This window comes from Xenorhabdus littoralis, from assembly GCF_033949345.1.
Lineage (GTDB): Bacteria > Pseudomonadota > Gammaproteobacteria > Enterobacterales > Enterobacteriaceae > Xenorhabdus > Xenorhabdus littoralis.
In genome coordinates this window covers 57,672-141,499 of sequence record NZ_VCDP01000006.1, presented here as the reverse complement: position 1 = coordinate 141,499, position 83,828 = coordinate 57,672, and the positions used below count along the sequence as shown (strand labels likewise).

The window sequence follows — 83,828 nt, the reverse complement described above, 5'->3', positions numbered from 1 at the left end:
TTTGGTGCTGAAAGGATCGATAACAAATTTCTCTGCCGTCAGTTCCGGTCGATTCAGATAACCACGGGCAACCCCTGCGCCAGCAATGTGAATTTCGCCGCTGACACCGATAGGAACGGGGTGTCCGAGCGCATTCAGAATATAAATGCGGGTATTGGGCAGCGGATAGCCAATCGGAATGTTATCAGTGATATCAGGGTATTGTTTGTTGTCTAATTTCAGTGTCGTCGCAATAACCGTAGTTTCGGTCGGGCCATAGGAGTTGATCCAACGGCAGGATTGCGTTTCCGGCATAGATTGCCAGTTGAGCAGATGACGGAGTTCCGCTTTCTCGCCCCCGACAATCACTGTATGTAAATGTCGGCCGAATCCGCTGCGTCCTGCCGTCATCTCCTGCACCCATTGGTGCCAGAAAGCGGTCGGCATATCGATGATGGTGATTTGCTGCTGATTTAACAGGGCGACAAATTCCTCATCCGGTACGCGGATATGATCAGGGCGCAGAACCAGTGTTGCTCCCGAGGCGAGGGTCGGGAAGATATCCGACACGGAGGTATCAAATGCCACAGTGGCAAATTGCAGGATGCGATCTCCTGACTGTGGTTCACTGGTTTTGTGTTGAACATGGATAAAGTTCACCACATTGCGATGTTCCAGCATGACCCCTTTGGGCTGTCCGGTTGAGCCGGAAGTATAGATGATATAAGCCAGATGATGCGGTTTTAGCCCCATCTGGTGGGTGTCAGGATTGCATTCAGGCTGTTTTGCCACGTTATCCTGATAAGTTGCATTATCCATCAGCCAGACGTTTAAGTCCTGTGTCGGCAAGCGTGACTGTAAATGTTGCCGGGTCAGTAGCAATACCGGTTTGCTGTCTGATAACTGATAGGCCAGTCGGTCGGCCGGATATTCAGGATCGAGCGGAACGTAACCCGCACCCGCCTTAAGGATACCGTACATGCCAACGATCATATCCAGACTGCGCTCAACACAAATCGCGACGCGGTTATCCGGACGAACACCCGCCGCAATCAGGCTGTGTGCCAGTTGGTTGGCGCGGCGATTCAGTTGTGCATAACTTAATTGCGTATCACCAAATATTAACGCAGTGGCATCTGGTGTCCGCTCTGCCTGTTGTTCGAACAGTTGATGAATCAACATATCCTGAGGATAGTCCAAATCAGTGTCGTTAAAATCCACCAATAATTGACTGCGTTCTGCCGATGGCAGGATATCGATTGACTGAATAGCTTGTTCAGGCGCACTTTGCAGTGCCGTCACAATGCCTTGCAACGCAGTATTCACGTAAGCGTTAATGCGTACCGGATTAACTTGCTGGTTGCATTGTGCCGTCAGTTCAAAACCGTCATCAAAATCGTCTACGTCCAGCGACAACGGGTAGTTACTGCGCTCTTCACTTCCCAGTTCCTGAATGCCTTCCCAGGCCGGTGAATCGGATTGCTCATCATCGCGCGGGCTATGGCGGAAATTGAGCAGGCTGTTAAACAGTGGCAGCGATGCCTGAACACGGCTGCAACGTTGGGCTATCGCCAGAGGTGTCTGTTCATGATCCAACAATTCACTCAAGTGCTGATAGGTTTCCTGTACTGCCTGTTTAACCGTACGTCCGTGCAACTGAATACGGACAGGCAGGGTATTGATAAACATACCGAGCACCTGGGAAGCACCAATGCCACCTTGCAATCGACCCAGCAGCACTGTACCGAATACCACATCATCCCGACCACAGCATTGGGCCAATACCTGTGCCCATGCGACATGGAACAGAACCGCTGAACTGATGCCCTGCTGGCGGGCACAATCACGGATCTGCTGTGCCAGTTCGTTATCCAGTGTGAAGATATCCTCCACTATTTCTTTATGCTCATCCTTGTGTCCATCGCGGTTGCCTCCCTGTACATCCAATAATCCAAAGGGGAGTGTCGGCTCTTCCACATCGCCCAGTAATTGCTGGAAATAGGCTTTGTGTACCTCAATCGGTACTTTGCGGATCTGGGCAATAAAATTACGGTAAGGAACGGTGGCGGGCAGATTATCTGCTTCACCCGTGAGCAGTGCCTGTATTTCACTGAAAATGATTTCCAGCGATAAATGGTCACAGACCAGATGGTGATGCAGCAAGCTCAGCCACCACAGTCCGGAGTCGGGGTCTTTGGCAATGTGGCCTGCCAATAACGGGGCTTTGGTGATATCCAGCCGTATTGTGTCCGGGTCGGTGAGACGTTGTAATTGAGATTCCGCACTTTCTTCCGCTGACAGCGTAACCTCCGTAACAGGCAACGGCGCGTGGCGGTAGACAACCTGTACCGGTGTGGGCAACTCCTGCCAGTGGAAAGCGCTGCGTTGAATATCATGTCGGTCAATAACCTGCTGGAGTGCCTGCAAGAAACTATCCAGCCGGACCCGGCTGTCAAAGTTTATGAGGATGTTTTCAAGGTAAGTGTCGCCTTTTTCTTCCAGCAAGTGGTGGAATAAAATACCTTCCTGCAATGGCCCGAGCGGGTAGATATCCTGAATGTTGGCAACGCCTCCCGGTACATGGCCAACAATTTGATCAATCTGCTCCTGTGTCAATTCCACCAGTGGCAGCATATCTGGCGTAATGGCCTGACTATCTGGCTGGATTAAATTAGGCGGTGCAGCCAGTGCATCGGTATCCTGTTCGCTGTTTTTACTCAGGCGGGCACTCATGGCAGCGAGTGTCGGCGCAGAGAATACCGCGCTGACATCAATGGACAGGCCTTGCTGACGCAATTGTTCTATCAGGCTGACGACCAGCAGCGAATGTCCTCCGAGTTCAAAGAAATTGTCGTAGCGTCCGACCTGCGCCAGTCCCAACAGGGATTGCCAGACAGCCGCGAGTTTTTGCTCAGTTTCTCCTTGCGGTGCTTCGTATTCACGGCTGACGGTGGCGGTATGATCGGGTGCGGGCAATGCCTTGCGATCCAGTTTGCCGTTGGCAGAGAGCGGGAAAGCCTCCAGTATGACAAACGCACTGGGCAGCATATATTCCATCAGGCGAGTGCTCAGTTGTTCGCGCAGATTTGCAGGTGTCAGCGTGAAGCCTGTTTTCGGGATCACGTAAGCTATCAGGCGCTTGTCATTCGTTCCCTCTTCACGGGCGATGACGACCGCATCGCGGACGCCCTCACAGGCCGCCAATTGTGTCTCAATTTCCCCTAATTCAATGCGGAAGCCACGGATCTTGACCTGAAAATCATTGCGCCCCAGATATTCAATCATGCCATTCGGCAACCAACGCCCTAAATCACCAGTTTTGTACATACGTGCATCCGTCTGTCCACTAAACGGATCAGTGACAAACTTCTCTGCGGTTAAATCATCCCGGTTCAGATAACCACGGGCAACACCTTCCCCACCGATATGGATTTCACCGCTGACGCCGATAGGAACGGGCTGGCCATGCGTATCCAGAATATAAATACGGGTATTGGGCAGCGGATAACCAATCGGGATCGTGTTTTCGAAATGCAGGGATTCTTTGGCATCCAGCTTCAGTGTCGTGGCAATGACGGTAGTTTCGGTCGGGCCATAGGAGTTAATCCAGCGGCAGGATTGGGTTTCCGGACTGGACAGCCAATTGATTAAATGGCGGTATTCTGCTTTCTCGCCCCCCACAATGATGGTGTGCAGGTCAGGGCTGAAACCACTGCGACCGGCGGTCATTTCCTGTACCCATTGATGCCAGAACGCGGTCGGCATATCCATAATCGTGATTTTTTGTTCGCGCAAGAAATTAACAAAAGTAATATCCGGTATTCTGATATGAGGCGGTCGCAGAACCAGTGTGGCACCGGAGGCCAGCGTCGGGAAAATATCAGACACTGAGGTGTCGAATGCCATAGTCGCGAATTGCAGAATACGATCACCGGACTGAGGCTCGCTGGTTTGGTGTTGGACGTGGATAAAACTCACCACATTATGATGTTCCAGTAACACCCCTTTAGGCATTCCGGTTGAACCGGAAGTGTAGATGATATAGGCCAGATGATGCGGTTCAAGCCCCAGCAGTTTGGCATCAGGGTTTTGTACAGACTGTTCTGCCACGTTATTGCGGTGCGTTTCATCATCCAGTAACCAGACAGACATGTCTTGCATTGCCGGCAGGAGTCCCTGTAAATGCTGTTGAGTCAGCAGCAACACTGGTTTGCTGTCTGACAACTGATAGGCCAGCCGTTCGGCCGGATATTCAGGATCGAGCGGAATATAACCCGCGCCAGCCTTAAGAATACCGTACATGCCGATAATCATATCCAAACCACGATCGACACACAGGGCAACACGATCATCAGGACGGATGCCGGACGCAATGAGCTGGTGAGCCAATTGGTTGGCATGTTGGTTCAGTTCAGCATAACTCAGTTCAGTTTCGCCGAAGACCAGCGCGATGGCATCAGGGGTGCGTTCGACTTGCTGCTCAAACAGTTGGTGGATTAAAACATCTTGCGTGTGAGTGAACGTGCTGTCGTTGAACGTTTCCAGTAATTGGGTGCGTTCTGCCTGTGACAAGATATCGATAGCTTCAATCGCTTGTTCAGGCGCATATTGCAGCGCTGCCACAATCCCTTTCAGCGCCATGTCCATATAGGCATTGATGCGGGCCGGATTAATCTGCTGGCTGCACTGGGCGGTCAGGGCAAATCCGTCATCAAAATCATCCACATCCAGCGACAGCGGGTAATTACTGTGTTCTTCACCTTCCAGTTCCTGAATGCCTTCCCAGGCCGATGAAGTGGATTGTTCATCGGCACGCGGACTATGACGGAAGTTGAGCAGGCTGTTAAACAACGGTAATGGTGCCTGAATGCCGCTGCAACGCTGGGCGACAGCCAGTGGTGCCTGCTCATGTTCCAGAAGTGCGCTTAGCTGCTGATAAGTTTCCTGTACGGCCTGCTTAACCGTTCGTGCCTGTAATTTAACGCGGACAGGCAGGGTATTGATAAACATACCCAGCACTTCGGAAGCGCCGATACCGCCTTGCAGTCGTCCCAGCAGCACTGTACCGAATACCACATCGTCCCGTCCGCTGCATCGCGCCAATACCTGCGCCCATGCCACATGGAACAGCACGGCGGCGCTCATGCCCGACTGACGGGCACAATCGCGCAGATTTTTCGCCAGCGTGCTATCCAGTGTGAAGACATTCTCCACGATTTCATTCAGGCTGCCGCCCTGAACATCCAATAATCCGAAAGGCAGGGTGGGTTCTTCCACGTCACTCAATAACTCGCGGAAATAGGCTTGGTGAACTTCCAACGGCACATTGCGGATCTGGGCAATGAAATTGCGGTAAGGCAGGGGCGTTGGCAGGTTGTCACTCTCACCCAACAGGATCGATTGCACTTCACCGAAGATTATGTCCAGTGAAATGTGGTCACAAACTAAATGGTGGTAGAGCAAGGAGAGCAGCCATTGGCCGGAATCCGGATCTTGGGCGATATGCGCAGCTAACAGTGGCGCTTTGGTAATATCCATCCGAACCACACGAGAATCAGTGAGACGGCGCAATTGAGCTTCGGCGCTCTCTTCTGCTGATTTTCTATCTGCCAGTGTGAGTTCAATAATTGGCAGCGGTGTACGGCGATAGACAACCTGAACGGGTTTAAGCAGTTCTTTCCAGTGCATGGCGCTGCGTAAAATATCGTGCCGGTCGATCACTTGCTGAAGTGCTTGCAGGAAACGATCCAGTCGTGTCCGGCTGTCAAAAACCACTAAATGATTATCCAGATAGAGGTCACCTTCCGTTTCCAGCAAGTGATGGAACAGAATGCCTTCCTGCAAGGGTCCCAGTGGGTAGATATCCTGAATATTGGCAATACCGCCTGTCACGTGGGCAACAATCTGGTCTATCTGGTTTTGTTCCAACTCGGCCAGTGGCAGCATATCTGGCGTGATGGCCTGACTATCCTCACGGATTAGATTAGGCGGAATATCCGGAATGGCGGCAGTCTGGGTGGTATTCTGACTGATAAGGGTGCTCATTGCCGCCAGTGTCGGCGAGGAGAAAACGGCGCTGACATCAAGGGAAAGACCCTGCTGGCGGAGCTGTTCAATCAGGTTGACTACCAGTAATGAATGTCCGCCCAGTTCAAAGAAGTTATCCTGACGCCCGATTTGTTCCAAACTCAGCAGAGATTGCCAGATTGATGCCAGTTTCGGCTCGATATCTCCTTGTGGCGCTTCGTATTCACGGCTGACAATGGCGGTATGGTCAGGAGCAGGCAAGGCTTTGCGCTCCAGCTTGCCGTTGGCGGACATCGGGAAAGCCTCCAGTATCACAAATGCGCTGGGCAGCATATGATCCATTAATCGGGTGCTTAACTGTTCGCGCAGGTGAGACGGGCTGAGAGTGACGCCTGATTGCGGGATCAGGTAAGCAACCAGCCGCTTGTCTCCCAATGTTTCTTCACGGGCGATAACGACCGCATCGCTGACGCCTTCACAGGCGGCCAGTTGTGCCTCAATTTCCCCCAGCTCAATGCGGAAACCGCGGATCTTGACCTGAAAGTCATTGCGTCCCATATACTCAATCATGCCGTTCGGCAGCCAGCGTCCCAAATCGCCGGTTTTATACATGCGGGCATCGGGCTGTTCACTGAATGGGTCAGCGACAAATTTCTCTTTCGTTAAATCGGGGCGATTCAGATAACCCCGGGCAATCCCTGCGCCAGCAATGTGAATTTCGCCGCTGACGCCGATAGGAACGGGCTGATCATGTGCATCCAGAATATAAATGCGGGTATTGGGCAGCGGGTAACCAATCGGAATATCATTGACGATATGTAAAGACTGCTTGTCTTTTATCGTCAATGTCGTGGCGATGACCGTCGCTTCGGTCGGGCCATAGGAGTTGATCCAGCGGCAGGCCCGGGTTTCCGGACTGGACAGCCAATTGATTAAATGACGATATTCTGCTTTTTCCCCACCTACAATAATGGTGTGCAGGTCAGGGCTGAAACCACTGCGACCTGCCGTCATCTCCTGTACCCAGTGATGCCAGAACGCGGTCGGCATATCCATGATCGTGATCTTTTGTTGGCGCAAGAAATTAACAAAAGTGATATCCGGTATTCTGATGTGAGGCGGGCGCAGAACCAGTGTGGCACCGGAGGCAAGGGTCGGGAAAATATCCGACACCGAGGTATCAAATGCGACGGTCGCAAATTGCAGGATGCGATCGCCCGGCTGTGGTTCGCTGGTCTGACGCTGGGCGTGGATAAAATTCACTACATTGCGGTGTTCCAGCATCACCCCTTTGGGCATTCCGGTTGAACCGGAAGTGTAGATAATGTAGGCCAGATGGTGCGGTTGAAGCCCCAGCAGGTGTGCATCAGGATTATCAGTCGGTTGTTGTGCTACGCTGCTCCGGTTCTGTTCATCATCCAGCTGCCAGACATTGATATCCTGTACGGGCAAACGTGCCTGCAAATGCTGTTGGGTCAGCAGTAATACCGGTTTGCTGTCTGATAACTGATAGGCCAATCGGTCAGCGGGGTATTCCGGATCAAGCGGAATATAGCCCGCTCCTGCCTTCAGGATGCCGTACATGCCGATAATCATATCCAGACTGCGGTCGGCGCAGATGGCGACGCGATCATCAGGGCGAACACCGGAGGCGATCAGGTGATGCGCCAGTTGGTTGGCGTGACGATTCAGTTCCGCATAACTCAGTTGGCTATCGCCAAATATTAATGCAATAGCATCAGGTGTCCGTTCCACTTGTTGCTCAAACAGTTGGTGGATAAGCTGCTCTTGTGAGTACGGGAAGGCAGTATCGTTGAAATCCACCAAGACTTGTGCGCGCTGTTGAGGTTGCAGGAGTGGCAAATCTTCCACATGCTGCGAATCATCCCTGACCATCGCCGTCAGTAACGTTTGCAGGTAACCGGCGATGCGCTCAACGCTGGCATGGTCGAACAGGTCGCTGGCATACTCCAAATCACCCACTAAGCCATTTTCAGTGTCATTCATGGAGAGTGACAGGTCGAAATGCGAACTCTCTTCGGTGAGATTGATTTCGCTGATTAGGGTGCCCGGCAGTTCAATACTTTGTTGTCCCGGCGTATTGTCCACTGACATCATAACCTGAAAAATCGGGCTATGGCTGAGGCTGCGCGGCGGTTTCAGGGCCTCGACCAATTGTTCGAAAGGCAGATCCTGATGTGCATACGCTTTTAGGGCATGTTGTCTGATCTGAGCCAACAAATCGCTGACACGTGGGTTATCATCCAACTGAATCCGTAGCGCCAATGTATTGACAAAGAAACCGATCAGCGGCTCCAGTTCGCGATGTTGTCGGTTGGCTACCGGTGTGCCTATCACTAAATCTTTCTGCCCGCTGAGACGGGACAGCAACGTTGCCCATCCTGCCATCAGGGTCATGAATAATGTCGTGCCGTGACGCTGGCTGAGTGCCCGTAATCCGGTACTGACTTCCTGTGGCAGAGCAATACTGACACTTCCTCCTGCATAACTCTGTTTTTCCGGACGTGGCCTGTCGGTGGGAAGTTCCAGAAGCGCGGGTGCGCCCTGCAACGCATCACGCCAGAAATTAATTTGTTTTTCCAGAACTTCTCCCTGTAACCACTGCCGCTGCCAGAGGGAATAGTCGGCATACTGGAGCATCAGGGCAGGCAGGGGATCATCTTGTCCTTCGCTGAATGCGTGGTAAAGGGTGGACAGTTCCTGCATCAGGATATTGAGCGACCAACCATCGGAAATAATGTGATGTTGGGTTAACAGCAGAATATGCTCATTTTCCGTTAATCGCAGGAGTCGCCCCCTGATCAGGGGGCCGTGTTCAAAATCAAATGGCAGGTTGGTTTCACGCTGGGCTATGTCACTGACAGCGATTTGTCGTTCTGTTTCAGGCTGGTGGCTGAGATCTTCAATAACCAGCGAGAAACCCCTCTCTGGCTTGCCAATAATCTGCTGAGTCTGTCCTTCGACCATGCTGATAGTGGTACGCAGAATTTCATGGCGGGCGACAACTTTATCCAGTGCAGTTTGCAGGGCGGTCAGATTCAGATGGCCTTGCAGACGCAGGCCACCCGGAATATGGTACGCTGTCTGCGCGGACGGATCTAACTGTGCCAGAAACCACAAGCGTTGCTGCGCCCAGGACAGAGGCAGTGTCTGTTGATCAGCCGCTCTCGGGACTATCTGGTTTTTTTCCCCGACCTGACTATTCTGGATGCGTTCTTTAATTTTTTTCTGGAGCACCGCTTGTCTTAATTTCAGCAGGGTCTGTTCGTTATTACTCATTTAATTAATTATCTCCATTTAACAGGGCGCGCAGTTCATCTTCAGACAAGCTCTCCAATTCTTTTTGCAGCGATTCGATATCTTCTTGTGCGAAAAAGGTTTCAATTTGTCTTGACGCGATAAGTTCAGCGAGTTCAATAAGTGTTGAATGAGCAAATATGTCTGTGATTGAGACTTCAAGACGGAATTCATCACGCAGCCTTGCCATTAACTGGATGATCGACAGCGAATTTCCACCTAAATCAAAGAAACTGTCATGACGTCCTACCTGTTCCAGTCCCAGAAGCGTTTGCAGAATGATGGCAATCTGCTGTTCGATCTCCCCGTCGGGCGCTTCATATTCACGGCTGGCGATGGCGGCACGATCCGGTGCCGGCAGCGCTTTGCGATCCACTTTGCCGCTGGCGGTCAGAGGGAAAGACTCCAGCATGACAAAGGCGTTGGGGATCATATAGCTGGCTAAATGGATACTTAGCTGTTCACGCAGGTTATTGGCATCAGGCGCTGTATCCGGTGTGGTGTCGGGTTGTGGGATGACATAAGCCACCAACCGTTTATCACCGCCATCTTCTTCGCGAGCCACAACCAGTGCTTCCCTGACACCGGAGCAGGCCAGTAACTGCGCTTCGATTTCGCCCAGTTCAATGCGGAAACCACGGATCTTGACCTGAAAATCATTGCGTCCCAGATACTCAATCGTGCCGTCGGGCAGCCAGCGTCCCAGATCACCGGTTTTGTACATGCGGGCATCGGGTTGTTGGCTGAACGGATTGGCAACAAATTTCTCTGCGGTTAAATCGGGTCGATTCAGATAACCACGGGCAACACCCGTACCCGCAATGTGGATCTCTCCGCTCACACCAAGAGGAACAGGATGGCCGAGCGTGTCCAGAATATAGATTTGGCTATTGGCGTTCGGATGACCAATCGGCATCACACTGTCGAAAGACCCGGTGCTGTTATCCACAATCAGGTTAGTGGCTATTACTGTAGTTTCCGTTGGGCCATAGGTATTTATCCAGCGGCAATGGCGGGTTTCCGGAAGCGCCTGCCAATCTGTCCAGTGGTGGTATTCCGCTTTCTCCCCGCCGACAATGATCGTGTGTAAATGAGGGCTGAAACCCACACGACCCGCTTTCATTTCCTGCACCCAGTGATGCCAGAACGCCGTCGGCAGATCGATAATCGTAATCTTCTGCTCAGTCAGATAATCGACAAATGCCGTATCCGGTACGCGAATATGCGCGGGACGCAGGACAAGTGTTGCCCCTGCCGCCAGCGTTGGGAAAATATCAGACACCGACGTATCAAACGCCACAGTGGCAAATTGCAGGATGCGATCCCCGCGCTGAGGCTGGCTGATTTGATGTTGGGCATGGATAAAGCCCACCACATTGCGGTGTTCAATCATCACACCTTTAGGCTGTCCTGTTGAGCCGGAGGTGTAAATGATATAGGCCAGATGGTGCGGCCGAATCCCCAGCTTCCCGGCGTCAGGATTATGCACAGGTTGTTGTGCCACGCTGTTCCGGTGTGTGTCATTGTCCAGTAACCAGACGGACATGTTCTGTAGCGGCAGGCGGATCTGTAAATGCTGTTGGGTCAGCACCAGCACAGGATTGCTGTCCGATAACTGATAGGCCAGCCGATCGATGGGATATTCGGGATCGAGCGGAACATAGTTTGCCCCGGCCTTGAGAATGCCCAGCATGGCAATAATCATATCCGGACTACGTTCAGTACACAGGGCAACATGATCGTCAGGGCGCACACCAAAGGCAACCAAGTGGTGTGCCAGTTGGTTGGCACGGCGGTTCAGTTCCGCGTAACTCAATTGAGTATCACCAGATTCCAGCGCGATGGCATCAGGTATCTGAGCCGCTTGCTGCTCGAACAATTGATGAATCAGCATATCTTGCTGATAGGCCAGTTCAGTGTCGTTAAAGCCCCGCAATAACTGATCGCGCTCAGCCAATGGCATGATGTCGATCGCTTCAATTAATTCTTTTGATGATTGCTTTAATGAATGTTCTGATTGCAACGCTGACACCATCTCTTTCAGCGCAATTTCCATATAAGCATTCAAACGTGCCGGATTGATTTGCGGACTGCATTGGGCCGTGAGGGCAAATCCGTTATCGAAATCATCGACATCCAGCGCCAGCGGATAGTTGCTGCGTTCTTCGCCACTGAGTATTTCCACACCGTCCCAAATTTGCGCAGTGGATTGCGTTTCGTCACGCGGGCTATGGCGGAAGTTGAGCAGGCTGTTAAACAGCGGAAGCGGAGCCTGAATGCCGCTGCAACGCTGGGCAACCGCCAATGGAGCCTGTTCGTGATCCAGTAATTCACTGAGTTGCTGATAGGTTTCCTGTACGGCCTGCCGGACGGTACGTGCCTGTAAGCGAATGCGGATCGGCAGGGTATTGATAAACATACCGAGCACTTGGGAAGCACCGATACCGCCTTGCAGCCGTCCCAGCAGAACCGTGCCGAATACCACATCGTCCCGTCCGCTGCATCGTGCCAATACCTGCGCCCAGGCGACATGGAACAATACCGCAGCACTTATGCCCTGCTGACGGGCACAGTCACGCAGATTGCGGGCCAAATCGCTGTCCAGAGTGAGAATGTCTTCCGTGATTTCGTTATGGCTATTTTGACTATCTTCATCATGAGTGCCGCCCTGTACGTTGAGCAATCCAAACGGCAGGGTCGGTTCTTCCACATCGCCTAGCAGTTCACGGAAATAAGCCTGATGCACTTCCTGCGGTACGTTGCGGGTCTGGGCGATGAAATTGCGGTAAGGCAGAGGCGCAGGCAGGTTGTCTGTTTCCCCTGAAGCCAGTGTTTTAACTTCATTGAAGATCATCGCCAGAGAAACGTGGTCACAAACTAAATGGTGGTGCAGCAAGGAGAGCAACCATTTTCCCGATTCAGGATCTTGGACAATATGTGCTGCCAGCAACGGAGCTTTGGTGATATCCATCCGTACCGTGCGGGAGTCAGTGAGGCGGCGTAATTGTGCTTCGGCGCTATTTTTCTCAGAGCTTTCCCCTGCGCTTTCCGCTGATTTTTCTACTGACAGGCTTTTTACTGATTTGTCTACTGACAGCGTGAGTTCGGTAACAGGCAGTCGTGCGCGGCGATAGACTACTTGCACAGGCTCCGGCAGCTCTTGCCAGTGGACAGCGCTGCGCAGGATGTCATGTCGGTCAATGACCTGTTGGAATACCTGAAGGAAGCTATCCAGACGTGTCCGGCTGTCGAAAGCCATAAGCTGGCTGTCCAGATAGGTATCGCCTTCTTCTTCCAGCAAGTGGTGGAACAGGATCCCCGCCTGCAAAGGTCCCAGCGGATAGATATCCTGAATATTGGTGATACCTTCAGGAACAAGGCTGACAATTTGGTCGATCTGGTTTTGTGCCAATTCCACCAATGGCAACATGTCTGGCGTAATGGCCTGACTGTCTTCGTGGATCAGATTCGGCGGAATGGTCAGAGCATTGCTATCCTGATCGGCATTATGGTGTAAACGCGCGCTCATCGATGCCAGAGTCGGCGCTGAGAAGACGCTGCTGACATCAAGGGACAGCCCATGCTGACGCAGTTCTTCAATCAGGTTGACGACCAGTAATGAATGTCCGCCCAGTTCAAAGAAGTTATCCTGACGCCCGATTTGTTCCAAACTCAGCAGAGATTGCCAGACCGATGCGAGTGTCTGCTCGGTTTCTCCTTGTGGTGCCTCATATTGACGATTGACGATGGCAGTATGGTCGGGCGCGGGCAGCGCTTTGCGATCCAGTTTACCGTTGGCGGAGAGCGGGAAAGCATCCAGTATCACAAATGCGCTGGGAAGCATGTGTTCCATCAGGCTGGCGCTCAATTGCTCACGCAAATCTGATGGATTGAGTGTCATGCCTGACTGCGGGATCAGGTAGGCGACCAGACGCTTATCACCCGGACCTTCTTCACGGGCAACCACTACGGCATCACTGACACCTTCACAAGCCGCCAATTGCGTCTCAATTTCGCCCAATTCAATACGGAAGCCACGTATTTTGACCTGAAAATCGTTGCGTCCCAGATATTCAATCGTGCCGTTCGGCAGCCAGCGACCCAGATCGCCGGTTTTATACATACGCGCATCCGTTTGTTGGCTAAATTGGCAGAATGGGTCGGTGACAAACTTCTCTGCGGTTAAATCGTCCCGATTCAGGTAACCACGGGCAACGCCTGCGCCAGCAATGTGAATTTCGCCGCTGACGCCGATAGGAACGGGCTGGCCATGTGTATCCAGAATATAAATACGGGTATTGGGCAGCGGATAACCAATCGGGATCGTGCTTTCGGAATGCAGGGATTCTGTGCTGTCCAGCTTCAGCGTTGTGGCAATGACGGTGGTTTCGGTCGGGCCATAGGAGTTAATCCAGCGGCAGGATTGGGTTTCCGGATTGGAGCGCCAATTGATTAAATGGCGGTATTCCGCTTTTTCCCCACCCACAATAATCGTGCGCAGGTCAGGGCTGAAACCACTGCGGCCTGCCGTCATCTCCTGTACCCAGTGATGCCAGAATGCGGTCGGCATATCCATGATTGTGATCTTTTGTTCGCGCAAGAAATTAACAAAAGTGATATCCGGTATTCGGATATGAGGCGGTCGCAGAACCAAAGTGGCACCGGAGGCAAGGGTCGGGAAAATATCCGACACCGACGTATCAAATGCGACGGTCGCAAATTGCAGGATGCGATCGCCCGGTTGTGGCTCACTGGTTTGATGCTGGGCATGGATAAAATTCACCACATTCCGGTGTTCCAGCATCACCCCTTTGGGCTGTCCGGTTGAGCCGGAAGTATAAATAATGTAGGCCAGATGGTGTGGCCGGAGTCCCATTTGGCGGGCATCAGGATTATGGTTCGGTTGCTGTGCCAGCGTGTTGCGCTGGTTTTCATCGTCCAGCAACAAGATTGGTATGTCTTGTATGGGCAGCCTGTCCTGTAAATGATGCTGGGTCAGCAATAATGCGGGTTTGCTGTCTGTTAACTGATAGACCAGTCGTTCTGTGGGATATTCCGGATCAAGCGGAATATAGCCCGCTCCTGCCTTAAGTATCCCGTACATGCCGATAATCATGTCCAGACTGCGGTCGGCACAGATAGCGATACGGTCATCAGGACGTACACCAGAAGAAATCAGATAATGTGCCAATTGGTTGGCACGATGGTTCAGTTCCGCATAACTCAGTTTATTTTCACCAAGCTTTTCACCAAACAGCAGGGCAGTGGCATCGGGAGTCCGTTCTGCCTGTTGCTCAAATAGCTGGTGAATCAGCATTTCCTGCGGATAACTCAGTGCCGTATCGTTGAAATCCATCAACAACTGGCTGCGTTGTTGTGGTTGCAGCAGCGGTAATTCTTCCACCCGCAATGAATCATCCTCCGCCATTGCTTTCAGCAGGGTTTGCAGGTAGCTGGCGAAGCGTTCAATACTGGCACGATCAAACAAATCACTGGCATATTCCAATTCACCGATTAAACCTCTGTCGGTGTCATTCATGGACAGGGACAGGTCGAAATGAGTACTTTTCCGGATCGATGGCAATTCATCCAGCACGACATCGGCCAGCTCAAGAGTGCGCTGTATCGGCGTGTTATCCAACGCGAGCATCACCTGAAAGATGGGGCTGTGGCTCAGGCTGCGCGGAGGTTGCAGGGCTTCGACCAGTTGCTCGAACGGCAAATCCTGATGCACATAGGCTGCCAGGGCATGGGCTTTCACTTGTGCCAATAACGTGCTGACCGTGGGGTTTTCATCCAATTTAACCCTGAGCGCCATCGTATTGGTGAAGAAGCCGATTAATGGCTCTAATTCGCTGTGCTGTCGGTTAGCGACGGGCGTTCCAATAACGATATCCTGTTGACCACTGAGACGGGAAAGCAGGACTGACCAAGCCGCCATTAACGTCATAAACAGTGTGGAGCCATGTCGTTGGCTCAGGGCTTTTAAGCTGTCACTTAATTCAGGGGAGAGACTGAACGACACTTGATCCCCGCGATAACTCTGCACCGCAGGACGGATTCTGTCTGTCGGCAGTTCCAGTAATGCGGGTGCGCCTTGCAACGCATCACGCCAGAAATTCACCTGTTCTTCCAGAACGTCACCCTGCAACCACTGTCTTTGCCAGAGGGCATAGTCGGCATACTGGATTGTCAGCGCGGGAAGCGGATCGTCTTGTCCCTGATGGAAAGCATGATAAAGGGTGGTCAGTTCATACATTAATACATTCAGTGACCAGCCATCTGAAATCATGTGGTGTTGGGTCAGCAGCATCACATGTTCGTCGTCAGCCAGTTTCAGCAATTGACCACGGATTAATGGCTCCAGTGCAAAATCAAAGGGATGATTGGCTTCAAATCGGGTGGCATCATCAACAGCCGTCTGTTTTTCTGCTTCCGTTAACTGGCGAAGATCTTTGAACGTCAGGGCGAAACCACAATCAGCATCGGCAATGACTTGCCGGGCATGACCTTCCACCACCTTGATGGTGGTGCGCAGGATCTCATGACGGGCGACAATTCTGTCCAGCGTAGCTTGCAGGACATTCTGGTTCAGGTGGCCTGTCAGACGCAGCCCGCCAGAGATGTTATATGCCGTCTGGGCAGCGGGATCTAATTGCGCGAGGAACCACAAGCGTTGCTGCGCCCATGATAGCGGGAGGGCTTGTTGTCGGCTGGCGGGGAGGATTATCTGTTGTGCTGACTGATTGGCTGTGTCCAGCGATTGGGCCAGATCTGACAGGATCGGACGGGCGAACAGCTCCTGCAAGTCCACTTTGATGTTAAGGATGTTGCGTAAACGGGAAGCCATCTGTACGGTCAGTAACGAATGTCCGCCCAATTCAAAGAAATTGTCGTGGCGTCCCACTTGTTCCAGTCCCAGCAGGGATTGCCAGACTTCCGCCAGTTTTTGCTCGATTTCACCCTGAGGCGCTTCGTATTCACGACTGGCAATGGCTGTACGATCCGGCACAGGCAAGGCTTTACGATCCAATTTGCCACTTCCGGTCAGCGGAAATACGTCCAGAATAACAAAGGCGCTGGGGATCATGTGCTCCATCAGGTAAGTGCCCAGTTGTTCACGCAGTTGAGTCGGTTTCAGCGTGACATCAGGTTGTGGTATCAGATAGGCCACTAAACGTTTATCGCCGCTCTCTTCCTCACGGGCAATGACAATCGCATCCCTGACGCCTTCACAAGCCGCCAGCTGTGCTTCGATTTCGCCCAGTTCAATGCGGAAACCGCGCAGTTTGACCTGAAAATCATTGCGTCCCAGATATTCAATGGTGCCATTTGGCAGCCAGCGACCCAAATCGCCACTTTTATACATGCGGGCACCGACAAGCTTGCTGAACGGGTCGGCAACAAATTTCTCCGCCGTTAAATCGTCCCGATTCAGATAACCACGGGCAACACCGGCACCGCCGATGTGGATCTCTCCGCTGACACCGACAGGAACAGGCTGGCCAGAGGTATCCAGAATATAAATTTGGCTATTGGCGTTCGGGTAACCAATCGGAATAGAACCTGTGGTGTGGAATGAATCTTTGTCATTCAGGATCAGGTTCGTTGCCGTAATGGTAGTTTCAGTCGGGCCATAGGAGTTGATCCAGAGGCAGGATTGCGTATCAGGCAATGATTGCCAATCGACCAAGTGACGGTATTCTGCTTTTTCCCCGCCGACAATAACGGTATTCAGGCAGGGGCTGAAACCCACACGACCCGCTTTCATTTCCTGTACCCATTGATGCCAGAAGGCGGTTGGCACATCCATGATGGTGATTTTTTTCTGATTCAGAAAATCAATGAATTCCGTATCCGGTACGCGGATATGGGCAGGACGCAGGACAAGCGTTGCTCCGGCAGCCAGTGTGGGGAAAATATCAGACACTGAAGTATCAAATGCCATTGTGGCAAATTGCAGAATATGATCTTCGGGCCGGGGATGGCTGATCTGATATTGGGCGTGGATAAAACTGACCACATTGCGGTGTTCAAGCATAACCCCTTTCGGCAAACCCGTTGAGCCAGAGGTATAAATGATATAGGCCAGATGGTGTGGCATCAGTCCCAGTTGACTGGCGTCAGGATTATGTGTCGGTTGCTGTGTCAGCGTATTTTGATGCTCCTCACCATCCAGTAGCCAGACCGGAACGTCCGTTGCGGGTAAATCAGCCTGTAAATGCTGCTGGGTCAGCAGCAACATGGGTGTGCTGTCTGATAATTGGTAGGCCAAACGTTCAGCGGGATATTCCGGATCTAATGGAATATAGCCAGCGCCTGATTTGAGGATGCCCAACATGCCGATAATCATATCCAGACTGCGTTCGACACACAGGGCAACGTGAGCATCAGGCCGTATGCCAAATTCAATCAGGCGGTGTGCCAATTGGTTGGCACGTTGATTCAGCTCGGCATAACTCAGCTGGGTATCCTGATAAACCAGGGCCACCGCATCGGGCATTGCTTCGGCCTGCTGTTCAAATAGCTGGTGGATCAGCTTATCTTGCGGATAATCCAGTGCCGTGCCATTAAAATCCACCAGCAATTGCTCGCGCTGTTGTGGGGTCATCAACGGGAGTTCGGTCACTCGCCGGGCATCATCTGCCACCATTGCTGCCAGTAGGGTGTACAAGTGACCAGCCGTGCGTTCAATGGTCGCGTGATTGAACAGATCACAGGCGTATTCCAGATCACCCGTCACACCATTTTCGGTTTCATTCAGCGTCAATGTCAGGTCGAAGTAAGAACTGTCCCTGATTAACGGGCGTTCATCCAGCATTAATCCCGGCAGCTCGAAATGCCGTTGTCCCGGTGTATTGTCTGTTGACAGCATGACCTGAAAAATTGGGCTATGACTCAGGCTGCGCGGTGGTTTCAGGGTTTCGACCAACTGTTCAAAGGGCAGATCCTGATGGGCGTAGGCATTGATCGCCTGTTCTTTCACCTGTGCCAAAAGTTCGCTGACTGTGGGGTTATTGTGCAGTTGTACCCGCATCGCTAATGTATTGACAAAGAAACCGATCAGCGGGGCCAATTCAGGTTGTTGGCGATTGGCGACGGGAGTACCGATGACAATATCGTCCTGACCGCTGATGCGGGATAACAACGTGGCCCATCCGGCCAATAAAGTCATAAATAAGGTTGTGCCGTGGCGCTGGCTCAGATCTTTTAACCCTGCGTGTAATGCCGGAGGCAGGACAAGTTCAACACGTCCGCCAGTATAACTTTGCTTTGTCGGGCGCGGTCGATCGGTGGGTAATTCCAGAAGTGTGGGGGCATCCTGCAAGGTCTTGCGCCAGAAATCGACCTGTTTTTCCAGCATTTCGCCCTGTAACCAATTTTTTTGCCAGAGAACATAGTCAGCATACTGGATTGCCAGTGCTGGCATCGGGTCTGGCTGTCCCTGGCTGAATGCCTGATAAAGCGTAGACAGTTCGTGCATCAGCAGGCTGACTGACCAGCCATCGGAGACAATATGATGCTGGGTCAACAGCAGGATATGCTGATCTTCTGCCAGTTTCAGCAATCGCCCCCGCGCCAGAGGGCCATTAACAAAATCAAAGGGATGATTGGCCTCAAGATAGGCTGCTTTTTCAATCACCTCCTGCTTTTCTGCCGGAGTGAGTTTTTCTGTAGAAAATAGCTGGCTGAAATCCTCTTTTGTCAGAGAAAAACCACAGTCCGGGCTATCAATGACTTGCTGTGCTTCGTCTTCTACCGTCACGATTGTTGTACGCATCATTTCATGGCGGGCCACGATACAATCCAGGGCAGCTTGCAGGGCATCCAGATTCAGTCTGCCTTGTAGATTCAAACCTGCTGACATGTGATACGCCGTCTGTGCAGCAGGATCTAATTGGGCGAGGAACCACAAACGTTGCTGTGCCCATGATAATGGCACACCCTTATCGCGTACCTGAGGCATGATCTCTGTTTTTTGAGTAGACTGGCGGGCCAGTTTCGCTGATCTGGCTAACTCAAGTAGTCTTCTGCGTTCAGCTAATGGTAGAGACGAAAGCTCATTATTGTTCATTTTTTTATCACCATCCAAAACAAATAAAGTAAGACTTAATTCATTGATTTATAAATGTCTTTAAGAGAGTCCGGATCAAATTGCAGCAATAGGGAATCGATAATGCATTCTTCAAGTTGGTAGAGGGCCGGATGTGAAAACAGTTGATGAATGGATAACTCAACATCAAATGTATCTTTGATCTGCGCCTGTAGCTGTAGTACCAACAGAGAATGGCCGCCCAATTCGAAGAAATTGTCATAACGGCTTATCCGATCTAATCCCAACAACGCCTGCCAGATAGCAGCCAGTTGCTCTTCGGTTTCACCTTCCGGAGCGACATATTCGTTGGTTGTGAAGGCTGAGTGATCGGGAGCAGGCAGGGCTTTGCGATCAAGTTTGCCATTCGGGGAAAGAGGGAAAGCCTCCATCATCACAAAGGCACTCGGTATCATGTAATCGGCGAGATGTTTGCTCAATTGTTCGCGCAGTCGGGAGATACTTGGTGTGCAATCTTTGTCGGGGATCAGATACGCGACCAAACGTTTGTCTCCGGCTTCATTTTCACGGGCAATAACGACGGCTTCCCGGATATCGGCGCAGTCGGTCAGGCGGGTTTCAATCTCGCCCAATTCAATGCGTAACCCTCGGATTTTGACCTGAAAATCATTGCGTCCCAGATAGGCGATGCTGCCATCAGGTAACCAGCGTCCCAGATCGCCGGTTTTATACAGGCGGGCTTCCGGATCAGTACTGAACGGGTCAGCAATAAAACGCTCTGCGGTCAATTCCGGCAAGTTCAGATAACCACGGGCGACACCCACACCCCCGATATGAATTTCACCCGCAAGTCCTATTGGCACAGGTTCTCCGTCGGGATCGAGAATATAGATTTGGATATTGGTGATAGGGCGTCCAATCGGAACCTGTCCGGTATAACGATCCGGAACACATTGCCAGGCGGTAACATCAATCGCGGCTTCGGTTGGCCCATATAAGTTATGCAGTTCACTGTGAGGGAAATGAGTCAGACACTGCTGTTGTAAAGCATAGGGCAGGGCTTCCCCGCTGCATAAAATCTGGCGTAAGGAAGGGCAGCTATTTGCCGGGATATAATGAAGGAAACTTTGTAGCATGGAAGGCACAAAATGGAGCGTCGTAATGCCACGCGTTTCAATTTCTTCCCGTAAATATTCTGGTTCCTTGTGACCGCCGGGACGGGCCATCACTAATTGCGCACCAAACATCAGGGGCAGGAAAAACTCCCAGACCGAAACGTCAAAACTGAATGGGGTTTTTTGCAAGACCCGATCCTGAGGGGTTAACTGGTAGGTATCCTGCGCCCAAAGCAAACGGTTGACGACACCACGGTGCTCATTCATTACCCCTTTGGGCATCCCGGTCGAGCCGGACGTATAGAGCACATAGGCCAGATGGCGGGATGTCAGCCCTAAATGGGAGGCATCAGAGTTATCGTCGGATTGGCGGGCGATATCGGCCTGAACGGTTGGACTATCCAAATCCCAAATGGGAACTGCCGTGACAGGCAACTGCTCTTGTAAGCCATGATGAGTCAGCACGATCACGGGTTCACTGTCTGACAGAATGTAAGCGAGTCTGTCGGTGGGATATTCAGGATCGAGTGGCACATAAGCAGCCCCCGCCTTTAACGTACCCAGCAGGCCAACAACCATATCCAGACTGCGTTCCATGCAAATGGCGACCCGATCATCCGGGTGAACACCCGCGTTGATCAGCGCATGAGCCAGTTGGTTAGCCTGTTGATTCAATTCCGCATAACTGAGCTGTGTATTGCCACAAATCAGTGCTGTTGCATCGGGACTGCGTTCTGCCTGTTGCTCAATGAATTGGTGGATCAGTGCGTGTTGCGGGAAAGGTTTAGCGGTATTGTTGAAATCATGAATGACTTGCTGGCGAGCCTGTTTATCCATCAATGGCAAACGATTAACCGTCTGTTGCTCGTCATCTGCCATTGCCTCCAGCACTGTCAGAAGATTTTGCATGAGCTGCGAGATGAATTCAGTATCAAATATCGTGGTATCGTAATAAAAGGAGAACCGGAACTGGTCATCCGCCTCCAACATATTAACCATTAATGGAACGAGTACATCACCGTTGAAAGGGTAAGGGAAAGGTCGTAATTCGGCATTACCCCACTGTATTTTCACACTATCATCTTCCGCCATCCAGAGTGCTGGCAGCTCACCAATATATCTGGCCTTTTGGAAAATCATGACAGTCTGGTAAATGGGATGAACATCTGTATTGCGTTGCAATTGCAGTTGTTCCAGCACTTTGGTAAAGGGATATTTTTGGTTTTCAATACCCTGCCGGACCGTTTTAATCGCCTGCTTGATGTGCTCCCGCACCGTCATATCGCCGTTTATCTGGCTGCGCAAGGCGACGGGATTGATAAACTCACCGACCAATTTTCCCCAATTGGCGCGGGCTCGTCCCGGCATAATCGTACCGATAATGATGTCATCCTGTTCGGTATAGCGATTCAGCAGAATCTGATAGGCGGCCAGAAAGAGGGAAAACAGACTGTTATCATATGTTGCGGCCAGAGCTTGCAGTTTATGGACCAGAGGCTTGGGTACTTGTTTATATAAAGAGGTTTTACCTGTTGCAGGCGTGGCGCTATTTTTAGGCGGCCACTGAGATATGGCTAAATTACCTGACAACTTCTCCTGCCAAAATTGTTGCTGTTTTTTTGCCCTGCTGCTTTTTAGCCATTCTTGTTGCCATTCTACGTAATCGCTGAAACTATTTTCTGGAGCAGGTTCCAGTGGTTTCCCAGAAAGCAGGTCATCAAGTTCACCCAACAGTATCCAATAAGACCAGCCATCGACGACCAGATGATCAAATGCCAGCACTATTATGTTTTCTTGTTGATCACATTGATACCAGCAGGCATACAGCCGGAGTGGAGCCTCCAGATCAAGAAGATGCCAGCAGTCCTCCCGGACACGCTGTTCAAGGGTTTCTTCACTGAGATGTCGGGCATCATGTACTGTGAGTGTGATTTTAGAACTGTCTGCGATGGAATAGCTCAGTTCTCCATTATGGAGCCTGAAACTTGCCCGCAGCATCGGGTGTCTTTGCACTAATTTATTGAGAGCTTCCTCTAATCGTTCTATCGTCATGCCTTTAATTCGGGCACAAAATACACTATTATTTTGACCACGTTTGGCAGGGTCAATTTGATATTGAAACCAGCGGCTACTTTGCGCTTTTGATAAAGGGAATGATTTCAATTTCTCAGGGTAATTCATTCTATAACTCCCTTTTTATGGGTACATTAAAAATAAAAACTGATCACACTAAAAATCACACTTTGATTAAAACTGACAAAAAAATAGCTGCCTGAAATAGACTGTGGGTCTATTTCTGTCAGAAAGTTCGTTGTTGTAAAAATAACCTTACACCCAGAGCAAATGCCATAAAAATAGCTGACCATTCTGATAAAAAAGAACAGTCCTTATTTTTAAATAGATTGCCCAATCTCTTTTAGTTTCCTAAAGAAATTATGTTTTTTATGTCATTAGATAATCTTACATTAAAATACTTTAATCCACATTTTTAATAAGGTATTTCTAATGTATCTAATTTTATTATAGACCTGTCGTCTTTCAGTCAGCATTTTGGTGAATTTGCGTTCATGTTTTCATTTAAAATATTTTTGATAAAAAAAGTGAAACAAGAGCCTATTTTATTAGGCTCTTTGTCATGATCTTTATTTCACTTTTTATGTTTTATTGTTATTTTTTAATAAGCTAATGGATTTTGTTACTTATTTCCTTAATATGTCCATCTTCCAGTTTAATAATGCGGTCAGCAACATCAAAATAAGCATCATCATGGCTGATAATGATGACCGTTTTACCTTCGGCTTTTAATTCAGGCAGGAGCTCAGTATAGAATAAGCGTTTGAATACGGGATCTTGGTCGGCTGCCCACTCATCAAACAGATAAATAGGACGGTCTTCTAAATAAGCTGAGACTAAAGCCAGACGTTTCCGTTGACCTGCGGAAAGATTGGTGGTGGAAAAACCGCCATCAACAATTTTAACTTTGTGCGCCATATTTAATGCTTCAATATAATGTGTTGCTTTTTCGGTAACATCGGCACCACTGGTGAGCAATTGTTCGAAGAGATGATAATCGGAAAAAACAGCGCCAAAGTGTTGACGGTAATGCTCATTATTTGCGGAAGTCACTTCCACGCCATTTAGCAGGACAGAGCCGGATTCTTGTTCAAACAAGCCGACAAGCAACATGGCGAGTGTTGTTTTTCCGCTGCCGTTACCACCAACGATGAAAATAATTTCACTCTGCGATATTTTGAGACTCAATGGGCCAAGTGCGAACTGTCGGTCTTCTTTATCCGTTGTGTAATGGTGAACGACATCTTTCAGCTCAAGCTCCATCGGCTGCTTGTTATCGAATGGATTGGGACCTTCAACCTGCTCAGAGATTGCTTCCTCCAGTTCATCGTCAAGGCGGCGCATTTTATTCAATGAAACTTCCGCTTCCCTCAGCTCTGGGATTGCACCGATAACTTCGCTGATGGGGCCTGATAAGAAAAGAACAAGCAGTGACACTGTAAATAGCGTTGACGGCTCTTGGGGAAACCAAATCGGAACAATGAAAACAATGATACCAATCGTAATATAGAAAGTGACCGAACTGGCATTAATGAGCCATGCATAGGTGGAGTTCGTCTTAATACAGATTTCCTGAAATACTTTGGCTGCCGGGGCAATCACTTTCCCGACAAAAAGATTACCTTTTTGTTTATTGAGTTGCAGCTCTTTGCTGCCATCGATCAGGCTCTGGAAATTAAGGTATATTTTATCCACTTGGTCACGCATCAATGCCATCAGGCGTAATGGATATTTTTCCCAGACATAAAACAGATACATAGAAGTCAGGCTTAACACAGCAAGAATGGCAAACAGTTCCCAGGATATCCAGGCTAAATAACCAAAACAGGCCATGATTAAAGTCACATTGCCAAAAACACTGGGTGCCAGCATAAAGGAATGTACGAAGACATCAACGTCTTTGGTTAACACTGCCAATAAGCCGTGTCGTCCAAGTTTATGCAGTTTTTTGAGTGGAGCACGCAGAATTTTATTACTCAAACTCAGACGCAATGAATAAATCGTGGCTTGAGCTAAATGAGATAATGTAATTTCTGATACAGTTTTTGTAATAAAAAAAAGAAAACAAATGCCAAAAAAACTCACCAGGAAGGTTGTCAGGTTGATTTGCTCTGTAACTCCCTGACTGATCATTCCCACTATCGAAGCACCGGCAAACCCACTAATTAATGCGCTTATTGTCGATACAAGCAGTAGCACCCAAGATTGACGATATAAATAAGCTATTAGAGTCATAAAAAAGCCATTGTCGAAGGTTATAATTAATATGAAAATTCATATATCTATCTACTCAATCTATTATGGTTGTTTTTTTCTTATCAAACTGCAAGCGTGATTTATAGCATGGCAATATTAATAAATATAACTGTGATAACAATAGATTTTGATGTAAATGGTAACTTTAGGTTACCTTATATAACTTATAACTATTTGAATATAATATTGTATTCAAATGTGGTGTTGTAAAGTGATGCTGTAATGTTTCAATTTGAAATCACTACACGATACATTAAATTTAAAAGTGACAGTTATGTTAAGAGAGTAAATGTGTTTATCTCTTCTTTATTATTTTGTTAATGAAACCTTGATGTATGCGGATCGGGTTTTTAATGAATTTATATTCTGACTATTTTAATTAAAAATATAAATTTCTGATAAATTGAAAATATTTTAAATAACGTTCCTGTTTTTTCAGGCAGAGAAGATTATAGGCAGAGAAGATTATAAATAGTATTATGATGCCAATAGTGATGAATCTGATTCTTTAATGAAATCTTTTATGGCAAAGACTCAGTGCATCAACTTTGCACTCTTCCTGAGATAATCGGATTTTCTGGTTTTTTCGTCAGACTGGCTGATGATGAGTTGTTACAAGCTCTGCTTCTGGGAATTTGTTCTCCTGCATCCGGAAATTCATTGGGTATAAAATGCGCGGAACAGGATTACTTGACGGTTTTGATCAAGATCCTCGATTAAAGATTGTAGTCACAAACGAAATAGAAAATCTGAAGCCAGTCTCTGCCTACTTTTATTCATGTTTAATGTATTTAATACATTGATATTAAACAATAACTTAACGTCTTGGGGTGAAAATCGTTAATTGCAAACATATTTTTTAGATCATGGACATAAACTGCAATCATGATTTATGAATAATTATCAGACACTACTGACTCATTTCCATTATCTTCAATTCAATATCTCTTTTTATTTATTTTTTTATGCATAAATGGTGCATAAATTTAGGATAAAGACATTTTTATAATTTGTGAAAAACATCATAAAAGTAAATCAGGTGTGATTTTATTGTATTGACTTTGTTAAAACTCAAAGGGATTATGAGGTTAATTACTAATCAAAGCGGATAAGGAAGATATTGAGATAATGTCATTGGATATGAGTCCGAATAATGAATAGATAATTTAAATGAATCTATTAATTAAAAATTACATTCAATGATATATGAATTTATTTTCCTTTTTATGACCTGTTTATTTTTATTTGAGGAAAAAAAATGCCGAACACCATTAAAAGAAATTGGTTTGATCAGTACATGGTTCCCTGTTTTTCGCCCGCGAATTTTATCCCGGTTAAGGGTAAAGGCTCTCGTGTCTGGGATCAGGAAGGGAAGGAGTATGTTGATTTTGCTGGCGGAATTGCTGTTAATTCATTAGGTCATGCCAATGATGAATTAAAAAATGCATTAAGTATCCAAATGGACGATATCTGGCACATTGGTAACGGTTATACCAATGAACCGGTTTTGAAATTGGCAAAATCTCTGGTTGAAAATACTTTTGCCGATAAGGTTTTTTTCTGTAATTCCGGTGCCGAGGCAAATGAAGCTGCATTAAAAATTGCCAGAAAGTATGCTTTGGATAAATATGGTCGCCATAAAAACGAAATTATTTCATTCGAAAACTCCTTCCACGGTAGAACATTATTTACTGTGACTGTCGGTGGTCAACCTAAGTACTCTCAGGATTTTGCCCCGCTGCCACAACAAATTAACCATCTTCCCTATAACGATATTGCCGCCATTCAAGCCCATATTTCAGACAAAACCTGCGCCGTGATCGTTGAACCGATTATTGGTGAAGGTGGTGTGATCCCGGCGGATCCGGCATTTCTGAAAGCATTGCGGGAATTGTGCGACCAGCATAATGCATTGCTGATTTTTGATGAGATCCAAACCGGCATCGGACGCACCGGGTATTTGTATGCCTATGAGGAAACCGGCGTAGAACCCGATATTTTAACCAGTGCCAAAGGGCTGGGTGGCGGCTTCCCGATTGGGGCAATGCTGGTCAGGCAACATGTCGCAGAAGCTTTCCAGCCGGGATCGCATGGTACAACATTTGGCGGAAATCCACTGGCGGCGGCGGTTGCCCATAAAGTTGTCGATTTGGTGAACCAACAGGAGTTTCTGGCTGGGGTACAAGCGCGCCACCATGAATTTATTCAGCGAATGACCGCACTGAACCAACGCTATCAGGTATTCAGTGAATTACGTGGCAAAGGGTTATTGCTGGGCGCAGAACTGGATAAAAAATATCAGGGCAAGGCAAAAACCCTGACCAATATTGCTGCGGAAGAAGGACTGATCGCCCTGATTGCCGGTCCTGATGTGTTGCGTTTTGCTCCTGCGTTAAATATCGAACCGCAGGATATCAATGACGGTTTCATCCGCCTTGAAAACGCCCTCAAGCGATTTGTTCAGGAATAAAGCCGATTTGAGGTGATATCATGATGCTATTTAGACCCGTTCAACATGAAGATTTAGGGGATATCCTCAATCTTTCGTCCCGTGCTGGTGTTGGCCTGACAACATTACCAAACAATCCGGAATATCTGGAAGCACGGATTTCACGCAGCATTGATTCTTTCAACGATGCAAGGGGGCGAGCACAGCAAGGTTTTTTATTTACCTTGGAGGACACGGAAAAGCATCGTGCTGTTGGTGTTAGTGCGTTGGAAGTTTCAGTCGGATTGGAAGAACCTTTCTACAATTTCCGCGTGCAAAAATCAGTGCACGCTTCCCGTGAATTAGGAGTTTACAACACATTTTCAACGCTGACTGTCGGGCAGGATTATACCGGATGCAGTGAATTGTGTACCTTGTTCCTTGATCCTGAATATCAAAAAGGGCGTAATGGTATTTTCCTTTCCAGAAGTCGTTTTTTGTTTATCTCTGCATTCAGGCATCTTTTCTCAAAAACCATTTTCGCAGAAATGCGTGGGGTTACGACCAGGCAGGGGGAGTCCCCATTCTGGAATGCACTCGGACAACATTTTTTCAATGTTCCCTTTGCTGAAGCCGACTATCTGACTGTTACCGGCTCCAAAACGTTTATCGCAGAATTAATGCCATTCCATCCGATTTATGTCCCTTTGCTGCCGGAAGAGGCGCGTCAGGCTATCGGTCAGGTGCATGAAAATACCCTGCCCGCTCGCGCTATTCTGGAAAAAGAAGGGTTCGCTTATCACGATGCGGTCGATATTTTTGACGCAGGCGCCATCTTAGAGGCGGAAATTGACAATGTGCGTTCAGTTAAAGACAGCCGGCTTGTGCATGTCAAAAAAAGCGCCAAGGTTTCCCGGACACAGGATGGTGTGCCGTGCATTGTGTCCAATCTTAATTTTCAAGAATTTAAGGCACTGCTCCTGAATATCTCCGATCCTCTGGATAGTGTTGAACTGCGGCTTACTCCTGAAGAGATGGACGCACTCCATGTCAATGACGGAGATCCGATACGCTTTGTTTCTCTTTTGTCTTAAGGGTTTTCACAATTAAGGGTTTTCACAATGAAGAGTTTTCACAATTAAGGGATTTCATCATGAATCATCAAGCAAATTACATTGGCGGTGAATGGATAGAAGGGCAGGGTTTATCCGTCATTAAATATTCTCCTGTTGATCAGCAGATTTTATGGCAAGCAAATGGGGCATCTGCCAATCAGGTGGATGAAGCCTGCCAATCCGCGCGTAAAGCATTCCCTGTGTGGGCCCGATTGGCGGTTGAGCAGCGTATTGCGATTATTCAGGCATTTGCTGATTTGCTGGCACAGGAAAAAGAGAATATCGCCCGTGTGATTAGCGAAGAAACCAGCAAGCCGCTGTGGGAAACACGGACAGAAGTTCAGTCCATGATTGGCAAAATCGCCATTTCCATTGAAGCTTGGGAACAGCGCACAGGCTATTCCGAAACAGCTATGCCGGATGGTAAAGCAATATTGCGGCATCGTCCTCATGGCGTAATGGCGGTTTTTGGTCCCTATAATTTCCCCGGTCATTTACCTAACGGACATATTGTTCCCGCGCTGATTGCCGGTAATACGCTGGTGTTCAAACCCAGTGAACTGACGCCGATGACGGCGGAAAAAACGGTGGAATTATGGGTCAGGGCCGGATTGCCGGCCGGCGTGTTGAATCTGGTTCAGGGAGGCAGAGAAACGGGCGGGGCATTGCTGGACAGCCGTGCAATTGACGGAGTGCTGTTTACGGGCAGTGCAGCAACAGGATTTCACTTCCACCGTGTACTGGCAGGTCAGCCGGAGAAAATGCTGGCACTGGAAATGGGCGGTAACAACGCGCTGATTGTGGACGATTATGATGATCTTGAGGCGGCGGTTTACACCGTTATTCAGTCTGCATTTATCTCCGCAGGGCAACGTTGTACCTGTGCCCGCAGATTGCTGGTGAAGCAAGGGGAAAAAGGTGATGCATTAATACAACGATTACTTGATGCGACCCGCCAGATAGCGCCGGCACATTGGAATACAGAACCCCAGCCATTTATGGGCGGTGTCATCTCCCTGGCTGCGGCAGAAAGCTTGCTGGAAGCTCAGTCTAAATTGCTGGCATTGGGCGGTGTTCCCCTGCTCACATTGACACAGCCTGATCCCCGCTCAACCTTTATGACACCCGGCATTATTGACCTGACCGATGCCAACGATGTGCCTGATGAAGAATATTTTGGCCCTCTGCTGACGCTAAGACGCTATGACACCTTCGACGAAGCCATCTCTATTGCGAATGATACGCGATTTGGACTGGCATCTGGCCTGATCTCCCCTGATGCCGCTTTGTTCGAAAAATTAGTGCAGGAAGCCAGGGCAGGAATTGTGAACTGGAATAAACCTCTGACGGGTGCATCCAGTAAAGCTCCGTTCGGGGGAATCGGGGCATCGGGGAATCATCGTCCCAGCGCTTATTATGCCGCAGATTATTGTGCATGGCCGATAGCTTCCCTGACGGCAGATAATGTTGTCCTGCCTGAAACACCCGCCCCGGGTCTTGATTTCTTTCGATCTTGATTTTTTGCGATCTTAATTTTTTGCGATCTTAATTTTTCCATTAATAAATAGGATGTCAGAGGTGATTATGTCGGGAATTGAAGCCAATTTTGATGGTTTGGTGGGAATGACCCACAATTACGCCGGGCTATCAATCGGCAATGAAGCTGCCATGAACCATAAGGGACAGGAATCCAATCCCCGCAAAGCCGCACTTCAGGGATTGATGAAAATGAAGGCGTTATCTGATATGGGACTGGTACAGGGAGTTTTGCCTCCACAGCAGCGTCCCAATCTTCCTGCATTGCGGCAGTTAGGATTTACGGGCAGTGATGAACAAGTCTTAAACAAGGTGGTGCGATATTCGCCGGCATTACTGTCCTACCTCAGCTCGGCATCCTCTATGTGGACAGCAAATGCCGCCACAGTCTCACCTTCAGCAGATAGCGCAGATCAGCGCATCCATTTCACCGTGGCGAACTTAAACAATAAATTGCACCGCTCATTGGAAAGTGCCACGACTTCGCAGGCACTGAAAGCCACTTTTCCTGATCAGGATTATTTTGTTCATCATGATCCTTTGCCGCAACACGCGGACTGGGGGGATGAAGGTGCGGCGAATCATAACCGTTTTTGCAGTGAATATGGCGAAGCCGGCGTACAATTATTTGTCTATGGACGTAAGGTTCTGAGCGAAGGTGTAACGCCTGAACGTTATCCTGCACGGCAGACGCTGGAAGCCAGTCAGGCCATTGTCCGTCTGCATCAGCTTGAAGATTCACGGACAGTATTTGCCCAGCAAAATCCTGTCGCCATCGACGGTGGCGTGTTTCATAACGACGTCATTTCTGTCAGTAACCGCAATGTCTTTTTCCATCATCAGCAGGCTTTCCTGAACCAGCTATCGGTATTGGCTGAACTGCGGGAAAAAATGGCTCAGCTCGGGCAAACACTGATTGCAGTCGAAGTACCGACGGAGCAAGTCACCATTCAGGATGCGGTTGAATCCTACCTTTTTAACAGCCAGTTGTTGAGCCAGCCTGATGGCAACATGATGCTGATTTTGCCGGAAGAGTGTCGCCAGAATCAAAAAGTTTCCGCCTACTTGCAACGTTTGGTAACTGAAGGGAATTCTCCCATCAATAAACTCCACTTCTTCGATTTGCGGGAAAGTATGCGTAATGGTGGAGGACCCGCCTGTTTGCGGCTTCGGGTTGTTCTGAACGAAAAAGAGCTGGCGGCGGTAAATCCGGCGACCCTGATGACATCCGAACTGTATCAGCGCCTGACCACATGGGTGGAACGCCACTATCGTGATTCTTTGTATGTGGCGGATCTGGCTGATCCTCAACTGTTGAATGAAGTCTATTCTGCCCTTGATGAACTGACGCAGATCCTCAGGCTCGGTTCGCTCTATGAGTTTCAGCGTTAATCAGGAGATAAAATGGACTTACTGACCTTACTGCTTGAAAACAAACTTGAGGATACCTTGCATTTTCCGCCAACCATCAAATCATCATGGTTGGCTGAGGGGATATTGCAGCTCTTACCGCAAGAAACGCCGCAAGAGATACCGCAAGAGATACCACAAGAAACGCCGCAAGAGCGTTCACAGAAGAGAAAAACAGATACGCTGATTATTTCAGCCGGAATACATGGTAATGAAACAGTCCCTGTGGAAATACTTATCCAGCTACTGGCACAACTGGCACAGGGAACTCTTCCGTTACAGCATAATCTCCTGCTGATTTTCGGTAACTTGCCGGCCATGCGTGAGGGAAAGCGGTATCTTGATCATGATCTCAATCGCATGTTTGGCGGCCGCCACCAGAATTTCCCATTAGGAAACGAGACAAGCCGCGCGATAGAACTGGAATCTATTATCCGTAAATTTTTCAGTGAGCCTGCGGTTATGGCATCAAAGAGACACCGACACCTCGATCTTCATACTGCGATCCGGGGTTCCTGCCATGAACAATTTGCGTTGTTGCCGTATCAGGCGCGTGAATATGCCGCTGATTTTCTACAATGGCTGGAAGACAGCGATCTTGATGCTGTGGTATTTCATAACTCGCCGGGCGGTACATTCAGTCACTTTACCAGCGAACATTTCAACACAGACAGTTGTACGCTGGAAATTGGCAAAGCGCTTCCTTTCGGGCAGAACGACCTGATCAGATTCAGCAATATTACCGCTGCTTTGCAGGATTTGATTGCCGGTTCGTTTTCCATCAAGCGGTACAAATCCGCACTTAAACGCTATCGTGTTGTTGATGCCATTATCAAGCAGGACAACAGCTTTCAGCTCCATATTCCAGAGGATACTAAAAACTTTACTGAGTTACCGGAAGGTTTTGAAATTGCCAGCCAACAGAACCAATCCTGGAAAATCACGTCTCCTGCAAACTTTATTCTGTTCCCTAATGCCAGTGTTGCTATCGGGTTGCGGGCGGGTCTATTGCTGGCGCAATTAACATAATCAATTCATATACCCAGTGGATTTCGGGTCGCAGTCAACAAAGCTGCGGCTTGAAAGACGACAGGGATATAAAAAGAAAACCGTAGAGGTCATTGATGACGAAATCATTAAAAACACCTGTGGAGCAATCCGCAGGTGCCCAAAAACTTCACCGTGGATTAGGGCAGCGTCATGTTCAATTAATCGCCATTGGCGGAGCCATTGGTACAGGATTGTTTATGGGGACGGGAAAAACGATAGCCGTATCGGGCACGTCAATTATCCTGACTTACTTATTGATTGGTTTTTTCGCTTTCATGGTCATGAGGGCGATGGGAGAGCTATTGCTCACCAAATTGGATTACCGGACGTTTGCTGATTTTGTCGCTGATTATCTTGGGGATAAAGCCAGTTATTTTCTGGGCTGGACATATTGGATGAGCTGGATAGTCAGCTGCATCGCGGATGTTGTGGTCTGTGGCGGTTATATCCAGTATTGGTTTCCGGACAGTTATCTCTGGTTTACGGCACTCTTTATTTTGGGGTTAATGTGTTTATGTAACTTTTTCTCAGTACGGCTATTTGGTGAAACAGAATTCTGGTTTGCCATGATAAAAGTGGTGGCGATAGTTGCCCTGATTATCGTAGGTATCGGAATGGTGTTTGTGGGATGGACTTCACCCAATGGCGTGACAGCTTCTGTACGTCATTTGACGGAGCCCGAAGTATTCCTGCCGAATGGGGTCTTTGGTTTTTTTGCCGGTTTTCAGATTGCTATTTTCTCCTTTACGGGGATCGAACTGGTTGGCACAGTAACGGCTGAAACCAAAGAGCCGGAGAAAATTTTACCGAAAGCCATCAATACCATTCCCATCAGGATCATCATCTTTTACGTACTCTCCATGATGTGCATTATTGCCGTGACTTCATGGCCGCATATTTCACCGGAAGCCAGTCCGTTCGTGACGTTGTTTGCGCTGGCTGGTCTGCCCGCCGCTGCCGCGATAATAAACTTTGTGGCGCTGACGTCGGCTATGTCTTCGGCAAACAGCGGGTTATATGCCTGTACCCGAATGCTGTATGGTTTATCGACGGAAAAATTGGCACATCATAAATTCAGCCAACTCTCCAAGAGCAGTGCCGTTCCCGTCACCAGCCTGATATTCTCCGTCATCTGCATGGTCAGTGGCGTATTCCTGCTGTTTATTATTCCTGACGTTATGAAACTATTTACTATTGTTTCAACCGTGGCGGCCATCATGGTGATTTACAGTTGGTGCATGATACTGCTTGCTTATCTGGCTTACCGCAAAAAGCGTCCTGACCTGCATAAAGTCTCTATCTACAAAATGCCGATGGGCATTCCCATGACATGGTGTACTTTGGTATTTTTCGCCTTTACCGTCGTTATCATGATATTTGATTACGATACGCGCATTGCGTTATATGGCACACCATTGTGGTTTGTGATATTGGAAGTTTTATGGCGAATGCGCAAACATAGGGAAGAGCGGAGAGTTCAGGAGGAGATAGTGAATTAATACTCTCAATAGATTTCAAGTTGCGGCGCAGCAACAAGGAAATGAACGCCGAGAAGCCTAGAATAAAGCAGCAACTTGAAAGATAACTGGTGTATGCCATTTTTATAGAGAGGTCTGCTATGATCTTCAACAGAAAATTATCCAATATAAGTGAACAGAAAACTTCTGGTTCCTTGAATCGGTGGAATTCCAGCCCTGAGTTAACTTCACATTTCATTGATAGATCATCTTTAAATATAATTGAAGTCTCTTTTCAGGAAGCATTAAATTCTATTCATAAAATGAAATTTAAAATAGAAGAAGACAATTGGGAATATATGCCCAATCCAGATGAACAACTGGATGAAGAACAAAGAAAATGGAAGAACCGATGTTATTGTACTAAAGATATGCTAGGAGCAGGAATTAATATATTAAATGATATAAAAAATGAGTTAAATTATGGGGGTAAGTATAATTATAATTTCTTTGTCTCTTATTTTAAGTTGGCTCCTATTGGAGCATTGATATTGTCTTCTTCTTCTAATCTTTCTGATTTTCCAGAAGTTATGATTCTTGTTACTCATAGTGGTATCAAAGGAAGTGGTATTTTATTGATAGAAGAAGCAGTAAATAAATCTCAACAACTGGGAAAAAATGGAAAATTGAAACTATTTTCACTTGGTGAGGTTCGTGGTATCTATTCGAATATGGGATTTGTTGAAGTTAATTCAGGAGATATGGAACTGGATCCGGCTGTAAGTCATAGATGGCATTTTGCGAATGGTCGATATCGTTTTAAATAAAAATACAGGATGTATTATCCCTCGACTAAAACAAGTGGCTGTTAAAACAGCCACTTATACGGTAATGATATGATAAAGTGTTATGGTTAAGTGCGTGTTAGGGGAGCTGCTGCAAAATATATTCAAATTACTAAATGTTTGAGAAAAATACATTCAATAGGCAATATCCCGTATTGTTGGCGCTGATGAATTATTGATGCCATAAATTTTTTCTGTAACTTACAGAAAAGATAGGTTACGGAAAGCGTATTTTTTCGGAGGCGGTACAACAAAAAATGTCAGAATAACTTGTTTTATTTCATGCCATTTCAATTAGGTAATTATCTGATTTTATATAAGAAGAGAAGTTAATCACAATTTACTTAAAGTGATTTTGTTTACGCTGGAATACATAAGCAGCGCTGTTATATCCTGCCTGATTAATATACTAAAAATATAAACCTATCATTAATGAGGCCCGGAAATATGGAAACCCGCCCGCGTTGTCAGTTCACTGAAGGTAGCATCACTATTCCGGAAGGTTATCAGGAACAGACAGTTAATATCATCATCGCCCCGAATGTCCCCGCCCTGAATATTGGACGTGACCAATTGATTGAAGGGGAGGAGCTGGACAGTTATCTCATCCGCCAGAAAGAATTACTGAAAAAGAGTCTGCGTGACTGGCAATTGCTTGAAGAGCAACCCGCCCTATTAGGTGACAATTTGTTGCAAGGCAGTTTACTGCTTTCCTGCTACCGCCCTAAAAAAGGCCAACAAGTTTATCAGTATCAGGCGGTATTTCTGCGGGATGAGAAAAAGGTACTGATTTTTACCTTATCATCCCAGCAGGCGTTTACTGAACCACAGCGGCAGTGGTTGGATGACTGCCTGAAAAGTTTCCGGTTCTAGGGAGAGAACATCATGCCAGAAGCAGCAAGGTTGGGGGATACGATAGGCCATTCCAGTGCAATGGCGGGGTTGGTTGCAGGCACTCTCATTGGTTCATTGATTTCAGCCGCTGGCGGCATCCTTGCGGGAGCGCTCTTTGTGGCGGGATTGGCGGCTTCCTGTATTGGTGTCGGCGTTTTGTTGATTGGTGCTTCGATTGCCGTGGGCATGGCGACCAGTGCGTTAGGTGATATGGCCCGTGATGCCTGTGTGTCGAAAGGGGCCTCGTCACGAAGTCCCAGCGGAACCATTACCAGTGGTTCCGACAATGTGCTTATCAACAGCAAGAAAGCCGCCATAGCAAAACGCAGTGAAGTCATGTGCAGTAAAGAAGATGGCATTCGCCAGATGGCACAAGGCTCTGACTCCGTGTTTATTAATGGGCTGCCAGCGTCACGTGTGGGCGACAAAACCACCTGTGATGCCGCCGTTATGACCGGCTCGTCCAATGTATTTATTGGCGGCGGTACGAAGACAGAAGCCAGTATTACACCGGAAATTCCTCAGTCGGCGTATACCGTTTCTGATTTGACGATGTTTGCCTCCGGGCTAATCAGCTTTGGCGGCGCAGCAGCCAAAGGCCCCGGCGCCTTGCAAAAGCTGTTCAGTAAAATACCGGGTGCAGATAAAATCCGCAAATTTGCATGTCGGTTTGGCTGGCTCGGTGTGGCTATTCCAGTTGTGGGTATTTTGTCTAAGCCCGTGGAAGTGATTGCCGGTCAAAAATTCCTGAACGATGACGATGAGCTGGATTTCGTTTTTGATGCCGAATTGCCGCTCTACTGGCAGCGCAGCTACCTGAGCAGTTATCAGTATGACAGCGTACTCGGCCAGGGCTGGAATTTATTCTGGGAAAGCCAGCTTATCCGGGTTGAAGAAGGCATTCTTTGGCGCAGCTTATCCGGTGATATTGTCCCGTTTCCTGAAGTGCCGGAAGGTCACCGTTGTTTTTGCCCTGACGCCCAAAGCTGGCTGATACACACGGAAGAAGGGGAATGGGAAATCCGTGATTCGGGTGAGCTGGTTTATCACTATGCCACCTTTGATAATGAAGGCGTCAGCCGATTAAGCCATATCTGTGATAATGTCGGCAATGAACAGCGATTCCATTACAACGACCAGCAACAGATGGTCAATATCACGGGTTGCGGCGCAATGAATCTGCACTGTGATTATGCGGTGATGGATATTGATGGGAAAACAGTTTCTCGTCTGATTGCCGTTTGGCGCGAATTGTACAATGACCAGCGTATCCGGCTTTGCCATTATCACTACAACGAAAAAGCGCAGCTTATTGGTGTGACTCACCGCAATGACCATCTCCAGCGTCAATTCGGCTGGACTGAACACGGTATGATGGCATGGCATCAAGACACGCGCGGGCTGCGTTGTGATTATGAATGGGAACAAACGGAAGACGGATTGTGGCGGGTTATCAGTCAGAAAACCAGTGAAGGCGCGGGCTATCGGTTGGATTATGATGATAAAAACCTGACCCGTACAGCTCACTGGCATGATGATTCTCGCACTGTCTGGACACTAAACGAAGACTATCAGATTGTTCATTGTGCTGACCGTAATGGCACAGAACATCATATTTTATGGGATGAATTCGGCCTGCCAAATGGCTATAAAAATGCGGAAGGCCATACCCGTTCGGGGGAATGGGATAAGTCAGGCCGACTGCTGAGTATGACCGACGGCAACGGTAATCAGACCCGGTGGCAATACCAGAATGATACTGACAGACTGACTTTTATTTTTTGGCCGGATGGCACGAAAACCGCGCTGGATTACGATGAGTTCGGGCGTCTAGTCAACGAAACCTCCCCCCTGAAGCACACGACCCGTTATCATTACGGCTTAAAGACACTACGGCCTTATCAGCGTACTGATGCGAAAGGTGGCAACAGCCAATTTCTGTGGAATGGTCAGGGGCAGTTAATCAGCCATACCGACTGTTCAGGGCAAAGCAGCGCATGGGGTTATGATGATGAAAACCGACTGAGCCGTTTCACCAATGCCCTGATGGAAACGGTGAGTTATCGCTATGATGATAACGGGCATCTCATCCTTGTGACCTATCCTGACGGTTCGACAGAGCAAATGGCATGGGACAATGCCGGTCAGCTTACCCATCACCAACGTAATGAAAATGCTGCCCGCCATTGGGAATACAATGCCTTGGGGCAGGTTGTTAGTGCCACCGACCGCCTGCAACGCCAAATCTGCTATCACTACAACCCCGAAGGACATCTGGTACAAATTGAGAATGCCAATGGTGGCCGTTATCTGCTTAACCGTGACGCCGAAGGCCAGCTCGTCGAAGAGATTCGTCCCGACGATACCTTAATCCAGTATGAATATAATGCTGCGGGTTTGCTGAGTAGCGAAAAACGGCTGGGCGACCGGGTATTCCGCCAGCCTGTCCGTCCGGTTTATCTGCATTACGATGCGGCGGGTAACCTTATCAGACGGGAAACCAATACCGATAATTACCAGTATCAATGGGATAACATGGGACGGCTGCTGGAAGCGTCCCGTGCACCGAATGCCACCGGAAAACAACTGGGTTTGCTGCCGAATACGGTCAGCTTTGCCTACGATGAGTTGGGGCGGATGATCCGGGAGCAGAACGGTGAAGATATCCTCCGGTTCAGTCACGATGAAATGGATAACCTGACCGAACTGACCCTGCCACAAGGCGATACCCTACGCTGGCTGTATTATGGTTCCGGTCATCTCAGTGCCATCCGCCATGACCAGAAAATTATCACCGAATTTGAGCGCGATAACCTGCACCGTGAAACCAGCCGGACACAGGGCAACTTATTCCAGTTCCGTGAATATGACCCATTGGGTCGCCGCATCAGCCAGTACAGTGTCAGGGATAAATCGTCATCGATTGGGCAAGGTAAACCGTGGCGGGCATGGCATTACGACAGACAAGATGACTTATCCCTGATGGAAGACCACTACCGTGGCTGGGTGGAATATCTGTATGACTCGGAAAGCCGGCTGAAAAAAGTCACCAGCGTGGACAGCTTTGAAGAAATGCTGTGGTACGACCGCGCGGATAACCTGCTCGAACGTCCGCAATCCATAATGGAAAAAGAAGCTGAGCAGAAAAAACACCTGACCCCACAAGGTGACCGGCTGGTACAGTGGAACCAATGGCACTATGAGCATGATGCGCACGGTAATGTTATCAGTCGTGGAATCAGCTCCAGCAACCGACAGACCTATCGTTACGATGGCGATAACCGCCTGATTCTCGCCGAAGGCAACGGCATTAAGGCCATCTATCATTACGATGCGCTTGGACGGCGCATTCGTAAGGTGGTGACGACATGGCCGACAGGGACACCCCAACAGGAACAAACGGATTTTGTCTGGCATGGCCTGAAATTGTTGCAGGAACGCAATTCTAATACGGGTAAAACCCAGACCTATTGTTATGAATCTCACGAGAGCTATACGCCGCTGGCCTGTGTCGTTGCCAAAGGTTCAGTACGTGACTATTTCTGGTATCACACCGATATCAACAGTGCTCCGTTGGAAGTGACGGACGAAGACGGGAAAATTGCGTGGTCAGGCAAATATGACGCCTTTGGCGCCGTCAACAGCACCACGATCGCGTATTTTACCGACACGGAACGTTCAACCCGAAACTTTGACCAAAACCTGCGCTATGCAGGGCAATATTTTGACAAAGAGACGGGGCTGCACTTTAATACTTATCGGTATTATGCGCCGGAAATTGGACGGTTTATTACGCCTGACCCGATAGGTTTAAATGGGGGGATAAACCTCTACGCTTATGCACCGAATCCTCTCACATGGATCGACCCGTGGGGTTGGGAGATGGTTCGGGTTTATCACTATACGAGTAGTGATGGTTATAAAGGAATAATGGGTAGTGGTGTTATAAATATGGCTGATCCTGGGGCCAGAGGAAAGGGCGCAATTTCAGGAAAGCCTAAAGCAGTTTATGTAACAACAATGTCACCAGAACAACTGAATGCCTCAAAAGCCAGAGGACAAATGGGATTGCCCAACTCAAAAAGTACGCATTATATCTCTTTTGAAATAGATAGTAGTAAAATACAACGAGTGGATCGCCAGGATGGAGTGAAACGTCTTTTTATACAAGAGGATATAAATCTTAGAAACCCAAACAACAAGCTAAAAGATGGTGTTACACATGGTAAGTGTTAAATGAGTTATTAGTTTTTGTGGAAATATTATCTGTGGGGGGGATTATATGTCAGGATGGACTGGTGAGTTATATGGGTTTTATACTAATAAATCTATAGAAAAAATTTTTGAGGTGTTAAAAAAAGAAATTAGCAATATAGATTATCAGTATGAGTATAATTCCCATGATGGAGAAGAGTCTTTATTTTTTTATAAAGATAAGAATATGTTAGAGCACCATTTAGAGGTGGGATATAACACAGATATTGATGGACAAGGATGTTTTTGTATTGAAGCAAGGGTTGTTAATTTACATGGCATAGCTTCTTTATTTGAATTTGAAACTCAGTCAGATTTTGAGCCTTATGATATAAATTTACTATTAGATAATGTATTTTATTATGTGTTAGTTGTTCCTGATTTTATTGAAAATTCTACGTTTTGCTCCAAAATACACCGTTTTTTTATCGATGTTGTTAAAAATATACGTTAATCCATGATCCATTTTGGATAAAAGCCGGGAAGATTTCCTGAAGTGATCTTCCCGGCTATTTTTGTTTATTAAAACTGCATCTCAGGTTGTATAACCAGTTTACCGTCTTCAATGATCACAATAATGGTCTATCCCCCGAAAAGAAAAACAGATAGGACAATCCTTTGATGCGTACTGACTGAACATCAGTATACATAATTCAGTAAGAATTGGGCAAATTTCAGACAATCCTGTAACGTCGTGTTTTCACCTGCTCCAGATTAAAAACAAGTGGCTGTTTCAACAGCCACTTGTACGGTCATTATCTGATGAAGTGTTATTCTCCGGGCGATAAGATGGTGGCGGTATTGCCCACGACCGAAGCCAGTTCGCTCAGGGTTGGGTGTGTGAATACAGCAATCAACGGTACTTCCATGTTTTGCTCATACATACGAGCCAGCAATTGTATCGCTGTCAGTGAATGTCCCCCCAGTTCAAAGAAGTTGTCATGACGACCCACTTTTTCCAGCTTCAGTAATTTCTGCCAGATTTGAGCCAATGCCGTTTCTACGTCATTAACGGGTGCCTCATAGTTGTGTGTCGCAATGACAGGTTGATCTGGCCTGAGCTGCATCTGTGGGAACGAGTCGGTTTGTGTGGCATTAACGGCATTGCTATTAACAGCATTGCTATTAACGGGATTGCCATTGAAATTGACCTGCAATTGCTGATGTTCTGTCGCCGCCGAAATGGGAATGTTCACAATGGGTCGTTGAGGTTCAGTTTCCAGCGCTTTAACCAGCCCCGTCAAGGCGCTAGTTATACAGGCTATCACCTGAGTCGGATCGATGCCCGGTACAGTCTGTACGGCCAACCGGAAGCCTTTACCCAAATCATCCACGGCTGAGTAGAGGGGATAGTTAGTTCTCTCATAAGCGGTTATCAGGCGTATGCCTTCCCATGCGGTGTGGATCGCATCGGGTTGAGTATGGCGATAGTTGAGCAGTGAGTTGAAGAGCGGCAGAGGCGCTTTTACCCCGCTACATTGCTGGGCCAGAGCCAGCGGCGCCTGTTCGTGTTCCAGTAGTTGTATTAAGTTCTGGTAGGTTGCTTGTACAGTTTCTTGTGCACTGTTTCCTGCAAGTCTGATCCGCACGGGCAGGGTATTGATAAACAGCCCCAAATGCCGCTCAATGCTAGCATTTCCTTGCATACGACCCAGTAAGACTGTACCGAAGACAACATCATCCCGCCCGCACAGTTTTTCCAGCACCAGCGCCCATGCAACATGAAACAGCACTCCGGGACTGACGCCCTGACGACGAGCCTGAATACGGATGGCTCTGGACAGCGAGGCATTCAGTAATTTTATGACCTCCGTCACGGGTCTGTCCCCGCTGTAAACATCCAATATTCCGAAAGGTGCTGTCGGCGCATCCATATCGGCCAGCGTCTTACGAAAATAAGCTTCGTGGTCTGATATCGGCATACGCGGTAACTGGGCGATAAAGTTACGGTAAGGCAATATTGGGGGGAGTTTCTCAATACACGAGTGTTCGGTACGGGGGTACATCAGTGTGTAGATTTCATCCATGATAAGGTCCAGCGACATATGGTCATTGAGCATGTGATGGCAGCACAGTGCCAGCAGCCATTCACCTTTATCCGGATCATAGGCGGTATCTATGGAGAAAATTGATGCCTGAGTAACATCAAGACGGCGATGGTACGGATCAGTATGCGCCAGCAATTGAGATTGAACATCTTTGTCACTGCCCGATTCGATATTTGATCCGATGTCTGGAATAAAGGTGTTGATGCGCAGGGGTGCCTGACGCCAGACGACTTGCACAGGTTGCTCCAGTCCTTGCCAGCAGGCGGCGGTGCGCAGAATATCATGGCGTTCAATAACTTTTTGAAACGCTGCCAGAAAGGCATCAAGGCGCTCGCGGGTATCGAAAGCAAGCAAGATATGCAACAGGTAAACGTCGCCCTGAGTTTGCAGAAGGTGGTGGAACAGCATACCTTCCTGAAGTGGTGCAAGGGGATAGATATCCTGAATATTGCCGGCCCCACCGGGGACCGTCGCGACGATGGCATCAATTTCACGTTGCGTTAAGGAGACCAGAGGCAACATCTCAGGGATGATGGCGGTACAGTCATCAGGGATAAGATTGGGCGGTGTAGTAAATTTGGCGGCGTTATCTTCATCTGCCCACATCATTTTCGCCATTTCAGCCAGTACGGGTGTGGCGAACACCGTACGGATATCAAGACTCCAGCCTTGACTACGCACACGTTCGATCAGGCTGACTATCATCAGTGAATGACCACCCAGCTCAAAGAAATGGTCGTAACGACCCGCTATTTCCAGTCCTAATAACGCTTGCCAGATCTCAGCCAGTGCTATTTCCCTGTCACCGATAGGCGCTTCATAAGTTCGGGTGACTATCGCCGTCTGATCAGGTGCCGGCAGTGCCTGACGGTCTATCTTTCCATTAGGGGCCAGTGGAAAAGCATCAAGTATAACGAAGGCATAAGGCAGCATGTACTCGGCAAGGTGTTGGGCAAGTTGCTGTCGCAGTTCCGCCGGAACTAGTTTCGCCTTCGGCTCAGCGAGCAGATAAGCCACCAGACGTTTCTGGTCTGCGTTCTCTTTGTTGCGCTCTTTCCCCTCTTTGCGGGCAAGAACAATCGCCTCACGTACACCGTGGCATTGCATCAGTCTGGATTCAATTTCTCCCGGTTCAATGCGGAAACCGCGTATCTTGACCTGAAAATCGTTGCGGCCAAGATACTCGATATTGCCGTCAGGTCGCCAGCGCCCCAAATCACCGGTTTTGTACATGCGGGCATTGAGGGACTCGCTAAAGGGATCGATGACAAATCTCTCTGCCGTCAATTCCGGTTGGTTTGAATAACCACGGGCGACACCCATCCCACCGATGTAGATTTCACCGTTAACGCCGATGGGAACAGGCTGACCGAGTGTATCCAGAATATAAATACAGGTATTGGACAACGGGCGTCCGATGGCAATGTTATCGGTGATAGGAAGGGAATGTTGGTTATCTATCATCAGGGCGGAGGCCGTGACGGTTACTTCAGTGGGACCATAGGCATTGAACCAACGGCAGGATTGCGTTTCAGGGCAGGATAGCCAATTCATCAGATAACGGTGTTCGACTTTATCACCACCGACAATGACAGTATGCAGATAGGGACTGAAATCGCCGCGTCCGGCCATCATCTCCTGAACCCAGTGATGCCAGAATGCGGTCGGTATATTGATGATAGTGACTTTCTGTTCACGCAATAAATTGTTAAAAGTCATATCCGGTACTTTGATATGAGACGGGCGCAAAACCAGCGTAGCGCCCGATGCCAGAGTAGGGAAAATATCCGATACAGAAATATCAAACGCGATGGTGACAAATTGCAGAATACGATCACCCAAATGGGGATGACTGACCTGACATTGAGCGTGGATAAGGCTCACAACATTACGGTGTTCCAGCATGACACCTTTTGGATGTCCGGTAGAACCGGACGTGTAGATGATATAGGCCAGATGGTGCGGTTGCAGCCCTGTTTGCCCGCTGTCGGGATTATGCGCAGGCTGTTTCGCCACGCTATCCTGATATGTTTCATCGTCCAGCAGCCAGACGGGCAGATCTTGTATTGATGAGTCTGCCTGTAAATTCTGCTGTAAATGTTTTTGGGTCAGCAAGATGGCCGGTTTTCCGTCCGATAGCTGATAAGTCAGTCGCTCAGTGGGATACTCTGGATCGAGTGGGATATAACCTGCACCTGCTTTTAAGATGCCAAACAGGCTGATTATCATGTCCAAACCCCGTTCAACACAAATTGCCACCCGGGAGTCAGGCCGGACACCAAAGGCAATCAGGTGGTGCGCCAATTGATTGGCACGGCGGTTCAGTTCGTCATAACTCATTGATTGATCTTCAAATATCACCGCCGCCGCATCCGGTGTACGTTGTACCTGCGCTTCGAACAGTTGATGAATCAACGCATCTTGCGGGAAGTCAGCGTGAGGAGAATTGAAATCGACCAACAACTGCTGACGCTCTGCAACCGATAGCATCGGTAAACGGGCAATAGTCTGGTTTTCATCGGCGGTCATGGCTGTCAGTATCTGTATGAGATAACCCACCATGCGCTCAGCCGTGGCATGATCGAACAAATCCGAAGCATATTCCAGATGACCACTAAGACCATGTTGAGTTTCATTGAGTGACAGTGTGAGGTCAAAGTGTGCGCTGTGGTGTGTCTGTTCGAGCAATGTAACGGACAAACCGGGTAATTCAAAACGCTGGGCGGGTGTATTGTCCAACGCCAGCATCACCTGAAAAATCGGACTGTAACTTAAGCTGCGAACAGGTTGCAGAATTTCCACCAATTGTTCAAAAGGCAGATCTTGATGGGCATAAGCTGCCAGTGCCTGTTCGCGGATGTGAGAGAGCAGTTCTGCCACCGTACTGCAATTCTCCAGTTCGATACGTAAAGGCAGGGTATTAACGAAAAAGCCAATCAATCCCTCCAGTTCACGATAGGGACGATTGGCAACCGGTGTCCCGATGACGATATCGTTCTGACCACTCAGGCGGGCAAGTACGATGCTCCAACCCGTAAGCAGGTTCATGAATAATGTTGTCCCCTGACGTTGACCAAGCGCCTTGAGGGAAGACAATAAGTCAGTATCCAAGTGGACGGGGATATGGCCACCGGCATAACGCTGTTCGGGTGGGCGTGGTCGGTCAGTGGGGAGATCCAGCAACGCGGGGGCATCCTGAAGTCGCTTCTGCCAGAAATTCCGTTGTGCTGAGAGAACGTCACCCTGTAGCCACGCCTGTTGCCAGACAGCATAGTCAGCATACTGAATAGGCAAGGGCAGTAAAGGATCATCATGTTTTTCAAGCGCGGCGCGGTAGAGTGCCCCCAGTTCGCGGATCAATATTCCTACTGACCAGCCATCAGTGATGATGTGATGTTGCGTAAAGATCAGGACATGCTCTTGGTCTGACAGTTGCAACAATTGGCCCCGAATTGATGGTTTATTGGCGAAATCAAACAGGGTTTGTGTTTCAAGTTCTACCAACTCATTAATACGGTTCATACCAGCGGTTTCGTCTAATCCTTGCAGATCCTGATAGGCCAAATTAAAGCCGATATCCCCGGCGTCAATGTGCTGGCAAGGCTGTTCATCCACCAGAACAAAGCGGGTGCGCAGACTTTCTTGTCGGGAGACGAGATGATTGAGTGCAACTGTAAGGGCGGTATGATCGAGTTGTCCGTCCAGATGCAGCACGGCGGGAATATGATAAGCCAGACTGGCTGCCGGATTGAGCCGGGACAGGAACCACAGGCGTTGTTGGGCGAAAGAGAGCGGCAGCGGCTGAGTGCGATCGGCGGCAGGAATGTGCGTTTGAGTCGTGACTGATGCATCGGTCAGCACAGCAGCCAAATCTGACAGGACAGGACAGGCAAAAAGTTGTGGTAAAGACAGCTCTCGTGCCAGTGTCTGACGTACTCGCCCGATCAGTTGGATTGCGAGCAGGGAATGGCCGCCGAGTTCAAAGAAATTATCATGGCGACTCACTTGCTCCAGTCCCAATAGTGTTTGCCAAATTTGAGCCAGAGTAGTTTCCACCTCACCACTGGGTTCTTCATAGCCATGTGTCACGACAGCAGATGTGTCCGGAACAGGAAGTGCCCGTCTGTTAAGTTTACCGTTGGATGTCAGCGGGAAAGCATCAAGTGTCACAAAGGCGCTGGGGATCATATAATCGGTAAGCTGTTGCGCGAGTTGTTGGCGCAATTCCGCCGGAGTCGGCTTCATCTCTGGTTCAGTAATCAGATAGGCAACCAATCGTTGCTGCTCTTCGGTATCTTCACGCGCTATCACCACGGCTTCACGCACACCAGAACATTGCTCAAGTTTTACCTCAATTTCACCAAGTTCAATCCTAAGACCACGTATTTTGACCTGAAAATCGTTGCGGCCGAGGTATTCAATATTGCCATCCGGCAGCCAACGGCCCAGATCGCCGGTTTTGTACATGCGTGAATCAGGAACAGGAGAAAATGGATCTATAAGGAAGCGTTCAGTCGTGAGTTCAGGCCGATTCAGATAACCACGGGCAACACCGACACCCGCGATATAGATTTCACCACTGACACCGAGCGGAACAGGCTGACCCTGCGTATCGAGTATATAAATCTGAATATTGGAGATGGGGTGTCCAATCGGTACGTGCCCGATATGGCGATCCGGAACACAGTGCCAGGCGGTGACATCAATGGCCGCTTCGGTTGGCCCGTATAAATTATGCAGCTCACTGTGAGGAAAATGGGACAGACATTGCTGCTGTAATGCGTAAGGGAATGCTTCACCACTGCATAAAATCTGGCGCAGGGAAGTGCAGCACCCGACCGGAACACAGTGAAGAAAAACTTGCAGCATGGACGGGACAAAATGCAGTGTGGTAATACCGCGTTTTTCAATTTCTTCCCGTAAATATTCCGGTTCCTTGTGACCGCCGGGACGGGTCATCACTAATTGAGCGCCGAACATCAGAGGCAGGAAAAATTCCCAGACAGAAACATCGAAGCTGAATGGCGTTTTCTGCAATACCCGATCCAGAGAGGATAACTGATAGGTATCCTGTGCCCAGAGCAAACGGTTCACGACACCCCGATGTTCATTCATGACGCCTTTGGGTTGCCCTGTCGAACCTGAAGTATAGAGCACATAGGCCAAATGACGGGATGTCAGCCCTAAACGGGAGGCATCAATATCATCACTTTTTTGGCCGGCAATATCGGCCTGAACAGTGAGATCATCCAAGACCAAAATAGGGACGTCAGTGGCAGGGAGTTTTTTTTGTAAACGATGATGCGTCAACACGATCACGGGTTCACTGTCTGACAAGATATAAGCCAGTCTGTCAGCAGGATATTCAGGGTCGAGCGGCACATAAGCCCCGCCTGCTTTGAGAATAGCCAGCAAAGCAATCACCATGTCCAGACCGCGTTCGGCACAGATTGCCACCCGTGAGTCAGGCCGTACTCCCTGCGCTGTCAAATAATGAGCCAGACGGTTGGTGCGGCGGTTCAGTTCCTCATAACTCAGCGATTGGTCCCCGAATATTACGGCAATAGCGTCCGGCGTGCGTTGTACCTGTGTTTCGAACAATTGGTGGATCAGTGTTTCTTGCGGGAAATCGGTCTGGGTTGCGTTGAAATCCACCAGCAACTGCTGGCGTTCTGCCGCAGGTAAAATGGGAATGTTAACAACAGGTCGTTGAGGTTCTGTATCTAATGCTTCGGTAAGCCCTGTCAGGGCAGTGATCATATAGGCTATCAGACGTGCCGGATCGATACCTGACACACTTTGGGCAACTAAACTGAAACCATCACCTAAATCATCCACAGATAAGGCGAAGGGGTAGTTGGTTCTCTCCTGTACTGACAACAGGCGCATACCTTCCGACGTGAGGCTGATTGCATCCGGTCGGCTATGACGATAATTGAGCAGTGCACTGAAAAGGGGCATGGAGGGTGCCATACTGCTACAGCGTTGCGCCAGCGCCAGTGGTGCCTGCTCGTGTTCCAGCAGTTTCATCAAACTGTGATGAGTCTCTTGCACGATCGCTTGTACGCTTTTTCCTGCAAGCCGGAAACGTATGGGCAGCGTATTGATAAACAGCCCTAAAATTTGTTCGATTCCGATACCCGTCTGCATACGTCCCAGCAAAACCGTACCAAAGACCACATCATCCTGTCCGCTGGTATGCGCCAGTACCTGCGCCCAGGCGATATGAAACAGCACACTGGAACTGACGCCCTGACGATGGGCTTGTGTGCGGATTGCGCCGGAGAGTACCGCATTCAGTGATTGGCTGACTTCCGACATTTGCCTTTCGCCATTGCGGGTATCCAATATGCCGAAAGGAGTGGTCGGGGTATCAATATCGGCGAGCATTTCACGGAAATAGGCTTCGTGTTCTGACACCGGCATATGCAGGGATAGGGCAACAAAATCACGGTAAGGCAGTGGCGTGGGTAAATTTTCAGGGTACTTGTCTTTGCTGTTGCTTGGACTTCGCATCAATTCTTTGATTTCACTGAAAATAAGTTCCAGTGTCAGATGATCACTGATCACATGCTGGAAGCATAAGGCCAGTAACCACTCATTTTTATACGGATCATGGGCAATATCGGCAGAGAAGAGGGGAGCCTGACGGATATCGAGACGCCGATGATCTGGATTAGTGTGAGCCAGCAACTGAGCGGGGACATCCTGATCGCTGGCAGGGACAAAGGTGTTGATGTGCAGGAAAGCCTTCCGCCAGACAACTTGTACCGGTCGGGTTAATTCTTGCCAGTAGATTGCGGTACGCAGAATATCATGGCGATCAATGACCTGTTGCAAGGCAATCAGAAAGGCATCGACGCACTCGCGGGTATCGAAAGCAAACAGGGTGTGTAACAGATAAATATCACCCTGCTCCTGCAACAAATAATGAAACAGGATACCTTCCTGTAGCGAGGTAAGCGGATAGATATCCTGAATATTGGCAGAGCCACCGGGAATGGTAGCAGCGATGGCATTAATCTCTTGCTGGGACAGGGATACCAAAGTCAACATGTCAGGTGTGATAGCTGTACAGCCATCAGGGATGAGATTGGGCGGCACGGTAAAGTCGTTCACATTATCCTGAATCCCCCGCATTGTTTTTGCCATTTCGGCCAGCACCGGAGTATCGAATATGGCGCGGATATCAAGCGATAAATTCAGGCCGTACAGCCGTTCGATCAAACTGAGTGCTATCAGTGAGTGCCCGCCAAGTTCGAAAAAGTGGTCATGGCGCCCAGCGCGATCCACGCCCAACAACTCTTGCCAAAGTTGAGCCAGCGTGGTTTCTGCTTCCCCCTCCGGCGCTTCATAACTACGCGCCACTATTGATGCCAGATCGGGTAATGGCAGAGCCTGAGTGTCAAGTTTGCCATTGGGCGTCAGCGGGAAGGCATCAAGCGTGACAAAGGCGCTGGGGATCATATATTCGGCAAGCCGTTGTGAAAGTTGTTGGCGCAGTTCTGTTGGTACTAATGTTGCATTTGGTTGGGCGAGCAAATAAGCGACAAGGCATTTCTGTTTTGAAATATCTTCCCGGGCAATTACAACTGCTTCGCGTACACCGTGGCATTGAGTGAGCTGTGCTTCTATTTCCCCCGGTTCAATGCGGAAACCGCGTAGTTTGATCTGAGAATCATTGCGGCTAACGTATTCAATATTGCCGTCAGGCAGCCAACGAGCCAAATCGCCGGTTTTGTACATTCGTGCTCCGGCTACTGTTGAAAATGGGTCGGGCAGAAAACGTTCTGCCGTCAGCTCGGGACGGTTGAGGTAGCCACGGGCAACACCAGCCCCGGCAATATAGATCTCTCCGATGACACCAATCGGAACGGGTTCTTCATGGGTATCAAGGATATAAATTTGTGAATTGGAGATGGGGCGACCAATAGGCGGCGCATTTTTTTCCTGACCATTGCACGGATGGAGAGTAGCACAGACAGTAATTTCTGTCGGTCCATAGCCATTGAACATCTGTCGTCCATGAGCCCAGCGATTGACCAGCGTTGCCGGACAGGTTTCACTTCCCGCGATCAAAACTTGCAGTGTATCGGGAATGGAATCCATTGCTGCCAAAGCTGTGGGTGACAAGAATAAGTGCGTAATGGCATGGGTTTCTAAATAGCCGGACAGGGCAGATCCCGGCAGAATATCGGTACGTTTCGCAAGATAGAGACGTGCCCCTGCCAGAAGAGCCATGAAGCATTCCCAGATATAGACATCGAAACTATTCGAAACAAACTGCAAGAGACGGCTATCTGGAGTAAGGGATAATGTATCTTGCTGAGTGACCAGCAGATTGCATAATCCGTGATGTTCTATCATAACCCCTTTAGGTTGCCCGGTAGAGCCGGAGGTATAAATGATATAAGCCAGATTGTGTGAGGTCATTCCCAGTACTTGAGTATCCGGGTTTTCTTCTGATCTGTTACCCAAAACAGAGTGCCCTTTAGCATCAAGCACGATGGTCGGTATCTTCTTGGTTGCCAGATTGCTGCCCAATATTTCTACCATGGCAGGTTGAATAACCAGCGCCGTAGGTTCTAAATCATTGAGCATATAGGCTAACCGCTCAGCCGGATAAGCGGGATCGAGTGATACATATGCCCCTCCTGCTTTCAGTATCCCCAATAGGCCGACTACTATATCCAGACTACGCTCAGCACAAATAGCTATCCGATCATCCGGACGTACTCCCAGATCAATCAGATGATGCGCCAGACGATTGGCGTGACGATTCAGCTCGTCATAAGTCAGGGACTGGTTTTCAAAAACGACGGCAATAGCATCAGGAGTTTGCTGTACCTGAGCCTCAAATAGCTGGTGGATCAACGCGTTTTGTGGGAAATCAGCCTGTGTGGCATTGAAATCCTTCAATATTTTTTGGCGTTCTGTCTCGGGCAAGATAGGCAGACTGGCTATCGGCGCATTCAGCGACGTGAGGGCAGAATCAAGTAAAACAGCAAGGCGGGACTGAAGCGTCATCACTTCTTCAGTGCTCAGGTAATCGGCAGAAAAATTGAATTCAATCGTGACGCCGAGAGGGATATTTTCAGGAGAAGAGGTGTCCATGTATTGTTTTATGATGACTGAGAGCGGATAGGGAACACCATGGTGTAAGTCCAGAAATTCAATCGCGGTATCTTCTCCTTCCATATGCAGATTGGCTTTAAACGGTTCAAATGACAATGTGATATCAAACAGTTGAGCTCGTCCGGTTTTCTGCTGGATGTGTATTTGCCGGTTGATCTCTGCAATCGGGACACGATTGTACTGATAGCAACGCCGCAGTTCAGCCGCGGCTTTTTGCATAACGACAAGGAATGTGTCCTGTGGCTCAATGGTGATCCCAATCGGAATAACGGTTGCAAACATTCCCATTGTGTTTTTTTGCTGGTCACTTTTCCGGTTGTGCAGGGGAATGCCGAGGACAATTTCATTCACCCCTGTCGTCCGTGCGAAATAGCCAGCCAAAACGGCATACATGAAATGCTGAATGGATAATCCCTGTTGGGTGACACACTCTTCGATACGTTGAAAAAGTGCTTTATCTATCTGCCACAAAACAGGCTTTTGCCAGTCAGTAGCGTTTTTACAATCAATAGACCCGGCTTGTTCAGGATATCTGCTCTTGCTGGTATTAACGGGCGAGAGCAATGGCGGCGGCAGGTTTTCGTAGCGCTTTAGCCAGAATTGCAAGTCGCGTGAATAATCCGGAGAAGCGAGGTAATTCTGGTCATCTGCGATGAAATCCAGATAGGAAGGTGCTGCCTTGCTCAGTGTTTTGTTCTGTATCAGACGATTGTAGTTATCAATAACATTATTAAAAAGAATGAACAAACCCGTTCCATCAATGATCAAATGATGGCAGCAAAATTGCCAGTATCTACGTGTATCGCTTACCCGTAACAATTCGGAACGCCACAGCGTCCCATTCAATTGAAACGGGCGCTGGAATTCTTCATCAATATATTGTCTTACTCTGATTTCTGCGTCTGAATATGATGAAAAGTCGTGTATTTTCATCGAGACAGAGAGAGTCTCAGTAACCTTTTGGACAGGCAGTGTGTGAGAGTTAATCATCCGCAAGCGCAGTGTATCATGACGATAAACAACGGCTTTAAAGGCCTGCTCAAACAACGCCTCGTTCAACTCCCCCCCAATGCAGGAAAAAATGCCGATATTATAACTGGAAGAATCGGAATGAATAATTTGATCGAGCCAAATGACTTGTTGGGGTGAGCTAAGAGAGGAGGCATGAAAGGGGGAAGAATCGTCATTATCAACTACGGAGGGAATTTTTGAGGAATGATAGCAATCGTGTGACATACCCATTTCACCTTTTTTTATAGTCCAGATGTAATCTGTTCCATCTGTTTGAAAAATAATTATTTTTTATTAATTTAATCTCAGGATGAAAAATGAATTTGATAAAAAATCCTAAAACAAATTTTCGTCTAAAAATAATCATAAAATCAGTTTATAAAGTCAAACTAACTAAATAAAACACATGTGTCGATACTTTTTGTTGTAATTTTGCTGTTTTATAGAATATGTATCATGGTGAATGAGTTATAGTTATGTGATTATTAAAAGAAACTAACGGACTCATTGATCCTACTATTTCTTTATTATCAATTTCACAGCGTGACAATATCATTAATCATTAGAAAGTGGCTGTTTTAACAGCTATTTGTATGATAAGCATTCAAGTGACGGATGCCTTCATAGCGGGTTTGAGGTGTATAGCACGTATTCAGATTGGTGGTAATGGGTGATAAAGGCCCGACATTGGATGAGCGTACCAACGGAAATGTCTCGCATGAGTGGTTGTCTATCTTGGAACTTGGAAGACAAGTCGTTCTGCTTGTTCGGTGATTGTTTGGTGATTGTTTGGTGATTGTTTGGGGATTGTTCGATGAATGGGCAGCGGATCAAGATCCACTATTTAAAGAGGTGTTCTATCGTGAATTGCTGCCTGAACTGGCGGCAAGTGGCAAGTGGTAAATGGGTTGCTTATCAAGAATAGCCCTATGTTTTTGGCATAGGGCTATTTTATACAATTCGAAAATCAGGCGTTTTCTAGCTGGGTTGCCTGAATTGCAGTCAATGCAACGGTATAAACAATGTCATCAACCAATGCGCCACGGGACAGGTCGTTAACAGGTTTGCGCATACCTTGCAGCATTGGCCCGATGGACACCAGATCCGCCGAACGCTGTACCGCTTTATACGTGGTGTTACCGGTGTTCAGATCAGGGAAGATGAACACGGTCGCCTGACCTGCAACTGGTGAGTTTGGCGCTTTGGATTTCGCCACGTCTGCCATGATTGCCGCATCGTACTGTAATGGGCCATCGATAATCAGATCAGGGCGTTTTTCCTGTGCCAGACGGGTTGCTTCGCGCACTTTCTCAACATCGCTGCCCGCACCAGAGTTGCCGGTCGAGTAGGAGATCATCGCAACGCGAGGCTCGATACCAAAGGCTTTTGCAGAATCTGCTGACTGGATAGCAATTTCAGACAGTTGTTCTGCGGTTGGATCCGGGTTAATCGCGCAGTCACCGTAAACCAATACTTGCTCTGGCAGCAACATGAAGAAGATAGATGAAACCAGTGAGCTGTTCGGTGCCGTTTTAATTAACTGCAATGGCGGACGAATGGTGTTCGCCGTGGTATGAACCGCACCAGAAACCAGGCCGTCAACTTCGTTCTGTTCCAGCATCAATGTACCCAGAACCACGTTGTCTTCCAGTTGTTCGCGGGCAACAACTTCGGTCATGCCTTTGTTCTTGCGCAGCTCAACCAGACGCGGAACGTAACGCTCACGTACTGCTGCCGGATTAACGATTTCAATGCCCGCGCCCAGTTCAACGCCCTGAGCTGCGGCTACACGACGAATTTCTTCCGGATCACCCAACAGGATACATTCGGCAATGCCACGCTCAGCACAGATAGCGGCGGCTTTGACTGTACGTGGTTCGTCACCTTCTGGCAGGACGACACGCTTGCCAGCCTGACGAGCCAGTTCTGTCAGCTGATAACGGAATGCTGGTGGAGACAGCAGGTTCGGACGCTCAGATGTCGCTGCCAGAGAATCGATCCACTCGCTGCTGATATGCTGTGCAACGTAGTTCTGTACTTTTTCGATACGCTCGTGGTCATCGGCCGGAACTTCCAGGCTGAAGCTTTGCAGATTCAGAGAAGTCTGCCATGTGTTAGTTTTCACAGTGAAAACGGGCAGGCCGGTGCTGAATGCGCGTTCGCACAGTTCACGGATGGAATCATCGATTGAGTAACCACCAGTCAGCAATACGGCACCAACTTCAATGCCGTTCATGGCAGCCAGACATGCGGTGATCAGTACGTCAGGACGGTCAGCGGAAGTGACCAGCAGAGAACCCGGACGGAAGTACTCCAGCATGTTAGGAATGCTGCGGGCACAGAAAGTCACGGATTTGATACGACGGCTTTCAATAGCACCTGCATTGATGATGTCTGCTTTCAGGTGTTTTGCCATATCAATCGCACGGGTAGCGATCAGGTCAAAACTCCATGGAATGCAGCCGAGAATTGGCAGCGGACTATTTTTGAAGATGGTTTTCGGATCGACGTGAGCGATGGTCGCTTTACTGGATTCATCGAAGATTTCAGACAAATCCGGGCGAGTACGGCCTTGATCATCAACAGGTGCATTCAGTTTGTTAACAATCACACCGATGATGTTTTGGTTTTTGATGCCACCGTATTCCGCACGGCTCAGTTCAATGCGTTCTTTCAGCTGTTCCGGGGAGTTAGTGCCCAGAGCCGTCACAAATACGATCTCAGCATTCAGGGTCTTGGCAATTTCATAGTTCAGGGACTGAGCAAACGGATGCTTGCGAGTCGGAACCAGACCTTCAATCAGAACAACTTCTGCATCTTTGGTATTTTCGTGGTAACGCGCCACGATCTCTTCCATCAATACATCTTTTTTGTTGGTGGTCAGCAGTGATTCCACATGCGCCATATCCAGAGGTTCCGCAGCATGGATGCCGGAATGTGAACGGATAATGGAGGTAGTCTGATCCTGAGAACCAGTATGACGCGGTTGTGCGATAGGTTTGAATACACTCAGGCGCACGCCTTTCTGCTCCATGGAGCGGATGACACCCAGGCTGACACTGGTTAAACCAACGCTGGTGCCAGTGGGGATTAGCATAATTATACGGGACACGGAAACCTCTTTAACGGTTGCTCGTCAATCAATAAACGTAGCTCAATGTGATAGGTTCAATGCTATATAAATAGACGAAACATGAACCATGAGCCAACGCAATATTTATTAAGGAAATATTAATCAAGCACTCATGAATAGAAAACCGCCAGCTATGCTGGCGGTTTGAGGATCATGTTGCTTATGCGGTCAGGCGTGCTGAATCCTGAGCGATTACCAGTTCTTCATTGGTTGGGATAACCAGAGCAGGACGGCTGTTATCAGTGGTGATAACGCCGGATTTACCGAAGCGGGCTGCGAGGTTACGCTCGTGATCATATTCGAAGCCCAGAAGAGCGATTTTCTTAATGGTCAGTTCACGTACCAGTGAGGAGTTTTCACCGATGCCGCCAGTGAAGATAATGGCATCCAGACGACCTTCCATCAGTGCGCTGTAAGCACCGATGTATTTTGCCAGACGGTGGCAGTAAACATCCATTGCACGTTTGGCATCAGCTTTGGTTTCGTAGTTATCTTCTACATAACGGCAGTCGCTGGTCACTTCAGTCAGACCCTGGAAACCAGATTCTTTGGTCAGCAGAGTGTTGATCTGAGCAACAGTCATGCCCATTGCATCATGCAGGTGGAATACGATAGCCGGGTCGATATCACCACTGCGGGTACCCATGACCAGACCTTCCAGTGGAGTCAGGCCCATGGAAGTATCAACACACTGACCGTTAACGATTGCAGAAACAGAACCACCGTTACCCAGATGGCAGGTGATGACGTTCAGTTCTTCAACAGGTTTGTTCAGCATCTTCGCTGCTTCACGGGAAACGTAGAAGTGGCTGGTGCCATGTGCACCGTAACGACGGATACCATGCTCTTTGTACAGACTGTATGGCAGTGCGTACAGGTAAGCTTCTTCCGGCATGGTCTGGTGGAATGCAGTGTCAAATACTGCAATGTTTTTCTCAACCAGATGAGGGAAGGCTTTTTTCGCTTCTGCGATACCGATCAGGTGGGCAGGGTTGTGCAGTGGTGCAAATGGAATAGCCGCTTCAATACCTTCAATAACTTCATCAGTGATGATTAAGGAAGAAGTGAATTTTTCACCGCCGTGAACGATACGGTGACCGATGGCTGAAATTTGTGCAGAAAGTTCTGGCTTTTCAGCCAAGATGGTATTAACAATGAAGTTCAGCGCTTCGCTGTGTGCTGCGCCGGCACCTAAAGCAGCTTCATTTTTCGCGCCATCTATTTTCCATTTAATACGGGCTTCAGGCAGGTTAAAGCATTCGGATAAACCAGAAAGATACTCTTCACCATTGGCAGGATCGATGATAGCGAATTTCAGGGAGGAGCTACCGCAGTTAAGAACCAGTACCAGCTTACTTGACATGGAAATACCTATTATCTTGTTGTGATCTAATCTTAAAGAAGAACAATGTTAAAAAATAAAATTATTTGTTAACAAACCGAACCGAATTGTTGCGAAAAAGGTCAAAATTTCTGTTTTGCTGCTGCAACAACATAAAAGTCTGTGTAGGATACCGTTTGCTAGCAATAAAGACAAAATATACTTAATAGTATTAATACTACAAAAAAGATTTTATCTTTTGTAGGGATTTTTTAAAAACTATACCTTTAATTGATTGAGGTCATGATGAACACGACACCACCTGTCAGCCAAGGTTGGTTCAAGAGAATGCAATTAGGGCAGCAATATCTGAAAACGTGGCCGCTGGAAAAGCAGCTTGCACCTGTTTTTCCTGAGAATCGTGTGATTAAGGCGACTCGATTTGGCATCCGTTTCATGCCGCCACTGGCAATTTTTACACTGACATGGCAAATCGCATTAGGAGGTCAATTAGGCCCGGCGATTGCGACGGCATTGTTTGCTTGTAGTATGCCGTTGCAAGGGTTGTGGTGGTTGGGGAAACGTGCGGCAACTCCTTTACCTGAAGGGCTGTTGAAATGGTTTTATGAAATTAGGGCAAAATTTGCTGAAGCCGGGATTGCAATGGCACCTGTGGAAAATGCCCCGACCTATTTCTCATTGGCTGAGTTACTCAAACGCGCCTTCAAACAATTGGATAATTCTTTTCTTGATGATATTTAAACCGCTGGAAACCTTATTCCGGCGGTTGCTGAATCAATTAACCTGTAAACCCCCGTTCAGATCAATAAATGGTTGTTTTGCACTACTCTTAAAAAATGGGTAGTGCGATGATGCGGTCAAGATAGTTCTCTTTTATTAAGGAGTTCCACAATGGAAATGACCCATGCACAACGTTTAATCCTCTCTAACCAATACAAACTGATGTCCATGCTGGAGCCGGAACATGCCGAGCGCTATCGCCGCTTCCAAACCATTATCGAACGGGGTTTTGGTTTACAATTACGTGAATTGGATCGCGATTTCGGTGAATTATCTGAAGAGACTTGTCGCACTATCATCAATATTATGGAAATGTATCATGCGCTGCACGTTTCATTGAGCAATTTAAAAGATCAGCAAGCGCTGGATGAGCGACGTATTGCATTTTTAGGTTTTGATGCGGCTACAGAACCACATTATCTTGCTTATGTTCGTTTTATGGTGAATACAGAGGGGCGCTATACTCATTTTGATTCAGGCAGTCATGGCTTTAATGCCCAGACACCGATGTGGAATAAGTATCAGCGGATGTTGGCGCTTTGGTTTTCCTGTCCTCGTCAATATCACCTGAGCGCCGTTGAGATTGGTCAGATTATTAACGCATAGTTTTTATTAACACATAGTTTTTATTAACGCATAGTTTTTATTAACACATAGTTTTTATTAAAATATAGTTTCTATTAACATATAACTGCGTTTGAAGGAGTCGGATTTGGTGCTGAAATGTAGAGGCTTTTTATTTGATTTGGATGGTACGCTTATTGATTCATTGCCGGCAGTTGAGCGGGCATGGATTAAGTTTGCCGATAAGATGGGTATCGATCGTGATGAAGTATTGAACTATGTGCATGGTACTCCTGCGCTATTATCAATCCGTCATTTTATGCCTGATGCCAGTAAAGAGGAGATTATTGCCACTTTCAAATGGATAGAAAAAATCGAAACAGAAGATATGGAAGGCATCACTCCTTTGCCCGGTGCCATTGCCCTGATTGATAAGTTGAATGCGTTGGATATTCCGTGGGCAATCGTGACTTCGGGGACGATCCCTCTTGCTACTGCGCGTCATAAAGTCGCTGAGTTACCGGAGCCTGCCCATTGGGTGACGGCTGAATCTGTCAAAAATGGTAAACCCAATCCTGAACCTTATTTGTTAGGGGCGCAGAAACTGGGATTATTGCCAGAGGAATGTGTGGTTTTTGAAGATGCCACTGCGGGAATTCATGCAGGTCTGGACGCGGGTTGTCAGGTCGTTGTCGTCCACGATTTGCCGGATATTCCACGACGTGATGAAACCCATCTGACGATTACGAATCTGGAAGACCTTGAGATTTCCAAGTCTGGTGGTTATGTCTCTATTTACACCATGAATCAGGAAGATATTTGATCTTAACGTAGGATTTTCCCTGAGAAGAATGGTCTACTTACCTTGTTAACGTTTGTATCGTCTGAAGGTATTGTTGATAGAGGCCAAATTGAATAGCGAACTGTTGTGGGTCTTGACCCTGCTCTTGATAGCTATTGTACTTTTCACCACCAATAAAGTCCGGATGGATGTTGTGGCTTTATTGGTGATCATTGCATTTGTCCTGAGTGGCACACTGACGTTGAGTGAAGCCACTGTCGGTTTTAGTGATCCCAATGTGTTATTGATTGCCGCTCTGTTTGTCATTGGCGAAGGGCTGGTGAGAACGGGTGTTGCCTATCAGATGGGAGACTGGCTGGTTCGGGTTGCCGGTAACAGTGAAACTAAAATGCTGGCCTGGCTGATGTTATCTGTTGCCGGATTAGGGGCTTTCATGAGTTCGACCGGCGTTGTGGCAATCTTCATTCCGGTTGTGCTGAGTGTGGCTGCCAGAATGAAAATCTCTCCGGGACGGCTGATGATGCCACTAGGATTTGCCGGTTTGATCAGTGGCATGATGACGTTGGTTGCTACGCCGCCTAATATGGTTGTCAACAGTGAACTGGTGCGTGAAGGGCTGCGGGGTTTTGGTTTTTTCTCCATTACTCCGATTGGCATTTTAGTGTTGCTGGCAGGAGTGGTTTATATGCTGATCGCCCGTCGTTGGTTGGGAGGAAGCAATCAACAGACAGTAGATGCCCGCTATCACCGAACATTTCGTGATTTAATCCGTGATTATAAATTATCTGGTCGTGCCCGCCGGTTTGCTATCCGCCAGGGCTCACCTTTGATTGGTCATACGCTGGATGATATGGGACTACGGGCCTGTTATGGCGCGAATGTGATTGGTATTGAACGCTGGCGAAAATTTCGTCGGGTGATGGTTGCCGCAACCGGAGATAGGGAGTTGCAGAAACAGGATGTCCTGCTGGTGGATATGTCTGCCAGCGATGTCGATTTGCGGGAGTTTTGCCGCGAGCAACAGCTGGAACCCATGATATTGCGGGGAGAATATTTCTCGGCACAAGCCCGTGATGTGGGAATGGCTGAAGTTTCTGTGATCCCTGAATCTGATTTATTGGGACAATCATTGCGTGGCATGAAGTTCCGTACACGTTATGGACTGAATGTGGTGGGCATAAGGCGCAGTGGTAAGGCACTGGAAGGTAAGCTGGTTGATGAGCCTTTGCTTCTTGGCGATACATTATTGGTGATTGGTGACTGGAAATTGATCAGCGCGTTAAAAACCAAAACGCCCGATTTCATCGTGTTGAACCTGCCTGCTGAAGTGGAAAGTGCCGCTCCTGCTGCATCACAAGCACCTCATGCGCTATTTTGTCTTGCCCTGATGGTTGCCATGATGCTGACTAACGAAATTCCGAATTTTATTGCTGCACTGATTGCTTGTCTACTGATGGGAAAATTCCGCTGTATCGATATGGAAAGTGCTTATCGGGCCATTCACTGGCCGAGTATTATTCTGATTGTCGGTATGATGCCTTTTGCGCTGGCATTACAGAAAACGGGTGGTATTGACTTAATTGTCCGCGGATTGATGGATGTTGCAGGTAATATGGGGCCACGGGTGATGTTGATGTGCCTGTTTGTGCTGTGTGCGGTTATCGGCCTGTTTATTTCCAATACCGCAACAGCAGTGCTAATGGCACCGATCGCGATTGCTGCGGCCAATCAGATGTCTGTTTCTCCCTTGCCCTTTGCGATGGTGATTGGCGTGGCTGCTTCAGCAGCGTTTATGACGCCGGTTTCCTCTCCCGTCAATACGTTGATATTGGGGCCGGGTGGATATCAGTTTGCGGATTTCCTGAAACTTGGCGTACCGTTTACACTAATTGTCATGGGGATCAGCGTCGCGATTATTCCTGTACTTTTCCCATTCTGATTCTCTTATCCCTCTATCATCCCTCTCTATCTCTCAATTTACGGTTATGTCGGCTGTAACTTGAGAGAAGAAGAGGGTATCGGGCGAACGTGCTCGTAGCTATGTAGCTATGTAGCTATGTAGCTATAGGCTGATTTCATCAAGAGAAAGACTGAAACTCGGCACAAAGACATCCATAAAATAATCCATTTCTGCGCTGTGTCGATCTGTCAGCGTTTTTTCTAACCGGGTTTTGGCCTGATTGAATTCGGTATTTCCCGCTGAAAGTTCTTCCAGACATTTTAAATAAGCACATAACGCATCAGCTTGTTTGATAATGAGGGTTTCTTCTTCCGTATGGCAATGTTCATCTAGGATAGAACGAAAATCATCCTGCAATTCAGCTGGCAGCATATCCAGCAACTTTTGCTGGGCAATTTTTTCTATTTTTTTATATTCGGAAGCAATTTGAGGATTGTAATACTTAATTGGGGTAGGTAAATCGCCGGTGATCACTTCGCTGGCATCGTGATACATCGCCAGCAGAGCTATCCGTTCAGCATTGACATTACCGTTGAATTTCCGATTCTTAATTACCGCCAGCGCGTGCGCAACAAAAGCGACCTGTAAACTGTGCTCTGAAACATTTTCTGTGCGCACATTTCGCATAAGAGGCCAACGGTTGATTAATTTCAAACGGGATAATTGGGCGAAAAAATGGCTCATGATCTTCCCTTTCTGCGGAATGGAGTGATTAATTGTGGGCGGGCGGAGAAAGGAAGTAAACCTCTTGAGTGTCAATTTTCTCAGTATTAGAAAAAATACAGGGAATAATCATTTATGACTAACTCATTAATGTCGGAAATAACCGTAAGCAGAAATAAGTTTCTTTTTTACATAGCGCCTACATCATTAAGTTATTAATACTTTCTGAAATAGACGCTAAAGGGTGAATATTATAGTTATTGGCGATAGTTACCGATAAATCGGGCAAACTTGTCTATAGCCATTTGTAAGTCAGTGACATGTGGCAGTGTGACGATACGGACATGATCAGGCTCTGGCCAGTTAAATGCGGTACCTTGAACCAGCAGGACTTTTTCCTGTAGTAAAAGATCCAGAACCATTTTTTGGTCATCATAAATATTGAAACGTTTGGTATCTATTTTCGGGAACATATATAGTGCCCCCATTGGCTTCACACAAGAAACACCCGGGATCTGATTAATCAGTTCCCATGCGCGATTGCGCTGCTCATAGAGTCTGCCGCCCGGAAGAATAAATTCACTGATACTCTGGTAGCCTCCCAGAGCCGTCTGGATTGCATGCTGCATCGGCACATTGGCGCAAAGGCGCATTGATGCCAGCATTTCTAATCCTTCAATATAGTCTTTTGCCTGTTTTTTCGGGCCATTCAGCACCATCCAGCCCTGACGGAAGCCAGCGACTCGGTAGGTTTTTGACAGACCATTAAAGGTAACGGTAAAGAGGTCAGGAGCCAATGCTGCAATAGAATGGTGCTGGGCATCATCATATAGAATTTTGTCGTAAATCTCGTCAGCGAAAATAATCAGATTATGCTGACGGGCAATTTCCACTATTTCCAATAACAGCTCTTTACTATATACCGCCCCGGTTGGGTTGTTCGGGTTAATAATAACGATACCACGGGTACGCGGGGTAATTTTACGGCGGATATCCTCTAAATCAGGGAACCAGCCTTGCTGTTCATCACACAGATAATGGACGGCATTGCCGCTGGAAAGTGATACTGCCGCAGTCCAAAGAGGATAGTCAGGCGCAGGAACCAGCATTTCATCCCCTGTATTCAACAGGGCCTGCATGGATTGAACGATAAGTTCAGAAACCCCGTTACCGATAAAGATATCTTCAACGGTAACATCCAGCATATTTCTGGCTTGATAATGCTGCATGATCGCCTTGCGCGCAGAATATAACCCTTTTGAATCGGAGTAACCTTGGGCTGTTGACAAGTTGCGGATGACATCGACCAAAATTTCATCGGGTGCTTCAAAGCCAAATGGAGCCGGATTACCTATGTTTAATTTCAGTACCTTATTGCCTTCTTCTTCGAGTCTTTTGGCTTCTTTGAGGGTATTCCCCCGGATGTCATAACAAACATTATCTAATTTGCTGGATTTATTAATGGAAAACATAGAGTGATCTAACCTCTTGGCGAAATGGATGTTACCCGGCATAAAAAGTGTAGTAATCAATGTACTCCTCTCGGTCTGTCTTTTGAAGAGACTTTGATATCTTTGGTTAAAACGGTTGTTTTAAGAATAAATGAACTGGCTTGCTCTCTAAAAAAATGTAATTTATTGGTTTTTTATTCCTGTTTATAATGTTTATTTGAAATTAATCTCTGGATAATTGCGTGTTTTTAGTTGACTGAGAGTGGTGAGGATGACATTTAGACAAGAAATTTTAGTTAAGTCGTCCGGAAAACCCCGAATTGTCAATAAAGGTAAGAAGGTTTGTATAATGTATTCTTATAATTTATCGTTACTGACGTAAAGTTAATTTAGGTTTTTATCACATGATCCTTAGACAATGTTTTTGAATTTTTAACCATGACATTTTCAGGTCTATTCTATGGAATGTGAACTCATTAAAAATACTAATATCGTATTGCTACTTTAAGTTTTCCTAATTCAGTTACGTTATTCTTTGAAGTCAGTCAGAAAAAGAATATTTATACTGGAAATTGGTGATTATGTGATGTAAATAGGGTTTTATCTCTGATTTATTTTTGGAATTGCATAAATTTTGTTAAGAAAGGAGAAAATAAAACCCATGACGCTCTAAATAGTAAAAAAAATGCAGTAAACCTTTGCCCTATTTAATAGAGTAGAGTAATGTCACAATCGGTATTATTTTATTTGATACTACTAAAGTAAAAACACCAGGTTAGTTAGTAATTATAGTAATTAAAATCAAAAAAAAGTGATGAATAAACAATGATAAATGCAAATCGTCAGATAATAAACCTCGATCTCGATCTGCTAAGAACTTTTGTTGCCGTTGCTGACTTAAATACTTTTGCAGCAGCAGCAGCAGCTGTTTCTAGAACGCAGTCAGCTGTAAGTCAGCAAATGCAGCGGTTAGAGCATCTAGTGGGAAGAGAGTTATTTGCTCGCCACGGCCGTAATAAGCTGCTGACCGAGCATGGGCTTCAACTTCTTGGTTATGCACGACAGATCCTCCGTGCCAATGACGATGCAACAGCATCATTAACCTACAATGATGCAGACGGCGAATTAAGAATAGGGGTATCAGATGACGCTGTTGATACACTTCTTCCATTCTTGTTGAACCGTATTGCCTCTGTCTATCCACGTGTAGCTGTTGATGTGCGGATTAAGCGCGCCCAGTTTATCGAAAGTATGTTGGATAACCATGAGATTGATTTGGCATTAACCACAGCAAAAATTAACCAGCATCCTAAAACGATCCTACGTTCTTCGCCTGTTCTATGGCATTGTGCGCCGGACTTCCAGTTGCAGACTAACGAACCTATACCTTTGGTTGTTATGGATGAAACCAACCCATTCCGCCAGATCGCATTGGATACTCTGGATATGGCAAACATTTCATGGCGTATTGCCTATGAAGCCGCCTCTCTGTCGGCTGTTCGTGCGGCTGTGAATGCAGAAGTCGGGATTACTGCCCGCCCTCTGGAAATGCATAATGCGGACCTGAGAATTCTGGGTGAAAGTGAAGGGCTGCCACGCCTACCAGAAATTCAATTCTTCTTATATCGGAATAATAATGAGCAGAATGAATCTGTTCTGACAGTTTTTGATGCGATAGAAAATAAGAAAACACCTTATACAGTAACACCTGTTGAATCCGATGAATCTAATGAATCTGACGAAACAGATGAATCTATTGAAACTATCAAATCGGCTGAATCAGTTGATGATACTTCCGTCGAAAATATAGACGAATAAGTATTAAGTGTTTTATAGGCTAATGTTTCCATTTTATTTGTGGAGATATTAGCCTGTTTTAATTAAATATTAATAATCCTCTCAAGTTTTCATTCCTATTTCTGATATTTTCCACAAGAAATATACCCTATTAAATTTCCTTTCCCTTTCGAATTTTAGTTAAAAGAATGTTGCTGTGTTAACAAATTTTATTTTGCTAAATTGATAAAATAAATCCGTTTTCAGAAATAGCGGTTTTATCGTACTTCGATAGTTCTTTTTAGAAACAATTTATTAGGTGTTGAATAAATTACATTCAGTTGTTGAATGTTTTTCAATGAAATTGTGCGCTTGATCATAAAAATACCCTAAGTCTCGCAGTGGAAAGACAGGTTTTTCCTGCGATAATGGTGTAGTAAAGTCGAGTTATCGGTTAGACTGGTTATGTCAGGATGATGACTTTTTACTCTACTGACACGTTTTAGCGGTGTACCAGCACAATGTGTTAATCAATGGTTTGTTGTTTGTAAATAAATGTGTGAGTGTTTTTGCCGTCATGGCAAAACATTGTTGAGAGGAATAAAAACCAAGACGATTCAAGCGACAAGAAGTATTTATTAGCGCTGTTTCAGATTTGGTTATTATCCCTTCCCATGAATCGATGTGGTGCAACACTGCCGGTAAAAAGAGCAGACACCTTGACACCACTTTTGATGAGTAAGCAACGAGTATGTCTACATCCACTGGAATTTTAGCCCATCACTGGGCATTTGCGGTTTTCCTGATAGGTGCCCTTGGGTTGTGCGCGCTCATGTTATTGGGCGGATACTTCATGGGAGGCAGAGCGAAAGCCAGAGCAAAACACATACCCTATGAATCAGGTATTGATTCGGTCGGCAGTGCGCGTCTGCGTCTGTCGGCGAAATTTTATCTGGTCGCCATGTTCTTCGTCATCTTCGATGTTGAAGCCCTTTACTTATATGCATGGGCCGTCTCTATCAAAGAGAGCGGTTGGTTGGGCTTTGCAGAAGCAAGCATTTTCATTTTGGTGTTAATGGCAGGTTTGGTTTATCTGGCGCGCATTGGTGCGTTGGACTGGACTCCCGCGCGCTCAAAACGCCAAGTCAGTAAACCGAGTGCTGATACTTATATGAGTAATACCAATATGAGTAATACCAGTATCAGCAATACCAGCGATACCAATAATACCAACAACAGTCATATGCAGTAATAGCGAGGCATAAAGATGGATTATACGCTCACCCGCATAGATCCTAACGGTGAGAATGACCGTTATCCCCTGCAAAAACAGGAAATTGTTAGCGATCCCCTGGAGCAGCATGTTCACCGCAGTGTCTACATGGGCAAATTAGAGAATGCCTTGCATGACATGGTGAACTGGGGAAGAAAAAACTCCTTGTGGCCCTATAACTTCGGCCTTTCTTGTTGTTATGTGGAAATGGTGACGTCATTCACTGCCGTTCACGATGTTGCACGCTTTGGGGCAGAAGTATTGCGTGCATCCCCGCGTCAGGCCGACTTCATGGTGATTTCCGGAACCTGCTTCGTCAAAATGGCTCCCGTCATTCAACGTCTGTATGACCAAATGCTGGAACCAAAGTGGGTTATTTCAATGGGAGCCTGTGCAAACTCGGGTGGTATGTACGATATTTACTCTGTGGTTCAGGGGGTAGATAAATTTATCCCTGTAGATGTTTATATTCCAGGCTGTCCTCCCCGCCCGGAAGCCTATATGCAGGCACTGCTGCTGTTGCAGGAGTCGATAGGCAAAGAACGCCGCCCATTGTCATGGGTTGTCGGCGATCAGGGGGTTTACCGTGCCAATATGCAATCAGAAAGAGAACGGAAACGCGGTGAACGTATCGCAGTGAAAAATCTGCGGACTCCAGACGAAATTTAAGGCTTTTAGCCATATAGCGTAACCAGAGCAATGTGTTGCGATCACAAAAACCCTGATCAAGCGTTGTGGTGAAGAATGATGACAGATCAGATAGCGCAAGAAAGCGCCCGGCCTGCTTGGGAAACACGGGATCACCTTGATGATCCTGTTGTGAACGAGCTTAAGCGTCAATTTGGCCCGGATGCCTTTACCGTCCAGCCTACCCGTACTGGTATGCCTGTTGTTTGGGTCAAGCGGGAACAGCTACTGGAAGTAATCACTTTCCTGAAAAAATTGCCCAAACCTTATGTCATGCTGTTTGACTTGCATGGTGTTGATGAGCGTCAACGCTCTCACCGGGAAGGGCTGCCTGCTGCGGATTTCTCAGTGTTTTATCACTTGATTTCCATTGAGCGTAACCGTGACATCATGCTGAAAGTCGCGCTTGCTGAACAAGACCTGAATATCCCTACCATCACGTCAATTTTTTCGAATGCCAATTGGTATGAACGTGAAACGTGGGAAATGTTTGGCATTACATTCAATGGGCATCCGAATTTGCGCCGCATCCTGATGCCGCCAACATGGGAAGGTCATCCGCTGCGCAAGGAATATTCCGCGCGGGCCACGGAATTCGATCCCTTCATTTTGACCAAGCAGAAAGAAGATCTGGAAATGGAAGCCCTGACTTTCAAACCAGAAGAGTGGGGTATGAAGCGAGGTACTGACAATGAGGATTTCATGTTCCTCAACCTCGGCCCGAACCATCCTTCTGCCCACGGTGCATTCCGTATTATCCTGCAACTTGATGGCGAAGAAATCGTTGATTGCGTTCCCGATATTGGCTACCACCATCGTGGTGCTGAAAAAATGGGTGAACGCCAGTCATGGCACAGCTATATCCCTTATACCGACCGTATCGAATACTTAGGTGGATGTGTCAATGAAATGCCTTATGTGCTGTCAGTTGAAAAACTGGCGGGCATTGAGGTGCCGGATCGTGTGAAAACCATCCGCGTCATGCTGTCTGAGTTGTTCCGCATTAACAGCCACTTGCTTTATATCAGTACATTTATCCAAGACGTTGGTGCAATGACGCCCGTCTTCTTTGCCTTTACTGACCGACAGAAAGTTTACGATGTTGTTGAAGCCATTACCGGATTCCGTATGCATCCGGCGTGGTTCCGTATCGGTGGTGTTGCTCATGACCTGCCACGCGGCTGGGATAAACTTTTGCGAGATTTGTTGGACTGGCTGCCGAAACGTTTGAATTCCTATGTTAAAGCTGCGCTGAAAAACAGTGTCCTGAAAGGGCGTTCTGTTGGGGTGGCTGCCTACAATTCTAAACAGGCTCTGGACTGGGGTGTGACTGGCGCGGGGCTGCGTGCAACGGGTATCAGTTTTGACGTGCGTAAGTGGCGTCCTTATTCCGGTTATGAGAATTTCGATTTTGAAGTTCCGACAGGTTACAACGGTGACTGCTATGACCGTGTGATGCTGAAAGTGGAAGAAATCCGTCAGAGTATGCGCATCCTTGAGCAGTGTCTCAAGAATATGCCAGAAGGCCCGTTCAAGGCTGATCATCCTCTGACCACGCCACCACCGAGAGAGCGTACCTTGCAGCACATCGAAACCATGATTAATCACTTCCTGCAAGTGTCATGGGGACCGGTCATGCCTGCCAATGAATCATTCCAGATGATCGAAGCAACGAAAGGTATCAACAGTTATTACCTGACCAGTGATGGTAGCACCATGAGCTACCGCACCCGCATCCGCACCCCGAGTTTTGCTCATTTGCAGCAGATCCCATCGGTGATCCGGGGCAGTCTGGTATCCGACCTTATCGTCTATCTGGGCAGTATCGATTTTGTTATGTCTGATGTGGATCGCTAACGATGCAAAGTGAATTTAACGCAAACAAGCAAGCACGTCTTGATGTGGTTAACGTAACGGACGCTCAGACACCGGATAAGTTTGTCCTGAGTACGGAAGAGCGTGATGCCATTGAGCATGAAAAACACCATTACGAAGATCCGCGTGCTGCGTCAATTGAAGCACTGAAAATTGTGCAGAAACAGCGTGGCTGGGTGCCGGATGGCGCTATTTATGCCATTGCTGAGGTGTTAGGCATTCCAGCCAGTGATGTAGAAGGGGTGGCGACGTTTTACAGCCAGATTTATCGCCAGCCGGTAGGACGTCACATTATTCGTTACTGTGACAGTGTTGTTTGTCACATCACGGGCTATCAGGGCGTTCAGGCAGCGATAGAATCGCACCTGAACATTTGTCCGGGGCAGACCACAGCAGACGGGCGTTTCACACTGTTGCCAACCTGCTGTCTGGGTAACTGTGACAAGGGGCCGACCATGATGATTGATGAAGACACCCACAGTTATGTCAAAGCCGAAGAAATTGAACGATTACTGGAGCAGTATCCATGACAACGCATTCAGGAGTGAAAGAAATAATCCGCGCAGCGGAAACTCATCCCCTGACATGGCGGTTGCGTGATGACCAACAACCTGTTTGGTTGGATGAATACCGAAGCAAGAATGGTTACAAAGGAGCCGAAAAAGCACTGAAAGGCATGGCTCCTGATGAAATTACCGCACTGGTGAAAGATGCAGGCTTAAAAGGCCGTGGTGGTGCGGGGTTCTCCACAGGCTTGAAATGGAGCCTGATGCCAAAAGACGAAAGTATGAATATCCGCTACTTGCTGTGCAATGCGGATGAAATGGAGCCGGGTACTTATAAAGACCGTCTGCTGATGGAGCAACTGCCGCACCTGCTGGTGGAAGGTATGTTGATCAGTGCCTTTGCGCTGAAAGCTTATCGTGGCTACATCTTCCTGCGTGGCGAATATGTTGAGGCTGCCGTTCATTTGCGCAAAGCAATTGAAGAAGCCAAATCGGCGGGCCTGCTTGGCAAGAATATTTTGGGTAGCGGCTTTGATTTTGAACTGTTTGTTCATACCGGCGCGGGACGTTATATCTGCGGTGAAGAAACCGCACTGATTAACTCCCTTGAAGGGCGTCGCGCGAACCCACGTTCAAAACCCCCGTTCCCTGCGACATCGGGTGCCTGGGGTAAACCGACGTGCGTCAACAATGTCGAAACCCTGTGTAACGTTCCCGCTATCCTCGAACATGGCAAAGAGTGGTACATCGGTCTGAGTGAAGGCAAAAGTAAAGATGCCGGCACTAAATTGATGGGCTTTTCTGGACGGGTCAAAAATCCGGGACTTTGGGAACTGCCTTTTGGTACGACAGCCCGTGAAATTCTCGAAGATTACGCGGGTGGTATGCGTGACGGACTGAAATTCAAGGCATGGCAACCGGGTGGGGCAGGAACTGATTTTCTGACAGAAGATCACCTTGATCTGCCAATGGATTTTGAAAGCATTGCCAAAGCGGGTAGTCGTTTGGGAACAGCACTGGCAATGGCTGTGGATCATGAAATCAATATGGTTTCTCTGACCCGCAATCTTGAAGAGTTCTTTTCCCGTGAATCCTGCGGCTGGTGTACACCATGCCGTGATGGTTTGCCGTGGAGTGTCAAAATTCTCCGTGCCATTGAGAATGGCAAAGGCCAGCCGGGTGATATTGAAACGCTGGAGCAACTCTGCCGTTTTCTTGGCCCGGGTAAAACTTTCTGTGCCCATGCACCTGGCGCTGTAGAGCCTTTGCAGAGTGCTATCAAATACTTCCGTGAAGAATTTGAAGCGGGCATTGTGACTAAAGATTACGGCAATACCAGTCTGATTGCGGGCATTCAACCAAACCTGCTGAAGCAGCGTTGGTAGGGTTGATTAAATTTTGATTAACGCCTGCCACGGCAGGCCATTGGGAAGCATGCTGACTATGGCTACGATACATGTAGACGGCAAAGATTATGATGTAAACGGGGCTGATAACCTGTTGCAAGCCTGCCTCTCATTGGGGCTTGATATACCTTATTTTTGCTGGCATCCGGCGCTGGGAAGCGTTGGCGCTTGCCGCCAGTGTGCGGTGAAGCAATATCAGAACGCGGAAGATACGCGCGGTCGTCTGGTGATGTCTTGTATGACACCTGCGACAGACGGCTCGTATATCTCCATTAATGATGAAGAAGCAAAGCAATTCCGCGCGAGCGTCGTGGAATGGCTGATGACCAACCATCCTCACGACTGCCCTGTTTGTGAGGAAGGGGGAAACTGTCACTTGCAGGATATGACGGTAATGACGGGGCATTCATTCCGTAAATACCGTTTTACCAAACGTACTCACAAAAATCAGGAATTGGGGCCGTTCATTGCTCATGAAATGAACCGTTGCATCGCCTGTTACCGTTGTGTCCGCTACTACAAAGAGTATGCGGACGGAACGGATTTCGGCGTTTATGGTGCTCATGACAACGTCTATTTTGGCCGTACTGAAAGTGGCACATTAGAAAGTGAATTTTCCGGTAACCTTGTCGAAATCTGCCCGACAGGGGTATTCACCGACAAAACCCATTCAGAACGCTATAATCGTAAATGGGATATGCAGTTTGCACCAAGTATCTGCCAGCAGTGCAGCATCGGCTGTAACACCAGTCCCGGTGAACGCTACGGTGAATTGCGCCGGATTGAAAACCGTTACAATGGCACCGTCAACCACTACTTTATGTGTGATCGTGGGCGTTTCGGTTACGGTTATGTCAATCGTGATGATCGTCCTCGCCAGCCACAGCAGTTGCGTGGGGATCAGTGGATTTCACTGAATGCCGATCAGGTGATGCAAGGTGGTGCAGATATCTTGCGTCAGGCGAAAAATGCCATTGGTATCGGCTCGCCTCGTGCCAGTATTGAAAGTAACTTTGCCTTGCGTGAATTGGTCGGGGCGGAAAACTTTTACAGCGGCATTGCAGTAGAAGAACAGAACCGTCTCGATATGATGCTGGAAATACTCCAGCAAGGCGGGGTGTATACGCCATCCCTGCGTGAAATTGAAGATTACGATGCGGTACTGGTGTTAGGGGAAGACTTGACCCAAACCGCAGCCCGCATGGCGTTATCAGTACGTCAGGCAGTGAAAGGCAAAGCGCGTGAAATGGCGGCTGCCCAGAAAGTGGCAGACTGGCAGATAGCCGCCGTCATGAATATTGGTCAGCACGCCAAATATCCTCTGTTCATGACCAGCGTTGATAGTACCCGATTGGACGATGTTGCCGCATGGAGTTATCACGCACCGGTTGATGATCAGGCGCGCTTTGGTTTTGCCATCGCTCATGCCCTGAACAGTATCGCTCCGGCTGTGGATGATTTGCCGGATGAACTGAAAGCGAAAGTGGAAATAATCACACAAGCTCTGCGTGATGCGAAAAAACCCCTGATTATCAGTGGCAGCAACCCGGGCAGTGATACCTTGATTCAGGCTGCGGCAAATATTGCGTGGGCACTGAAAGACAAAGGCGCAAATGTTGGACTGACTTATGTCGCCGCGTATGCCAATAGTCTTGGTTTGGCGATGATGGAAGCGCAACCATTGGATGCGGCTTTGCAGCGTATCACTAAAGGAGATTCAGATACTGCCATTGTGGTGGAAAACGATCTCTATCGTCATGCGCCTGCGGATAAAATTGACCGTGCACTGGATAGCCTGAAAAATCTGATTGTTGTTGATCATCAGCGCACCGCTATTATGGATAAAGCGCATTTGATTCTGTCAGCGTCCAGTTTTGCTGAAAGTGACGGCACATTGGTCAATCAGGAAGGTCGCGCCCAGCGTTATTTCCAGGTCTACGAGCCTTCATTCTATGACAAATCCATCGTGATGCTGGAAAGCTGGCGCTGGATGCACTCTCTGTATACCACGTATACACAATGCCAGACTGACTGGACGCAACTTGACCATGTCATTGAAGCCTGTGTCAAAGCCATGCCGCAATTCAAAGGCATCGTTAATGCGGCACCAGATGCCTCATTCCGTATTCGTGGACAAAAACTGGCTCGTTCACCTCATCGCTACAGTGGTCGTACCGCTATGCTGGCTGATGTCAGTGTTCATGAGCAACGTCAGCCACAGGATATCGACACCGCATTTGCCTTCTCAATGGAAGGAAATAACAGCCCATTTGCTCCGCGTCAGCAAATCCCATTTGCATGGGCACCGGGCTGGAACTCACCACAAGCATGGAACAAATTTCAGGCTGAAGTGGGCGGCAAGCTGCGTTTCGGCGATCCGGGTGTGCGTCTGATTGAAACAGTCGATGGCGGATTGAACTACTTTGATAGCATTCCGACGGCATTTACTGCACAAAAAAATCAATGGTATGTTGCCCCTTACTTCCATCTGTTCGGCAGTGATGAATTATCACAACGTTCTGATGTGATTCAGGAGCGTATGCCCGAGCCGTACGTGATGATCAATCATAAAGATGCGGAACACCTGAATGTGAAAGAAGGTGCTGTCATGGCGTTTGATTGTGAAGGGCAACAACTGCGTTTAACTGTGCGCCTGAGTCGCAATCTGGTTCAGGGGCAAGTCGGTCTGCCACTCGGGATGCAGGGCATTCCTCCGGTTCTGGCAGGCAAATCAGTCAATAATTTGCGGGAGGTTGCATAATGAGTTGGCTTACTCCCGACGTGATTGAAATCCTGATTGCCGTGCTGAAAGCAGCGGTCATTCTGCTGGTTGTGGTCGTCTGCGGGGCATTCATGAGTTTCTTTGAACGTCGCATACTTGGGTTGTTCCAGAACCGTTACGGGCCAAACCGTGTGGGATGGGGCGGCTCATTGCAGCTCGTCGCAGACATGATCAAAATGTTCTTCAAAGAAGACTGGGCACCCCGCTTCTCTGATCGGGCCATTTTTACATTGGCTCCTGTCATTGCGTTCTGCTCATTGCTTCTGGCCTTTGCTATCGTGCCGGTGAGTCCGACGTGGATGGTGGCAGACCTGAACATCGGTATTTTATTCTTCATGATGATGGCGGGTCTGGCGGTTTATGCCGTGCTGTTTGCCGGCTGGGCGAGTAATAACAAATATTCTCTGTTGGGTGCGATGCGGGCAACAGCACAGACACTGAGTTATGAAGTGTTTCTCGGTCTGTCCATGATGGGGGTTGTGGCACAAGCCGGTTCCTTCAACATGGTAGATATCGTCAACTCACAGCAACATATCTGGAATATCATTCCCCAATTCTTTGGCTTCCTGACCTTTGCCATTGCAGGCGTAGCGGTGTGTCACCGTCACCCCTTTGACCAACCGGAAGCAGAGCAAGAACTGGCCGACGGTTATCATGTCGAATATTCCGGCATGAAATTCGGGCTGTTCTTTGTGGGGGAATATATCGCTATCGTGACGGTATCAGCCTTAATCGTTACATTGTTCTTCGGTGGCTGGAATGGGCCTCTCTTGCCTCCATTCATCTGGTTTGCGCTGAAAACGGCATTTTTCATGATGATGTTTATCTTGATCCGTGCCTCACTGCCGCGCCCACGTTATGACCAGGTGATGTCGTTTGGCTGGAAAGTCTGCCTGCCTTTAACGTTACTCAACATGCTGGCGACTGCCGCAGTGATTTTATACAACGCTCAATAAAGGGGTGATTGAACCATGACATTGAAAGAGTTAGTGGTCGGTTTCGCCACCCAGGTACGCAGTATTTGGATGATAGGGCTTCATGCCTTCCATAAACGCGAAACAAAAATGTATCCGGAAGAGCCGGTTTACCTGCCACCCCGTTACCGTGGGCGCATCGTTCTGACGCGTGATCCTGACGGTGAAGAGCGTTGTGTTGCGTGTAACTTGTGCGCGGCTGTGTGTCCGGTGGGATGTATCTCACTGCAAAAAGCCGAGCATAAAGATGGTCGCTGGTATCCTGAATTCTTCCGCATCAACTTCTCGCGTTGCATTTTCTGCGGCCTGTGTGAAGAAGCTTGCCCGACAACCGCTATCCAGTTGACACCGGATTTTGAGTTGGGTGAATTCAAGCGTCAGGATCTTGTGTACGAAAAAGAAGACCTGCTGATTTCAGGGCCGGGCAAATATCCTGACTATAACTTTTACCGTAAGACAGGTATGGCGATTGACGGCAAAGATAAAGGTGAAGGCGACAATGAAGCCAAACCTATCGACGTTAAAAGCTTGTTGCCATAAGGAGCGATATTCATGGAACTTACATTTTATGTCGCAGGGCTGGTTGCCATCCTCGCAACACTCAGGGTAATAACCCATACCAATCCGGTACATGCGTTGCTGTACCTGATTATCTCCTTGCTGGCCTTGTCCGTCGTATTTTTTTCAATGGGTGCCTATTTCGCAGGTGCGCTGGAAATCATTGTTTACGCCGGGGCGATCATGGTGTTGTTCGTCTTCGTCGTGATGATGCTGAATCTGGGGAAATCAGTCGTTGAGCAGGAGCGGGCATGGTTACAACCCCGAGCCTGGATTGGCCCGTCTATCCTGTCTATCGTGCTGCTGATTGCGTTGGTTTATTCCATCAGCACTCTGCCAGCGGCGGTAATCAATGGTGAAGTAGTCAGTGCGAAAGAAGTCGGCATTAGCTTGTTTGGCCCTTATGTACTGGCGGTTGAACTCGCTTCTTTACTGCTGCTGGCCGGGCTGGTGGTGGCTTACCACATTGGCCGTGAAAATAAACAGGGTGAAGTGATCAGCAATCGAGCGGAGGACCAACAATGATAGCGTTAGACCATGGTCTTATTCTGGCGGCCATTCTGTTTACATTGGGCTTTACGTGCCTGATTATCCGCCGCAATCTGTTATTCATGCTGATCGGGTTGGAAATCATGATCAATGCTTCAGCGCTGGCGTTTGTTGTTGCCGGCAGCTATTGGCACCAACCTGATGGTCAGGTGATGTATATTCTTGCCATCACTCTGGCAGCAGCCGAGGCGAGTATCGGTCTGGCACTGTTACTACAGTTGCACCGTCGTCGCCAAACCCTGAATATTGATACAGTCAGTGAGATGCGCGGATGAACTTACTCTATTTAACTATTCTGCTGCCACTGCTGGGATTTTTGCTCTTAGCATTTTCCCGTGGCCGCTGGTCTGAAAATTTGTCAGCCACCATTGGGAGTGGTTCGGTTGGTCTGGCAGCGTTAACCACACTCTGGGCAGGGATTGATTTTGTTTCCCAAAACGGGGCAGGGGGGCTGGTCTACAGCCAGACATTGTGGAACTGGATGGACGCGGGGGATTTCAGTATCCCTGTTAATCTGGTACTGGATGGCCTGTCACTGACCATGCTGAGTGTTGTGACTGGCGTCGGTTTCCTGATCCACATTTACGCTTCCTGGTACATGCGGGGTGAAGAAGGTTATTCCCGCTTCTTCGCCTATACCAACCTGTTTATCGCCAGCATGGTGGTACTGGTACTGGCTGATAATATGCTGCTGATGTACCTCGGTTGGGAAGGCGTGGGTCTGTGTAGTTACCTGTTAATCGGTTTCTACTACAAAACCCCTGCCAATGGTGCAGCGGCAATGAAAGCCTTTATCGTGACCCGTGTCGGTGACGTGTTCCTTGCCATTGGGATGTTTATCCTTTATGACCAAGTCGGCACGTTGAGTTTCCGCGAGTTGGCCGTTCTGGCTCCACAGCACATTGAAGCTGGTTCTGCTGCGATTACATGGGCAACCCTGATGATTCTGGGTGGGGCAGTAGGTAAATCAGCACAGTTACCATTGCAAACATGGCTGGCAGATGCGATGGCAGGCCCGACGCCGGTTTCTGCTTTGATCCACGCTGCAACAATGGTGACTGCGGGTGTTTATCTGATTGCCCGCAGTCATGCACTGTTCCTGATGGCGCCAGACATTCTGCATCTGGTGGGAATTATTGGGGCTGTCACCTTACTGTTGGCGGGTTTTGCCGCATTGGTTCAGACCGATATCAAACGTGTGCTGGCTTACTCAACCATGAGCCAGATTGGTTACATGTTCCTGGCATTGGGCGTACAGGCGTGGGATGCCGCTATTTTCCATCTCATGACCCATGCGTTCTTTAAGGCACTGTTGTTCTTGGCTTCTGGTTCAGTAATTCTGGCCTGCCATCATGAACAGAATATCTTCAAAATGGGGGGGCTGAGAAAACGTATCCCGTTTGTTTATCTCTGTTTCCTCGTGGGGGGGGCTGCACTTTCGGCTCTGCCTTTATTGACCGCAGGTTTCTACAGTAAAGATGAAATCTTGTGGGGCGCACTGGCAAATGGTCATATGAACCTGATGCTGGCGGGGCTGATCGGGGCATTGATGACATCCCTGTACACCTTCCGCATGATCTTCATCGTGTTCCACGGTGAAGAAAATACCCATTCTCATCCCGTCAAGGGCATTACCCACACCTTGCCATTGTCAGTATTGCTGGTGTTGTCCACCTTTATTGGCGGCACGCTGATTGTGCCGCCATTGTCAGGTGTTCTGCCAGAAAGCAACGCTGGACATGATGGCAAAATGACACTGGAAATCATTTCTGGTGTGGTTGCCGTTGTCGGTATCTTGCTGGCAGCAGCGCTGTATCTTGGCAAACGTAGTTTGGTCAATGTCATTGCAAACAGTGCACCGGGACGTTTCTTCTCGACATGGTGGTTCCATGCGTGGGGATTCGATGCGCTGTATGACTGGGTATTCGTGAAACCATTCAAAGAGATTACCCGCTTATTGCAGAATGATCCTTTGAACTCACTGATGAACATTCCTGCCGTATTGTCACGTTGGGGCAATAAAGGGCTGCGTTGGAGTGAGAACGGACAAGTCCGTTGGTACGCTACCTCTATGGGGTTGGGTGCAGTGCTGGTTTTAGCTCTGCTGCTTTTGGTTTAATTAAGGGACACATTGCGCCATGCTATTACCTTGGCTAATTCTTCTGCCCTTCATCGGAGGCCTGCTGTGTTGGCAGGCGGAGCGCTTCGGCACACGTATGCCACGTTGGATAGCGCTTCTCGCGATGGGGCTGACGCTGTTACTCTCCCTGCACTTATGGTTGCAGGGCGGTTATACACTCACCAACCCACAGGGTATTCCACAGTGGCAATCAGAGTTTATGCTGCCGTGGATACCTCGTTTTGGCATTAGCATTCATCTGGCACTGGATGGTCTTTCCTTGCTGATGGTCGTGCTGACGGCATTGCTGGGTCTGATGGCGATCCTCTGTTCGTGGAATGAAAACCAGCCATACCAAGGATTCTTCCATCTTAACCTGCTATGGATACTCGGCGGTGTGATGGGCGTCTTCCTTGCCATTGACCTGTTCCTGTTCTTCTTCTTCTGGGAAGTGATGCTGGTTCCAATGTACTTCTTGATTGCCTTGTGGGGTCACAGAGGTTCGGAAGGCAAAACCCGTATCACAGCGGCAACGAAATTCTTCATCTATACCCAAGCCAGTGGTTTGGTGATGTTGATTGCCATTTTGGCACTGGCTTTTGTTCACCATGATGCAACAGGTGAATGGTCATTCAACTATGAAACATTGTTGAATACGCCGATGTCATACACCGTCCAATACTTGTTGATGTTGGGCTTCTTTATTGCTTTCGCCGTGAAAATGCCGGTTGTTCCTTTGCACGGTTGGTTGCCGGATGCCCATAGTCAGGCACCCACGGCGGGTTCCGTTGACCTTGCGGGGATCTTGTTGAAAACCGCAGCGTATGGTCTGTTGCGTTTCGGACTGCCCCTGTTTCCACAAGCCTCGGCGGACTTCGCCCCGATTGCAATGTGGCTGGGTGTCTTTGGTATTTTCTACGGTGCATGGATGGCTTTCAGCCAGACGGATATCAAACGCCTGATTGCTTATACCAGTGTTTCCCACATGGGCTTCGTTCTTATCGCTATCTATACGGGCAGCCAGCTTGCTTATCAGGGCGCGGTTATCCAGATGATTGCTCATGGTTTGTCAGCCGCAGGGCTGTTCATTCTGTGTGGTCAGTTATATGAACGTCTGCATACACGCGACATGCGCCAGATGGGCGGCTTGTGGGGAAGAGTTCAACTGTTGCCTGCGATATCCCTGTTTTTCGCAGTAGCAACATTGGGGATGCCGGGAACGGGTAACTTTGTCGGTGAATTCATGATCCTGTTCGGCAGTTTCAGCAACTTCACCCTGATTACGACGGTATCCGTATTTGGTTTGGTTTTCGCGTCTGTTTACGCGCTGTACCTGATGCAGAAAGCTTATTATGGAACACCAAAGACGGATAAACCATTACCACAGATGGATGCCCGTGAAATCTCAATTTTGCTGTTGCTGGTCGTCTTGCTGGTGATTTTGGGTGTCTACCCACAACCAATCCTTGATACCTCAGCCGCCGCGATGAGTAACATCCAGAATTGGTATTCAGCTTCACTTTTAACTACAAGGCCGTAATTCGCCATGACAATAACTTCTGAACAATTGATCGCACTGTTGCCGCTATTGATCGTCGGATTGACGGTGGTGGTTGTGATGCTGTCCATTGCGTGGCGACGCGATCATTTCACCAATGTCATCCTGACGGTAATCGGACTCAATCTGGCTCTTCTCTCTCTCTATTTTGTGGGACAACAAGAGCCGATGGATGTCACACCACTGATCCATGTTGATCGCTTTGCTATGTTCTATACAGCCCTTGTGCTGATTGCGAGCCTTGCAACGACGACATTTGCCTATTCATGGCTGGAGAACTATCCCGATAACAAAGAAGAATTTTATCTTTTGGTGCTGATAGCGGCTGTTGGGGGAATTCTGCTCTCTTCTGCCAACCATATGGCATCGTTGTTTATCGGGATTGAATTGATCACCCTGCCATTGTTTGGTTTAGTGGGCTACGCCTATCGCCAGAAACGCTCACTGGAAGCCAGTATCAAATACATGTTGCTATCCGCTGCGGCGTCTTCATTCCTGCTATTTGGCATTGCGTTGCTGTATGCAGAATCCGGTGATTTGTCCTTCACATCACTGGGCCGAAGCCTGAGCGACAGTAAACTGCATGAACCGTTGATCTTGGCGGGATTAGGTATGATGCTTGTGGGATTGGGCTTCAAACTTTCCCTCGTGCCTTTCCAACTGTGGACACCGGATGTTTACCAAGGCGCACCAGCACCGGTATCAACCTTTCTGGCGACGGCAAGTAAAGTGGCTATCTTTGCTGTGGTTATGCGCTTATTCATTGAAGCGCCGGTCACCGACAGCGAAACCCTGCGCATTGTGCTGACTGTCATTGCCATTGCATCAATCTTGTTTGGTAACTTGCTGGCATTGACCCAAAGCAACATTAAACGTCTGCTGGGTTACTCATCCATTTCTCATCTGGGCTATTTGCTGGTGGTATTGATTGCCATCAAAGATCACACACTGGCAGAAGAGACGGCAGGTATTTATCTGGTCGGTTACCTGCTTGCCAGCATCGGTGCATTTGGCGTAGTAAGCCTGATGTCCAGCCCATACCGAGGGCCGGATGCGGATTCGCTGTTCTCATATCGCGGCCTGTTCTGGCATAAACCAATCCTGTCAGCAGTAATGACCATCATGATGCTGTCACTGGCGGGGATACCATTAACTTTCGGCTTCATCGGTAAATTCTACGTTATCGCGACAGGTGTTGAAGCGAAATTATGGTGGCTGACTGGTGCGGTAGTGTTGGGTAGTGCCATTGGTCTTTACTACTATCTGCGTGTAATGGTGAGTTTGTACCTGCCTGCACCGAAAACACTGAACCGCGATACGCCACACAACTGGGCATTCACCGCTGGCGGGATAGTTGTGTTGCTTACTGGATTGCTGGTATTGATCCTCGGTATCTGGCCACAACCGTTAATTGATATTGTTCAGCAGACGAAAAGCGTTCTGTAAGACAATAAACTAAATAATCTGATTAAAAACCCAGTCATTGTTGGCTGGGTTTTTTTATTTATTCAAAAAATCGGGCGATCGTCTTAGATCCAGATGTCAATTTGCCAATAAATGAGTTGAGAATATGTATTGAAATATCGCTTACTTATAAATTAAAAAAAAGAAATGAAGACTATGCTTATAAAACAAGGTGCCTGATTTTAAGAGATAGGAAACAAATTATTTAATAAATATGAATGTCAATGACTTATTAGTCAATAATGAAGCGAATCAAAATATACACCAGAAGAATAACGGGAAAGTAGAGGATAGTTTTACAAAATGAGTAAAAAGTATACTGATTGTTCCATCTATTAACAGATTCCCGTCTCCCTTTTTCTTGAAGATGAGCAGATAACCGGCGGAATAGCCATATATAAACAAGTATATAAATAGGCCAGATGATAATTATAATTTTAGACAGCTCTCTTCCACCTATAGGATAAAGTATCAGAGGAATAGCAAAAAATCCCAAAATAGCTCGGATATCTAGTCTTTTTAAAGCATCAAGAATTTTTTGATCATGTTTTTTCGTTTTATATCTGGACAATGTCACTATACCAAACGGGTTTGAATTAATATGAATGTTGAATAAAGGAATTTAACTAACTAATTGTTATAAAAAAAGATTTAATATCTATTTTTGTGACGTCCATAATTTTTATTTTTTTATTTCTACTGCTTAAATTCTTCTTATCATCATTTTTCATACCTCTCCATAAGTACAGTTGCTTCTACTTTTATGTTAAGGTGACTTTTAGCGCAGGCTGTGTGAATAATAATCACAATCGGTCTTGGAGGCATGTAATCATTTGATATGATTATTTTTATTTATTGGGATCTCTGCACAAATTGCTTATTGGAGTAAACAGGAGATAGTGTCGAACACTAATTTTGAAGGATAATTATGAGTCAAGATAATACTGGTCAGGTAAAGACTAAAACTTCCATTAACCCACCAGTTTTTTTCTTCTCGGCGTTTTTAGTCATTGCACTGGTGACATTCGCTGGTTTGAAACCCGAACTTGCCGACCGATGGTTTAAGGCTTTGCAGCAGGATATTTTTATTAATGCCAGTTGGTTTTATATTCTTGCTGTTGCTTTGATTTTGCTTTCGGTGACCTATCTGGGCTTGTCCCGATACGGCAATATAAAACTGGGCCCCGACCATGCTGAACCAGATTTCAGTTATTTTTCCTGGTTTGCCATGCTCTTTTCAGCGGGGATGGGGATCGGGCTTATGTTCTTTGGCGTGGCTGAACCAGTCATGCATTATCTGTCCCCACCAGTAGGTACGCCAGAAAGTATCGCTGCTGCAAAACAAGCGATGAAACTGACGTTTTTCCATTGGGGGCTTCATGCTTGGGCAATTTATGCCATTGTGGCGTTGATTCTGGCATTTTTTAGTTATCGACACGGTTTGCCTTTAACACTGCGCTCGGCGCTGTATCCGATTATCGGCGATAAAATTTATGGGCCGATTGGTCACGCCGTGGATATTTTTGCCGTGATTGGCACCGTATTTGGTGTCGCTACTTCCTTAGGTTATGGTGTCCTTCAGGTCAATGCGGGTCTTAACCATCTGTTTGGTATTCCTATCAACGAGACAGTACAGGTTGTACTGATTGTTGTTATCACTGCTTTGGCAACTCTTTCTGTTGTTTCCGGTCTGGATAAAGGTATTCGTATTCTGTCCGAATTGAATCTGGGTCTGGCGGTTTTATTGTTGATTTTGATCGTGGCTTTGGGGCCGACCGTATTGTTGCTGAAATCCTTCGTGGAAAACACCGGCGGCTACCTTTCGGAAATTGTCAGCAAAACCTTTAACCTGTACGCCTATGAGCCCAAATCCAGTAATTGGCTGGGAGGATGGACATTATTGTACTGGGGATGGTGGTTATCATGGTCTCCGTTCGTTGGTATGTTTATCGCAAGGGTTTCCCGAGGTCGGACAATCAGAGAATTTGTGACAGGTGTTCTGTTTGTTCCCAGCGGTTTTACCCTTATGTGGATGACAGCATTTGGTAACAGCGCGATTGATCTGATTGCCAATAAAGGGGCAAAAGAATTAGCTCATGTAGTAAAAACAGATGTCTCTCTGGCATTGTTTAACTTTTTGGAATACTTCCCGTTTCCTACCGTACTTTCATTTATTGCAATGGCAATGGTTGTCATGTTCTTTGTAACCTCTGCGGATTCCGGTGCCATGGTGGTTGATACACTGGCGTCCGGCGGCGCGAACTACACACCGGTTTGGCAACGGATCTTCTGGGCTGGATTGATGGGCGTTGTGGCTATCGCATTATTACTTGCAGGTGGCTTATCTGCCTTGCAAACAGTCACAATCGCTAGTGCGCTGCCTTTCTCTGTCATCCTGCTGATATCAATCTATGGCTTACTTAAAGCATTACGGGTTGATGCCTACAAGAAAGACAGCCAGCAAATGACCACGATTGCCCCTCCGGCCAGCCGTAACCCGATTCCTTGGCAGCGGAGGCTAAGAAATATCGTCTATTATCCGAAGTGCTCGCAGGTGAAACGCTTTATGAGCGAAGTGATCCAACAGGCAATGGAAATGGTGGCGGAGGAGCTGGGGAAGCAAAATAAAATCGTTGTGATCAATGATGAAACGAATGACCGTATTCATTTTGAAATAGATTTTGGCGAAAACCTCAACTTTGTGTATGAAGTTCGTTTGAGAGGCTATATTCAGCCGGCATTTGCTATCGCGGGTTTGGGAGATGATGAAAAAAGTGAGGAACAAAAATATTATCGTGCAGAAGTTTACCTGAAGGAAGGTGGGCAGGATTACGATCTGATGGGATGGACGCAAGAGCAGATCATCCATGATATTTTGGATCAATACGAGAAGCACATTCACTTTTTACATTTGGTTCGTTAATGAACAGCTATAGGGGTGATCCGACTGTCGGGTCACCCGCCGCTACTTAGTGACTATGGATCAGAATTGTGTCCACACCTATTTCTAGAACTCAACGGGCAATTGCCCGTTTTCTTTAAGGTTTCAATCTCCTTACTGTGTCGATGAAGGATCAGGTAATTGTTGTGACCCTTTTCCCATCACGCGGGATCCGGGCACTATGCGAGGCTCTAATACAGTCCTCAGCGAATAGAACTAGGTATGCTTATTTAGTGTAAGACTATAAATAACAATTTTGTACAATATTTAACATCTAGGCGGGGATATCGTTAAGGTAAATTTAACTTAATGGCACTATGGGATGTTATATAACAACGATAACTTTTGGATTAGACACCCACCAGAAATTGCTTCAAAGGATTTTGGGAAAGCAAAGCGGGTTATTGCAAAGAGGGAAAAATCAAGGCAAAACGGTACCGCATTGTTGATTTGCAAGAGAATCGTTTTATTAATGGCTCTGGAGAAGTCACTGATTTCTAGGAGGTAGATGCTTATGACGCAATTATTTGCAATGGCAGTTTTTGCCCTTGTAACTTCTATATCGCCAGGACCGGTAAACATAATAGCGACAGTTACCGGAGCCAATTGCGGATATATTCGAACTATCCCACATATAACCGGTGCTACAATCGGCTTTGT

40 protein-coding genes (1 of these 40 only partly in view) are annotated in these 83,828 nt (G+C 47.7%); 31 read left to right on the top strand and 9 right to left on the bottom strand.

Annotation, left to right across the window (positions count from 1 at the left end):
• From FE394_RS02815 to FE394_RS02800, 4 genes are all read right to left on the bottom strand, one after another.
• Positions 1-9,306, bottom strand: a 9,306-nt coding sequence (locus FE394_RS02815) for a non-ribosomal peptide synthetase (protein WP_319924886.1), incomplete at its 3' end; no start/stop codon positions are given.
• A gap of 4 nt (positions 9,307-9,310) precedes the next feature.
• On the bottom strand, positions 9,311-19,399 hold the full coding sequence (locus FE394_RS02810) for a non-ribosomal peptide synthetase (protein ID WP_319924885.1): 10,089 nt from the start codon (positions 19,397-19,399) through the stop codon (positions 9,311-9,313).
• A gap of 35 nt (positions 19,400-19,434) precedes the next feature.
• Positions 19,435-22,674 (bottom strand): non-ribosomal peptide synthetase, encoded by a 3,240-nt coding sequence (locus FE394_RS02805; protein ID WP_319924884.1) that lies wholly within the window; start codon positions 22,672-22,674, stop codon positions 19,435-19,437.
• A 501-nt stretch (positions 22,675-23,175) separates the two neighbouring features.
• Positions 23,176-24,801: a cyclic peptide export ABC transporter gene (locus tag FE394_RS02800; protein WP_319924883.1), complete on the bottom strand. Its 1,626-nt coding sequence runs from the start codon at positions 24,799-24,801 to the stop codon at positions 23,176-23,178.
• Between the two features lie 558 nt (positions 24,802-25,359).
• Between FE394_RS02800 and FE394_RS02795 the strand changes: the two genes are divergently transcribed.
• The 11 genes from FE394_RS02795 (at position 25,360) to FE394_RS02745 (ending at position 40,265) form a co-directional block, all read left to right on the top strand.
• Positions 25,360-25,542 (top strand): hypothetical protein, encoded by a 183-nt coding sequence (locus tag FE394_RS02795; RefSeq protein ID WP_319924882.1) that lies wholly within the window; start codon positions 25,360-25,362, stop codon positions 25,540-25,542.
• 538 nt (positions 25,543-26,080) lie between these two features.
• Positions 26,081-27,292 (top strand): aspartate aminotransferase family protein, encoded by a 1,212-nt coding sequence (locus FE394_RS02790; protein WP_319924881.1) that lies wholly within the window; start codon positions 26,081-26,083, stop codon positions 27,290-27,292.
• Between the two features lie 20 nt (positions 27,293-27,312).
• The gene (gene astA, locus FE394_RS02785; protein WP_319924880.1) at positions 27,313-28,344 is read left to right on the top strand and encodes an arginine N-succinyltransferase; all 1,032 of its coding nucleotides are present in this window, start codon (positions 27,313-27,315) and stop codon (positions 28,342-28,344) included.
• A gap of 59 nt (positions 28,345-28,403) precedes the next feature.
• Positions 28,404-29,882, top strand: a complete 1,479-nt coding sequence (gene astD / locus FE394_RS02780) for a succinylglutamate-semialdehyde dehydrogenase (RefSeq protein WP_319924879.1) — start codon at positions 28,404-28,406, stop codon at positions 29,880-29,882.
• Between the two features lie 67 nt (positions 29,883-29,949).
• Positions 29,950-31,293 carry an N-succinylarginine dihydrolase gene (astB, locus tag FE394_RS02775; RefSeq protein WP_319924878.1) on the top strand — a complete coding sequence of 448 codons (1,344 nt, stop codon included), beginning with the start codon at positions 29,950-29,952 and terminating at the stop codon, positions 31,291-31,293.
• A gap of 12 nt (positions 31,294-31,305) precedes the next feature.
• The gene (astE, locus tag FE394_RS02770) at positions 31,306-32,340 is read left to right on the top strand and encodes a succinylglutamate desuccinylase (protein WP_319924877.1); all 1,035 of its coding nucleotides are present in this window, start codon (positions 31,306-31,308) and stop codon (positions 32,338-32,340) included.
• A gap of 95 nt (positions 32,341-32,435) precedes the next feature.
• Complete coding sequence (locus FE394_RS02765; RefSeq protein WP_319924876.1) at positions 32,436-33,860, top strand: amino acid permease; 1,425 nt, start codon at positions 32,436-32,438, stop codon at positions 33,858-33,860.
• Between the two features lie 119 nt (positions 33,861-33,979).
• Positions 33,980-34,645 carry a hypothetical protein gene (locus tag FE394_RS02760; protein ID WP_319924875.1) on the top strand — a complete coding sequence of 222 codons (666 nt, stop codon included), beginning with the start codon at positions 33,980-33,982 and terminating at the stop codon, positions 34,643-34,645.
• A 465-nt stretch (positions 34,646-35,110) separates the two neighbouring features.
• The gene (locus FE394_RS02755; protein WP_319924874.1) at positions 35,111-35,536 is read left to right on the top strand and encodes a DUF1795 domain-containing protein; all 426 of its coding nucleotides are present in this window, start codon (positions 35,111-35,113) and stop codon (positions 35,534-35,536) included.
• Positions 35,537-35,548: 12 nt separating this feature from the next.
• The gene (locus tag FE394_RS02750) at positions 35,549-39,793 is read left to right on the top strand and encodes an RHS repeat-associated core domain-containing protein (protein WP_319924873.1); all 4,245 of its coding nucleotides are present in this window, start codon (positions 35,549-35,551) and stop codon (positions 39,791-39,793) included.
• A 46-nt stretch (positions 39,794-39,839) separates the two neighbouring features.
• Complete coding sequence (locus FE394_RS02745; protein WP_319924872.1) at positions 39,840-40,265, top strand: hypothetical protein; 426 nt, start codon at positions 39,840-39,842, stop codon at positions 40,263-40,265.
• Positions 40,266-40,581: 316 nt separating this feature from the next.
• Here FE394_RS02745 and FE394_RS02740 read toward each other — a convergent pair whose 3' ends face one another.
• The 3 genes from FE394_RS02740 to ackA all read right to left on the bottom strand — a co-directional run bounded on the left by FE394_RS02740 (position 40,582) and on the right by ackA (position 56,501).
• Complete coding sequence (locus FE394_RS02740) at positions 40,582-52,230, bottom strand: non-ribosomal peptide synthetase (RefSeq protein WP_319924871.1); 11,649 nt, start codon at positions 52,228-52,230, stop codon at positions 40,582-40,584.
• A gap of 742 nt (positions 52,231-52,972) precedes the next feature.
• On the bottom strand, positions 52,973-55,117 hold the full coding sequence (gene pta / locus FE394_RS02735; protein WP_319924870.1) for a phosphate acetyltransferase: 2,145 nt from the start codon (positions 55,115-55,117) through the stop codon (positions 52,973-52,975).
• Between the two features lie 181 nt (positions 55,118-55,298).
• Positions 55,299-56,501, bottom strand: coding sequence for an acetate kinase (gene ackA / locus FE394_RS02730; protein ID WP_319924869.1), 1,203 nt, complete (start codon positions 56,499-56,501; stop codon positions 55,299-55,301).
• Positions 56,502-56,765: 264 nt separating this feature from the next.
• Between ackA and yfbV the strand changes: the two genes are divergently transcribed.
• From yfbV to FE394_RS02710, 4 genes are all read left to right on the top strand, one after another.
• Positions 56,766-57,221, top strand: a complete 456-nt coding sequence (yfbV, locus tag FE394_RS02725; protein WP_319924891.1) for a terminus macrodomain insulation protein YfbV — start codon at positions 56,766-56,768, stop codon at positions 57,219-57,221.
• A 150-nt stretch (positions 57,222-57,371) separates the two neighbouring features.
• The gene (locus tag FE394_RS02720; protein WP_319924868.1) at positions 57,372-57,866 is read left to right on the top strand and encodes a YfbU family protein; all 495 of its coding nucleotides are present in this window, start codon (positions 57,372-57,374) and stop codon (positions 57,864-57,866) included.
• Between the two features lie 106 nt (positions 57,867-57,972).
• Positions 57,973-58,647: a sugar phosphatase gene (locus tag FE394_RS02715; protein WP_319924867.1), complete on the top strand. Its 675-nt coding sequence runs from the start codon at positions 57,973-57,975 to the stop codon at positions 58,645-58,647.
• A gap of 88 nt (positions 58,648-58,735) precedes the next feature.
• Positions 58,736-60,565, top strand: coding sequence for an SLC13 family permease (locus tag FE394_RS02710; RefSeq protein WP_319924866.1), 1,830 nt, complete (start codon positions 58,736-58,738; stop codon positions 60,563-60,565).
• A 123-nt stretch (positions 60,566-60,688) separates the two neighbouring features.
• Here FE394_RS02710 and yfbR read toward each other — a convergent pair whose 3' ends face one another.
• Together yfbR and FE394_RS02700 are read right to left on the bottom strand one after the other, a co-directional pair.
• Positions 60,689-61,270, bottom strand: a complete 582-nt coding sequence (gene yfbR / locus FE394_RS02705) for a 5'-deoxynucleotidase (RefSeq protein WP_319924865.1) — start codon at positions 61,268-61,270, stop codon at positions 60,689-60,691.
• A gap of 236 nt (positions 61,271-61,506) precedes the next feature.
• The gene (locus FE394_RS02700) at positions 61,507-62,721 is read right to left on the bottom strand and encodes a pyridoxal phosphate-dependent aminotransferase (RefSeq protein WP_319924890.1); all 1,215 of its coding nucleotides are present in this window, start codon (positions 62,719-62,721) and stop codon (positions 61,507-61,509) included.
• Between the two features lie 804 nt (positions 62,722-63,525).
• Between FE394_RS02700 and hexA the strand changes: the two genes are divergently transcribed.
• The 16 genes from hexA to FE394_RS02620 form a co-directional block, all read left to right on the top strand.
• The gene (gene hexA / locus FE394_RS02695) at positions 63,526-64,518 is read left to right on the top strand and encodes a transcriptional regulator HexA (RefSeq protein ID WP_319924864.1); all 993 of its coding nucleotides are present in this window, start codon (positions 63,526-63,528) and stop codon (positions 64,516-64,518) included.
• Between the two features lie 709 nt (positions 64,519-65,227).
• Positions 65,228-65,728, top strand: coding sequence for an NADH-quinone oxidoreductase subunit A (locus FE394_RS02690; protein ID WP_319924863.1), 501 nt, complete (start codon positions 65,228-65,230; stop codon positions 65,726-65,728).
• 15 nt (positions 65,729-65,743) lie between these two features.
• Positions 65,744-66,418, top strand: a complete 675-nt coding sequence (locus FE394_RS02685; protein ID WP_010846751.1) for a NuoB/complex I 20 kDa subunit family protein — start codon at positions 65,744-65,746, stop codon at positions 66,416-66,418.
• Positions 66,419-66,493: 75 nt separating this feature from the next.
• A complete protein-coding gene (gene nuoC, locus FE394_RS02680) occupies positions 66,494-68,293 on the top strand; it encodes an NADH-quinone oxidoreductase subunit C/D (RefSeq protein ID WP_319924862.1) in 1,800 nt (599 codons plus the stop codon).
• Between the two features lie 2 nt (positions 68,294-68,295).
• Positions 68,296-68,841, top strand: coding sequence for an NADH-quinone oxidoreductase subunit NuoE (nuoE, locus tag FE394_RS02675; RefSeq protein ID WP_319924861.1), 546 nt, complete (start codon positions 68,296-68,298; stop codon positions 68,839-68,841).
• Entirely contained in the window at positions 68,838-70,202 is a 1,365-nt protein-coding gene (gene nuoF, locus FE394_RS02670) for an NADH-quinone oxidoreductase subunit NuoF (protein ID WP_319924860.1), read from the top strand. Before nuoE ends, nuoF begins: the two co-directional genes overlap by 4 nt.
• 58 nt (positions 70,203-70,260) lie before the next feature.
• On the top strand, positions 70,261-72,984 hold the full coding sequence (nuoG, locus tag FE394_RS02665) for an NADH-quinone oxidoreductase subunit NuoG (RefSeq protein ID WP_319924859.1): 2,724 nt from the start codon (positions 70,261-70,263) through the stop codon (positions 72,982-72,984).
• On the top strand, positions 72,984-73,961 hold the full coding sequence (gene nuoH, locus FE394_RS02660) for an NADH-quinone oxidoreductase subunit NuoH (RefSeq protein ID WP_319924858.1): 978 nt from the start codon (positions 72,984-72,986) through the stop codon (positions 73,959-73,961). The genes nuoG and nuoH overlap by 1 nt, the downstream gene beginning before the upstream one ends.
• A 15-nt stretch (positions 73,962-73,976) precedes the next feature.
• Positions 73,977-74,519, top strand: a complete 543-nt coding sequence (gene nuoI, locus FE394_RS02655) for an NADH-quinone oxidoreductase subunit NuoI (protein ID WP_086111706.1) — start codon at positions 73,977-73,979, stop codon at positions 74,517-74,519.
• A gap of 12 nt (positions 74,520-74,531) precedes the next feature.
• Positions 74,532-75,062, top strand: a complete 531-nt coding sequence (gene nuoJ / locus FE394_RS02650) for an NADH-quinone oxidoreductase subunit J (RefSeq protein ID WP_319924857.1) — start codon at positions 74,532-74,534, stop codon at positions 75,060-75,062.
• Positions 75,059-75,361 (top strand): NADH-quinone oxidoreductase subunit NuoK, encoded by a 303-nt coding sequence (gene nuoK, locus FE394_RS02645; RefSeq protein ID WP_319924856.1) that lies wholly within the window; start codon positions 75,059-75,061, stop codon positions 75,359-75,361. The genes nuoJ and nuoK overlap by 4 nt, the downstream gene beginning before the upstream one ends.
• The gene (nuoL, locus tag FE394_RS02640; RefSeq protein WP_319924855.1) at positions 75,358-77,205 is read left to right on the top strand and encodes an NADH-quinone oxidoreductase subunit L; all 1,848 of its coding nucleotides are present in this window, start codon (positions 75,358-75,360) and stop codon (positions 77,203-77,205) included. The genes nuoK and nuoL overlap by 4 nt, the downstream gene beginning before the upstream one ends.
• Before the next feature lie 19 nt (positions 77,206-77,224).
• Positions 77,225-78,745 carry an NADH-quinone oxidoreductase subunit M gene (gene nuoM / locus FE394_RS02635; protein WP_319924854.1) on the top strand — a complete coding sequence of 507 codons (1,521 nt, stop codon included), beginning with the start codon at positions 77,225-77,227 and terminating at the stop codon, positions 78,743-78,745.
• A 6-nt stretch (positions 78,746-78,751) separates the two neighbouring features.
• Positions 78,752-80,209, top strand: coding sequence for an NADH-quinone oxidoreductase subunit NuoN (gene nuoN / locus FE394_RS02630; protein WP_319924853.1), 1,458 nt, complete (start codon positions 78,752-78,754; stop codon positions 80,207-80,209).
• Positions 80,210-81,155: 946 nt separating this feature from the next.
• Positions 81,156-83,150 (top strand): choline BCCT transporter BetT, encoded by a 1,995-nt coding sequence (gene betT / locus FE394_RS02625; protein WP_319924852.1) that lies wholly within the window; start codon positions 81,156-81,158, stop codon positions 83,148-83,150.
• Between the two features lie 532 nt (positions 83,151-83,682).
• Positions 83,683-83,828, top strand: the 5' portion of a protein-coding gene (locus FE394_RS02620) for a LysE family translocator (RefSeq protein WP_319924851.1). Its footprint extends 460 nt past the window's final position; the window shows 146 of its 606 coding nt (coding positions 1-146); its start codon is at positions 83,683-83,685; the stop codon falls past the right edge of the window.

Bases quoted from the DNA above. Each gene is read 5' to 3' on its own strand.
- nuoG (WP_319924859.1), top strand. From the start codon at position 70,261: ATGGCTACGATACATGTAGACGGCAAAGATTATGATGTAAACGGGGCT.
- nuoL (WP_319924855.1), top strand. From the start codon at position 75,358: ATGAACTTACTCTATTTAACTATTCTGCTGCCACTGCTGGGATTTTTG.
- nuoE (WP_319924861.1), top strand. From the start codon at position 68,296: ATGCAAAGTGAATTTAACGCAAACAAGCAAGCACGTCTTGATGTGGTT.
- FE394_RS02745 (WP_319924872.1), top strand. From the start codon at position 39,840: ATGTCAGGATGGACTGGTGAGTTATATGGGTTTTATACTAATAAATCT.
- FE394_RS02720 (WP_319924868.1), top strand. From the start codon at position 57,372: ATGGAAATGACCCATGCACAACGTTTAATCCTCTCTAACCAATACAAA.
- FE394_RS02700 (WP_319924890.1), bottom strand. From the start codon at position 62,721: ATGTTTTCCATTAATAAATCCAGCAAATTAGATAATGTTTGTTATGAC.
- astA (WP_319924880.1), top strand. From the start codon at position 27,313: ATGATGCTATTTAGACCCGTTCAACATGAAGATTTAGGGGATATCCTC.
- FE394_RS02800 (WP_319924883.1), bottom strand. From the start codon at position 24,801: ATGACTCTAATAGCTTATTTATATCGTCAATCTTGGGTGCTACTGCTT.
- FE394_RS02690 (WP_319924863.1), top strand. From the start codon at position 65,228: ATGTCTACATCCACTGGAATTTTAGCCCATCACTGGGCATTTGCGGTT.
- nuoK (WP_319924856.1), top strand. From the start codon at position 75,059: ATGATAGCGTTAGACCATGGTCTTATTCTGGCGGCCATTCTGTTTACA.
- FE394_RS02805 (WP_319924884.1), bottom strand. From the start codon at position 22,674: ATGAATTACCCTGAGAAATTGAAATCATTCCCTTTATCAAAAGCGCAA.
- yfbV (WP_319924891.1), top strand. From the start codon at position 56,766: ATGAACACGACACCACCTGTCAGCCAAGGTTGGTTCAAGAGAATGCAA.
- nuoC (WP_319924862.1), top strand. From the start codon at position 66,494: ATGATGACAGATCAGATAGCGCAAGAAAGCGCCCGGCCTGCTTGGGAA.
- astE (WP_319924877.1), top strand. From the start codon at position 31,306: ATGGACTTACTGACCTTACTGCTTGAAAACAAACTTGAGGATACCTTG.
- FE394_RS02755 (WP_319924874.1), top strand. From the start codon at position 35,111: ATGGAAACCCGCCCGCGTTGTCAGTTCACTGAAGGTAGCATCACTATT.
- FE394_RS02810 (WP_319924885.1), bottom strand. From the start codon at position 19,399: ATGAACAATAATGAGCTTTCGTCTCTACCATTAGCTGAACGCAGAAGA.
- nuoN (WP_319924853.1), top strand. From the start codon at position 78,752: ATGACAATAACTTCTGAACAATTGATCGCACTGTTGCCGCTATTGATC.
- nuoH (WP_319924858.1), top strand. From the start codon at position 72,984: ATGAGTTGGCTTACTCCCGACGTGATTGAAATCCTGATTGCCGTGCTG.
- FE394_RS02765 (WP_319924876.1), top strand. From the start codon at position 32,436: ATGACGAAATCATTAAAAACACCTGTGGAGCAATCCGCAGGTGCCCAA.
- ackA (WP_319924869.1), bottom strand. From the start codon at position 56,501: ATGTCAAGTAAGCTGGTACTGGTTCTTAACTGCGGTAGCTCCTCCCTG.
- FE394_RS02685 (WP_010846751.1), top strand. From the start codon at position 65,744: ATGGATTATACGCTCACCCGCATAGATCCTAACGGTGAGAATGACCGT.
- betT (WP_319924852.1), top strand. From the start codon at position 81,156: ATGAGTCAAGATAATACTGGTCAGGTAAAGACTAAAACTTCCATTAAC.
- nuoJ (WP_319924857.1), top strand. From the start codon at position 74,532: ATGGAACTTACATTTTATGTCGCAGGGCTGGTTGCCATCCTCGCAACA.
- astB (WP_319924878.1), top strand. From the start codon at position 29,950: ATGTCGGGAATTGAAGCCAATTTTGATGGTTTGGTGGGAATGACCCAC.
- astD (WP_319924879.1), top strand. From the start codon at position 28,404: ATGAATCATCAAGCAAATTACATTGGCGGTGAATGGATAGAAGGGCAG.
- hexA (WP_319924864.1), top strand. From the start codon at position 63,526: ATGATAAATGCAAATCGTCAGATAATAAACCTCGATCTCGATCTGCTA.
- nuoM (WP_319924854.1), top strand. From the start codon at position 77,225: ATGCTATTACCTTGGCTAATTCTTCTGCCCTTCATCGGAGGCCTGCTG.
- FE394_RS02740 (WP_319924871.1), bottom strand. From the start codon at position 52,230: ATGTCACACGATTGCTATCATTCCTCAAAAATTCCCTCCGTAGTTGAT.
- yfbR (WP_319924865.1), bottom strand. From the start codon at position 61,270: ATGAGCCATTTTTTCGCCCAATTATCCCGTTTGAAATTAATCAACCGT.
- FE394_RS02750 (WP_319924873.1), top strand. From the start codon at position 35,549: ATGCCAGAAGCAGCAAGGTTGGGGGATACGATAGGCCATTCCAGTGCA.
- FE394_RS02790 (WP_319924881.1), top strand. From the start codon at position 26,081: ATGCCGAACACCATTAAAAGAAATTGGTTTGATCAGTACATGGTTCCC.
- FE394_RS02760 (WP_319924875.1), top strand. From the start codon at position 33,980: ATGATCTTCAACAGAAAATTATCCAATATAAGTGAACAGAAAACTTCT.
- nuoF (WP_319924860.1), top strand. From the start codon at position 68,838: ATGACAACGCATTCAGGAGTGAAAGAAATAATCCGCGCAGCGGAAACT.
- nuoI (WP_086111706.1), top strand. From the start codon at position 73,977: ATGACATTGAAAGAGTTAGTGGTCGGTTTCGCCACCCAGGTACGCAGT.